We start from the raw sequence: 111371 nt of genomic DNA, 5'->3' as shown, positions 1-111371 counted from the left end.
CTTCGGCCTATCCGAAGGCGGAAGGGCAGGGGACGGCGAGCGCGGAGGTGGACCTCGCCATCGCCGCCATCACGGCCATCCGCTCCGCACGTTCCGCGCTGAACGTGCCGGCCGCGGCGGTGCTGCCGCTGCGCGTGGGGCAGGGGAGTGCGGCCGCGCTGCAGGCGCTGCGCGACTTCGCGCCGCAGATCATGCGCCTCGCGCGTGTCGAGGCGCCGCAATTCCTGCCCGATGCCGCCGAGGGCGCGGGGCCTGGCGCCAGTGCCGTGGCGGGTGACGTGCCGCTCTTCCTGCCGCTCTCGGGCGTGGTGGACCTCGCCGCCGAGGCCAAGCGCCTGGCGAAGGACCGTGCCAAGGCCGAGGGCGAGCGCGCCAAGCTTGAAGCCAAGCTCGCCAACCCGGGTTTCCGCGCCAAGGCCGAGGAGGCCGTCATCGCCGAGACCGAGCAGCGCATGGCCGACGCCGCCGCCGAGGTCGCGCGCCTCGACGCCGCGCTGACCCGTATTTCCAGCTGACCACCGAGGAAACAGCCAATGACCACCTGGGACAAATCCCGCCTGCCGAGCCGCCATGTCAGCGTGGGCCCCGAGCGCGCGCCGCATCGCAGCTACTACTACGCGATGGGCATGACGAAGGAGCAGATCGCCTCGCCGCTGGTCGGTGTGGCCACCTGCTGGAACGAGGCGGCGCCCTGCAACATCGCGCTGAACCGCCAGGCGCAGGCCGCCAAGCGCGGCGTGAGTGACGCCGGGGCCGCGCCGCGCGAGTTCACGACCATCACGGTCACCGACGGCATCGCCATGGGCCACCAGGGCATGAAGTCCTCGCTGGTGTCGCGCGACGTGATCGCGGATTCCATCGAGCTGACCATGCGCGGCCATTGCTATGACGCGCTGGTGGGCCTCGCGGGCTGCGACAAGTCGCTGCCGGGCGTGATGATGGCCATGGTGCGGCTGAACGTGCCCAGCGTCTTCATGTACGGCGGCTCCATCCGCCCCGGCCAGCACAGGGGCCGCGACGTGACGGTGCTGGACGTGTTCGAGGCGGTGGGAACGCACGCCGGCGGCAACATGTCCGACGAGGAGCTGGAGGAGCTGGAGCAGCACGCCTGCCCCGGCGCCGGCGCCTGCGGCGGCCAGTTCACCGCCAACACCATGGCCTGCATCAGCGAGGTGATCGGCCTTGCCATCCCGTTCTCGGCCGGCGCCCCGGCGCCGGACACGGAGCGCGACGAATACGCCTACAAGTCCGGCCGCGCGGTGGTGGACCTGATCCGCAGCCAGCTTCGCCCGCGCGATATCGTCACCCGCAAGGCGCTGGAGAATGCGGCGCGCATCGTGGGCGCCACGGGCGGTTCGACCAACGCGGCGCTGCACCTGCCCGCCATCGCGCATGAGGCCGGCATTGATTTCCCGCTGGAGGAGGTGGCGCGGCTGATGCGCGACACGCCGCACATCGCGGACCTCAAGCCAGGCGGCACGTATGTGGCGCAGGATGTGCACCGCATCGGTGGCGTGCCCATCATCATCAAGGCGCTGCTGGAGGGCGGGCTGCTGCATGGCGACTGCATCACCGCCACCGGCAAGACGCTGGAGGAAAACCACAAGGACGTGGTGTTCCCGAAGGACCAGGACGTGGTGCATCCCGTCTCCAACCCGATCAGCCAGATCGGCGGCGTGGTGAGCCTCTTCGGCAACCTGGCCCCCGATGGCGCCATCGTGAAGATCGCGGGCATGCAGAAGCTGCGCTTCGAGGGCACGGCGCTCTGCTTCGACTGCGAGGAGGACGCCTTCGCCGCCGTGGAAGCCCGTGCCTACAAGCCCGGCGACGTCATCGTCATCCGCTACGAAGGCCCCAAGGGCGGCCCGGGCATGCGCGAGATGCTGTCCACCACCTCCGCCATCTATGGCCAGGGCATGGGCGACAAGGTGGCGCTGATCACCGATGGGCGCTTCTCGGGCGCCACGCGCGGCTTCTGCATCGGCCATGTGGGGCCGGAGGCCGCGGTGGGCGGGCCCATCGGCCTGCTGAAGAATGGCGACAAGATCATCCTGGACGCCCAGGCCGGCACCATCGAGGTGGCGCTCTCCGACGAGGAACTGGCCAAGCGCCGCGCCGAATGGAAGCCGCGCGGCCACAACTACAATTCGGGCGTTCTCTGGAAGTATGCGCAGACGGTGGGCCCGGCGCGCTATGGCGCCGTGACCCAGCCGGGGGCGAAGGCCGAGACGCACACCTACGCGGATATCTGAAGTTTCTGCCTGACGCGGGCTTGGCGTCAGGCTTTCGTTAACCACCACGGGCGCAAGTTCCGGTCTCAGGACATGGAGCTTGCGCCCGATGTGTTCCGACCTGGCAGAAAACCTGCCATCGCCCACCGAGACGCCTTCGCCGTCGCGGATGCCGAAGTTCACGCATGTGGCGGACCGCTTCGCCATCTGGGGGCTGAACGTGCCCTATGCGCGGGACGAGGCCTTCAAGGCCGCCTTCCGGGCTTCGGCCGTGCCGCTCATTCCCCTCATCCAGCACAAGACGCCCGAGGTTCTCCGCATCGAGTGGAAGGCCTATGTCTGCTGCTGGGCCGCGCGCCAGGCCCTCCTGATCGAGGGTGACTTCGTCGAGTGCGGGGTGAATTACGGCCTGCTGTCGCGCACCACGGCGGCCTATATCGACCTCGCCTCCCACCCGGACCGCACGCTCTGGCTCTATGACACCTTCCAGGGCATCCCGACGGAGCAGATGAGCGCGCGCGAGGCCAAGGGCCTCGGCACCTGGCACAACCGCAACAACTACACCGAGGACGTGCTGCCCATCGCGCGGCACCGCTTCGCACCCTTCCCCAATGCGCGGCTGGTGCCCGGCATGGTGCCCGACACGCTGCACGAGGCGGCACCCGCGCGCGTGGCCTGGCTGCACATCGACATGAACATCACCCTGCCCGAGATCGCGGCGGCGGAGTTTTTCTGGGACAGGCTCTCGCCCGGCGGCGTCATCATCCTGGATGACTACGCCTATGCCGGCCATGAGGAGCAGATGCTGGCCTTCCAGGACTTCGCGGCCGCGCGCGGCGCGCTGGTCCTGCCGCTGCCCACGGGGCAGGGGCTGATCGTGAAGGCCTGAGACATGTCCGAGCACGTGCTGGACGTGAACCTGATCTACCACAACGCGGAGGCGACGCTGGACGGTGCCATCGCCTCGGTGGTGGGGCAGAGCTGGCCGCATTGGCGCCTCACCCTGCTGGATGACGGCTCCACCGATGGCGGGCCGGCCATCGCGGCCTTCTGGGCGGCGCGGGATGGGCGCATCGCACTGAAGCGCCACCGCGCGAACCAGGGCATCGTGGGCGCCTATCGCCGCGCCTTCACCCATGGCGACGCCGATTTCGTGATGCCGAAGAGCGCCGACGACCTCATCGCCCCGGACTTCATGGCGAAGCTGATGGCGGTGCTGCAGGCGGATCGCGACGTGGCCATGTGCCATGCCGGGGCGCTGAACATCGACGAGGCCGGCGCGGTGCTGGGCGAGGTGCCGGCGCATACCCGCCTCGACACGCCCGATGGCGGGCCGTTGCAGCGCGCCATGCATGTGATGCAGCGCTACGCCTATTCGCCGAGCTTCTGGGGAATCTATCGCCGCGAGGCCCTGGACCTTGCCAGCCAGCCTATGGCCTGTGGCGGCTGGGACCATGCCTTCCTGGCCGAGATCGCGCTCTACGGCCACATTCGTCATGTTCCGGAGCCGCTCTTCCTGCGGCGTGGCGGCCCCGCGCCGCTGTGGCGGTTGGCGCGCAATGCCGGCATGGCCTGGGCGCGCGTGCGTTCCGAACGCGATGTCTTCGCCGATGTCGGGCCGCTGGCGCCAAGCGCCTCCTGCGCCTGGGCGCATGTGGAGACCTTCAGCCTGGCCCGCCTGAGCGCCCCCGAACGCGCGGGCCTGATCGAGGCGGCGCGTGACATCCTGCGCGCCCGCTGGTCGGGCCCCTTCGTGCGTGAGGCGGCGCTTGTCACGGCCCGGCTGCCGGCGCTGCTGGCCCAGGCGCGGGAGGTGGCGCGCGGCGGCGCGACCGGCGCGGCCACGCGGCTGCGCGTCGAAGCGATGCGGCTGGTGGAGGCCCTTCTCTGGGTGCTCGAACCCGGTCGGGAGGCCGAGGCGCTGGCCGCCACATGGCGCGCGCAGACCGGGCTCGCGGTGGGGCCGGAGGTGGCGGCATGACGCGGCTTCACATCGGCTGTGGCCCCAAGGTGCTGGAGGGCTGGGTCAACATCGACAGCGTGGCGCGCGCGCCCGGCGTTCGCACCGATGTGGACGTGCTGGCCATGCCCTTCGGCGATGCCAGCGTGGAGCACATCCTGGCCGAGCACGTCTTCGAGCATTTCGCCTTCGCGGAGGAGGAACGCCTCTGGCGCGAATGCGCCCGCGTGTTGCGTCCGGGCGGGCTGCTGGAAATCGAGGTGCCGGATTTCGAATGGGTCTGCCGGGCCTTCCTGGCCGGCGAGGACAGCTTCCGTGCCTTCTACCGGACGGGTGCACTCGACCACTACTTCGGATCGGGCCGCGACACCGGGCAGCGCTGGGGCATCGTGCAGACGATGTTCTTCGGCAATCAGAACGGCGCCGGGCAGTTCCACAAATCGGCCTACACCCAGGGCAAGATTCGCGACGTGGCCGCGCTGGCGGGCTTCGCGGAGGTTCGCCAGCACACCCTTCACAACAAGGGCGGCCAGGCCATCCGCGCCCTCATCACCCGCTAGGAGCACCCCATGCGAATCTTCGTCAGCGGCATCGCGGGCTTTCTCGGCAGCCACCTGGCCGAGCGGCTGATCGGCATGGGCCATCATGTCGTGGGCTGTGACACGCTGCTGGGCGGCGAGCTGTGGCACGTCCCGCCTGAGGCCGAGTTCTACCAGTATGACTGCCGCGACTTCAACGCGATGCAGAAGATCTCGCAGGGCTGCGAGCTGGTCTACCACTGCGCGGCCACGGCTTATGAGGGGCTGTCCGTCTTCTCGCCCGCGCTGGTGATGGACAACATCGTCAGCGGCTCGGTCTCGCTGTTCTCGGCGGCCATCGCGAACAAGGCGCGGCGCATCGTCTTCTGCTCCTCCATGGCGCGCTATGGCAGCAATGAGGTGCCATTCCGCGAGGACTACACGCCCCGTCCGCAGGACCCCTATGGCATCGCGAAGGTGGCGGCGGAGGAGGCGCTGAAGAACCTCTGCGCCGTGCATGGCGTGGAGTGGTCCATCGCGGTGCCGCACAACATCATCGGCCCGCGGCAGAAATTCGACGATCCCTACCGCAACGTGGCCTCCATCATGGCGAACCTGATGCTGCAAGGCCGCCCGCCCATCATCTACGGCGATGGCGAGCAGAAGCGCTGCTTCTCCTACGTCGAGGACTGCCTCTCCTGCCTGCTGGCCATGGGCCTCGACGACGTGGCGCTGGGCGAGACGGTGAATATCGGTCCCGATGAGGAGTTCGTGAGCATCAATGAGCTGTCGCGGGTGCTTGCCAAGCTCACCAACTTTACCGGCACGCCCATCTACGTCCCCGGCCGGCCGCAGGAGGTGAAGTTCGCCACCTGCTCGGCCGACAAGGCGCGGCGTCTGCTGGGCTATCGGACCACGACGAAGTTGGAGGATGGGCTGGCCTCCATCACCGACTTCATCCGCAAGGTGGGGCCGCGCAAGTTTCGCTACCACCTCGACATCGAGATCGTCAGCGACAGGACACCGCGCACCTGGACGCAGCGCATGTTCTGAAGGGGAGGCGGCGCAAGCCTTCCTTAACCCTTCGTCTCCTACACGGCGGATGGTCCCCGAAATCCGAGGGCCGCATCTGACAAAGGAAAAAGACCAATGTCGCTGAACTCCGTGAATACCAACCTGGGCGCCATGGTGGCGCTGCAGTCGCTCAACCGCACGAACGAGGAGATGGCGGCGACGCAAAAGCGCATCTCCACCGGCTCGCGCGTGGCGGATGCGCGGGATGACGGCGCGGCTTTCGCCGTGGCCGAGCGCATCCGCGGCGACCTCGCGGCCACCACCTCAGCGAACCAGCAGCTGGGTGGGGCGAAGGGGCTGCTCGACACGACCCGGACCGGTCTTGAGAACGTCTCCAAGGCGTTGCAGGACGTGAAGGCCACGGTCGTGAAGCTTTCGGACAGCAACATCACGCCCGCCCAGCGCGAGCAGTACATGGCGGGGCTGAAGGAGACCTTCTCGCAGATCGCGAACTTCATCACCGATACGCGCTACAACGGGCAGTCCATGCTGGTGACGGCCGCCGCGGCGACGGCGGGTGGGACCACGCTGGGTGAAATCCGCACGGTGCGTAACGGCGAGGGCGCGACCTACTCCTTCGCCAAGGTCGCGACCGCGGCCATCAACGGCGCGGCTGCCTTCACCGGATTGACCACCGCCGGCTACAATGGCGCCACGATGCTGACGGGGGCCTCGCTTCTGGCCGCCCTGACTGAATTCAGCAACGCCCTGACCACCGGCGGCGCGGTCAACGTCGCCATCAACAACACCCTGACCTCGCTGAACAACCTCGGCAGCTACAGCCGTTACGTGGACAGCCAGATCAACTTCAACAAGGCCAAGATGGACGCGCAGGAAGCCGGCATGGGCGCCCTGATCGACGCCGATCTCGCCAAGGAATCCGCGCGGCTGCAGTCCCTGCAGATCCGTCAGCAGCTCGGTTCCCAGGCACTCGGCATCGCCAACCAGGCGCCGCAGGTTCTGCTCTCGCTCTTCCGGTAAGACCTTGAACGGAGGCTGGCAGGAGGCCGCCTTCCCCCCTTCCGCGCAGCCCCTTGGCTGATGCGTCCCGAATTTTCCCCATGCACGGCGCCGCGGCCCTGAGGGCGCGCCCGTTTGGGTTCCGAAATCCATCGCGGGAGGTTTCCCACCATGTCCTTTGCCAGCAACACATCCTCCGCCGGCCGCTACCGCCGCCAGCTCACGCCCAAGCAGATGGAGGCCGAGGTTTTCGCCCGCGCAACCCGCGCGCTGCGCGAGGCGGGCGCCGAAGGTGGCATCGCGCAGGCGCGCGCCATCGCGGACAACCGGCGCCTCTGGGACGCCGTTCTCGACTCGGTGCTGGACCCCACCAACCGCCTGGCCTTGCCGTTGCGCGCGCAGATCGCCTCGCTCGCCCGCGCCGTGCTGCGCGAGCTCGACGCCGAGGCGCCTGATGCGGCGTTCATCATCGAGATGAACGAGCAGATGGCCGGCGCGCTGTGGAACTGAGGGGGCGGCCATGAACATCCACGCCACGCATGACGCGGCCGCCCTGCGCCTCCTCGACCGCGGGCGCGACCTGCTGCGCGACCGCCGGCCAGCCGATGCCGCGCTGCTGCTCTCGCGCGCCGCCGCCCTGCCGGCCGCACCCGCCGAGGCGCATGGCCTGTTGGCCGAGGCGCTGATGGAAAGCGACGACCCGCCGGCTGCCCTGGTCGCCGCCGACGCGGCACTCGCCCTGCGCGATGATGCCGCGCTGCGCCTGCTCCGCGCCCGTATCCGCCGCGTCCTGGGCCATGCGGATGGCGCCATGGATGACGCGGCAGCGGCCGTGATGGCTGCCCCCTCCGACCGCGACGCCAAGGCGCTGCTGGCCACCTGCCTCTCCGAGGCGGGGCGGCATGACGAGGCCATCTTCCTCTTTCACCAGGCCTTCGTGGCCGAGCCCGAGGCACCGCACCGCTCGGCCATGCTGGCCATGGCCATGATGCGCGGTGGGCGCCATGCCGCGGCCGAGGAACTTTACGCGCTGGCGCATTCGATGGCCCCCTATGCGCGGGGTATCGTTCCGCTGCGCGCGCAGAACGCGCTGCTGGATGGTGACCCGCACAAGGCCATTGCGCTGATCGAGGGAGCGCTCGGGCATCAGCAGGGCGAGGCGGCGCTCTATTCCGTGCTCGGCCAGGCGCGGCAGAGGCTTGGTCAGCATGAAGCCGCGGCCGAGGCCTATGCCGAGGCCGCGCGGCTCGACCCGGCGGACACTTATCTCCAGCACCTCGCGGCGGCGATGGCCAATGCCGGCGCCGCCCCGGACCGCGCGAGCGACCGCTACGTGACCGACGTCTTCGACGGCTACGCGAACCGCTTCGAGGCCGCGCTCTTCGCGCTCGGCTACCGGGTGCCGGGCGTCATGCTGAAGCTGATCGAGAGCCAGGGCTATGCCCCTGGCGGCCGGCATCTGGGCGATGTGCTCGACCTTGGCTGCGGCACCGGCCTGATGGGCGCCACCCTGCACGACATGCTGGGCGGCCGTCTGGTGGGCGTGGACCTTTCGCCGCGCATGCTGGGGGAGGCGGGTGCCAAGGGCGTCTACACCGAGCTGCGCTGCGCCGAGATCACCACGGCGATGGCCGCCGACACCACCCTCTATGATCTGATCCTGCTGTCGGATGTGCTCTGCTACTTTGGCCGCCTGGATGCGGTTCTCGGTGCTGTCGCCTCCCGCCTCAAGCCGGGCGGCCTTGTCGCGCTGAGCATCGAATCCGGCGCGGCCGAGGGCGGGTGGGAATTGCAGGCCAGTGCCCGCTACCGCCATGACCCCGGCTACCTGCGCGCCGTGCTGGAGCGCGCGGGGCTCGCCACGCTGGAGTTCCGCGAGGAGACGCTGCGCTGGGAGGGCGAGGCCACGGTGCCCGGCGTCATCGCCCTCGCCCGCCGCGGGGGCTGAGGTGATGGACGGCCTGCCCGGCGAGGCCTCGGCCTTCCAGGCCGCATTGGTCCTGCTGCGCGAGGGGCGCACCCAGGACGCGCTGCCCCTGCTGGAGGCCGCGCTGGAGGAAGCGCCCTGGCATGGGCTGGCCGCGCTGAATCTTGCCATGGCACGGATGGATCTGGGCCGGCTCGACGCCGCGTCGGGCCCTCTCGCCACCGCGCTGGAACGGCTGCCCCATCACCCCGAGGCGCATTTTCGCCGCGGCCGCCTCGCGCATCTGCGGGGCCAGGCCGAGGCCGCGCGCCAGGGTTATGAGGCCGCGCTGGTGCGGGACCCCGGCCATGTCGCGGCTCTTTGCGGCCTGGCCGAGCTGGCCCGTGCCGAGGGCCGGGCGGAAGCTTCGGTCACACTCCTGCGCGAGGCGCTGCTGCACGCCCCTCAGGATGAGGGCATCGCGCTGGAACTGGCCCGCGCCCATGTGGCGGCGAACCAGCCCGCCGAGGCCCTGGCCCTCGCCGCGCCGCTGCTGGCCAGGGAAGGCGCCCCGGGCCTGGCCGGTGTCGTCTGGAGCGAGGCGGTGCTGGCGCGGGAAGGGCCTGATGGCGCGCGCGCGGCCAGCGAGGCCGCGCTGGCGGAGGACCCGCTCTCCCCCGCGCGGATCGCGGCCCATGCCACCCTGCTCGACGCCTTCGGGCAGACGCGGGAGGGGCTGCGCCATTGGCACCTCGCCGAGGCTCTGGCGCCGGAGGATGTCGCCATTCTCTCGGGCCTCGCCCATGGCCTGTGGCGGGAGCGCGCCTACAAGGCCGCCCTGCCGGTCTTCGAGCGCGCGGTGGCCTTGGCCCCCGGCGAGCGAAGCCTGCGCGTGGGCCACGGCGAAATCCTGTTCCGCCTGCACCGCCTGGCCGAGGCGGCGGAGGCGCTGCGCGCCACGCTGGCCGACCTGGGCGGGGATGAGCGCACCCATGCCACGCTGGCGCTCGTGCTCGTTTCTCAGGGCCTGCAGGAGGAGGCGCGGATCGCCACCGAGGCCGCGGGGGGTGAGAACGCGCTGGTCCATGCGCTGTGCAATGTCGGCCCCTACCACCCCGACATGGCGACGTCCAAGGCGCTGGGGGAAGCCGCCCGCGCGCTGCGGCAGCGGCTGTCGCAGGGCATCAACCCCTATGTGCCCGTGGCGCGCCCGCCCGGCGAGCGCCTGCGGGTGGGGCTGCTTTCGTCCAATCTCGGCCGGCATCCGGTGGGTTGGCTGACCCTGCCGGCGATTGAACACCTGTCGCGTGAGGAATTCGAGGTGGTGGCCTTCAGCCTCACTGACCGGGAAGACCCGTTGGCGCGGCGCTTCCGTGCGCGCGCCGACCGCTGGATCAGCTTCGAGCCGGGGGCGAGGGACCAGCTGGTGCTGGAACGCCTGCGCGCGGAGGCGCTGGACATCCTGATTGACCTCAGCGGCCATGGGCAGGGTGGGCGGGTGCGGGTGCTGCGCCACCGCGCGGCGCCGGTGCAGATCAAATGGGTGGGTTCGCAATCGGCCAGCTCCGGCGTGCCCAACATGGACTGGATGCTGACCGACCGCTGGGAAACGCCCGAGGGCTTCGAACCCCACTACACCGAACGCCTGCTGCGCATGCCCGATGGCTATTGCTGCTACGTCCCGCCCGACCGCGCGCCGGATGTGTCACCGTTGCCCGCCTTGGCACGCGGCCATGTCACCTTCGGCTGCTACAACAACCTGGCGAAGGTGACGCCCGCGGTGCTGTCCGCCTGGGCGCGCATCCTGGCCGCGCTGCCCACGGCGCGCCTGGTGCTGCGGACCCATGCGCTGGGCGATGATCCCACGCGCGCCGCCTTCCTGGAACGCGCCGCCGCGCTGGGCATGCCGCTGGACCGGCTGGAACTGCACGGCGCCGTGCCGCATGAGGTGCTGTTGGCGGCCTATGGCGAGATAGACCTCTCGCTGGACCCCTTTCCCTATACGGGCGGCCTGACGGTCTGCGAATCGCTCTGGATGGGTGTGCCTGTGCTGACCAAGGTCAGCGAGGGTTTCGCGGGCCGCCATGCCCTGTCCCACCTGTCCAACGTGGGCCTGCCGGATTGGGCCGTGCCCGATGAGGAGGCCTATGTCGCCGAGGCGCTGCGCCGGGTGGCGGACCTGCCGGCGCTTGCTGAACTGCGCGCCGGGCTGCGGGCGCGGATGGCGGCCTCGCCGCTGTGCGATGGGCCGCGCTTTGGACAAAACCTTGGGCGGGCGTTGCGGCAGGCCTGGGAACAGCGCTGATCCTGTCGCGCCCCGAGGGCGACCCGCTTGACGAGCAGGCCGCCTCCCGGCCAGCAATATGCATGGACAACCCCCACCTTCCCGAGACCGCCAGCCCTGAAATCGCAAGTCATCGGGGCGGTGCCTTCCTCTGGCCTGAGAACAGCCTTCTCGCCATCCGCGAGGCGCTGAAATGGCCCACCGAGCAGGTGGAGCTGGATGTCCACGCCTCGGCCGATGGCGAGCCGGTGGTCATGCACGACGCCACGCTGGAGCGCATGACGGACGGGCAGGGGCCGGTCGTGGCCCAATCCTGGGAGGCGCTGGCCCAGCTTCGCGTGCGCGGCACGGGGGGCGAGACCATCCCGCACCTCTCCCACGCCGCGCGGCTGATCCATGAGGGCGGGCAGGTGCTGCGGCTGGAGGTGAAGGCCGATGCCCAGGGCCGGCCCTATCCGGGCCTGGTCGCCCGCTGCGCCGCGGTGGTGGACCAGCACGGCATGCGGGCCCGCACCGTCTTCATGAGCTTCGAGGCGGCGAGTGTCGCCGAGGCCGCGGCCATTGGCGGTTTCGCCCAGACGGTCTGGTTGGCCGAGGGGCGTGCGCTGCGCGGCATCCGTCCGCGCGACGCGGCGGCCATGTGCCGCAGCTGCGGCGCGACCGAACTGGGCGTGCCCGAGGGCCTGTCCGACGCCGCGCTGCGCGACGCGCTGCGGGCCGAGGGGCTGCGGCTTTCCGTCTGGGGGGCGAACCACGCGCCCACCATCCACCGTGCCCTGCGCCTGGGGGTGGACGCGATGGCGACCGATGACCCGCCGCTGGCGCTGCGTTTGCGTGCATCGGGCGTTCCGGCGGCCCAGAATCCGCGCTAGCCTGCCTCCCTTCCGAGGAAGGGAACAAAATGTCCGGAAACGCCCACCTCCCCTCGCTGGATTTCGGCCTGGGGCCCGAGATTGACGCGCTGCGCGAGACGGTGCGCGCCTTCGCCGCCGACCGCGTGGCGCCGCTGGCCGCCGAGATCGACCGGACCGATGAATTCCCGCGCCACCTCTGGCCCGAGATGGGCGCGCTAGGTCTGCACGGCATCACGGTGGACGAGGCGCGGGGCGGCGCCGGCATGGGCTATGTCGCGCATTGCGTGGCGGTGGAGGAGATCAGCCGGGCCAGCGCCAGCGTGGGGCTAAGCTACGGCGCGCATTCCAATCTCTGCGTGAACCAGATCGAGCGCAACGGCACCCCCGCCCAGCGTGCCAAATACCTCCCCAAGCTGATCAGCGGCGAACATCTGGGCGCGCTGGCCATGAGCGAGCCGGGCGCGGGCTCGGACGTGGTGTCCATGAAGCTGCGCGCCGAGAAGCGCGGCGACCGCTACGTGCTGAACGGCACGAAGATGTGGATCACCAACGCGCATTACGCCGAGACGCTGATCGTCTATGCCAAGACCGACCCGGAGGCGGGTCCCAAGGGCATCACCGCCTTTCTGATCGAGCGCGGCTTCAAGGGTTTCACGCCCGCGCAGAAGCTCGACAAGCTCGGCATGCGCGGCTCCCCCACGAGCGAACTCGTCTTCGAGGATTGCGAGGTGCCGGAGGAGAACGTGCTGGGCCAGGTGAATGGCGGGGTGCGGGTGCTGATGTCGGGCCTGGACTATGAGCGCGTGGTGCTGGCGGCGGGGCCGCTCGGCATCATGCAGGCCTGCCTGGACGTGGTGGTGCCCTACATCCACGAACGCAAGCAGTTCGGCCAGGCGATCGGCGAGTTCCAGTTCATCCAGGGCAAGGTCGCCGACATGTACACGCGCTTCAACGCGGCGCGCGCCTATGTCTATGCCGTGGCACGGGCGTGTGACGCCGGGCAGACCACGCGCAAGGACGCGGCCGGCGCCATCCTGTTTGCCGCCGAGGAAGCGACACGCGCGGCGCTGGACGCCATCCAGATCCTGGGCGGCAATGGCTACATCAATGACTACCCGACGGGCCGCCTGCTGCGGGATGCCAAGCTCTATGAGATCGGCGCGGGCACCAGCGAGATCCGCCGCCTGCTGATCGGGCGTGAACTCTTCCGCGAGACCGCATAGCCATGCGCATCACCTCCAGCCTGGACACGCGCGGGCGGGATTTCCGCGCGCAGGCGGCACGCACGCAGGAATTGCTGGACGAACTCAGCGCGCGGACGGCGCGCGCGGCGCTGGGCGGGCCCGAGGCTGCGCGCGCCCGGCATGTGTCGCGCGGCAAGCTCTTGCCGCGGCAGCGGGTGGAGCGGCTGCTCGACCCCGGCGCGCCCTTCCTCGAACTCTCGCCGCTCGCCGCGCATGGCATGTATGGCGAGGAGATCGCGGGGGCCGGCCTTATCACCGGCATCGGCACCGTCGCGGGTCGCGCCTGCGTCATCGTGGCCAATGACGCCACGGTGAAGGGCGGCAGCTACTACCCCATGACGGTGAAGAAGCACCTCCGCGCGCAGGAGGTGGCGGCGCAGAACCGGCTGCCCTGCCTGTATCTCGTGGACAGCGGCGGGGCCAACCTGCCCAACCAGGACGAAATCTTCCCCGACCGCGAGCATTTCGGCCGCATCTTCTTCAACCAGGCGAACATGTCGGCTTCCGGCATCCCGCAGATCGCCGCCGTCATGGGAAGCTGCACCGCGGGCGGCGCCTATGTGCCCGCCATGTGCGACGAGGCCGTGATCGTCCGCAACCAGGGCACCATCTTCCTGGGCGGCCCGCCGCTGGTGAAGGCCGCCACGGGCGAGGTGGTGACGGCCGAGGATCTGGGCGGCGGCGATGTGCACACGCGGCTTTCGGGCGTGGCGGATCACCTGGCGCAGGACGATATGCACGCGCTGGGGCTGATGCGGCGCATTGTGGGCAACCTCAACGCCGCAGCCCCGCCCGCGCCGCCCTTCGCGCCCGAGGCCCCCGCCCATGACCCCGCCGAACTGAACGGCGTCATCCCGTCCGATGTCCGCGCGCCCTTCGAGGTGCGCGAGGTGATCGCACGCATCGTGGACGGCAGCGTGCTCGACGAGTTCAAGCCGCGCTACGGCACCACCCTTGTGACGGGCTTCGCGCGCATCTGGGGCATGCCGGTTGGCATCATCGCCAACAACGGCATTCTCTTCAGCGAGAGCGCGCAGAAGGGGGCGCATTTCATCGAGCTGTGCTGCCAGCGCGGCATCCCGCTGCTGTTCCTGCAGAACATCTCGGGCTTCATGGTGGGCCGGAAGTATGAGAGCGGCGGCATCGCCAAGGATGGCGCCAAGCTGGTGACGGCCGTCGCCACCGCGCAGGTGCCCAAGATCACGGTCATCATCGGCGGCAGCTTCGGCGCGGGGAACTACGGCATGTGCGGCCGCGCCTATTCTCCGCGCTTCCTCTTCACCTGGCCCAATGCGCGCATCAGCGTGATGGGGGGCGAGCAGGCGGCCTCGGTGCTGGCCACGCTGCGGCGGGACAACCTCGAAGCCTCCGGCCGCGCCTGGAGCGCGGAGGAGGAGGACGCCTTCAAGGCACCCATTCGCGAAAAGTATGAGCGCGAGGGCGATCCCTACTACGCCACCGCCCGCCTCTGGGATGACGGCATCATCCCGCCGGCCATGACGCGGGACGTGCTGGGCCTCGCCTTCAACGCCGCGCTGCACGCGCCCACTCCGCCGACGAAGTTCGGCCTGTTCCGGATGTGACGCGCATGTTCCGCAAGATCCTGATCGCCAATCGCGGCGAGATCGCCGCCCGCATCATGCGCACCGCCCGCCGCATGGGCATCTCCACCGTCGCCGTCTTCAGCGAGGCCGACCGCCGCGCGCTGCATGTGCGCGAGGCGGATGAGGCGTATTTTATCGGCCCCGCCCCCGCGCGCGAAAGCTACCTGCGCGCCGAGGCCATCCTGGAGGTGGCCCGGGCCAGCGGCGCCGAGGCCATCCATCCAGGCTACGGCTTCCTTTCGGAGAACGCGGAGTTCGCCGAAGCCTGCGCCCAGGCCGGCATCGCCTTCATCGGCCCCACGCCCCACGCCATCCGCGCCATGGGCAGCAAGGCCGAGAGCAAGCGTCTGATGGTGGCGGCCGGCGTGCCCACCGTGCCCGGCTATCACGGGCAGGCGCAGCACGACGACCTACTGGCGGAGGAAGCACAGCGCATAGGCTTCCCCGTGTTGATCAAGGCCAGCGCCGGCGGGGGCGGGAAGGGGATGCGCCCCGTGTATGACGCCGCCGACTTTGCGCGCGAACTGGAAGGCGCGCGGCGCGAGGCGCTGGCCGCCTTCGGCGATGATCGCGTGCTGATCGAGAAATACCTCACCAAGCCGCGCCATGTGGAGGTGCAGGTCATGGGCGACACCCATGGCCGCATCGTCCACCTGCACACGCGCGATTGCTCCATCCAGCGCCGCCACCAGAAGGTGCTGGAGGAGGCGCCGGCCCCCGCGCTCTCGGACGCCCTGCGCGCGCGGCTGCACGAGGCCGCGGTGAACGCCGCCGCCGCCGTGGGCTATGTGAATGCCGGCACGGTGGAGTTCGTGGTGGAGGGGGAGGACGCCTTCTTCCTGGAGATGAACACCCGCCTGCAGGTGGAGCATCCGGTCACGGAGATGGTGACGGGCCTCGATCTGGTGGAGTGGCAGTTGCGCGTGGCCGCCGGGGAACACCTGCCGGCAGCCTGGCCCCCCGTGCCGCATGGCCACGCGGTGGAGGTGCGCCTCTACGCCGAGGAGCCCGAACACAACTTCCGGCCCGCCACCGGGCGGCTGCGCAAACTGTCCCTCCCCAGCCTCGGCGCCGATGTGCGGATGGACACGGGCTTCACGGCCGGCGACAGCGTGACGCCCTTCTATGACCCCATGCTGGCGAAGCTCATCGCCTGGGGCCCGGACCGGGGGGCGGCGCTGCTGCGCCTCGCCCAGGCGCTGGCGGCGCTGGAGGTGGAGGGGCTGGGCAACAACCTGCGCTTCCTCCGGCGCCTGCTGGGCACCGAGGCGCTGCGGGCCGCCGAACTCGACACCGGTTTCATCGCCCGACATGGCGAGGCGCTGCTGGCCCTGCCCGTGGCTGCGCCGCCAAAGGTGCTGATCGCAGCGGCGGCGGGCGAGGCCATGCTGGCGCGGCAGCGCGCGGCGCAGGCCACACCCTGGGCCCAGGCCGCCGGCTGGCGTCTGCAGGGCGGGGCGGAGACGGTCTCGCTTTGGGAAGATGGCGTGGCCCCGCGGCGCGTGATGCTGCGCTGGCGTGCCGATGGCTTCGAGGCCGAGGTGGAGGGCGAGGCGCCCCGCCACATCACCATCACGCTGCAAGACGGTCGCCTGGCCCTGGGCGAGGGCGACCGGCTGAGTGCCTTCATCCTCCAGCCCGAGGAGGACGGGGTCACACTGCGCCTCGGCGGCGAAGCCTGGCGGCTGCATCGCCGCGACCCCTACGCGCCGGTCGAGGAGGGCGGGGCATCGGAAAGTCGCCTTGCCGCGCCCATTCCGGGCCGGGTGGTGCAGATGCTGGTGGCGCCCGGCGATGCCGTGACGCGCGGGCAATTGCTGGCGGTGCTGGAGGCCATGAAGACCGAGATCAAGATCACCGCCCCGCGCGACGGGGTGGTGGCGCATCTGGGCTGCGCGGCGGGTGATTCCATCGAGGAAGGCACCGAGGTGGTCACGCTCGCCGACCCCTGAACAGCAAAAAGGCCCGGCGGATCGCTCCGCCGGGCCCGATGGTCCCCCGATAGGGGAAGAGACTACTCCTGGTTCCGCATGCCCATGAACTGCAGCAGGAACTGGAACAGGTTGATGAAGTTCAGGTAGAGGCCCAGCGCGTCCATCACGCTGCGCTTGCCCGCCATCTCCGAGCCCTCGGCATAGGCGTGTTCGATGTAGTCATTCTTGATCCGCTGCGTGTCCCACATCGTCAGGCCGCAGAAGATGACGACGCCCAGGATCGAGACGATGAAGGCGATCGCCGGCGAGGCGAGGAAGATGTTCACCACCATCGCGATGATGATGCCGATGAGGCCCATCATCATGAAGCTGCCCAGCTTCGTCAGGTCACGCTTCGTCGTGTAGCCGATCAGGCTCATCGCCGCGAACATCGCCGAGGTGGCGAAGAAGGTGCTCGCGATCGAGGACGACGTGTAGATGACGAAGATGTTCGACATGCTCGCGCCCATCACGGCGGCGAACACCCAGAACAGCGCCTGCGCCGTCGTCTTGCTCATCCGGTTGATGCCGAAGGAGAGGGCGAGGACAAAGGCCAGCGGCGAGAACATCGCGATCCAGCCGAGGATGGTCGGCGCGGTGGCCAGCCCCCGCGGCGTGCGGACCGTGGTGTAGAAGAGTTCGGCGACGGCAGGCGTGCTCGCGATCAGATAGGCCACGATGGCCGTGAGCAGCAGGCCCGACGCCATCCAGTTGAAGACGCGGAGCATGTAGCTGCGCAGCCCCTCGTCGAGGACCGCCTGATCGAGCGCGCCGGCGCGGCCCCAGCCTTGCTGCGGCTGAGTCCACCGAGATTGGGGTTGGAGTGCCATGGGTAAAGTGTCCTCCTGAATCGGGCGATGCCCGTCATGCCGCTATATGGACCGGCTGTAATCCGAATTCAACGCCATTTCACGCCCTCAACCCTTCGTTACGCTGCGGTGCGATCTAGTCGTTCCGCAGCAGCGGGCCAGGGCGGGCGCGCAGCGCCAGCGCGGTGCCGGCATAGCCGAAGGCCAATACCAGAACCATGCAGCCCAGAACCGTCAAGGCCAGGGTGCCGGGCAGGAAGAGCCATTCCTGCCGCATGATGCCCCGCACCACGCCCCAGGCGGCCGCCGTGCCCGCCGCGGCGGCCAGCAGCCCCGCGAAGGCGCCGAGCGCCCCGAACTCCACCAGGAAGGCCCGGCGGATCTGGCCGCGCGTGGCGCCGACGGTCTTGAGCACCACCGCCTCGCGCACGCGGCGGCGTTGCCCGGCGGCCACGGCGCCCGCCAGCACCAGGGCGCCGGCCAGCAAGGTCACGGAGCCCGTGGCCGTCAGCGCGGTGGCGATTCGCCCCAGCAGCTCCGCCACCTGGGCCAGCGCATCGCGCACCCGCACGCCCGAGACATTGGGCAACGCGTCCGTGATGCGCCGCAGCAGCAGCCCATCCTGCGCCGGGTCACCCCGCACCGTCGCGATATGGGTGTGGGGGGCGGCCGAGAGCAAGCCGGGGGAGGCCACCAGTGTGAAGTTCATGGCCAGGCTGCGCCATTCCACCTGGCGCAGGTTCGCGATGGTCATCTCCACCTCGCGCCCCAGCACGTTCACCGTGATGGTGTCGCCGATGCCCACCCCCCAGCCGCGCGCGAGATTGGCGTCGAAGGAGAGCAAGGTGGGCCCGGAGTGGTCGGGCGCCCACCACTGGCCCTCGACCAGCCGCGTGCCCTCGGGCATCTCGGCCGTGTAGGTCAGGCCGCGCTCGCCGCGCAGCGCCCAGGCGGTGTCGGGGGTGGTCTGGTATTCCTCGGCCGGGATGCCGCGCACGGCGCTGATGCGGGCGCGCAGGCTGGCGACCCGGCGGACTTCCTCCACGCCGGGGGTTTCACGGGCCAGGCGGTCGAAGTCGCGCACCTGGTCGGGCTGGATGTCGATGAAGAAGAAATTGGGCGCCCGGTTGGGCATCTCATTGCCGATGGCGGCGCGCAGATTGCCTTCGATCTGCGCGATGGCGGCGAGCGTGGTCAGCCCGAGCCCCAGCGCCACCAGCATGATGGGCGTGGCTGCCCCCGGCCGGTGCAGATTGGCCAGCCCCAGCCGGATGGCGGGCCGGCGGATGTGCGACAACCGCTTCGCCCCCCACATCAGCACCGCCGCACCCAGGCGGAAGAGCACCAGCGCCACCGCCGCGCCGGCGCAGAAGGCCATGGCGAAGAAGGGCTGTTCGGCGGTCAGGATCACCAGCGCCACCAGGGCGGCGGCGGTCAGCGCGTTCAGCGCCATGACGCGCCAGCCGGGGCGGCGGGCCTCGGTGCGGAACATGTCACGAAACAGGGCCGCGCCCGGGATGCGCCCCGCGCGGCCGAGCGGCCAGAGGGCAAAGGTCAGCGCCGTCAACAGCCCATAGAGGGCGGCCAGCCCCAGCGGCGCCGGATAGAAGCCCATGCGCGGCGGCACGGGCAGCGCTCCCGCCAGCAATTGCGCGGCCAGGAAGGTGAGGCCCCAGCCGGCCAGCAGGCCGAACAGGATGCCCACGGTGGAGAGCGCCAGCACCTGGAACAGATAGGCCGAGAAGATGGCCGTGCTCGGCGCGCCCATGCAGCGCAGGGTGGCGATGGTGCGCGCCCGTGCGTCGAGCCAGGCGCGCACGCCCGTCGCCACGCCGATGCCGCCCACCAGCAGCGCCGTAAGCCCCGCCAAGGTCAGGAATGAGGCGGCGCGGTCGAGGAAGCGGTTCACCCCCGGCTCGGCCTGTTCGGCGAGGCGGACGCGCCAGGGGGCGGAGGGGAAGGCCGCGCGGAGGTCATTGCCGAAGGCCCGCGCCGAGACACCCTCGGGCAGGCGGATGCGGTATTCGTGGCTGATCAGGCTGCCCGGCTGCGCCAGCCCCGTGGCCGCCAGTTGGTCCAGCGGAATGATGGCGCGCGGGCCGAAGACGGTGGGGGTGGCGACGCGGTCCGGTTCCTCCGTGATGCGCGCGGCGAAGGTGAATTGCGCCTCGCCCAGGCGCACCGCGTCACCGGTGGTGAGGCCCAGGCGGTCGGCCACAGCGGGTTCGGCCACCACCACAGCGCCTGAAAGCGGCACCGCCGGGTCCAGCCGCAGCTCGCCGAAAAGGGGGTAGAGGCCATCGGCGGCCTTGAGCTCCACGAGGCTGCGCTCGCCCGAGGGAGCCACCAGCATGGCGCGCAGCATCCGCACCTCGCTGATGGTGGCACCCCGCGCCCGCACCCATTCGAGGGTGGCGGAATCCACCGGCTGGTAGCCGCCGCGGATTTCGAGGTCGCCGCCCAGGATGCGCGCGCCATCCGCCTGCAACCCGGCCTGGATACCCGCGCGCAGCGTGCCCACGGCCGCGATGGCCGCCACACCCAGGGCGAGGCAGGCCAGCACCAGCCACAGTCCGCGGGCACCCCCGCGCAATTCCCGCCGAGCGAGGCGCAGCCCCATCATCACATCGCGCATGGCTATTCCGCAGCCAGCGGGAGTTCGGCCGTGTCGCGCTCGATGCGCCCATCGGCCACATGGATCTGCCGGGCGCAGCGTGCGGCCAGCAGGGGGTCATGGGTGATCAGCAACAGGGTGGTGCCGTGTCGCTCCCGCAGGTCGAAGAGCAGGTCCATCACCAGGTTGCCGGTGGCGCGGTCCAGGTTGCCCGTGGGCTCGTCGGCCAGGATCAGCCGGGGGGTGGCCACGAAGGCGCGGGCCAGCGCCACGCGCTGCTGCTCGCCGCCCGAGAGCTGGCCGGGGTAGTGGCCAATGCGGTGGCCGAGGCCGACCGAGCCGAGCGCCGCCTCCGCCTTCGTGAAGGCGTCCGGGTCGCCCGCGAATTCCAGCGGGATGGCCACATTCTCCAGCGCCGTCATGGTGGGCACCAGGTGGAAGGACTGGAAGACGATGCCCACCTCCTCGCGCCGGAAGCGGGCCAGGGCGTCCTCGTCCAGGGCCGAGAGGTCACGCCCCGCCACGGTGAGGCGGCCGGCCGTGGCGCGTTCCAGCCCCGCCAGCAGCATCATCAGCGAGGTCTTGCCGGAGCCCGAGGGGCCCACGATCGCCACCGCCTCGCCCTCCGCGACCGAGAGGCTCACCCCGCGCAGGATGTTGACCCGCCCGGCGGCGGCCCCCACCTCGAAGCGGAGATCATGGGCCGCGATCAACGGCGAAGGGGTTTGCTGCTTGTCCATCACCTTGCGATATGGGCGCCGCGCTGCGCTGCAAAAGGGTTTGTTGCTTTCCGCAACCTTGGGTGTCGGCCTGCGTCAGGCCGCCGCGCGGGAGCCGGTGCGGCTGCTGGCGCTGGGCGACAGCCTGACCGCGGGCTACGGCCTGCCGCGCGGCGAGGGCTTCGTGCCTCGGCTGGAGGCGGCGCTGAACGCGCGCGGCCGTCAGGTGCGGGTGCTGGATGGCGGCGTCTCGGGCGACACCATGGCCGGCGGGGCCGCGCGGCTGGACTGGGCGCTGGCCGATCGGCCCCAGGCGGCCATCGTGGCACTCGGCGGCAATGACGGGCTGCGCGGGCTGCCAGTGGGGCGCATGGCGGAGGCGCTGAATTCCATCCTGGACCGGCTGGAGGCGCGCAACATCCCCACCCTGCTGGCCGGCATGCAGGCGCCGCCCAATCTGGGCGCCGATTACGGGCGGGAGTTCTTCGCCGTCTTCACCGAGGCCGCCCGGCGCCGGCCGAACATGCTGTTCATGCCCTTCTTCCTGGAGGGCGTGGCGGGCGAGCGGGCGCTGAACCAGGCCGACGGCATCCATCCCAATGCGCGGGGCGTTGAGCAGATGATCGCGGAGATCCTGCCTGTCACGGAACAACTGCTGGACCGGGTGGCTGCCGCCCCGGCAGGATAGGTGCGCGATCACCCTGGCTGGAATCGGCCAGGGTGTGAATCGCCCTCCCAGTGGGGGCGAAAGCGGACGAATCCGGAAGGGGGTGCCCATGCGTCTCTTCGTCGCTCTCGAACTTCCGGAGGCGGTGCGCGACAGCCTGGCCCTGATGGTGGGCGGCTTGCCCGGCGTGCGCTGGGTGCCGCCGGCCAACTACCACCTTACGCTGCGCTTCATCGGCAATGTCACCTCCATCGAGGCGGAGGAGGTGGACCTCGCACTCGCCGCCATCCGCGCCAAGCCCTTCGAACTGCGTCTGCAGGGCCTTGGTACCTTCGAGAAGGCCGGCCGCGTCCAGTCGCTGCACGCGGTGGCGGAGCGCACGCCGGGCCTTGCCCACCTCCAGGCCAAGATCGAGACGGCGCTGCAACGCGCGGGCCTGCCGGCCGAGAAGCGCCGCTTCACGCCCCATGTGACCCTGGCCCGGACCGACCTCGTGCCCATCGACAAGCTCGCGGGCTTCGTCCAGGCGCACAACCTGTTCCGCACCGAGCCCGTGATGGTGGAGCATTTCGTGCTCTTCTCCTCACGGCTGGGCAAGGAGATGGCGGTCTATACGCCCGAGGTGGAATACATGCTGGCCGCCTGAGGGGGCCGCCCAAGGGGGTCGCCCGGGGGGCAGCTTGAGTGTGGCGCGCCCCTGGCCTAGACCCTCCCATGTGGGAGCCTTCCGCCGCCTGAGCTGCCTGGCCTTCGCCTTCGTCCTGTTCATGCAGGCCGGGGTGGGTGCCGCGCATTGCCTGCGCGGCCTGGGCGCCGCCCATGGCCTGCTGGTCGAGATCTGCACCATCGAGGGCAAGCGCCTCGCGCTGCTGGACCATGAAGGCCAGCCCATGGAGGCGCCGGCCGAGGCCGGTTCCGGCGTCTGCCCCGTCTGCGCCGGCCTGCCCGGCGTGGTGCTGCCGGCGGCGCCGGCGGTGTCGGAGCCGGTTGTGTTCGCCGCCGCCCCCGGCTTTTCCCTGACCGGCACCGCCCTGCCGGCGCCGCGCGCCCGCGCGCCGCCCTACAGCACCCGCGCACCGCCCGTCCTGGCCTGAACACGCCCTCCGCGCGGTGATCCCGCGCGGATTCTCGTTCACGTCATTTCGGGAAATTCCCTCATGTCCGTCGTGCCGCGCGCCTGCTGGGCCGCACCGCTTGTTGTTCTCGCCGCTCCCGCCTGGGCGCAGGCTCCCGCCGAGCTGCCCTCCGTGCTGGTCACGGCCCCCGCACCCTCGCTCACCGTGCCCACCAATGAGCAGGCGCGGCTGCGCGCATGGCTCAGCCCCGGCAACAACACCGTGGTCCCCGCCAGCGATTTCCAGGACCGCGCCGGCGCCACCACGCTGCGCGATGTGCTGGAATTCGTCCCCGGCGTCTTCACCCAGCCCAAATGGGGCGAGGATTCGCGCCTCTCCATCCGCGGCTCCGGCGTCGCGCGCGGCTTCCATCTGCGGGGGGTGCGTCTCACCCAGGACGGCATCCCGGTGAACCAGGCCGATGGCAGCGGTGATTTCCAGGAGCTGGACCCGCTCACCTTCCAGCGGGTCGAGGTCTTTCGCGGCGGCAATGCCTTCGCGCTGGGCGCCAACACACTGGGCGGGGCCATCAACTTCGTGACGCCGACGGGGCGGGACCGCCAGGGCTCCATGGTCCGGCTGGAGGCGGGCAGCTTCGGCCTGTTCCGCGGGCAACTCGCCCATGGGGTGGTGTCCGGGCCCTTCGACGGCGCCATCAGCATCACCGGCGCGCGGCAGGATGGCTACCGGCGCAACAGCGGCGGCGACAGCGCCCGGGTGAACATGAACCTGGGCTGGCGCGTGAATGACGACATCGAGACGCGCCTCTTCTTCACCTACAACTCCATCCGGCAGGACATCCCGGGCTCGCTGACCCGCGCGGCCGCGCTGTCCAACCCGCGCCAGGCGGCGGCGGCCAATGTGGCGCTGCGCTATGCCCGCAACATCGAGAGCCTGCGCCTGGGCTCACGCACCGCCGTGCGGCTGGGCGAGGGGGGCTTGCTCGAATTCGGCGGCAGCTACGTGCATCGGCGCCTCGACCACCCGATCTTCCAGGTGATCGACAACCGCAACGACGACGTGAACCTCTTCGCGCGGGTGACGCTGGATGGCCGGCTGGGCGGGCTTCGCAACCGCGTGGTCATGGGGGTGAACGCGGCCATGGGCGATGTGGACAATCGCCGCTTCGTGAACCTGTCCGGGCGGCGCGGGGCGCTGACCTTCTCGGCGCGGGAGACGGCCACCACCCTCGACGCCTATGTCGAGAACAGCCTCTATGTGCTGGACAACCTGGCGCTGGTCACGGGCATCTCGGGCGGGCAGGCGCGGCGGGAGAGTTCCAACCGCCTGAACCCCGCGCTGAGCGGGTCCGGCGACTGGTCCTTCGCCAACCCGCGCCTGGGCGTGCTGTGGCAGGCGACGCCGGGGCTGCAGGCCTATGGCAATGTGACCTGGTCCACCGAGCCGCCGACGCTGTCGGACCTCGTGTCGCTGGTGCCGCTGGGCGGCTTCCAACTGCTGAAGCCCCAGCGCGCCACCACCATCGAGCTGGGCGTGCGGGGCGAGGTGGGCCCGGTCAACATCGAGGCCGCCATCTGGCACGCCTGGCTGCGGAACGAGATCCAGCTCTTCCAGGGCCCCACGGCCGGGTCGAGCTTCGCCATGAATGCCGGCCGCACCATCCACCAGGGCGCGGAGCTGGCCGCCACCTGGCGCGCGGCGCAAAGCCTGGTCACGGCGCAGGACAGTGTCGTGCTGCGCGGCGCCTACAGCTTCAGCGATTTCCGCTTCGACGGCGACCCGACCTTCCGCGACAACCGCCTGCCCGGCGTGCCCCGCCACGTGCTGCGGGCCGAGGCGCGCTACAACCACCCCGCCGGCTGGTGGGTGGCGCCCAATGTGGACTACGTGCCGGAAGGCCTCTTCGTGGACAACGCCAACACCACGCGCACCAATAGCTACGCGCTGATGGGCCTGCGGGCGGGCTTCGAACTGCCCGAGCGCGGCATCTCCGTCTTCGTCGAGGGCCGCAACCTGCTGGACCGCCGCTACATCAGCTCGGCCTCGGTCACGCCGGTGGCGACGGCCAGCTCCGCCCTGTTCGAACCCGGCTTCGGCCGCGCCGTCTTTGCCGGCACCACCTTCCGCTTCTGACCCGCAGGAGAGAGACACATCATGCGAAAGCTTCTCGCCCTGCTCCTGCTGGCCAGCGCGCCCGCCGGGGCCCATGTCACCATTGATCCGCCGGAGGCCGCCCCCAACAGCTTCCAGCGCATCGCCTTCCGCGTGCCGCATGGCTGCGCGGGGCAGCCCACCACCGCCATCGAGGTGACGCTGCCCGAGGGCATCACCTCCGCCCGCCCCAGCCCCAAGCCGGGCTGGGAGCTGACCGTGCGGATGCGCCCGCTGGAACGGCCCGTGGCCGGCGGCCATGGGCTGGTCCGCGAGGCGCCCAGCTTCATCGCCTGGAGCGGCGGCAACCTGCCCGACCCCTTCTTCGAGGAGTTCGTCGTGATGATCCGCACCCCCAACCGCCCGGGTGAGACGCTGCTCTTCCCCGTGGCGCAGCTTTGCGCCAATGACGCGCGGCATGACTGGGTGGAGGTGGCGACGGCCGGCCAGGCCCGCCCGCGCAGCCCCGCGCCCACCCTGCGGCTGGGGGCCGCGCCATGAAGGGCGCGCTGCTGGCGCTGGGGCTGATCGCCGCCCCCATCGCCGTTTGGGCCTGCGACCCGGAGGAGATGGAGCGCGCCATGACCGAGATCTGCCAGGCCGCGGCGGAAGGGGCGGAGGTGGCCATCGCCGCCGCCCTGCCGCGCGCCAGCGCGGAGGAGGCGGCGACGCTCGTCGCCGGCCTCGCCACGCTGCGCCGCGGCTGCACCGAGGGCGACCCCGTGGTCGCCGTGCGCCAAGCGCCGGCGCTGGCGCGCATCGCGGGCCGCATCGAGGCGCGAGCGGCCCAGGCGGCCCGCCACATCCCCAACACTTCCCCGCAAGAGGAGCCTTCGACATGATCCATCGCCGCATTCTTCTGGGCGCCCTGCCGCTGCTGCCCGTGGCGGCGCAGGCCCACCACCACCAGGGCCAGGTGCAGCCGGTCCAGCACCAGCACGGCGCCACCAGCCTCGGCCCGCTCCGCGTCGAGGCACCCTGGACCCGCGCCGCGCTGGAAGGCCGCCAGGGCGCGGGCTTCATGACCATCCGCAACACCGGCACGGTGGCGGACCGGCTGGTTTCCGCCACCTCGCCCGTTGCGGGGCGCGTGGAGCTGCACACCCATCTGCGCGACGGCGACGTGATGCGGATGCGCCCGGTGGAGGACATTCCGGTTCCGGCGGGCGGCAGCGCCACCCTCCAGCCGGGTGGGCTGCACCTGATGTTCATGGGGCTGAACCGGACCCTGGTGGCGGGCGAGACCGTCCCCGTCACGCTGCGCTTCGCCGCGGCGGGCGAGGTGACCGTGCAGCTTCGCGTCCAGGCGGCGGGGGCGCGCGGGCACGGCCATTGAGGGGTCGCGCACGCGCCCGATGACCGAAGGGCCGCTTGGCCTGGAGGTCTGAATCGGGCCGCGCCAGACACGCGGCCCGAATGGGTGCAGGATGGCGGGCATGAACCTCGTCATCCTCACCGGAGCCGGCATTTCGGCCGAAAGCGGGCTCGCCACCTTCCGCGACCTGGGGGGCATCTGGTCCCGGGTGCGGCTGGAGGAGGTGGCAACGCCCGAGGCCTTCGCCGCCGACCCTGACCATGTGCAGGGCTTCTACAATGCCAGGCGGGCGCAGCTTCGGAATGTGGCGCCCAACCCAGCGCATGAGGCCCTGGCCCGGCTCGACGCCGCCTGGACCCGTGGCGATTTCCTGCTGGTCACGCAGAATGTGGATGACCTGCACGAACGCGCGGGCACCCGCCGCCTGCACCACATGCATGGGGAGCTGCGCCGCGCCCGATGCCTGGAATGCAGAGCGGATAGCCCTTGGCAGGACGACATCACGCTTGCCAGCGCCTGCCCCGCCTGCGGCGCCATGGGCCGGCTGCGGCCGCATGTGGTCTGGTTCGGCGAGATCCCGCTGGGGATGGAGCGCATCGAGGCGGCGCTGGACGCGTGCGACATGTTCGTTTCCATCGGCACTTCGGGCCGGGTCTGGCCGGCGGCGGGTTTCGCGGCTTCCGTGCGTGGGCGGGCGCGCACGCTGGAGATCAACCTGGACGCTTCCGACGGCGCCTCCATCTTCCACGAAACGCGCCATGGCCCGCCCGGCGGCTGGTACCGCAATGGGTGGAGGAGATGCTGCGATGAGACGGACGGCCCTTGCCCTGCTGGCCCTGCTGCTGGCCGGCCCCGCCTACGCCCAGACGAAATCCCCCGCGCCGGGCGGCGTGCCGCAGGCGGTGCCGCTGCCGGGTATCGGCAGCTTCGATCCTCGCGCGCCCGTCTCGATGGGCGAGGCGCCCTGGACCTCCATCGGCGTGGTGCAGACCCAGGGGGGCGGGCGCTGCACCGGCACGTTGATCGCGCCCGACCGGGTGCTGACCGCGGCCCATTGCCTGCTGCTGGTCCGCACCGGCGACTTCACCCATCCGCGCGGCGTGAGCTTCCTGCTGGGCTATGAGCGCGGCCGCTTCCGCGCGCGCGGCAGCGTCATCGGCTACCAGACGGGGCCAGGCTATGACCCCGCGCTGCGCGGGCCGGGGCGGGAGGATTGGGCCATCCTGACGCTGGCCCAGCCCATGCGGGGCGTGGCCCTGCCGCTGCTGGACCGGCCCGCCGCGCCGCGCACGCCGCTGGTGCTGGGCGGCTACCAGCAGGACCAGCCAGAGGTGCTCCTGGCCGATACCGGCTGCCGGCTGCTGGACCTGCGGGGCGGGCTGCTGCTGCATGACTGCGCGGGCACGCGCGGGGCCTCGGGCGCCCCGCTCCTGGTGCGGCAGGGGGCTGGCTGGGCGGTGGCGGGCATCGCCTCGCGCGTGGCGGCCGACATGGCGCTGGGCCAGGCGGTGGCGGTGGAGATGGTGCGGCCCGCCCTGCCTTGACCGCCGGCGCCGGGGCGCACAGCCTGGGCGCATGACATGGTCCGGCACGCTGCTCCACATCCACATCGCCCCGCGCGGCGGCGCGCCCATGGAGGCGCTGCCCGAGGCGCGGCTGCTGGAGGGGCAGGGCATCGAGGGCGACCGCTATTTGCTCGGCACCGGCACCTACAGCCCCAAGCCGCAGCGCGAACGCCAGGTGACGCTGATCGAGGTGGAGACGCTGGAGGCCCTGGCGCGCGACCACGCGCTGGAACTGGCGCCGCATGAGCACCGCCGGAACCTGACGGTGCGGGGCGTGCCGCTGAACCACCTGGTCGGCCAGCGCTTCCGGGTGGGGGAGGCGGTGCTGGAGGGGATCAGGCTGAACGTGCCCTGCCAGTATCTCGATGACCTGCTGGGGCGGCGGCTGTTCAAGCCGCTGACCAACCGTTCGGGGCTGAACTGCATCATCCTGCGGGGTGGCGTCATCCGGCCGGGGGATGTGCTGGCACCGGATGGCGTCTGATCGCCTCCGGTGGCCTCACCGGAGGCGTGAATCAGCCGCCTCGGCAAGGCCAAGAAAAGCGGCGATTTCGTCCACCACCGCCGGTTCGCCCATGCGGAGCCAGCGCGCGGCGGGGGTGAAGCCCGCCATGATGTCGATGTGCGAAAGCCGGGGCCAGACGACGTGGCGCACCGGCACTCCCGCCTGCCGCGCCCGTTCGGCCAGGATTTCGGAATGGTAGGGGCCCACCGTGGTGTCGCGCGCGCCGTGCAGCAGCAGCAGGGGCGGCGCGCCTTCCAGCGGCACGGGGGCGGCCTGGATGCGCTCCAGCCCCGCGAAGATGGCGGGCGGCGTCACCTCATGGGCGCCGAAATCATAGGGGCCTGAGATGCCGATGAAGCCGCGCATCTGCTCCCGCACGCCCCAGCGCGGATCGAGGGCGATGCAGGCGGCCAGGAAGGCGCCGGCGGAATGGCCCATGACGGTCACACCGCCGTGGCGCGTGGCCACCCAGCGCGCCGCCAGCGCCGCATCTTCCACAAAGCCAGGGTGGGCCACTTTGGGCCAGAGCCGGTAGTCGGCGATGGCAACCACGATGCCGCGCCGTGCGAGCGTCACGCCCACGAAGCCATAGTCGGCCCGGCTGCCGGAAACCCAGGCGCCGCCATGCAGGAAAAGCAAAGCGGGCGCGTTGGGCGTGTCATGTTCGGGCAGGTAGAGATCGAGACGTTGCCGGGGCAAGGGGCCGTAACCCAGCCCCGGCTGTAGGCGCACCCCGCCCCGCGGTGTCAGCAGACAGGCGAGGCGGGCGGGCGAGAACAGCTCAGTTCTTCGCCTTGTCCACCAGGGCGCCCTTCTTGATCCAGGGCATCATGCCGCGGAGCTTCTCGCCCACTTCCTCGATGGAGTGTTCGGCGAGGCGGCGGCGGGTGGCCTTGAAGCTGGCCTGGTTCACCTTGTTCTCCAGCATCCAGTCACGCGCGAACTTGCCCGACTGGATGTCATCCAGCACGCGCTTCATCTCGGCCTTGGTCTCGGCGGTGATGATGCGGGGGCCGGTGACGTATTCACCATACTCGGCCGTGTTGGAGATGGAGTAGTTCATGTTCGCGATGCCGCCCTCGTAGATCAGGTCCACGATGAGCTTCACCTCGTGCAGGCACTCGAAATAGGCCATCTCGGGGGCGTAGCCGGCCTCGACCAGCGTCTCGTAGCCACCCTTGATGAGCTCGACGAGGCCGCCGCAAAGCACCACCTGCTCGCCGAAGAGGTCGGTCTCGCACTCTTCCTTGAAGGTGGTCTCGATCACGCCCGAACGCCCGCCGCCGATGGCGCTGGCGTAGGAGAGCGCGATTTCGAGCACATTGCCCGAGGGGTTTTGCGCCACGGCCACCAGGCAGGGCACGCCGCCGCCCTTCTGGTATTCCGAACGCACCGTGTGGCCGGGGCCCTTGGGCGCGATCATGAACACGTCGAGATCGGCGCGCGGATCGAGCAGGTTGAAGTGCACGTTCAGGCCATGCGCGAAGGCGATGGCGGCACCGGGCTTCAGGTTGTCGTGCAGGTGGTCGCGGTAGAGGTCGCCCTGGCCCTCGTCGGGGGTCAGGATCATGACGATGTCGGCCCACTTGGCCGCATCGGCCGGCGACATGACCTTGAAGCCCGCGGCCTCGGCCTTCTTCGCGGAACCGCCCGGGCGCAGCCCGATGACAACGTCGGTGACGCCGCTGTCGCGCATGTTCATGGCATGGGCATGGCCCTGGGAGCCGAAGCCGATCACGGCGACCTTCTTCGCCTTGATCAGGTTCACATCGGCATCACGGTCGTAATAGACGCGCATCTCTCGCGCACTCCTGTGGTTATAGTCTTGAACTGGACGTCACAGCGCCATCTGCCGCGTGCCGCGGGCGATGGCAACCGCCCCGGTCCGGCAAATCTCAGCCAGCCCCAGCGGGCGCATCAGCGCGCAGAAGGCGTCGATCTTGTCGGCATTGCCGGTCATCTCAAAGACGAAGCTCTCCGTGGTGGCGTCCACCACGCGGGCGCGGAAGGCATCGGCCAGCCGCAGCGCCTCGACGCGATGGTCACCCGTGCCCACCACCTTGATCAGCGCCAGCTCGCGCACGAGGTGCGGGCCTTCCACCGTCAAATCCGCCACCTTGTGCACGGGCACCAGCCGGTCGAGTTGCGCCTTGATCTGCTCGATCACCATCTCGGTGCCGGAGGTCACGACGGTGATGCGCGACAGCCGCCCCTCGTCGTCCACCGGCGCCACGGTCAGGCTGTCAATGTTGTAGCCGCGGCCCGAGAACAGGCCGATCACGCGGGCCAGCACGCCCGCCTCGTTTTCCACCAGCACGGCGATCGTCGCCGTCCGCGTATCCATTCCAGACATTTTTTTCAGTCATCCAAGGCGGAAGTAATGGGAAGGGCGCATCCTCGGCGAATGCGGCCGCGAAGCGGACGCCGCGCCCAGACCTACCGTTTGGCACGTGCACCCATGATGGCGCGAAGCCAAGCGGCCGGAGGCCGCGCCCGGCGTCTGAGGGCATCAAACAAGGACCTTGCCCTCGTCCGTCACGCTGGCCGCGTTCTTCTCCTGGTCCGGCCCCAGGATCATCTCGTTGTGGGCCGCGCCCGACGGGATCATCGGGAAGCAGTTCTCCTTCTGGTCCACGCAGATGTCGGCGATCACCGGGCCGGGATGCGCGATCATCTCACGGATCACGTCGTCCAGCTCACCGAGCGACTTCGCGCGCAGCCCGCGCGCGTGGAAGCTTTCCGCCAGCTTCACGAAATCGGGCAGGGAGGCGCTGTAGCTCTCGGAATAGCGCCCGCCATGCAGCAGTTCCTGCCACTGGCGCACCATGCCCATGTACTCGTTGTTCAGGATGAACACCTTCACCGGCAGGCGATACTGCGCCAGCGTGCCCATCTCCTGGATGTTCATCAGGATGGAGGCCTCGCCCGCGACATCAATGCACAGCGCGTCGGGGTGGGCGATCTGCACGCCCATGGCCGCGGGCAGCCCGTAGCCCATGGTGCCGAGCCCGCCCGAGGTCATCCAGCGGTTCGGCTTGTCGAAGCCGAAATACTGCGCGGCCCACATCTGGTGCTGGCCCACCTCGGTCGAGATGAAGGTTTCGCGCCCCAGCTCCTGAGTGATCTCGAACAGGCGCTTCACCGCGTGCTGCGGCTTGATGATGGCGCCGGGTTCGGGGACCTGGGTGTAGGCCAGGCAGTTGATGGACCGCCAGCCGTCGATCTTGCGCCACCAGCCCAGCTGCGCGTCCTTCGCGATGGGCGTGTCGTCGCTGTTCCAGGCCTCGATCATCGCGGCCAGTACCTGGCCGGCATCGCCCAGGATGGCGACGTCCACCTTCACATTCTTGTTGATGGAGGAAGGATCAATGTCCGCATGGATCTTCTTCGAGCCCACGCTGAACTTGTCCAGCCGCCCCGTGATGCGGTCGTCGAAGCGCGCGCCGATGTTGAACATCACGTCGCAGCCATGCATGGCGAGGTTCGCCTCATAGGTGCCGTGCATGCCCAGCATTCCCAGGAATTGCGGGTCGCTGGCCGGATAGGCGCCGAGGCCCATCAGCGTGTTGGTGCAGGGCATGCCCGTCAGGCGCACGAATTCCGTCAGCAGGCGCGAGGCCTCGGGGCCCGAATTGATGACGCCGCCGCCGGCATAGATGATGGGCCGCTCGGACCGCTTCAGCAGTCGCACCGCCTCCAGGATCGCGTCGCGGTTGGGCGAGGTCACGGGGCGGTAGGAACGGTGGGGCGCCTCGGCCTTGGGCGCGTCCACATAGGGTGCCGGCTTGATCAGGATGTCCTTCGGCAGGTCAATCACCACCGGGCCCGGCCGGCCGGACTTCGCCACATAGAAGGCGTCATGCACCACGCGGGCCAGGTCCTCGCTGCGCTTCACCAGATAGTTGTGCTTGGTGGCGGGGCGGGTGATGCCGGTGGTGTCGGCCTCCTGGAAGGCGTCGTTGCCGATGAGGTGCGTGGGCACCTGGCCCGTGAGGCACACCACCGGGATGCTGTCCATCAGCGCGTCCACAAGGCCCGTCACGGCATTGGTCGCGCCGGGGCCGGAGGTGACCAGCACCACGCCCACCTTGCCGGTGGAGCGAGCATAGCCCTCCGCGGCATGCACCGCCGCCTGCTCGTGCCGCACCAGGATGTGGCGGATGTGGTTCTGCTGGAACAGCGCGTCATAGATCGGCAGCACGGCGCCGCCGGGATAGCCGAAGATGACGTCCACGCCCTGGTCCTTCAGCGCGCGCAGGACGACCTCGGCGCCCGACAGATGGTCGGTGGCGGCGGGGGCGGGGGGCGTGGCGGTGGCGGACATGATGGGTTCCGGAAATGTGCGACTGCGAAGGGCTTACGGGGGTGGAATGGCCCCGTCAACACCCTCACGAAGAAACGCGAAGATTTTTGCCTGTTCGCTTTCTGAAAATTGCGCCAAAGATGCGAAACGCGCATTGATGATATGCGCCCGCTGCGGAGCGGCAAAGGGGACGTGCCGCGCGGCCATCAGCGGCTGATGGCGGAACCAGGTGGCCTGGCGCCGTGTATAGGCGCCTGTGTTGGCGATGGCGCGGCGGCTGGCCTCGTCCCCGGTGATCTCGCCACGCAGCAGCGCAGCCAGCTCGGGCACGCCATGGGCGCGCATGGCGGGCAGGGCGGGGTCGAGGCCCTGGGCCAGCAGCGTCGCGACCTCCTCGCGCGCGCCGCCTGTCAGCATGGCCTGCCACCGCGCCGCGATGGCCGCGCGCAGCTCCGCGCGCGGTGGGTCGAGAAGGATGGCGCGGAAGGCGTAGGGCGCCGGCGGCAGCAAGGGCGCCGCGCGCTGCCAATGCGCGAGGCTCCGCCCCGTGCTGAGCCACACCTCATGCGCGCGGGCGATACGCTGGCTGTCCGAGGGGCGGATCAGCGCCGCATCCTCCGCGTTCAGTCGCGCGTGCAGGGCTTCGGGGCCCAGTTCCGCCAGCAGGGCGCGCGCCTCGGCGCGGGCGGCCGGCGTCACGTCGGGCAGCGCCGAAAGGCCCTGGGTCAACGCGCGCAGATACATGCCCGTGCCGCCGCAGAGGATGGGCAAGCTTGCCCCTTCCATCGCCTCCAGCGCTGCCGCGCGCCACCAGGCCACGCTGCCTACCACCGACGCCGGCAGCACGCCATAGAGGGCGTGGGGCGCGCGGGCCTCCTCCTCCGGCGTGGGCCGGGCGGTCAGCACGCGCAGCTCGCGATAGCACTGCATGGCGTCGGCATTGATGACGGTGCCGCCCAGCCGCTCGGCCAGTGCCAGCGCCAGGGCCGATTTCCCGCTGCACGTCGGCCCGGCGATGATGAGGGCTTGGCGCATCACGCCGCACCCGGCATGGTCCGCCCGCCATGCCCCATATGCTGACCCTGACCGCCGCGCCCGGCGCGCTGACCCCGGACCATCTGCGCGTCGCCCGCGCCGCCCTCTCGGCGCTGGGCGCCGACCTGGACGCGGCCGAATGGCTGTCGGAGGGCGAGGCGGTGGACCAGCCCTTCACGGCCCTCGCCGCCGAGCAGGCGGAGGCCGCCGTGCGGGCCGCGCTGGGCGACGCCCCGCTCGACCTGATCGCCCAGCCCCGCGACGGTCGCCGCAAGAAGCTGCTGCTGGCCGACATGGACAGCACCATCGTCACCAGCGAGACCCTGGACGAGATCGCCGCCTTCGCGGGCCTGAAGGAGCAGATCGCGGAAATCACCCGCCGCTCCATGAATGGCGAGCTGGATTTCGCCCAGGCGCTGACCGCGCGCGTCGCCATGCTGCGCGGCCTGGAGGACACGGCGCTGGAAGCCACCTGGAAGGCCACCGAACTCACGCCCGGCGCGGCCGAGCTGGTCGGCACCATGCGGGCAAATGGCGCCCACACCGCGCTGGTCTCGGGCGGCTTCACCTTCTTCACCGCGCGCGTGGCGGAACTCGTGGGCTTTCATGAGCACCATGCCAATACGCTGCTGGTCGAGGAGGGCAAGCTGACGGGCGCGGTGGGCCAGCCCATCCTGGACCGCGACGCCAAGCTCGCCACGCTCAAGCGCCTGGCGGCGCAGCTCGGCGTCCCGCTGGCCGAGGCCGCGACGGTGGGCGATGGCGCCAATGACCTGGCCATGATCCAGGCCGCGGGGCTGGGTGTCGCTTTCCGCGCCAAGCCCGTGGTGGCGGCCGCGGCGCGCCACCGGCTGGAACATGCGGATTTGCGAGGGCTGCTGTTCGCCCAGGGCTACCGCGCGGCGGAATTCCGCCGAGGCTGAAGCCGCCCGTTGCTCCGCGAGCCTCTCCCTGGCGCCGCGGATTACTCCGCGAGCCTCTCCCTTGCGCCGCGGATTACTCCGCCAGCCTCTCCCTGGCGCCGCAGATTACTCCGCGAGCCTATCCCTGGCGCCGCGGATTACTCCGCGGCGACGCGGGGAACGGGCAAGGGCACGATGGTCGCGTCGGTGAAGGCGCGGGGCTCGTGGCGCATGTCGAAGATGTCGGTGGTCTCGACGGGCAGCGCCAGCACGAAGGGGTGCGGGGCCTCGCGCCGTGCGGGGCCGGCGGAGATCTGGCGGCGACGTGCCAGGATCAGGGGCTTCAGAACACGCATGGTTCCCTCCACTCCGGCCCTCGCGGAGGTTCGGGTTGCCCCCGTTCCGCCACGGCGCCGCCTTGACTGTGGCGGCGTCAAAGCATCTTTGCGCTTTGGTTACAAGGCCGGGGCGCTGGGAACCTGCAATGCGATTTCCAGGGAACGCGCGGCGCGGAAGCACAGATCGTCGCGGTAGAGCGCCGCCGCCACCTGCACCGCGCGCGGCATTCCTTCTGAATCAAGGCCCACGGGCACGGAGATGGCCGGCTGGCGGGTCAGGTTGAAGGCGAAGGTCCAGGGCGCCCAGTCCCGCCAGAGGGCGGTCTCGGGGTGCAGGGTGGGCTGGTCGGCTGCGAAGGCGGCGGTCGGAGTCGCGGCCGTCAGCACCAGGTCGAATCGCTGGTGGAAGCGCGCCATGGCGTGCGCGGCCTCGATGCGGAGCGCGTCGGCGCCCAGGAAATCCACGGCCGACATGCGGGACTGGCGCTCGGCCACCTCCATGATCCCGGCATCGAGCAGCCCGCGCGATTCCTCGGGGATGGAGGCGACCAGCCGCGCCAGCGCCACACCCCAGACCCGGCCGAAGATGGCGCGGGTGTCGGGGAGCGCCGGGTCCGCTTCCTCGACATGTGCGCCGGCGGCTTCCAGGGCGCGGGCGGCCTGGAGCAGGGCCTCCTCGCCTTCGGCGTCCAGCGGTGCCTCGAAGCCCAGGCGGCGGACTATGGCGACGCGCAGTCCGGCCACGCCCTCCTCGATGCCGTCACGCCAGTCGCGGTTCTCATCCGGCAGGCAGAAGGGGTCGCGCAGGTCATGGCGGGCCATGGCGTTCATCATCAGCGCGGCGTCGCGCACCGAACGCGCCATGGGCCCGGCCACCGCCACATTGGCGAAGGCGCCGAGCGGCCATTGCGGCACGCGCCCGAAGCTGGGCTTCACGCCCACCACGCCGCAGAAAGCGGCCGGGATGCGGATGGAGCCCCCAGCATCGGTGCCGATGTGCAGCGGGCCGAAGCAGGCGGCGGCGGCCGCGCCGGCGCCGGAGGAGGAGCCGCCCGGCGTGCGCTCGCGGTTCCACGGGTTGCGGGTGATGCCGTGCAGCGGGCAGTCGCCCGGGGACTTCCAGCCGAATTCGGTGGTTGTGGTCTTGCCCAGGATCACCGCGCCCGCCGATTTCAGGCCGAGCACAGAGGGTGCGTCCTCGCCGGCCGGCGTCGCCTCGGTCGCACGGCTGCCGCGGCGGGTGGGGAAGCCCGCCAGGTTCAGCAGGTCCTTCACCGTGCAGGGCACGCCATCGAGCGGCCCCATGGGGCGGCCGGCGGCCCAGCGCGCCTCGCTCTCGCCCGCCTGGGCCAGGGCGCGGGGGTTCATCGCGGCGAAGGCGTTGACCCAGGGGTTCATGCGCGCCACGCGCTCCATCACGGCCTTCAGCGCCTCGACGGGCGAGAGGGCGCGGCGGGCGTAGAGGCCGAGCAGTTGCTCGGCCTCCATCAGGGCGGGGTCGGTGGGAATGGTCACGCCGCCCCCGATCGCGTGAGGCATGAAGCGGCGGCGGCCATCACGCCCCCTTCGCCACGCGACGGAACTTGGTCAGCAGGAATTCCGTGTAGCCATTGGGCTGCGCCGCGCCCTCCAGCACCAGGGCCAGCGCACCCTGGAAGGCCGGACCGTCGAAATTGGGCGCCATGGCGACATAGGCCCCATCGCCCGCATTCTGCTTGTCCACCACGCCGGCCATGCGCTTCATCGTCTCGACCACCTGTGCCTCGCTCACGATGCCGTGGCGCAGCCAGTTGGCGATGTGCTGGGCGGAGATGCGCAGCGTCGCGCGGTCCTCCATCAGGCCGACATTGTTGATGTCGGGCACCTTGGAGCAGCCGACGCCCTGGTCCACCCAGCGCACCACATAGCCCAGGATGCCCTGGGCGTTGTTGTCCAGCTCGGCCTGCAGGTCGGCCGGCGCCCAGTTGGTGTTGGTGGCGACAGGAACCGTCAGCAGGTCGGAGAGCTGGGCGCGACGGCCGCCCTTGGCGATTTCCTCCTGGCGCGCGGCCACATCCACCTGGTGGTAGTGCAGCGCGTGCAGCGTGGCGGCGGTGGGTGAGGGCACCCAGGCGGTGTTCGCACCCGCCTTGGGGTGGCCCACCTTCTGCTCCAGCATGGCGGCCATGGCGTCGGGCATGGCCCACATGCCCTTGCCGATCTGCGCGCGGCCGCGCAGCCCGCACATCAGGCCGATGTCCACGTTCCAGTCCTCATAGGCCTTGATCCAGGCCGTGCCCCGCATGTCGTTCTTGCGGATCATGGGGCCGGCTTCCATCGAGGTATGGATCTCGTCGCCCGTGCGGTCGAGGAAGCCCGTGTTGATGAAGCACACGCGCTCGGACGCGGCCGCGATGCAGGCCTTGAGGTTGACGGTGGTGCGCCGCTCCTCGTCCATGATGCCCATCTTCAGCGTAGCGTGCGGCAGGCCGAGCACCTTCTCCACGCGGCCGAACAGCTCCACCGCCCAGGCCACTTCCTTCGGCCCGTGCATCTTGGGCTTCACGATGTAGACCGAGCCCGCGCGGGAATTGAGCCGCTTGCCCTTGATGTCATGGATGGCGATGAGGCTGGTCACCATCGCGTCCAGGATGGTCTCGGCCGTCTCCGCGCCGTCCCAGGTGACGGCGTCGGTCATCATGTGGTGGCCCACATTGCGCACCAGCATGACCGAGCGGCCGGGCAGCGTCAGCGTCGAGCCATCGGGGGCGGTGTAGACGCGGTCCTCGTTCAGGCGGCGGGTGATGGTCTTGCCGCCTTTCTCCAGATCGGCGCTCAGCGAGCCGTTCATCAGGCCGAGCCAGTTGCGGTAGACCGCGACCTTGTCCTCGGCATCCACGGCGGCCACGCTGTCCTCACAGTCCTGGATGGTGGTCAGCGCCGATTCCAGGATGAGGTCCGCCACACCCGCCGCATCCTCCTTGCCGATGGGGTGGTTGCGGTTGATCACCAGCTCCGCGTGCAGGCCGTTGTGGCGGAACAGGATGGAGGAGGGCGAGGCGGCATCACCCGTATAGCCTGCGAAGCGCTCCTTGAACTTCAGCACCGTGGCGCCGCCGCCCGAGAGCGTGACCGACAGCGCCCCATCCTTCACCACATACTTGAGCGCCTCGGCATGGCCGGCACCCAGCAGCGGCACCATGCTGTCCAGCGTCTTGCGCGCGAAGGTGATGACGCGCTGGCCGCGGGCGGGGTTGTAGCCGCCGCCCCGCGTGGCGCCCTCGGTCTCCGGGATGGCATCGGTGCCATAGAGCGCATCATAGAGGCTGCCCCAGCGGGCATTGGCCGCGTTCAGCGCGTAGCGGGCGTTGGAGACCGGCACCACCAGCTGCGGGCCCGCGATGGCGCCCATCTCGGGGTCGGTGTTCGCGGTGGTCACCTGCACCTCGCCCGGCTCGGGCAGCAGGTAGCCGATCTCGCGCAGGAAGGCCTCATAGGCCGGCACATCAATGGGGCGGGCGGGGTTGGCCTGGTGCCAGGCGTCGATCTTGGCCTGGAGCGCGTCACGCTCGGCCAGCAGCTCCGCGTTGCGGGGGCCGAGCTCGGCCAGGATGGCGGCGAAGCCATCCCAGAAGGCCTCGGGGCTGACGCCGGTGCCGGGCAGGGCTTCGGTTTCCAGGAAGGTCTTCAGCACGGGGGCGACGTTCAGCGTCATTTCACTCTCCAGCAGCCGGGGTCATCATGGGCTTTAAGCAACATCGGCGGGCTGTGAAAGGGGCGGGTGTTCCAATGGGGCGCCCCGTTGGAGGTGGCGCGTCCCTCTGGCACCATGGGTTCCAAACCCGGAGAGAGACGCCGCATGACGATCCAGCCCCACCTCACGCAGAACTGGCACATCCGCAAGCCCGCGGGCCGCGCGGCGGGGGGGATGGTGGCCAGCCAGGCGCGGGCGGCGGCCGAGGCGGGGGCGGAAATCCTGCGCGCGGGCGGCACGGCGGCCGATGCGGCGGTGGGGGCGGCCTTCGCCCTGGCCACGGTGGAGCCCTGGAACAGCGGCCTCGGCGGCATCGGCTTCGCCCAGGTGATGGCGCCGGGCACTTCCTGCCAGACCTTCGATTTCGGCCCGGTGGCCCCGCGCGGGCTCGACCCCTCGGCCTATCCGCTCACGGGGCGGCAGAAGCAGGACCTGTTCTCCTGGCCCGAGGTGGTGGGGGATGTGAACATCCATGGGCCGAAATCGGCGCTGATCCCCTCCTCGGTGGCCGGGTATGCGCTGCTGCATGAACGGCACGGGCGGATGCCGCTGCGCGATGTCATGGCGCCCGCCGTGGCGCTGGCCAGGCGCGGCCTGCCGCAGGACTGGTACACGACGCTCAAGATCGCCGCGAGCGCCGCCGTGCTGCGCCTCTATGAGGAGAGTGCCCGCATCTACCTGCCGGGCGGCCTGCCCCCCATCGCGCCCTACCAGGGCACGCCGGGCTTCATGCCGCAGGGACGCCTTGCCGACACGCTGGAGCGGTTGCAGCACGCCGGGCTGCGCGACTTCTACGAGGGCGACATCGCGCGCGAGATCGCGGCCGACATGAAGGCCATGGGGGGCTTCGTCACGGAGGACGACCTCCGCGCCTGCCAGGCCCGCAGCCTGCCCGCCATCGAGGCGCGCTTCCGCGACCGGACCTGGATGCTGGCGGCGGGGCTGACGGCAGGGCCGACGCTGGCCGCCGTGCTGCGCCGCATGGAGGAGGCCCCCTACACCGCCGCCCCCGATGCCGCCTGGTATGCCCATCTCGCCCGGGCGCTGCGCGAAGCCTATGCCGAGCGGCTGGAGGTGCTGGGCGATGCCGAGCCCGCCGCCGCCGACAGCTGCACCACCCACCTGACCACCTGCGACAAGGACGGGATGATGGTGGCGATGACCACCACGCTGCTCTCCTCCATGGGCAGCCGCATGGTGCTGCCGCGCACCGGCGTGCTGATGAACAATGGCGTGATGTGGTTCGACCCGACGCCGGGCAGTGCCAACGCCATCGCGCCAGGCAAGCGGCCGCTGTGCAACATGTGCCCCGTCATCATGCTGGACGGAAAGGGGAACCCCGAGATCGCGGGTGGAGCCTCGGGCGGGCGGCGCATCATGGCCGCCGTGTTCCAGCTGCTCTCCTATGTGGCGGACTTCGCCATGGATCCGGAGGCGGCTGCGCACCACCCGCGCCTGGATGTGAGCGGGCCCGACCGCGTCACCGCCGACCGGCGGCTGGGCGAGGCTGTTCATGCCGCGCTGCGCGCCGACAGCCCGCTGGAGGTGGTGGAGCATGGGGTGATGCCGCTGAACTTCGCCTGCCCCAACCTCATCCAGCGCAAGGCGGGCATGACCATCGGCATCACGGATGCCATGTCGCCCTGGTCGGCGGCCGTGGCCGAATGAGCCAGGCGCTCTCGCTGCCGGAGGAGATCGTCCTCCTCACCCTGGACGACGCCACGGGCCGCCCCGTGGGGCGGCAGGGGCCGGCCGGGGGGCTGGCGCTGGCGGGCGCGCTGATGATGGAACTGGCCCTGGCCGGCCGCATTGACACCGACCGCGACCGTCTGGAGGTGCTTTCCACCGAACCCTTGGGCGATGCGGCGCTGGATGGCGCCCTGGCGCGGATCGCCCAGGTGGAGGACAGCCGGGGCGCGCTGATGCTGCTGGCGCGCGAGGAAGCCGCGCTGCGCGCCACCATCCTGGCGCGGCTGGAAGAACAGGGCCTGCTGCGCCGGGTGGATGGCCGCGTGCTGCTGATCTTCCCCGAGCGCCGCTGGCTCAAGCCCGAGGACCGCCCGGAGCCGCGCGAGGTCCGTGCCCGCCTGCTGCGCGCCATCGAGACCGACGACATCCCCGAGCCGCGCGAGGCGCTGCTGCTGGGCTTGGCGCGCGCCACGGCCCTGCTGCCGCTGCTGCTGCCGGCCGAATTGCTGGCCATTCGGCAGGAGCGCGTGGCCTTCCTGGCGGGGCTTGAGGCGCTGAACCGATCCTTGGCGCAGGCGGTGGGCGATCTCTACTCGATCCGTATGCGGTCGGGCTGAGTGGCACGTCTCTTGCTTGAGTCTGAGAGCGCAACGAAATCCTGCGGGGTTATTGCCTTGTTGTAAGGCAGACACCCGGCGGGGCCGCGCCCTGGGAGATCAGATTTCATGCAACGTCGCCAAATCTTCGGCATGGCCGCTGGCCTCATCGCCGCGCCGCTCGCCGCGCCCGCCATCGCCAATGCCCAGGCCAACTGGCCGGGCAGCCGTCCCATCCGCCTGGTCGCGCAGTTCCCTCCCGGCGGGCTGGTGGACACCGTCACGCGCCTCGCCGCGCCGCCACTCTCTCGCGCGCTGGGCGGGCACAGCGTGGTGGTGGAGAACCGCGCGGGCGCGGGCGGCGTCATCGGCACGGACTATGTGGCGAAGCAGCCGGCCGATGGCCACACCTTCCTGATGACGCACGCTTCCGTGATGGTCTATTCGGCCGCCACCCTGCCGCGCCTGCCCTTCGACCCCATCCGCGACTTCACCCATCTGGGCCTGCTGGTCGAGGCGACGAGCGTCCTGCTGGTGCGTGGCGACAGCCCCATCCGCACCTTCGCCGACTTCCTGGAAGCCGCGCGCACGCGGCCCACGCGCTATGGCTCCTCGGGCATCGGCTCGGCGCCGCACATGCTGGGCGCCATGCTGGGCGGGCTCGCCAACCTCACCCAGCTCGACCACTCGCCCTATGCCGGCAGCGCGCCCGCGCTGAACGACCTGATGGGCGGCCATATCGAGAGCTTCATCGACCCCATCACCACCAATGTGAACAACATGAAGAACGGCGTGCTGCGCGCGCTGGCCGTATCCTCCGCGCAGCGCCTGGCCGACTTCCCCGACCTCCCCACCTTCGCGGAGCTGGGCTTCCCGAGCTTGGTGCAGACGCAATGGGTGGGCATGTCCGCCCCGCGCAACCTGCCCGAGCCCATCGCGCAGCGGATGATGGCCGAGATCCCCAAGATCATCCAGGACCAGGCCTTCATCCAGCGCATGACGGAACTCCAGACCCTGCCGCGCAACCCGATCCCGCTGGGCCCGGATTTCGTGCGGATCATGGAGGCCGACCAGGCCGTCGCCCGCCAGGTGGCCGAGCGCTACAACATCCGCGCCGGCGCCTGACAACGGCCGGGGGCGCCCGTCGCGGCGCCCCCGGACCCCTTCACTCCGCGGCCAGTTGCAGCCGGTCCTGGCGGCATTGCATCAGCGGCTGGATGCGGGTGCCGAACATCTCGATCCCCTCCAGGAAGTCGTCGAAGCACAGCATGATGCCCTTCACCCCGGGCATCGCCGCCACCTCGTCCAGCATGCGCGCGCAGGTGGCGGGGCTGCCCACGATGGTGCCCATGTTGAAGTTGATGGGCGAGGGGCTGCGCTGGATGGAAGCCGCCATGGAGGTCGCCTCGGTGTTCACGTCCGCCGCCGCATGGCCGAGCAGGTGCGCCAGCGCCGCGCGGTCCGCACCCTTCTGGTAGCTGTCCCATTTGGCGAGCGCGGCTTCGTCCGTCTCGTCGCAGATGACCATGTAGAGCATGTAGGCCCCCACATCGCGCCCGGTCTTCTTCGCGTGCTCCAGCACCCGGGCGGGGACGGAGGCGGCCTTGGTGGGTTCGTTCACGCCCTCGCCCAGGCAGAAATTGTAGTTGCAGTAGGTGGCGCCGAACTCCATGCCGCGGTCCGACTGGCCGGCGCTGACGATCTCGATGGGCTTGGAGGGACGGGGGCTCAGCTTGCACTTGTCCATCTGGAAGTAGGTGCCCTTGCGGTCGCTCTCACCCGTCTCCCAGAGGTCGCGCAGAATTTGCACGTATTCGGTGCTGTAGTCGTATCGCTTGCCGAAATGTTCATCGCCCGGCCACAGGCCCATCTGGGTGTATTCCACCTTGTGCCAGCCCGAGACGATGTTCACCCCGAAGCGCCCGCCCGAGATGTTGTCGATCGTGGCCGTCATCCGCGCCACGATGGCGGGCGGGATGGTCAGGACGGCGGTCGAGGCGAAGAGCTTGATGCGCGAGGTGACGGCCGCGAGGCCCGCCATGAGGGTGAAGCTCTCCAGCCCATGGTCCCAAAACTCGGTCTTGCCGCCGAATCCATGCAGCTTGATCATGGAGAGGGCGAAATCCATGCCGTAGCCCTCGGCCTTCTGCACCACCTGCCGGTTCAGCTCGAAGCTCGGCATGTATTGGGGCGCGTTCTCCGAGATCAGCCACCCATTGTTGTTGATGGGGATGAAGACGCCGATATCCATCGCTTGGGCCCTCGCCTTGGGGGCCGCCGGGGCGGCCGCGGTTGTTGCGCGGGTGCGACGCAGCAAACCCCATGCCAGGAGATGGCCCCTCCCTCGCTGGACAGCGCCCCCGCGCACGGACAACATCGGACGGAAGCGCGGGAGCCTCCCGCGCACCCCAGACCCGGAGCCGCGGCCATGACGCCCAACATGCCGGAGGAGATCATGCTCCTCCTGCTCGACAACAAGACGGGCCGTCCCGTCGGCCTGCCGGCCCCGGCCGGCGACTATGCGATCGCCACCGCCATCCTGATGCAGCTCTCGCTCGATGGGCGTATCGACACCGACCTCGACCGGCTGACGGTGGTGAACGAGGCCCCCTCGGGCGACCCGGTGCTGGACGAGGCGCTGGCCGTCATCGCCCGCGGCCCGCATGGGCATGACAGCCGCCACTGGATCGTGGAGCTCGGCCGCAACGCCGAGCATTACCGCGGCATGGTGCTGGACCAGCTCGTGGCCAAGGGCATCCTGCGGCTGGAGGAGGGGCGCTTCCTCTGGGTCTTCCCCGACCGTCGCTACCCCAAGGGCCCGCTGGGCGAGGCGGAGGTGCGCGAGGTGCGCGCCCGCCTGCGCGCCGTGCTGCTGCAGGACGAAATCCCGGACCCGCAGGACGCGCTGCTGGTGGGCCTTGCCCGCTCGGCCGGCCTCATCCCGCTGATCCTGACGCCCGAGGAGCAGAACCGCGCGGGCAAGCGCGTGGACCAGGTGGCGGATCTGGAGGAACTCAGCCGCACCCTGTCCAATGTGACGCGCGAGGTCTTCGCCGTGATGCTGGCCTTCGCCGGCGCGCATTGACGGCGGCATGAAAAAAGGCGCCGACCTGATGGCCGGCGCCTTCCTTGGTTTGGCGCTGGTGGCGCCGTATCAGCGCTGGGCCTGCAGATAGGCCAGCAGGTCGTTCAGCTGCTGCTCGTTGCGGATGCCGGCGAAGGCCATGGAGCCGCCGGGCACCACGTCACGCGGGGCGGCGAGGTACCTGCGGAGATTGTCCTCGTTCCACACGAGGCCGGCCTGGGCCACCGTCTGCATGCCGGCGGAATAGCGGAAGCCCTGGATGGAGCCCGCCGGACGCTCCCACACGCCGTGCAGGTTGGGGCCCACGCCGTTGCGGCCGCCCTCGTTGATGGTGTGGCAGGCACGGCACTGGTTGAAGACGCGTTGGCCGGCCGCCGCGTCCTGCGCCATGGCGGCGCCGAAGGGAGCAAAGGCGAAGACGGCGCCCAGGATCATCAAAGCCCGCATATGGAAATCTCCTCCTCGATCACGGTTCATACCCATTTGTGGGAAGTGTGGGCAAAGCCGCAAGCCCATGTGATCACTTCGCCACCGCAACGGGATAAAGGCACAACCCTGTGAACGAAAGATGGTTGCCATTGGTCCTGGGTGTGGCCTGGGCCATGGGCACGGCGCTGCTGGGGGCTTCGCTCACCACGATCGGGCCCTGGTACCAGGGGTTGACGCGGCCTTGTTTCCAGCCCCCCGACTGGGCCTTCGGCCCAGCCTGGACCTTGATTTTCGCGCTCTCCGGCTACGCGCTGATGCGTGCCTGGCGGGCCGGGGCGGGGCGGCTTCTGCTCGGCGTCTTTGTGCTGAACGGGGTGCTGAACGCGCTGTGGACTTTCCTCTTTTTCACCTCGCGGAGACCTGACTGGGCATTGATCGAAATCGTTCCGCTGTGGCTGTCCATCCTGGCGATGATCTGGCTTGCGGCCCGGCATGACCGCGTCGCGGCCTGGTGCATCGCCCCCTACATCGCCTGGGTGAGCTTCGCCGCCATGCTGAACCTCGCCATCGTGCAGCTGAACGGGCCCTTCGGCTGATGCAGGCCCTGTTCGATACGGGCCGCGCCGCGGACCTCGTGCTGCTGGCCTTGGCCCTGGAGGCCGTGGGGCTCTGGGCGTTGCGGCGCTGGTTGGGGCAGGGGCCGGGGCTGGCGGCGATGCTGCCCTTTCTCCTGGCCGGGGCCGCCTTCGCCCTCGCGCTGCGGGCGGCGCTGACCGGGGCGGGCTGGGCTCTCGTGGCCCTGCCGCTGCTTGCCGCCTTTGCCGCGCATATGTGGGATATCACGCGACGGTGGCGGCGATAGTCCTACCGCCGCCAGAGCCGCCTTGCGCCCAGGAAGCCGCGATACCCCAGCTCCAGCCCCTGCGCGATGCCTGGCCAGGCGGCGACGCGGCCCAGCCAGCGCCAGCCTGGCAGCGCCCCCCAGATGGCGGCGAAGGCCGCGGCGCCGTCGCGCAGGGTGCCATCGGCCATCCGCACATGCATCCGCCGCAGCGCGGCGTCGCGGTCAAGGTCCGGGCCAAGCTCAGCCTGCTGGCTGACATCCACGAAGGCGAGCGTCTCCGCCCCGCGCCGGGTGCGGTAATGCGCGATCTCGCGCGAGCAGACGGGGCAGGCGCCGTCATAATAGACGGTGGTGCAGCGGGGGGCTTCGGGCATGGCCCAGACATGGTCTGGACCTCCTTCGTGCCAACCCCATGTGGTTGCGCATGAACATTTATCCGGACTGGCTGGTGGCCGAACTCCGCTCCGACCATGCGGGCGAGACGGGCGCCGTGATGATCTACCGCGGCATCCTGGCCTTCTGCCGCGACGCCGAGCTGCGTGACTTCGCCGAGCGCCACATGGCGACCGAGCAGGGCCATCTACGCCTGCTGGAGGCCGAATTGCCGCCCGCCCAGCGCTCGCGCCTGCTGCCCATCTGGCGGGTGGCGGGCTGGGTCACGGGCGCCTTGCCCGCTCTGCTGGGGCCGCGCGCCGTCTATGCCACCATCGATTCGGTCGAGAGCTTCGTGGACCACCACTACCAGCAGCAGATCGACCGGCTGGACGCGGAGGGCATCTTCCCGGAACTCCGCGCCATGCTGGCCCGCTGCCAGGAGGAGGAGGTCCACCACCGCGACGAGGCGCGCGAACGCCATGCGGGCGTGGTGGGCGCCCTGCTGCGCGGCTGGTCCTGGATGGTGGGCGTGGGCAGCGAGGCGGCGGTCGCGGCGGCACGCCGGGTGTAGGGTGCGCCGCGGGAGGGCGCTGCCCTCCCGGACCCTCCCGCCGGGGACTTTTGGTCCCCGGACCCCTTCTTGAGATTTTGTGGGATTTGGCGGGAGGGGCGTCGCGCGAGCGCCCGTGGTGACGGGCGCACCTCGCCCCTCCCGCCAAATCCCACCAGGTCCCAAGGGTCCAGGGAACAAGTTCCCTGGCGGGGGAGCGCGAGGGGGCAGAGCCCCCTCGCAGGGTGCCTCCTACCCGAAGATGTCCGCCGGGCTGTCGGCCAGCAGTTCCTCGCCCAGCGCCTGGCCCAGCGCCACGGCATCCGTGGCGTGGCCCGTCAGCGTCCGGCGCAGCAGGAAGCTGCCATCGGCGCGGGCGACGAGGCCCGTCAGCCGGATTTCTCCCTCGGGCAGCAGACGCGCATGCCCGCCGATGGGGGTGCGGCAGGAGCCGTCCAGCGCGCCCAGGAAGGCGCGCTCGGCCAGGCTGACGGCGCGGGACTCCGTGTCGCAGATGGCGCTGAGCAGCTCATGCAGCTCCACGTCATCGGCGCGGACGGTGACGCCGATGATGCCCTGGCAGGCCGCCGGCACCATGACGTCCTCGCTGATGACCACGCCCGCGCGGTGGTCGAGCTCCAGCCGCTTCAGCCCCGCGATGGCGAGTAGGGAGGCGTCGAACTCGCCCGTGCCCACGCGAGAGAGGCGGGTCTGGACGTTGCCGCGGATCACCTCGCAGCGCAGGTCGGGGCGCGCATACAGCAGCTGCGCCTGGCGGCGGACCGAGGCCGTGCCGATCAGCGCGCCGAAAGGCAGGGCGCTGAAGGGCGAGGCGCCGGCCTGGCAGGCGGCCTCGGCCGTGCCCTCGCAGGCGGTGCCGAGCACGATGGCATCGCGCGGGTCCTCGCGGCGCAGCGTGCAGGCGAGCACGATGCCGGGGGGCAGCTCGGTCTCCAGGTCCTTCAGCGAATGCACCGCGAAATCCACGCGGCCATCGAGCAGCGCCTCGTGGATTTCCTTGGCGAAGAGGCCCTTGCCGCCGATCTCGGCGAGGCGCCGGTCCTGGATGCGGTCGCCGGCCGTGCTGATCTCGTGTTCCTCGAAGGCCTCCACATCACGCAGGATGGGGCAGACGCTGCGGATCAGGTCCAGGAAGTGCCGGGTCTGATAGAGTGCGAGTGGTGAGCCGCGCGTGCCGACCTTCAGCGGAAGGGTGGGGCCGTGATGCCGTGTCGCGCGCGCGCGGGCGTGGTGGGGGTGAGCCAGATCCATGTGTTAAGCCCTCGCCAGCCCGAGCAGATGGGCCATGTCCTTGAAGAAGATCTTGATGTGCGCCAGGGGGTCCTTCCGGACCAATTCCTTGTTCATGTAGGATTCCCAGGTGAGACGCTGGACATCCTTGTCCTCGCACATCTTCACGAAGTGCTCGCGCGTCCAGTCGGTCCGGTACCAGAAGGTCTGCATGATCCCGAGGATCCAGAAGACCTTGCCGTGGTCCTTCATGAAGCGCTTGCGCGCGGTCTTGAGCGCCGCCGCATCGCCGGTGGCGAGTGCCATCTGCACCGCCTCGGCGGCGAGCCGCCCGCCCAGCATGGCGTAGTAGATGCCCTCGCCCGAGGCGGGGGCGACCACGCCCGAGGTGTCGCCCGCCAGGACCACGTCGCGGCCATTGTCCCAGCGGCGCAGCGGCTTCATGGGGATGGGCGCGCCCTCGCGGCGGATGGTCTCGAAGCCTGCGAGGCCGTGCTGTTCACGCACCTCGGCCGTCGCGCCGCGCAGCGAGAAGCCCTTGCGCGCGCTGCCCGTGCCGATGCTGGCGCTGTCGCCATGCGGGAAGATCCAGGCGTAGAAATCGGGGCTGGTGCGGCCGTTGTAGATCACGTCGCAGCGGGTGGCCTCGTAGCTGCCGCGCGCCGCCACGTCCTCGGGCACCTTCACGATCTCGTGATAGGCGAAGACGCATTTCGGATGGGCCTGGCCGGGAATGGCCTGGCGGGCCAGGTCGCTGCGGGCGCCATTGGCCAGGATCACCATGCGCGCGCGGAGGCGCCGGGCGGGGCCTTCCTTCGGCTCGAAGGCGATGGCGGCGGTGCCGTCGGGGTCACGTTCCAGCGCGGTGGCCTCGCCGGTGATGCGGTCCGCGCCGGCTTCGGTCGCGCGCACGCGAAGCCATTCGTCGAACTCGCAGCGGTCCACCATGCCGACATAGCCATTCTCGACCGGCATGGGCACGCGCTTGCCCTTGGGCGAGATGATGTCGGCGCAGGTGATCTTCGCCTTCAGCAGATAGTCCGGGATGGCGAAGTCCCTGATGGCGCGGGGCGGGATGGCGCCGCCGCAGGGCTTGATGCGCCCCGCGCGGTCCAGCAGCGCCACGCGCTTGCCCGTCCGCGCCAGGTCATGCGCCGCTGTGGCACCCGAGGGGCCGCCGCCGACGACAAGGACGTCATAGGTTTCCGATGTCACGTGACGGCCTCCTTCAGGGGCGGAATGGGGAAGAGGGGGCGGGGGGCCACCGTCAGCCGTGCCGCGAGCACGGCGGCCACCAGGAAAAGAGCCGACTGGAAGAGAAAGACCGCGCCATAGCCCGCCGCCGCGCTGCCGAGGCCCGCGCGGGCGATGTCAGCCAGCACGGCACCCGCGAAGCCGCCGATGGCGAAGGCGATGGCCTGCGCCGCGCCCCAGAGGCCCATGCGCGTGCCCGCGCGGCCCGCGCCGGCCAGTTGCATCATGCTGGCAATGGCGGCCGCGGCGAAGGCGCCGGTCGCGAAGCCGAGGCCCATGTAGATCAGCGTCAGCGGCGGCGCCGCCATCTCGGGGGTGGCCGAAAGCACGACCAGCATGGCCCCGGAGCCGATGCAGCCCCCCACCATCCAGCCGCGCAGAGAGGCCAGCCGCGCGCCCAGCACGCCGCTGCCGAAGATGGCCATCACGATCATGCCCGCCAGCGTGCCGGCGTTCTGCAGCCCGGCGAGCGTGGTGGACTGGCCGATGGTCATGCCGAAGACCTGGCCCGCGAAGGGCTCGATGATCAGATCGCTCAGGTTGTAGGCCAGCATCGAGACGAAGACGAAGATGGTGAAGCGCCGCGCCGTGGCGTCGGACCAGACCTCGCCCAGCACGGCGCGGAAGCTGGGCTTGGGGCCCATGGCGGCCGCGTGGGGGGCGGGCGGCGCGGCCACGGAATTCTCCACCCCGCGCACCGCCAGTGTCGCGATGCACACCGCGATCAGCGAGATGACGGCGGTGACGGCCACAAGGCGCTCGGGCGAGAAGGGGTCTAGGAAGCGGCCCGCCGTGGTCGCCGTCACCGCGAAGCCCGCGATCATCATCACCCAGAGGATGGTGGCGGCCGGCGCACGGCGCTGCGGCGCGACCTTGGCGGCCACCAGCGCCAGGAGCGAGGTGCCCGCGGCACCCGAACCGAGGCCCACCAGGAAGAAGCCCAGCGCCGCAACCACGACGCCCAGGACGAAGAAGCTGCCCATCAGCGCCACACCCAGCGCCGCGACCGCGCCGCCCGCGCCCAGCACCGCCATGCCGCCGATGATCCAGGGGGTGCGCCGACGCCCCATGTCGCTGCCATAGCCCAGGCGCGGCCGCAGCATCTGCACGCCGTGATGGATGCCGACCAGCAGCCCGGGCAGGGTGGCGGGCAGGGCCAGTTCCACCACCATCACGCGGTTCAGCGTGGTCGTGGTCATGATGATGATGGCGCCGAGTGCCGTCTGTACGAGGCCAAGGCGGATGATGGAGGTCCAGGACAGCCCGCTCATGCCATGGCCCTCAGCGCGAAGGCGGCGGCCAGCATGCCCAGCACATAGGGTCCCACGCCGGTCGCGTTGTACCAGGGGGCGAGCTTGCGGGGGTCGGTCAGCATCCGGCGCATGGCCCAGACTTGCACGCCGATCAGCGCCAGGATGATGATCGGGCTCAACACCGCGCCCCAGGCGAAGAGAAGCCCCACCACCACGAATTGCGGCACCGCCATCATCCAGCAGGCGACCAGCGCCGCGCGCTCGGGGCCGAGCAGCACGGGCAGGGAATTGATGCCGGTGCGGCGATCGCCTTCAATGGCCTTGAAATCGTTCAGGGTCATGATGCCATGGGCGCCGATGCCATAGAGGAGCGCGATCAGCAGCACCTCAGCCCTGGGCGCGCCGCCGGCCATGATGGCGGCGGCCGTGATCCAGGGCAGCGTCTCGTAGGAGAGGCCCGTGGCCGTGCAGCCCAGCCAGCCATTCAGCTTCAGCCGCAGCGGCGGCGCCGAGTAGATCCAGGCCAGGATCAGCGCCACAACCGTCGCGCCGAAGCCCCAGGGGCCGAGCGCCGCCGCCACCAGCAGCGACATGCACGACCAGAAGATGGCGATGTAGAGGCCCCAGCGCCCCGGGATGCGCCCCGAGGGAATCGGCCGGTCGGGCTCGTTGATCGCGTCCACATGCCGGTCGAACCAGTCATTCACCGCCTGCGACGTGGCGCAGACCATGGGCCCGGCCAGCAGCAGGCCCAGCGCCAGGTAGCCCCACTTGCCCTCGAAGCTGGCGCCCGAGGCCACCGCGCCGCACAGGAAGGCCCAGACCGGCGGAAACCAGGTGACGGGCTTGAACAGCTCCAGCACCGCTGAGGGGTCGAGACGGGTGAGGGTTCGGCCGGACATCGCGATCAGCTCTCCTCGTCCGGGCCGAGGTCGCCAATGCCGTAGCGGCGCAGCTTCACGTAGAGCGACTGCCGCGACAGCCCCAGCATCTCGGCCGCGGAGGCGCGGTTGTTGTTCGTGAGTTCGAGGGCCGCCTCGATGGCAAGCTTCTCGATGACGTCGGTGGCCTCGCGCACCAGCTCCTTCAGCGGCACCCGGCCCACGAGTTCCGTGAGCTGGCCGGCCGCGGCGGGCAGGGTGGGCGGCCCGGTCTCGATGGGGGCGGGACGGGGGCCGATGTCGCGGATGGTGAAGCCGAAGCACTGCTGCCCGCCATCGAGGACGGAGGCGGCCGAGACCTCGACCTCGGCCTCCGCGCCCTGGTCCCCGCGGATTCGGGTACGGAACAGCCGCACCGGGCCACGCCCGCGCACCTGCGCCAGCAGCACGTCCAGTTCCACCGCCTGGCGGCCGAGGAAGCGGGAGAGTTCCTCGCCCCGCGCCGTCGCCTCATTGGGCAGTTGCACGAGTTCGAGGAAGGCCGGGTTGGCGGTGATGATGCGGCCATCGGCGGCCGTCAGCACGAAGGCGTCGGGCGTGCTTTCCACGAAATCCGCAAGACGGGCGCGGGATTCCGGGATGGGGCTCTCGCCCGAATCGCCGCCGAGGAAGGCGAGGCGCACCAGGAAGAGCGAGCTGCGCTCATGCCGAAGCAGCGAGGCCGAGAGCAGCGCCTCGCGCCTGGTGCCCCGCATGGAAACCCGACGCTCCTCGGCCGTGCCGGCGGCGCGCACGGTGGCGAGCAGCGCCTCGACCCGCGCGCGGTCCTCGGGCGCGAAGGCGTCGAGGAAGGAGGGTTGTGCGCCGAAGATGCGGTCCGCGGCGAGGTTCGCCTCCAGCACGCGCAGGCTCGCGGCATCCAGCACCATCACCGGCTCGCCCGACATCTGGAAGAGCAGGCGATAGCGCGTCTCGGCCTGGCGCAGCCTGCCGTATTCGCGCTCCATGGCCTGCTGTGCCTCGACGAGGCGCTGCTGGAGGGAGGCGAGAAGGCGCAGGTCACGCGCGAAGAGCACCACGCGGTCGGTGCCCGGCAGCCGGTTGGCCGCGCAGAGTAACGGAATGGACGCACCATCCGCCGCACGCAGATTGAGATGCCGCCAGCGCGGCATGTCCTGGGCCGAGACCTCGCCCAGCATGTCATGAACCTTGGAGCGGCTGTCCTCGGCAACGGCGTCTGCAAGCGCGCGGCCAAGCCACGCCTTGCGTCCGCCCAGCGCTGCCGCCAGGTCCGCATTGCCAAAGGCCATGTCGCGGATCACTCCCGCACCGTCCATCACGAGCGTGGCGTCAGCCGCCGCCGCGATGAGGCGAGAGGCAGCCTCCGCATCCATGACCCCCAGCGACTGGCTCGGGGTACCGAAACCCAACACGTGCGGCTTGTTCCTTTTGAAGATGGGAGGAGAAGCATGGCGTGAACATCACGAATGCGCGGCCATCAAGCCCACGAGGCCTTCTGCGCGCGAAAGGGCCCCGGCGGCGTCATCGGCGGTCGCATCGGCGCCCGCCATCGCGGCCTTCGCGGCATCGTCCTGGAAGGCGGCACCGCCCACCATGACCGCCACGTCGGGGTTGAAGGAATGGGTGCGTATCGAGGCGATCAGCCCGGGCAGGGCCGGCAGGCGCTCCGAGACGCCACAGGACAGGGCCACCACGCCGAACCATTCGCGTGAAACGCGGCGGCGCAGTTCCTTCTCCGTGCCGCCGCAATCCTGCGCGACGTGCCAGCCGCCGGCGCGGAAGAACTCCGCCACCATGGCGATGCCGAAGCTGTGCTGCTCGCCCGGCATGGGCAGCATCAGGGCCGAGCGGCGCTGCGAACCCACCCGGCCGCCGGCCAGCGAAGGCGCGAGGTCATGCAGGACGGATTGCAGCGCCAGCATGCCCAGCGTGACCTCGACGAAGCCGCAACGGTCCTGCTTCCACCAGTCGCCCAGCTCGCGTGCCACGGTTGTCAAGGTAACAAGACAGAGCGATTCGGCGCTGTCGCCCTGCTGTCTTTTCGTCCTGACAGCGGCCAGCAGCCCTTCGGCATTCCCGGCAATGGCGAGGCGAGCCAGGCGCTCCGTCTCGGACTGGTCCGCGGCCTCGCGGGCCTCGCCGATGCGGGGCAGGATTTCGCGGCTGAGCGCCGTTTCGATATGGGTGGTGAGGCGCAGGATGCGGCGTTCGAGCACGGCGGTCGCATGGCTGCCGCGGTATGGCGTGGAGCGCTTCGGTGGCGCGACCCTGGCCTGTGTGTGCAGCATTATCCGCCCTCGGACCGTTCCCTGACGTCCGGATCATCGGCGGAACGCGCCCCATCTGTCAACGCATCTTTACGTCAATCTTGCTTGACATACGCGGTCCCAGCCTCCTAGCTTTCACTCGTTCGGAGCGATCCGGCCGTCGGAATCCGGGATGTGGGCCAAGGCTCCGTTCCGGTTTCGCCCAAGCGGGCAGGCGGCGGCACGAGAAGCGGTTCCGATGCGGAGGGGTAGTCAAGACATGCTGTCAGGCCCGGTTCTCGACCGTCTCATCGCCGCGGTGGATTCCTGCCCTTACGGCACCAGCGCCGGGCGCACCCACCGCCAGCGCACGCCACGCCCTCTCTATACGCCTGAGGAGCGCGTGCGCCGTGACGCGACGCCCTGGACGATGGTGCAGGGCATCCTGGCCCCCGTGCAGTTTCTGGTGTTCCTGGTCAGCCTCGGCCTCGTGCTGAACTACCTGGCCACGGGCCAGGGCCTGTGGGCCGCCGAGGCCTCGGTCGTGGTGAAGACGCTGGTGCTCTACACCATCATGATCACGGGTTGCGTGTGGGAACGCGTGGTCTTCGGGAAGTATCTCTTCGCGCCCTCCTTCTTCTGGGAGGACGTGTTCTCCATGCTGGTCCTGGCGCTGCACACCGCCTATCTCGGCGCGCTGCTGTTCGCCTGGGGCGACACCTACTTTCAGATGTGGCTGGCGCTGGCCGCCTACGCCGCCTACGTCATCAACGCGGGCCAATTCGTGTGGAAGCTGCGCATAGCGCGCCTCCAGGCGCGGGGCACCTGAGCACCATGCTGGACCACGTCCCCGCCAGCGGCTGCGACACCCGCCCCATCCTGCGTGAGCGCGGCCAGCGCGAGGTCTTCTGCGGGCTGACCGGCATCGTCTGGATGCACCGCAAGATCCAGGACGCCTTCTTCCTGGTCGTGGGCAGCCGCACCTGCGCGCACCTGCTGCAATCGGCCGCCGGCGTCATGATCTTCGCCGAGCCGCGCTTCGCCACCGCCATCCTGGATGAGCGCGACCTCGCGGGCCTTGCCGACGCGCAGGAGGAGCTGGACCGCAACGTGGCGCGCCTGCTGGAGCGCCGGCCGGACATCAAGCTCCTGTTCCTGGTGGGCTCCTGCCCGTCGGAGGTCATCAAGCTCGACCTGCATCGCGCCGCACAGCGCCTCGATCGCCGCTTCAACGGCGTGCGGGTGCTGAACTATTCGGGCAGCGGCATCGAGACCACCTTCACCCAGGGCGAGGATGCCTGCCTCGCGGCGTTGGTGCCGGAGCTTCCCTCCACCGACTCGGCGCAGCTCGTCATCGTGGGCGCGCTGGCCGAGGTGGTGGAGGACCAGTGGCGCCGCCTCTACGCTGCCATGGGCGTGACCAACCTGGCCTTCCTGCCCGCCCGCCGCGCCGGTGACATGCCGGCCGTGGGGCAGGGCACGCGCTACCTCCTGGCGCAGCCCTTCCTGGCCGAGACGGCGCGGCTGCTGGATGCGCGCGGTGCGCGCCACATCCCCACCCTCTTTCCCCTGGGGGCCGAGGGCACCACCGCCTTCCTGCGCGCCGGCGCCGAGTCCATGGGCGTGGGCGCAGGCCGCTTCGCCGAGGCCACCGCGGCCGCCGAGGCGCGCGCCCGTGCGGCGCTGGAGGGCCCCCGCGCGCGCCTCGCTGGCAAGCGCATCTTCTTCTTCCCGGATTCGCAGCTCGAAGTGCCGATGGCGCGCTTCCTCACCCGCGAATGCGGGATGGAGGCCGTCGAGATCGGCACGCCCTACCTGCACCGCGCGCATCTGGCGGCCGAGATGCCGCTGCTGCCCGCCGCGGCCACCCTCTCCGAAGGGCAGGATGTGGAACGCCAGCTCGATCGCTGCCTGGCGGCGCGGCCGGACCTGGTGGTGTGTGGCCTGGGCCTTGCGAATCCGCTGGAGGCGCAGGGCATCACGACCAAGTGGTCCATTGAGCTCGTCTTCACCCCGGTGCAGGGCTACGACCAGGCGGCGGACCTCGCCAGCCTCTTCGCGCGCCCCTTCGCGCGCCGCGACATGCTGAGGGTCTGAGGCCATGCAGCTCACGCTCTGGACCTATGAGGGCCCGCCGCATGTGGGGGCGATGCGTGTCGCGACCGGCATGGAGGGGCTGCACTATGTGCTGCACGCGCCCCAGGGCGACACCTACGCCGACCTGCTGTTCACGATGATCGAGCGGCGCTCCAAGCGCCCGCCCGTCACCTACACGACCTTCCAGGCGCGCGACCTGGGCGGCGACACGGCGGAGCTTTTCAAGCGCGCCCTGCTGGACGCGGCCGAGCGGTTCAAGCCGCAGGCCTTCATCGTCGGCGCCTCCTGCACGGCGGAGCTGATCCAGGACGACCCGGGCGGCCTCGCGGCCACGGCGGGCCTGGATGTGCCCGTGGTGCCGGTGGAGCTGCCCTCCTACTCCAAGAAGGAGAACTGGGGCGCGGCCGAGACCTTCTATCAGCTGGTGCGGCGCTTCGCGGTGAAGGCTGAGCAGCGCCCGGCCACCTGCAACGTGCTCGGGCCGACGGCGCTGGGTTTCCGGCATCGCGACGACGTGAAGGAGGTGTGCGGCCTGCTGGCGCGGCTCGGCATCACGGTCAATGTTGTGGCGCCGATGGGCTCCACGCCAGCCGATCTTACGCGGCTGGGCGAGGCCAGCTTCAACGTGGTGCTCTACCCCGAGACGGCGGGCACCGCGGCCTCCTGGATGCAGCGCAACCTGGGCCAGCCCTTCACCAAGACCGTGCCCATCGGCGTGGGCGCCACGCGCGAATTCATCGCCGAGGTGGCCGCGCTGGCCGGCGTGGACGCGACCGCTCTGCTGGCCGCCGAGGAAAGCCGCCTGCCCTGGTATTCGCGCAGCGTGGACAGCACCTACCTCACCGGCAAGCGCGTCTTCATCTTCGGCGATGCGACCCACGCCGTCGCCGCCGCCCGCGTGGCGCGCGAGGAGCTGGGCTTCGAGGTTGTGGGCCTCGGCACCTATTCGCGCGAGCAGGCGCGCGAGGTGCGGGAGGCCGCGAAGGCTTTGGGCCTCGAGGCGCTCATCACGGATGACTACCTGGCGGTGGAGCAGGCCATCGCCGACGCCCACCCCGAGCTGGTGCTGGGCACGCAGATGGAGCGCCACACGGCCAAGCGGCTGGGTGTGGCCTGCGCCGTGATCTCGGCACCCGTCCATGTGCAGGACTTCCCCGCGCGGCATTCGCCGCAGATGGGATTCGAAGGCGCCAATGTGATCTTCGACACCTGGGTCCATCCGCTGATGATGGGCCTGGAGGAACACCTGATCGGGATGTTCCGCGAGGATTTCGAGTTCAACGACCAGGCGCCCTCGCATCTCGGCCACAAGGCGGCCCCCGCGCCGCCGCCCGTGCGCGAGGCGCCGCCCATGGTCGAGGCCGTGGCCGTGCTGGAAGCGCCTGTTGAGACGCGCTGGGCACCCGATGCCGAGGCCGAGCTGAAAAAGATCCCCTTCTTCGTTCGCGGCAAGGCCCGCCGGAACACGGAAGCCTTCGCCCGGATGACGGGCGTTGCCACCATCACCGTCGAGACCCTGTATGACGCAAAAGCTCATTACTCGCGGTAGCCCCCTCCATCTCGTCATCGTGACGATGGACAGCCATCTCGGGCAGGCGGTGGACCGCGCGCGCGACATGCTGTTGCGGGATTGCCCGGGGGTGCGGCTGATCGTCCACTCCGCCGATGAATGGGGCAGCGACCCGGTGGCGCTGGCCGCCTGCCGTGCCGACATCGCGCGCGCCGACATCCTGGTGGCCGGCATGCTGTTCCTGGATGAGCATGTGCGCGCCGTGCAGGATGCGATCGCGGCCAGGCGCGATGCCACCATGGCCACCGTCTGCCTGCTCTCGGCCGGCGAGATCGTGAAGATGACGCGGCTGGGCAAGTTCGACATGTCCACCGAGGCGCGTGGCGCCATGGCGCTGCTGAAGAAGCTGCGCGGGTCGAAGGGCAAGAACACCTCCGGCCGCGGCCAGATGAAGACGCTGGCCATGCTGCCCAAGCTGCTGCGCTGGATTCCCGGCACGGCGCAGGACGTGCGCATCTACATGCTGGCCCTGCAATACTGGCTGGCGGGCTCGGCCGAGAACATCGCGAACCTGGCGCGCATGCTGGTGCAGCGCTATGGCGGCCATGCCAAGCTGCAGGTGGGCGCGCCGGTGGAATACCCCGATGTGGGGCTCTACCACCCCGGCCTGCCCGGCCGCATCGCGGAGAATGTCGCGCAGCTGCCGCAGGCGGGCGCACAAGGCCGCGTGGGGGTGCTGCTGCTGCGCTCCTATGTGCTGGCGGACAACGCGGCGCATTACCGCGGCGTGATCGAGGCGTTGGAGGCCAAGGGACTTTCGGTGGTTCCGGCCTTCGCGGCCGGTCTTGACCAGCGCCCCGCCATCGAGCGCTTCTTCCTCAATGACGGACAGCCCATCGTGGATGCGGTGGTGTCGTTGACAGGGTTCTCGCTGGTGGGCGGGCCCGCCTACAACGACGCCCGCGCGGCCGAGGAGATGCTGGCGAAGCTCGATGTACCCTACATCGCGGCCCACCCCCTCGAATTCCAGACGATCGTGGACTGGCAGGCCGATCATCGCGGCCTGACGCCGGTCGAGGCCACGATGATGGTGGCCATCCCCGAGCTCGACGGCGCGATCATGCCAATGACCTTCGGCGGTCGCTGCGGCACGGATGACCTGAAGCAGCGCTGCCCGGGCTGCGACGGCATCCGCTGCAAGGGCAACATGGTCCCTCACCATGAGCGTGCGGTGACGCTGGCGCAGCGCGTGGCCCGCATGGTGGCGCTGCGGCGCAAGGCGCGGGCCGAGCGGCGCGTGGGCCTCGTCATCTTCAACTTCCCGCCCAATGCGGGGAACACCGGCACGGCCGCCTATCTCGCGGTGTTCGACAGCATCTACGCGACGCTGCGCGCCATGCGGGCCCAAGGCTACGATGTGGAGCTGCCCGAAAGCGCCGATGCGCTGCGCGAACGCATCCTGAACGGCAACCGCGAACGCTTCGGCGCGCTTGCCAATGTCGCCGCGCGCATGCCGGTGGATGAGCATGTGCGCCGCCAGAGCTGGCTCGCGGAGATCGAGCGGCAGTGGGGCCCCGCACCCGGCCGCCTGCAGACCGACGGCGCGACGCTGCATATCCTGGGCGAGCGCTTCGGCAATGTCTTCGTGGGCGTGCAGCCCGGTTTCGGCTATGAGGGCGACCCGATGCGCCTGCTCTTCGAGCAGGGCTTCGCCCCCACCCACGCCTTCGCCGCCTTCTATCGCTGGCTGCGCGAGGAGTTCGCCGCCGACGCCGTGCTGCATTTCGGCACCCATGGCGCACTGGAGTTCATGCCGGGCAAGCAGGCCGGCATGTCCAAGGATTGCTGGCCCGACCGGCTGATCGGCGACCTGCCCAACTTCTACCTCTACGCATCCAACAATCCTTCCGAGGGCATGCTGGCCAAGCGGCGCGCTAATGCCACGCTGATCAGCTACCTGACGCCGCCCGTGGCCCATGCCGGGCTGTATCGTGGGCTGCTGGACCTGAAGGCCAGCCTCGACCGCTGGCGGGCACTGGATCCCGAGAGCGGTGATGCGACGGACATGCTGACCATGCTCCAGGCCCAGGCCGCCGCGGTGGACCTGGCCGAGGCCGAACCGCAATGGGAGCTGGAGGGCATCGTGGCCCGGCTGCACAAGCTGGCGAACGACCTGCTGGAGTTGGAATACACGCTGATCCCGCACGGGCTGCACAGCCTGGGCGTGGTCCACACTCCCGCCCAGCGCGAGGAATTGCTGGACGCGGCGGGTGTGACGGATGCGACCGAGCGCGCGCGCCTTGGCGCCCTGCTGGGCGAGGACCACGAAATCCCGGCCATCCTCCACGCGCTCGATGGCGGCTATGTCCGCCCCGCGCCGGGTGGCGACCTGCTGCGGACCACCGACGTGCTGCCCACCGGCCGCAACATCCATGGCTTCGATCCCTTCCGCATACCTTCCGCCTTCGCGGTGGAGGATGGCGCGCGCCAGGCCGAACGCCTGCTGGCGCGCCATGTCGAGACCAGCGGTGCGCTGCCCGAGACCATCGCCGTCGTCCTCTGGGGCACCGACAACCTCAAGACCGAGGGTGGGCCGCTCGCCCAGGCGCTGTGGCTGATGGGCGCCGAGCCGCGGCTCGATGGTTATGGCCGCGTGTGCGGCGCGCAACTCGTGCCGCTGGAGCGTCTTGGGCGGCCGCGGGTGGATGTGATGATCAGCCTCTCGGGCATCTTCCGCGACCTGCTGCCCATGCAGACCAAGCTGCTGGCCGAGGCCGCGCTGCTGGCCGCCGGCGCCGATGAGGCGCCCGAGCGTAACTTCATCCGCAAGCACGCGCTGGCGCTGATGGCGGAGAAGGGCATCTCGCTGGAGGACGCCGCGTTGCGCGTCTTCGGCAATGCCGAGGGCACCTATGGCGCCAACGTCAACCTGACCGTGGACAACGGCGCCTGGCAGGACGAAGACGAACTCGCCGACACCTACATGAAGCGCAAGGGCTTCGCCTATGGCGTGGACGGGCACCCCCGCCGCCAGGAGGCGACCATGGCGCATCTGCTGAGCACGGTGGAATGCGCCTACCAGAACCTCGACAGCGTCGAGAGCGGCATCACCACCATCAGCCATTACTTCGACAGCCTGGGCGGCATCAGCCGCGCCGCCCGCCGAGCCCGCGGTGGCAAGGACACGGCGGTCTACATCGGTGACCAGACGCGCGGCGCGGGCAAGATCCGCACGCTGGCCGAGCAGGTCACGCTGGAAAGCCGCACCCGCGCCCTGAACCCGAAATGGTTCGAGGCGATGCTGACCCATGGCTATGAGGGCGTGCGCCAGATCGAGGAGCACGTCACCAACACCATGGGCTGGTCGGCCACGACGGGCCAGGTGGCGCCCTGGGTCTATCAGCACCTCGCGCAGACCTACATGCTCGACCCCGAGATGCGCGCGCGCCTGGCCGCACTCAACCCGACCGCTTCCGTGAAGATCGCGAACCGCCTGATCGAGGCCACCGAGCGCAGCTACTGGGCGCCGGACGAAGCCACGCTCGAGGCGCTGCGACGCGCGGGAGAGGAACTCGAAGATCGCCTTGAGGGGATCACGCCGGAGATGGCCGCATGAACAAGATCGTCCGCACGGAGCTCATCCGTGGCTCGAATCGCGAAAAGGTTGGCGATGGCTCTGGCAGCGTCCAGGTGCACATGGACCAGGTGGCCAAGATCGACACCGCCAAGGTCTTCGCCGTCTATGGCAAGGGCGGCATCGGCAAGAGCACGACCAGCTCGAACCTTTCTGTCGCCTTCGCCAAGCTCGGCAAGCGGGTGCTGCAGATCGGCTGCGACCCCAAGCACGACAGCACCTTCACGCTGACCAAGTGCATGATCCCCACCGTGATCGACGTGCTGGAGGGTGTGGACTTCCACGCCGAGGAACTCCGCCCGGAGGATTTCGTGGTGGAGGGCTATGCCGGGGTGATGTGCGTGGAGGCGGGCGGCCCGCCGGCCGGCACGGGCTGCGGCGGCTATGTCGTCGGCCAGACGGTGAAGCTGCTGAAGGAGCATCACCTGCTGGAAGACACCGATGTGGTGATCTTCGACGTGCTGGGCGACGTGGTGTGCGGCGGCTTCGCCGCCCCCCTGCTGCATGCGGACCGCGGCGTGATCGTGGCGGCGAACGACTTCGACAGCATCTTCGCGATGAACCGCATCGTCGCCGCCATCCACGCCAAGGCGAAGAACTACGGCGTGCGGCTGGGCGGCGTCATCGCCAACCGCAGCGCGGCCACCGACCAGATCGAGCGCTACAACGACCGCACCGGCATGAAGCTGCTGGGGCATTTCCAGGACCTGGACGCCATCCGCCGCTCGCGCCTCAAGAAGCAGACGCTGTTCGAGATGGACGCCACCCCCGAGATCAAGGCCGTGCAAGATGAATACCTGCGCATCGCCGCCCTGCTCTGGGCCGGCGTGGAGCCGGTGGAGGCCGAGGCGTTGAAGGATCGCGACATCTTCGACCTGCTGGGTTACGACTGATGCAAAGCGGCACCTACACCGCCCGCAGGGGCGAGCTCGAAACCTATTTCGACCGCACCGCCTCCGAGAACTGGGCGCGGCTGACCTCGGAAGCGCCCGTCAGCGGCATCCGCGCCACGGTGCGCGCGGGCCGCAACGCGATGCGCGAGACGCTCCTCTCCTGGCTGCCCGGCGACATGACGGGGCTGCGGCTGCTTGACGCCGGCTGCGGCACGGGCGCCCTGGCCAATGAGGCCGCCCGTCGTGGCGCCGAAGTGGTGGCCGTGGACCTCGCCGGCACGCTGATCGAACACGCGCGGGATCGCGCCGCGCATCTGGGCGGCAACCAGCCCGATTTCCGCGTGGGCGACATGCTGGACGAGACGCTGGGCAGCTTCGACCACATCGTGGCCATGGACAGCCTGATCCACTACAAGCCCGCCGACATCGTGGACGCACTGGCCCGGGCTTCGGCCCGCTGCCGCCGCTCGATCATCTTCACCGTGGCGCCGCAGACGCCGATGCTGTCGGTGATGCACGCGGTGGGCCGGATGTTCCCGCGCAGTGACCGCGCGCCCTTCATCGAGCCGCTGGCGGAAGCCAAGCTGCGCCGCCTGATCGCGGCCGACCCGCGCCTCTCGGATTTCGCGCCGGGCCGGCACCGGCGCATCAAGAGCGGCTTCTACACCTCCCACGCGTATGAGTGGGTCCGGCGATGAGCACCGAGCGCTTCAGCCTCGCGCGGCAATGGATGAAGATCAGCCCGTCCATGCTGCCCTTCGCGGATGCGGCCTCGGCCGATGTGCCGCTGAGCCGGCTGTTGCGCCTGTCGCTCTTCCAGATCTCGGTGGGCATGGCGGCGGTGCTGCTGATCGGCACGCTGAACCGCGTGATGATCGTGGAGCTGGGCGTGCCGGCGGGGCTGGTGGCCGTGATGGTGGCCCTGCCGCTGGTCTTCGCACCGCTGCGCGCGTTGATCGGGTTCAGGTCGGACAATCACAAATCCGTGCTGGGCTGGCGGCGCGTGCCCTATCTTTGGTTCGGCACCATCTTCCAGTTCAGCGGCTTTGCGATGATGCCCTTCGCGCTGCTGATCTTGTCGGGTGACACATGGGCGCCGCCCATCGCGGGCCAGATCTCGGCCGCCATCTGCTTCCTGCTGGTGGGCGCGGGGATGCATATGACGCAGACGGTGGGCCTCGCTCTCGCCACCGACATCTCGCCGCGCGAAAAGCAGCCCAAGGTGGTGGCGCTGATGTCCGTCATGCTGCTGCTGGGCATGCTGGGCAGCGCGCTGGTCTTCGGCCTGCTGCTGACGCCCTTCAGCCAGATCAAGCTGATCCAGGTGATCCAGGGCGTGGCCGGCGCCACCATGATCCTGAACTTCGTGGCCATCTGGAAGCAGGAAGTGCGCGACCCCGCGCGCTCCGCCGCGCTGCCGGAAGACCCGAGCTTCCGCCAGGCCTGGCGCGAGCTGAAGTCCACTGGGCCCTGGACGCGGCGGATCGTCGCCATCAGCCTCGGCACCTTCGGCTTCGCCATGCAGGACATCCTGCTGGAGCCTTATGGCGGCGAAATCCTTGGCCTCGAGGTCGGCACGACCACGCTGCTCACCGCGCTTTTCGCCTTCGGCGGCGTGAACGGCTTCATGCTGGCCTCGGGCTGGATCGGACGCGGCGCCTGCGCCAACCGCATCGCCGGCTATGGCATGGGCTGGGGCACGCTGGCCTTCGCCTGCGTGATGCTGGCCGCCCCCTTCGACAGCCCGCTGATGTTCGCCCTCGGTTCCCTGCTGATCGGCTTCGGCGGCGGGCTCTTCGCCCATGGCACGCTGACCAGCTGCATGCAGGCGGCACCGCCCGACAAGATCGGCCTGACGCTGGGCATCTGGGGCGCGGCGCAGGCCACGAGCGCGGGCATCGCCATCGCGCTGGGCGGCCTCATGCGCGACGTGGTCAGTCATCTGGCCGAAGCGGGCGCGCTCGGCCCGGCCCTGACCGGGCCGGCGGTGGGCTACTGTGTCGTCTACCTCATCGAAATCGTCGTGCTGTTCGCGGGCATCATCGCGATCGGTCCGCTCGTCCGGGGCTCCCTTGTCCCGGAATCCCTTACCGAACCGCGCGGTGCCGCAGCACCGCAGACCGCCCACTAGGGCGAAAGGAGAGAGTGCCATGCAACCTGGCTCATATTTCGCGGGCTTCGACCTGGTCACGGCCGCGCTCTACGGCTTCTGGGTCTTCTTCCTGGGGCTGATCCTCTACCTGAACCGGGAGAGCAAGCGCGAAGGCTATCCGCTGGTGACGCCGGGCAGGCCGAACGACCGCCCCCAGGGCTTCCCCGGCGTGCCCACGCCCAAGATCTTCAAGCTGGCCCATGGCGGCACGGTGCAGGCGCCGCGCAATGACGGTGACCCGCAGCTGCCCATCGCGGCCGTGTGGGCCGACCCGACGCCGGGCGCGCCGCTGATCCCGACCGGCAACCCGATGATCGACGGCGTGGGCCCCGCGGCCTATGCGCTGCGCGCCGATGTGCCGGACCTCACCTTCGATGAGAGCCTGCCCAAGATCGTGCCGCTGCGCGTGGCCACCGACGTGACCATCGACCCCGAGGACCCCGACCCGCGCGGCATGACGGTGGTGGATGCCGACTGGCAGCCCGCCGGCGTCTGCGTGGACATCTGGTACGACAAGTCCGAGGCCATCTTCCGCTTTCTCGAGGTCGAGGTCGCGACCGAGATGGGCTTCCGCCGCGTCATGATCCCGGTGCCGATGATGACCATCAATTCAGCCCGCAACGTGATCCGCGTGCGGTCGCTGCTGGCCGAGCATTTCAAGACCGCGCCCACGCTGCGGAACCCCGACACCATCACCCTCCTCGAGGAGGACAAGGTGGCGGCCTACTGCGCCGGCGGGCAGTTCTATGCCAAGCGCGAGCGCAGCGAGCCCTTCATCTGAGTGCCCAAGCCCGGCGCGCGGCCGGCGCGCCGGGATCTGCCGAGGGGGCAGGGGTTGCGCTGCATCAAGGCGGCGATCCCCCCGAACCTTCCAACATTGTCCACGCCACAAGGCTGGAGGAAGACTTCGATGAAAGACCAGCACATCCCCGGGATGCCCGAGCACGAGATCGAACCCGTGCCCGGCCTGCCCGAACGCCTGCCCGCGGGCGAGGGCATCATCTGGCAGGGCTCGCCCGCCTGGTGGCCCTTCGCGCGGCGCGCCATGCACCTCAAGGGACTTGGCTTCTACTTCCTGGCGCTGGTCGCCTGGCATCTGGTCGAATCCATGATGGCCGGCGGGTCGCTGCTGGCGGCGCTGGCCGGGCCGTCCATGTCGGTGGTGCTGGCGAGCCTTTGCCTCGTCATCCTGGCCTTCATCGGCCGGGCGGCGGCGCGGTCCACGCTCTACACCATCACCAACCGTCGCATCGTGCTGCGGGTTGGCGTGGCCCTGCCGATGACCATCAACATCCCCTTCAGCGCGGTGCAGGCGGCCTCCGTGCGGCGCCATGCGGATGGGACCGAGGACATCGTGCTTGCCCTGCTGCCCGAGCACCGCGTCTCGATGGTGGCGCTTTGGCCGCACCTGCGCCCCTGGCGGATGGGGCGGCCCGAACCCATGCTGCGCGGCCTGCCCGTCAGCGCCGGTGCCTCGCAGGTGCTGTCGCGCATGCTGGCGGCCTCGGCGCAGATGCCGGTGCCGGCCGCGGTCACCGAGCCGCCGCGCCGCCCGGTGCGCCTGCCGGGTGAGGCGGTGGCCTGAGATGGACCGGATGATGGACCGCCGCCACCTCCTGCCGCTGCTGGTCTGCGGGACCGTGATCGCGGGGACGCTCGCGCTGGTGGGGCCGCAGCAGAACCGCGCGCTCATTACCCGCCCGAACGAAATTCCCCTGCGTGAACGCCTGGTCCGTTTCGAGGATGGTTCGGATGGCTCCGTTGTCATCCGCGATGCGGGAAATCAGGCGGTGCTGGCGCGGTTTCCGGTGGCGGAGGGTGGCTTCGTCCGTGGTACGCTCCGGGCATTGGCGCGGGAGCGTCGGCAGGAAGAACAAGGGCAGGAAATGCCCTTCCGGGTGTCTGCCTGGCGGGATGGCCAGTTGACCTTGGATGATGTCGCCACCGGGCGGCGCGTGGACCTGACGGCCTTCGGCTCCACCAATGCCGGGATCTTCGCCCGGCTGCTGACAGCCCAAGGAGAGACACAATGAAGAAGGCGTTGGGGGCTTTCTGGGAGAGCCTTTCCGGGCCGCGCGTCATCACCGTGCCCTGCACGGTGGAGATCGAGCAGAGTTTCGACAGCCTGCACGCGCATGCGGTGCCCGAGGGCATCACGCTGCGCCCCGGCGACCGGGTGGTGGTGAACAACCCGCCCGGCCTTCCGGAATTCGGCACGGCCACCACCTACGAGACGACGGCGACCGTCTATCGCGCCGGCCCCTTCACCCAGCTCTGGACCGAGGTCGCGGCCTTCGCCGAACTGGCCGAGCTGTACCATTGCGGCTTCGAACCCAAGGAGTATGGCGCATGAACGCCGTGACCGGGTCCACCCCGCGCGTGATGAACGAGACGACGCGCATGGCGAGCAGCGAGACGGTGCTCTCGCCCCGCTTCTACACGACCGACTTCGCGGCGATGGACGCGCTGGATGTCAGCTCCATCCGCCCGGAGTGGGACAAGCTGATGGACGAGTTTCGCGCGGACCCCAACAAGGGTCATTTCGTGCGCAACGAGCAGTTCGACCAGTTCCGCCTAGAGGATCTGCCGGAGCCCCTGCAAAAGGAGGTGGTGGAATTCCTGGTGAGTTCCGTGACCGCCGAATTCTCGGGCTGCGTGCTCTATGCCGAGATCAAGAAGCGCATCAAGAACCCTGACATCCGGGAACTGTTCGCGGTGATGAGCCGTGACGAGGCGCGCCATGCGGGCTTCATCAACGACAGCCTGAAGGACCTGGGCATTGGTGTGGACCTGGGCTTCCTCACCAAGTCCAAGAAGTACCATTACTTCCGGCCCAAGTTCATCTTCTACGCGACCTACCTCTCCGAGAAGATCGGCTATGCGCGCTACATCACGATCTTCCGCCAGTTCGAGAAGCATCCGGAGCGCCGCTTCCACCCGATCTTCAATTGGTTCGAGAAGTGGTGCAATGACGAGTTCCGCCACGGCGAGGCCTTCGCCCTGCTGATGCGCGCGAACCCCTCGCTGCTGACGGGCATCAACGCCTATTGGGCCAAGTTCTTCCAGTTGGCCGTCTTCGCCACCATGTATGTGCGCGACCACGCCCGCCCGGCCTTCCACGAGGCGCTGGGCATCAGCCCGACCGAATACGACATGCAGGTGTTCGACAAGACGACCGAGATCTGCAAGCAGGTCTTCCCCATCACGCTCGCCTGGGACACGCCCGCCTTCAAGGCGGGTCTGGACCGGCTGTTCCGCATCTCGGAACAGCTGGGGCAGCTGCGCGCGCAGAAGGGCGCCTGGGCCGCCACCAAGCGCACGGCGCTGAGCGCCGCGGCCGGCGCCACCTTCCTGCGCCTGCTGGCCATGCCCGGCCGGCGCGCGCCCCTGCCGGCCGAAATCCGGCTCAGCCCGGCCTACTGAGGGGAACGCGCGGTGGATTACGTCTGGCCCTGCCTGTTCGCGGTGTTCGTGTGGTGGTTTGGCACGGCGCTCGTGTTCATGCTCGACCAGCTGCCGCGCCACACCTACCGGCGCACCATGCTGGGCGCGACCCTGATGCTCGGGGCCGCGCTGCTGTGTGTGGTGACGCTGTCCGAACGCACCACCATGGCCAGCGCCTATGCGGGCTTCGCCTGCGGGGTGCTGGTCTGGGCCTGGCAGGAGATCGCCTTCCTGACCGGCGTCGTCACCGGCCCCAACCGCGCGCCGCTGCCCGAGGGCACCGTGGGCTTCCCGCGTTTCCGCGCGGCCCTTTCCGCCATCATCCACAATGAATTGGCCATGCTGGCGCTGGGCCTGGTGCTGCTGGTCCTGCTGTGGGACGCGCCGAACCAGATGGCGCTCTGGACTTATCTGGCGCTGTGGGTGATGCGGCAATCGGCCAAGATCAACATCTTCCTCGGCGCCCGCAATCTGGGCGAGGCCATGCTGCCGCCGCACCTCGCGCACCTGGCCAGCTATTTCCGCCGCAGGCCGATGAACTGGCTGTTTCCGTTCTCGGTGACGGGCGGCACGGTGGCCGTGGTGGTACTGGCCCTCGCCGCCGTCCAGGCCGATGACCCCTATCTCGTCACCGCCTATACCCTGCTCGCGGCCCTGCTGGCGCTGGCCGTGATCGAACATTGGTTCCTGGTGCTGCCGCTGCCGCTGGACGGCCTCTGGACCTGGGGGCGGCCCGCTTCCACCCCCCAACCGGCCCCGTTGCGCCCGCAGCGCAACGAGCCCGCCTCCCTGCCGCTGCGGCCATGAACGAAGAAGGAAAGGTTGTCGCCATGAACTACGAGGCCCTGTTCCGGAAGCAACTCGACGGTCTGCGCCGCGAGGGCCGCTACCGCGTCTTCGCCGATCTCGAACGCCGGGCGGGTTCCTTCCCGCGGGCGGTGCATCACCGCCCGGGCGGCACGGCCGAGGTGACGGTGTGGTGCTCCAACGACTACCTGGGCATGGGCCAGAACCCCAAGGTGCTGGAGGCGATGCACACGGCCATCGACCGCGCCGGCGCCGGGGCCGGCGGCACACGCAACATCGGCGGCACCAACCACTACCATGTGCTGCTGGAGAAGGAGCTCGCGGACCTGCACGGCAAGGAAGCCGCGCTGCTGTTCAACTCGGGCTACATGTCCAACTGGGCGACGCTCTCCACCCTCGCGGCCAAGCTGCCCGGCTGCGTGGTGCTGTCCGATGAGCTGAACCACGCCTCCATGATCGAGGGTATCCGCCACTCGCGCGCGCAGTGCATCGTGTGGAAGCACAATGACCTCGCCGACCTGCGCGAGAAGCTGGCGGCGCTGCCGGCCGAAACCCCCAAGCTCATCGCCTTCGAGAGCGTCTATTCGATGGATGGCGACGTTGCGCCCATCGCGGCCATCTGCGACCTGGCCGATGAATACGGCGCCATGACCTATCTCGACGAGGTGCACGCGGTGGGCCTCTACGGCCCCCGTGGCGGCGGCATCAGCGAGCGTGACGGCGTGTCGCACCGCCTGACCGTCATCGAGGGCACGCTCGCCAAGGCCTATGGCGTGATCGGCGGCTACATCGCGGGCTCGTCGGCCATGGTGGATTTCGTGCGCAGCTTCGCCTCGGGCTTCATCTTCTCGACCGCGCTGCCGCCGGCCGTCGCCGCCGGCGCCACGGCCAGCATCCAGCACCTCAAGGAAAGCGCCGCCGAGCGCGAGCGCATGCATGAGCGCGTGGCGACCGTCCGCAGCCGCCTGGATGGCCTGTCCATCCCGCACCTGCGCAACCCGAGCCACATCGTGCCCGTGATGGTCGGCAATGCCGTGCTCTGCAAGGAGATCAGCGACCTGCTGCTGGAGCGCTACTCGGTCTACGTGCAGCCCATCAACTATCCGACGGTGCCGCGCGGGACGGAGCGCCTGCGCTTCACGCCCTCGCCCGCGCACACCGATGCCGACATCGACCACCTGATGCTGGCGCTGGACGAGGTCTGGACGGAGTTCCAGATCCAGCGGCGCGCCTGAGCATGGATGGCCTCGCGACGCGCCTGAAACCCAAGGCGCGCCGCCCGGCGCGGGTAAAGCCGCGGCCGGTCTTTCCCTTCACCGCGATGGTGGGGCAGGAGGAGATGACCCTCTCCCTGGTCCTCTGCGCGGTGGACCCGGCCATCGGTGGCGTGCTGGCGCTCGGCGACCGGGGCACGGGCAAGTCCACCGCCATCCGGGCGCTCGCGGCCCTGCTGCCGCCCATGAAGGCCATCCGCGGCTGCCGCTTCAACTGCGCGCCGGGCAAGCCCGCGCAAATGTGTGAGGCCTGCCAGCAGCCCCGCGCGCCCCGCGCGACCGTGCCCGTGCCCGTGGTGGACCTGCCGCTCGGCGCCACCGAGGACCGGGTGGTGGGCGCCCTCGATCTCGAACGGGCCCTTACCCAGGGCGAGAAGGCCTTCGAGCCCGGCCTGCTGGCCCGCGCCCATCGCGGCTTTCTCTACATCGACGAGGTGAACCTGCTGGAGGACCACCTGGTGGACCTGCTGCTGGACGTGGCCGCCTCGGGTGAGAACGTGGTGGAACGCGACGGCCTCAGCGTGCGCCACCCCGCGCGCTTCGTGCTGGTGGGCAGCGGCAACCCGGAGGAGGGCGAGCTTCGCCCGCAACTGCTGGACCGGTTCGGCCTCTCCGTCGAGGTGATGACGCCGACCGACCTTCCCACGCGCATGGAGGTCATCAAGCGCCGCGACGCCTTCGAGCGTGACCCGCCCGGCTTCTGTGCCCGCTTCGCGCCGGACGAAGCCGGGCTTCGCGCCCGCATCCTGGCCGCGCGTGCGGCGCTGCCACATGTGGCGGTGCCCGATGCCATGCTGGAACAGGCCGCGCGCCTGTGCATGACGGCCGGCACGGATGGGCTGCGCGGGGAACTCACGCTGATCCGTGTGGCGCGTGCACTGGCGGCCCATGAGGGCGCCAGCGAGGTGACGCTGGACCATCTGCGCCGCCTGGCCCCGCTCGCGCTGCGGCACCGCCTGCGCCGCAACCCCCTCGATGATTCGGTCGCCACCACCCGCGTGGCCCGTGCCGTCGAGGAGGTCTTCGGGCCGTGACCCCACCGACCCCGCGCGAGGATGCCGCGCTCGCGGCGTGCCTGCTCGCGGTGGATCCGGGGGGGCTTGGCGGTGCCGTACTGCGCGCCCGCCCGGGCGTGGAGCGCGACCGCTGGCTCAGTCTTCTGCAAGCCATCCTGCCCGCCGGCACGGCGGTGCGCCGCCTGCCGCCCGGTGTCGCGGATGACGCGCTGCTGGGTGGGCTCGACCTCACCGCCACCCTCGCCACCGGCCGGCCCGTGCAGCGCGCGGGGCTGCTGGAAGCGAGTGCCGACGGCGTGCTGGTCATGCCCATGGCCGAGCGCCTGACCCGCCCCACCGCCGCCCGCCTCACCGCCGGCCAGGAGCGCCATGGCTACGCCATGCTGGCGCTGGACGAAGGGCTGGAGGAGGACGAGGCCCCGCCGCCCGCCTTGCTGGACCGCCTGGCCTTCTGCCCTGACCTCGCCGAACCGCCCGGGCCCGCCCCGCATGGCGCGGCCGCCATCGCCGCCGCGCGGGCCCGCCTGCCGGGGGTGGACAGCCCGGAGCCCGTCATCGAGGCCATTCTCGCCACCGCCATGGCGGCGGGCATCGTCTCCTTGCGCGCGCCGGCCTTGGCCCTGCGCGCGGCCCGCGCCGCGGCGGCGCTGGGCGGCCGCGACGCGCCGAACGCCGAGGATGCCACGCTGGCCGTGCGCCTCGTCCTTGGCCCCCGCGCCACCATTCTTCCCGAGGCGCCGCCCGAGCAGGAGGCGCCGCCGCCCCCGCCCGAGGAACCCGAGGCCGAGCGCCCCGACGACGCCACCGACCCCACGAGAGGCGGCCAGATGGAAGACGTGGTGCAGGAGGCGCGCGAGGTGCCGCTGCCCGCGCAGCTCCTGGCCAGCCTCGCCGCCGCCACGCTGCGCCTGCGCGCACCCTCCTCCGGCCGCACGGGGGCGGAGCGCATTTCGCTCAAGCGTGGTCGCCCGGTTGGCAGTCGCGCGGGCGAACCCCGCAATGGCGCGCGCATCGCGCTGCTGGACACGCTGCGCGCCGCCGCCCCGTGGCAGCGGCTGCGCCCCGCGCCGCCGCGTGCCCGCGTGGCCGTGCGCCGCGAGGATTTCCGCATCCGTCGCTTCCGCGAGCACAGCGAGAGCACGGCCATCTTCGTTGTGGACGCCTCGGGCTCAGCCGCGCTGCACCGGCTGGCCGAGGCCAAGGGCGCGGTCGAGATGCTGCTGGCCGAATGCTACGCGCGCCGTGACCGGGTGGGCGTCATCGCCTTCCGGGGTGCGGCCGCCGAGATGCTGCTGTCGCCCACGCATTCCCTGGTGCGGGCCAAGCGCGCCCTGGCCGGGCTGCCGGGGGGAGGGGCCTCGCCACTCGCTTCGGGGCTGGACGCGGCACTCGCCATGGCGCGGCTGGAGAAGCGCGCCGGGCGCACGCCGCTGATCGTGGCGCTGACCGATGGGCGGGCGAACATGGCGCGCGACGGCAGCAGCGGCCGCGCCGCCGCCGAGGCCGATGCCCTGGCCGTGGCGAAGCTGCTGCGCGCCGAGGGCCATTCCGTGCTGATCGTGGACACCGCCCCCCGCCCGCAGCCCTTCGCTACCACCCTGGCCGCCGAAGCCGGTGGGCGCGCGCTTGTGCTGCCGCAGGCCCGGGCGGAGGTGCTGGCGGGCGCGGTGCGGCAAGCGATAGGTGCGGGATGAGCGCCACCCTTCTCTTCCCCGAACGCGCCATCGTCCCCGCCGCGGCCGATTGGCTTTCCACGGACGACTGGCCGCACCGCGCCGCCAGCCGCTTCGTGCTGGCGGGCGGGCTGCGCTGGCATGTGCAGGTGCTGGACGGCCCGGCACGCGATGCGCCCGTGGCGCTGCTGCTGCATGGCACCGGCGCCTCCACCCATTCCTGGCGGGAGCTCGGCCCGCTGCTGGCACGGCGCCACACCATCATCATGCCGGACCTGCCGGGCCAGGGCTTCTCCGCCATGCCGCCATCCGGTGGGCTGTCGCTCGCGGGCATGGCCACGGGCATCACCGCGCTGCTGCGGGTGCTGGATGTGCGGCCGGACCTGATCATCGGGCATTCGGCGGGGGCTGCGCTGGGGGCGCGGCTTTGCCTCGATGGAGTGGCCGCGCCGGAGCGGCTCATCTCCATCAATGGCGCGCTGCTGCCGCTGGGCGGCATGGCCGGCATGGTGTTCGGCCCCATGGCGCGGCTGATGGTGAACCTGCCTGGCCTCGCGCGCTTCGCCGCGCGCCAGGCGCGCGACCGCGCGACGGTGGAACGCCTGCTGCGGGACACCGGTTCCGTCCTGACGCCCGAGGGCGTGGACCTCTACGCGCGCCTGTTCCGCCGGCCCGGGCATGTGGCGGCCACGCTGGGCATGATGGCCGCCTGGGATCTGCCAGGCCTGGCGCGTGACCTGCCGCGTCTGACCACCCCGCTGACGCTGATCGTGGGCAAGCAGGACCGCACCATCCGCCCCACCGAGGCGCGCCGCCTGCAGGCGCTGCTGCCCACTGCCCGCATCGAGGCGCTGCCCGGCCTCGGCCATCTCGCGCATGAGGAGGCACCTGGCCTCGTCGCGCGCCGCATCCTGGAGACCGCGTGATGGACGCCGAACCCCGCATTGCGCCCGAGGACCTCGAAGCTTGCCGCGACCTGCTGCGCGTGGGCTCGAAAAGCTTCCACGCCGCCTCGCTGCTGCTGCCGCGGCGGGTGCGCGACAGCGCCACCGCCCTCTACGCCTTCTGCCGCCTGGGCGATGACGCGGTGGACCATGCCACCGACCCGCGCGCGGGCCTCGCCCTCATGCGCCGGCGGCTGGACGCTGCCTATGTCGGCCTGCCCGAAAACCACCCGGCCGACCGTGCCTTCGCGGCCGCCGTGCGGCTGCACGACATTCCGCGCACCCTGCCCGATGCGCTGCTGGAAGGCTTCGCCTGGGACGCCGAGGGCCGCCGCTATCCGGACATCGAGGCGTTGCACGGCTACGCCGCGCGCGTGGCGGGCACGGTGGGCGCGATGATGACCCTCATCATGGGCGTGCGCAGCCATGCCGCACTCGCCCGCGCGACCGACCTCGGTGCCGCGATGCAGTTGACCAACATCGCGCGCGATGTGGGCGAGGATGCGCGGGCCGGCCGCCTCTATCTGCCCTGCGCCTGGTTGCGGGAGGCGGGGGTAGCGCCGCGTGAATTCCTGGCCCGCCCGGATTTCTCGCCCGCCATCGGCATCGTGGTCGCGCGGCTGCTGGCCGAGGCGCAGCGCCTCTACACCCGCGCCGAGGCGGGCATCAACATGCTGCCGCGCGACTGCCGGCCAGCGATCCGGGCCGCGCACCGCATCTATGCCGAGATCGGCGCGGAGGTGACGCGGCATGGCTTCGACAGCATCTCGCGCCGCGCCGTGGTCTCCTCCTCGCGCAAGCTGGCGTTGGTCGCGCGCGCGCGGCTGCCGAGCCTGGCCCGTGCCGAAGGCGGGGCGGAGCCGCCGCTCACCGCCAATGCCTTCCTGGTGAATGCGGTGACGCCCGCACCCATGGCGGTCGCGGCGCGCAGCCTGGATGAGCGCATCGGCTGGGCCATCGAGCTGTTCGCGGACCTCCAGACGCGGGGCCGCCTGCCGCAATAGAGCGGGATGCGTTGAGGTGGAATCACCGAAAACGCTGAATCCCGTTCTCAACGATGGCTGGAGCAGGCGGCGTGAACGCTTTTGAACGCAGCATGCTCTAGCGCATCGCGCCTGGACGCGATGAGGCAGGTCGTTCCCTGTTGCCGGGCGTTTCCGCCCGGCATGGGAAGGCGTGGCCCTCGCCTTAGCTGTTCGGCCCGCGGCCCAGGTTCACCGGCTGCCAGCGTTGCAGCTTCGTGGTCTGCAGCACGGCCGGGTTCACGCAGCTCATCGGCCACTTGTTCTGGGCGACGAGGGCGAGTTCGGCGCCCACGCGACGCTTGCGCGCCTCGTCGAAGCGCGCGCTGGCCGAGGCGGTGTGTGCCGAGAGGATGACGTTCTCCATCTTCAGCAGCGGGTTGTTGTGGCTGGGAGGCTCGACCTCCAGCACGTCGAGGCCGGCATAGGCCATCCAGCCCTGTTCCAGCGCCTTGATCAGCGCGGCCTCGTCCACGGTCGGCCCGCGGCCGACATTGAGGAAGATGGCGCTGGGCTTCATTTGCTTGAAGTGCCGTTCGGTCAGCATGCCGGTGCATTCGGGCCGCGCCGGGGCGTGCATGGAGACGAAGTCCGAGCGCGACATCACCTCGTCCAGCGTGGCGGGGATGACGCCGTTCTCGATCATCACCGTCTCGTCCAGGAAGGGGTCGTAGGCGATCATGTTCAGGCCGAAGGGCTTGGCGCGGCGGGCCACCGCGCGCGCCACGCGGCCGAAGCTGACGAAGCCCAGCGTCTGGCCCATCAGGCGGGGAATTTGCAGCAGGGCCGGGCGACCTTCGCGCCAGCGATGCTCGCGCACCATGCGGTCCTGCTCGATGGTGCGGCGGAAGGTGGCCAGCAGCAGCATCATGCAATGGTCGGCCACCTCCTCGATGAAGGTGTCGGGCACGTTGGTGACGGGAATGCCTCGGGCGGTAGCGGCCTTCACGTCCACGCTGTCCACGCCGACCGAGCCGAGCGAGATCACCTTGCACTTGTCCAGCGCGTTGATGATCTCGGCGGTGAAGGGAATGCCCTTGGCGTAGATGGCGTCCGCGTCGCGGGCGGCGGCGATGAAGGCGGCGGTGTCGGTCGGCGCCTCCACGATCTCGGCGTCGATGTTGGCGAGGTTGAGCGCCTCCATCTCGTAGTCGTAGCCGCCGCCGGCCACGGTGAAGCTGGCGCCGGCCGGCGTCACGATGCGGAACTTTGCCATGTCGTTTCCTCCTGATGGGCGAAGCGAAGCATGCGGCCGCACGGCTCACAAGCCGGGTTGCCGCGGCAGCCCGTTGCGTCAGACTGCCGCGCAAGGTTCCACAGCAGAGGGAGAGGAACGATGGCGCAGCTCAAGGGAAAGATCGCCTGGGTCACGGGCGCGGGCACCGGTATTGGTGAGGCGGGCGCGCACGCGCTGGCGGCCGAGGGGGCCATGGTGGTGCTGACGGGGCGCACGGCCTCCAAGCTCGATGCCGTGGCCAAGGCCATCGCGGCCAAGGGCGGCAGCGCCGAGGTGAAGGCCTGCGACATGGCCGATGCGGCGGCCGTGCAGGCGGTGGCGGATGCCATCCTGGCCGCGCATGGCCGCATTGACATCCTGGTGAACAATGCCGGGCTGAACATCACCGACCGCGCCTGGTCGCGCCTGACGGCCGCCGGTGTGAAGGAGCTGGTGGACGGCAATTTGATGTCCGTCTTCCACGGCACGCTGGCCGTGCTGCCCGCCATGCGCAAGCAGCAGGATGGCCTGATCATCCACACCGCCTCCATGGCCGGTCGCTTCGTCAGCCCCTTGAGCGGCCCGGGCTACACCGCCTGCAAGCATGGCGTGGTGGCGATGAGCCACAGCATCAACATGGAGGAATGCGCGAACGGCATCCGCAGCACCGTCGTCTGCCCGGGCGAGGTGCGCACGCCCATCATGGACAAGCGCCCCAACAAGCTGAGCGAGCAGGATCTGGCGGAGATGGTGCAGCCCGAGGATTGCGGGCGCCTCATCGCCTTCATCGCGGCCACGCCCGCGCATGTCTGCCTGAACGAGATCCTGATCACGCCCACGCGCAACCGCGGTTACCTGGCGGCGATGCAGCGAAAGCTGTGATGGCACGGTCCATGCATTGACGCGCCCTGTCGGCAGGAGGGGTGGATTTTCCGCCCCCTCCTGCCCAGGCGCGCGGCAGCCACCGCCCACGCGGGCGGCAGCGCCGCGCCAGAACAGGGAGAGTGGGCATGGACCGCAGACAATTCCTCCAGACCGGCGCCGCCTTGGCGAGCAGCGCCGGCATCACCGCCCCCGCGCTGAGCCAGGGGGCCAATGCGCGCACGCTGCGCTTCGTGCCGCAGGCGAACCTCGCCAATTTCGACCCGATCTGGGGCACGCAATATGTCGTGCGCAATGCCTCCGCCATGGTGTGGGACACGCTCTATGGCGTGGACGACACGCTGACGCCGCGGCCGCAGATGGTGGAGGGGCACACCACCTCGCAGGACGGGCTGACCTGGACCTTCACCCTGCGCGCCGGCCTGCGCTTCCATGACAACGAACCGGTGCTGGCGCGCGACGTGGTGGCCTCCATCACGCGCTGGATGCCGCGCGATCCGATGGGCCAGATGATCCGCGCCATCCAGAACGAGCTGGTGGCGGTGGATGACCGCACCTTCCGCTGGGTGCTGCGCAGCCCCTACCCGAAGCTGCTCTACGCGCTGGGCAAGACCAACACGCCCATCTGCTTCATCATGCCAGAGCGCATCGCGCGCACGGACCCCTTCCAGCAGATCAACGAGTATGTGGGCTCCGGCCCCATGCGCTTCATCCGCAATGAATGGGTGCCCGGCGCGCGCTCGGTCTTCCAGAAGTTCGACGGCTATGTGCCGCGGGAGCAGGGGGGCACCTGGCTCTCGGCCTCCAAGCGCATGATGGTGGACCGCGTCGAGTGGATCGTGATGCCGGACCCGGCGACGGCCGCCTCCGCCTTGCAGAACAACGAGATCGACTGGTGGGAGAACCCCATCACCGACCTGGTGCCGCTGCTGCGCCGCAACCGGCGCGTGCAGGTGGATATCGCGGACCCGCTGGGCAACATCGGCTCCTTCCGGATGAACCACCTGCACAAGCCCTTCAACTCGCAGAAGGTGCGCCAGGCCATCCTGATGGCGATGAGCCAGGCGGACTACATGACCGCGTTGGTCGGCAGCGACAGCGCGTTGTGGAAGCCGCTGCCCGGCTTCTTCACCCCCGGCACGCCCGGCTACACCGAGGCGGGCGGCGACATCCTGAAGGGCCCGCGCGACATCGACGCCGCCCGCCGCCTCCTGGCCGAGGGCGGCTATGCGGGTGAGCCCGTCACCTGCATCGTGGCGCAGGACCAGCCCATCACGAAGGCGCAGGGCGACGTGACAGCCGACCTGCTGCGGCGGCTGGGCATAAACGTGGATTTCGTGGCGACCGACTGGGGCACCACCGGCCAGCGCCGCGCCATGCGCAACCCGCCCGGCCAGGGCGGCTGGAGCATGTTCCACACCTGGCATGCGGGGGCCGACTGCGTGAACCCCGCCGCCTACAACGCGCTGCGTGCCACGGGCGAGCGCGCCTGGTTCGGCTGGCCCGATTCGGCCGAGGTCGAGGCGGGTGTGGATGAGTGGTTCGCCGCCCCCGACGCCACCGCCGAGAAGGCCGCCATGGACAAGGTGAACGCGGCCGCCATCCGCGACGTGGTCTATGCGCCGACCGGCTTTTTCCTGGGCTACACCGCCTGGCGGAGCAATGTCACCGGCATCCAGAAGGGCCCGCTGCCCTTCTTCTGGGGCGTGTCGAAGAGCTGAGCCTTGGAGTGGCGCGCGCAAGCCAGCGCGCGCCAACTGCCGTCCCCCCGGGGTGGCGCCGCCTTCACGACCACCCGGCCGCAAGGCGGCCGGCGCGCCTAGGCCGACCTTCCAGCGCGCACACCAGCGCGTGGCGCGAAAGCCAAGCCGCCGGAGGCGGCGCCCGGCGCCTGAGGGCGCAAGAAAAAGCTGTCGGGCGCCTCAGCGCCCGACAGCGTAGCCCTGCATGCCGCGCGGGTTTGCGCCGGCGAAGATCTGCCCATCCGCCTCCAGCCGCGCGCCGGTCAGGCGGCCCTCGGTCCATTCCCCGCCCATTTCGGCCGCATGGCCGCGCGCCTTCAGCGCCTCCAGCACCGCGGGCGCGAAGCGGCCTTCCAGCACCAGCTTCCCGGGCTTGGCGCCGCGCGGCCAGAAGCTGCTGACCCAGTGCTCGGAGTGGAAGGAGGGCAGGTCGATCGCCTCCTGGATGTTGAAGCCATGCGCCAGCATCCGCGCCAGCATGATGGGCTGCCACTGGTCCTGCTGCTCGCCGCCCGGGGTGCCGAAGCTCATCCAGGGCTTGCCATCGCGCAGCACCATGGAGGGGGAGAGGGTCGTGCGCGGCCGCTTGCCGGGCTTGAGGCCGTTGGGCAGATCCGCGTCCAGCCAGAACATCTGGCAGCGGGTGCCCAGGCAGAAGCCCAGGCCCGGCACGGCCGGCGAGGATTGCAGCCAGCCTGCACTGGGCGTGGCGCTCACGAAATTGCCCCAGCGGTCAATGATGTCCACATGGCAGGTGTCGCCGCCCGAGGCGCCGAGGCGCGAGACGGTGGGCTCGCCCGTGCCGGCGGCGGCGGTCATCTCCTCCGCGCGGCGGATGGCGGCGGCGTAGTCCACGCCCTGCGCGGCACGGCCATCGGGGCTACCGGGGCGGAACTCCATCGAGGCGTCGCGGCCGATCAGCTTGCGGCGCTCGGCGGCATAGGCGTCGGACAGCAGGGTCGCGAGCGGCACGTCCACGAAGGCCGGGTCGCCATAGAAGCCCTCGCGGTCGGCGAAGGCGAGCTTCATGGCCTCGGTGACGGTGTGGACGAATTCCTCGCCCACCGGGTCCATGGTCGAGAGATCATAGCCGTCCAGCAGGGCCAGCGTCTGGAGCATGGCCGGGCCCTGGCTCCAGGGGCCGCATTTCAGCACGGTGTGGCCGCGGAACTCGCGGGTGGTGGGGGCCTCCACGCCCGCGCGCCAATTGGCCATGTCCTGGCCGGTCAGCACGCCGGCATGTCGCTCGCCCGAGGTGTCCATCATGGGCGTGCGGACGAAGCGGTCGATGGCCTCGGCGACGAAGCCGCCATACCAGGCGTCGCGCGCGGCCTCGATCTCCTGTTCGCGGGTGCGGCCGGGGGCCTCGGCCTCGCGCAGCAGGCGGGAATAGGTTTCGGCCAGGACGGGGTTGGACCAGAGCTTGCCGGGCTGCGGCCCGCCATCGCGCAGCCAGAGCGCCGCGGAGGTCTGCCATTCCGCCTCGAAGAGCGGCTTCACGGTGGCCAGCGTCTGGATCACGCGCGGGACCATGTGCGCGCCGCGCGCGGCATAGCCGATGGCGTATTCCAGCACGTCGCGCAGGCGCCAGGTGCCGTGTTCCAGCAACATGCGCGCCCAGGCGTCGAAGGCGCCGGGGACGGGGGCGGCGAGGAAGCCGGTGCCGGGCATGATGGACTGGCCGAGCTGGTCGCGCATCAGCGCCACGGTCAGCCCGCCGGGGGCGGGGCCCTGGCCGCAGATCACCTGCTGGGCGCCCAGCTTCGCGCTGTGCAGGATGATGGGGCAGTCGCCGCCCGGGCCGTTCAGGTGCGGCTCCACGATCTGCAAGGTGAACCCGGCGGCGGCGGCGGCGTCGAAGGCGTTGCCGCCGCGTTCCAGCACGCTCATCCCCACCTGCGAGGCGATCCAGTGGGTGCTGGCCACGGCACCGAAGGTGGCGGCGATCTCGGGGCGGGTGGTGAACATGGCTGGCCTCCTTGGCATTGTGGGGATAGGGACGCCTGCGACGCAATTCGTCAATCCGGGGACGGTTCGATGTGGGTGGCGGTGGTGGGGCCCTCCGGGGCGGGCAAGGACACCTTGCTGGCGGCGGCGCGGGCGGCGCTGGAGGGCGACGGGCGGTTCCATTTCGCGCGCCGCGTCATCTCCCGCCCCGAGGGGTTGGGGGAGGAAGGGCATGAGGCGCTGGACGAGGCGGGTTTCGCCACGGCCGACCTCGCGGTGCGCTGGCGGGCGCATGGGCTGCACTACGGAATCCGCACCGAGCAGACGCGCCGGGCGCCGGTGACGGTGATGAGCCTCTCGCGCGCCGTGCTGGAGGAGGTGGCGTCCCGCGCACCGCTGACCGTCATCGAGATCACGGCGCCCCCCGCCGTGTTGGCCGCCCGCCTGGCCGCGCGCGGGCGGGAGGGCGAGGCCGAGATCGCCGCCCGCCTCGCGCGGGAAGTGCCGCTGCCGCCCGGCCTGCGGGTCCTGCGCGTGGTCAATGACGGGACCGTGACAGCAGGCGCCGAGCGGGTCGTTTCGGCCCTGGAGGCTTGCGTTCCGGCGGGAATTCGGCCATGAGCCCCGCGCCGGTGGAATGGTTCCGCCGGTAATCCACACGCGGCGCCCCTTCCGTAATGGTGTTTCCACCATGGCAGGGTCCGGTCCCGGAGCGATCCGGGGTTCGCGCCGCGGAGGCCCAACCGGACTGAACAGGAAGGAGATCGCCATGGCGATGCCCGAAGTTTCCCTGCGCCAACTGCTCGAAGCGGGCGTGCATTTCGGCCACCACACGCGGCGCTGGAACCCGCGGATGGCCCCCTACATCTTCGGCGTGCGCAACCAGGTCCACATCCTGGACCTGCAGCAGACCGTGCCGATGCTGGAGCGCGCCCTGCGCGTGGTGCGCGACACGGTGGCCGGCGGCGGCCGCGTGCTCTTCGTCGGCACGAAGAAGAGTGCGGCGGAATACGTGGCCGAGGCCGCGACCCGCTGCGGCCAGTACTACGTCAACCACCGCTGGCTGGGCGGCATGCTCACCAACTGGAAGACGATCACGGGCAGCATCAAGCGCCTGAAGGAATTGGACGGCCGCCTCTCCGGCGACATCCAGGGTCTCACCAAGAAGGAGATCCTGATGCTGACCCGCGACAAGGAGAAGCTGGACCGCGCGCTGGGCGGCATCCGCGAGATGGGCGGCCTGCCCGACCTGATCTTCGTCATTGACGTGGTGAAGGAGAAGCTGGCGATCGAGGAGGCCAACACCCTGGGCATTCCCGTCGTCGGCGTGGTGGACAGCAACGCGGACCCCGTGGGCGTGACCTACCCCATCCCGGGCAATGACGACGCCATCCGCGCCATCAACCTCTATTGCGACCTGGTGGCGGGTGCGGTGTTCGACGGCATCTCGGCCGAGATGCAGGCCTCGGGCGCCGACCTGGGCGCCATGGCGGCCCCGATGCCCGAAGAGGTGGCGGTGCCGGCCGAGGAAGCCCCGGCCGCCCAGGCCTGATTCAGCAAGCAAAGGAATAGGCTCATGGCTGAAATCACCGCCGCGATGGTGCGGGAGCTGCGCGACGCCACCGGCGCCGGCATGATGGATTGCAAGAAGGCCCTGGTCGAGGCGGGCGGCGACATGGAAGCCGCCATCGACTGGCTGCGGAAGAAGGGTCTTTCGGCCGCCGCCAAGAAGTCCGGCCGCGTGGCCGCCGAAGGGCTGGTGGGCGTCGCGTCCGACGGCCAGGTGGCCGCCATGGTCGAGGTGAACGCCGAGACCGATTTCGTGGCGCGCAACGAGGCCTTCCAGGGCTTTGTCGAGAACGTGGCCAAGCTGGCGCTGACGGTCGGCGAGGATGTGGCGGCGCTGCAGGCGGCGCCCTATCCCGGCACCGGCCACACCACGCAGGACGAGCTGACCAAGATGATCGCCACCATCGGCGAGAACATGACCATCCGCCGCGCGCGGGTGCTCAAGGTCGGCCAGGGCGCGGTCGCGACCTATGTCCACAACGCGGTGAAGCCCGGTTTGGGCAAGATCGGCGTGCTGGTGGCGCTGGAGGGTGCCGGCGAGGCCGAGGCCATCCTGACGCTGGGCCGGCAGATGGGCATGCATGTGGCCGCCACCCGGCCGGATGCGCTGGACGTCTCCGCCGTGGACCCCGCCGCGCTGGAGCGCGAGAAGGCGGTGCTGACCGAGCAGGCCCAGGCCTCCGGCAAGCCGCCCGCCGTCATCGAGAAGATGGTCGAAGGCCGCATCCGCAAATTCTACGAGGAAGTGGTGCTGCTGGAGCAGGTCTGGGTGCATGACGGTGAGAGCCGCGTGAAGGCCGTGGTCCAGAAGGCGGGCCTGACCTGCACGGGCTTCGCCCGCTTCCAACTCGGCGAGGGCATCGAGAAGCAGGTGACGGACTTCGCCGCCGAGGTCGCGGCCCAGGCGGGCGTCTGACACCCGCCGCATGGTGAGGGCGGGGTGCGCGGCTTGCCGCGCCCTTGACCCCTGCTAAACTCCGCCGGCCCACCTGGCCGGCGGGCTGTTCACGGCCGGCCCACCCGCGCCGCTTCCCACTGCGCCTTCAACAAGAGCGGAACACCCATGAGCGAAACGCCCGTCTACAAGCGTGTGCTGCTGAAGGTGTCCGGCGAGGCGCTGATGGGGGACCGCAACTACGGTCTCGACACCGGCACGCTCAAGGCCATCGCGAACGACATCAAGGGTGTGGTGGCGCTCGGCGTCCAGGTGGCGCTGGTCATTGGCGGCGGCAACATCTTCCGCGGCATCGCAGGTGCGGCGACCGGCATGGACCGCGCCCAGGCCGACTACATGGGCATGCTGGCCACCGTGATGAACGCGCTGGGCATGCAGTCCGCGCTGGAGCAGATCGGCGTGCAGACGCGGGTGCAGAGCGCCATCCCCATGGCTTCCATCTGCGAGCCCTATATCCGCCGGCGCGCCATCCGGCACATGGAGAAGGGCCGCGTGGTGATCTTCGCCGCCGGCACGGGCAACCCCTTCTTCACCACCGACACCGCGGCCGCCCTGCGCGCGGCCGAGATGGGCTGCAACGCCCTGCTGAAGGGCACGCAGGTGGACGGCGTCTATGACAGCGACCCGCGCCGCAACCCCGACGCCCAGCGCTTCACCACGCTGAGCTACCTGGAGATGCTCTCGCGCGACCTGGCCGTGATGGACGCGGCCGCCATTTCCGTGGCGCGCGAGAACCATCTTCCCATCGTCGTCTTCAACATCCATGAACCCGGTGCCTTCACCGAGGTGATGCTGGGCCACGGCCGCTTCACCACCGTGACCGACACCCCCTGACCGCGAGGCGAACCCATGGCGGCCCCACCCCCCGATCTCAAGACGCTCAAGGCCGATCTCGTCCGCCGCATGGACGGCGCGATGGAGACGCTCAAGAAGGAATTCACCGGGCTGCGCACCGGCCGGGCCTCGCCCTCGCTGCTGGAGCCGATCCGCATCGAGGCCTACGGCAGCAACCAGCCGCTGAGCCAGCTCGGCACCGTTTCGGTGGGCGGGCCCTCCATGCTGTCGGTGCAGGTCTGGGACCGCTCGGTGGTGAAGGCCGTCGAGATCGGCATTCGCGATTCGGGGCTTGGCCTGAACCCGCAGAGCGAGGGGCAGACCATCCGCGTGAACCTGCCCCCGCTGACCGAGCAGCGCCGCAACGAGCTGGCCAAGACCGCGGCCAAGTATGCGGAAGGGGCCAAGGTGGCCGTGCGCGGCGTGCGCCGCGACGGCATGGAGCAGATCCAGGGCTGGAAGAAGAAGTCCGAGATCGGCGAGGATGACGCGAAGCGCTGGTCGGACGAGGTCCAGAAGCTGACCGACGACTACGTGAAGAAGATCGAGCAGGTCACCGCCGAGAAGGAAAAGGACATCAAGACCGTCTGATGTCCTCCTTGCCCGCCACCGCGGCGGGCGTGGGCGCGCCGCCGCCCCGCCACGTCGCCGTCATCATGGACGGCAACCGGCGCTGGGCACAGGCACGGGGGCTTCCCGTCGCGCTCGGGCACCGGGCGGGCGCGGATGCGGCGCGGCGCACCATCGAGGCGGCCATCCGCTCGGGCGTGTCCTGGCTGACGCTCTTCGCCTTCTCCTCGGAGAACTGGGCACGGCCGGCCGACGAGGTGCAGGAGTTGACCGGCCTGCTGCGCCACTACCTGCGGGCCGAGGTGGGGCACCTCACCAAGGAAGGCGTGCGCCTGCGCGTGATCGGCGACCGCGAGCGATTCGGCGCCGAGACCCGCGCCGCCATCCTCCAGGCCGAGGAACGCACGGCGGGCGGCGCGCGGCTGAACCTGACCGTGGCGCTGTCCTATGGCGCGCGGGCGGAAATCCTGGCCGCGGCGCGGGCCGTGGCGGCCGCCGCCCAGGCCGGCACGTTGGACCCGGCCACGCTGGACGAGACGGGTTTCGGCGCCAGGCTCTTCACGGCGGGCATGCCCGACCCGGACCTCATCATCCGCACTTCCGGCGAGCAACGCATCTCGAACTTCCTGCTCTGGCAGGCCGCCTATGCGGAGCTTGTTTTTCTCCCCGTGCTCTGGCCCGATTTCGGGGCGGAGCATTTCGACGCCGCCCTGGCCGATTTCGCCGCCCGGGAGCGCCGCTTCGGCGCCCGGGTGGGCTGAGCCATGGGCAGGGCGCGCCGACCGGGCTGACACATGCAACGCTGGGGAGATCTGCGAAAGCGGGCGCTGACGGCGGCGCTGCTCGGGCCAGCCGCGCTGGCCTGCATGTGGATGGGTGCCGAGTGGTGGGCCGGGCTGATGGCCATCTGCGTGGCCGGCATGGCCTGGGAATGGGTGCGGCTGTGCGGCGGTTCGACTCGCGCGCTGCCTGGCATGCTGGTCCCGGGCGTGGTGCTGCTCGCCGGGTTGCTGGCGGTGCTGGGCATGTCGATGTGGGGGCTGCTGGTCCTGGCCGCGGGCGCCTATGGGGCGCAATGGGTCGCGCGGCATCCGCGCGGGCCGGTGCCGCCGCTCTGGCTGGGCTTCGGGGTGGTCTATATCGGGCTGGCCGGCATCGCGCTGATCGAGCTGCGGGCCGATGACCGCGTGGGGCGCGACAACGTCATCTTCCTCTTCCTGGTGGTCTGGGCTTCGGACATCTCGGCCTATTTGGCGGGGCGGGCCTTCGGCGGGCCGCGCCTGGTGCCCGCCATCTCGCCCAACAAGACCTGGTCCGGGGCGCTGGGTGGGCTCGGGGGGGCCATGCTGGTGGGGCTTCTTGCCGCCATGGTCTTCACCTCCGATATCTCCTTCACGCGGGTGCTGCTGGTGGCGGCGCTGCTGGGCCTGGCGGCCCAGGCGGGTGATCTGCTGGAAAGCTGGATCAAGCGCCGATTTGGGGTAAAGGATTCCTCCGGCCTGATCCCCGGCCATGGCGGGCTGCTGGACCGGCTGGACGGCGTGCTGGCCGCGGCCCCGGTGGGCGCCCTGATCGGGGTGCTGCTCGGCGCCGGGGTTCATCTTTGGAGGTAGTCTTGGGTCCATCGCGCCGCATCACCGTGCTGGGGAGCACCGGCTCCATCGGGCGCAGCACGCTGGCCCTGCTGGAGGCCGCGCCGCCGGGGCGCTTCGCCGTGGAGGCGTTGGTGGCGGGCCGGGACGTGGCCACGCTCGCCGCCCAGGCGCGCCGGCATGGTGCCCGCCTCGCGGTGGTGGCCGACCCTGGATGCGGCCCGGCGCTGGCCGAGGCGTTGGCCGGCAGCGGCATCGAGACCGCCTGCGGTGCCGAGGCCGTGATCGAGGCCGCCGCCCGTCCCGCCGACTGGACCATGGCCGCCATCGTGGGCGCGGTCGGGCTCAAGAGCACCATGGCGGTGCTGGCCCGCGGTGGCACGCTGGCCCTGGCCAACAAGGAGAGCCTGGTTTGTGCGGGCGAGCTGGTGCTGGAGGCGGCACGCGCCAATGGCGCCACCCTGCTGCCCGTGGACTCCGAGCACAACGCCATCTTCCAGGCGCTGATGAGCCGGGGCGGCGAAGGCTATGCCGCCGTGGAGAAGATCATCCTGACCGCTTCGGGCGGCCCTTTCCGGCAGGCCAGCCTCGCGCAGATGGCCCAGGCGACGCCCGAGCAGGCGGTGCGCCACCCGGTCTGGTCCATGGGGGCCAAGATCAGCGTGGACAGCGCCACCATGTTCAACAAGGGGCTGGAGCTGATCGAGGCCGCGCGCCTGTTCCCGGTGCGCCCGGATCAGCTGGAGGTCCTGGTCCACCCGCAATCGGCCGTGCATGGCCTGGTGCAATACGCGGATGGTTCGCTCATCGCGCAGCTCGGCACGCCCGACATGCGCACGCCCATCGCGCATTGCCTGGCCTGGCCCGACCGGATGGCGGTGGATGTGGGGCGGCTGGACCTCGCGGCGCTGTCCAGGCTGGAATTCGAGGCGCCGGACCCGGTGCGCTTCCCCGCCCTGCGGCTCTGCCGCGCGGCGCTGGCGGCTGGCGGGGGCGCGCCCTGTGTGCTGAACGCGGCCAACGAGGTGGGGGTGGCGCTGTTTCTGTCCCGCCGCCTGGGCTTCCTCGACATCGCGGCCGTGGTGGAGGAGACGCTGTCCGCGCTGGGCGGGCAGCCCGTGAATGACCTGGCCTCCGTGCTGGAACTGGATGCGGCGGCGCGCGCGCGCGCGACCGACATCGCCGCCCACCGCGCGGCCGCCTGAGGACCCGACATGCTGGAATTCCTGCCCGAGACGCTGCGCACCATCCTGGCCTTCCTGGTCGTGCTGGGCGTTCTCATCTTCTTCCATGAGCTGGGACATTACCTCGCCGCACGCTGGCGGAAGGTCCATGTGGACGTGTTCAGCATCGGATTCGGCCGCGCGCTGGCCCGCTGGACGGACCGGCAGGGGACCGAATGGCGCCTCGCCTGGATTCCGCTGGGTGGCTACGTGAAGCTGCACGGGCATGTTCCCTCTGAGGAACTGCTGCCCGAGTCGCGCGTGGACGAACGGCCGGGCCAGACCTTCCACGACAAGCCGGTGCGGGACCGCGCCATCATCGTCGCCGCCGGGCCCGTTGCCAATTTCGTGCTGGCCGCCGTGCTCTTCGCCGGGCTCTACGCCACATTCGGCGCGCCCCGCGACATGACGACGGTGGCGGCCGTCGGCCCCGGCTCGCCCGCCGAGATGGCCGGGCTGCAACCCGGGGACGCCATCATCGCCCTGGATGGCGAGCGGGTGGTCCGCTTCGACCAGGTGCAGCGCCACATCCAGCCGCGGGCGGGCCAGCAGGTCCGCGTGACGGTGCAGCGCGACGGGCGTGCTCTGGACCTCGTCGCCACGCCCATCCCCCGCCTCGGCAGCGAGGCCGAGCCCGTGGGCATCCTGGGCGTGCAGGGCGGGCAGGGGCGCTTCGAGCGCCTGGACCCGCTGAGCGCGCTCGGCGCCGGGGTGGTCCAGACCTACGACATGAGCGTCGCGACGCTGACCGGCATCTGGGAGATGATCACCGGCACCCGCAGCGCGCGCGACATGGGCGGGCCCATCCGCATCGCGGAGGTCTCGGGCCAGGCGGCGACGCTCGGCATCGTGCCGCTGATCAACCTGATGGCGCTGCTGTCCATCAGCCTTGCCCTGCTGAACCTCTTTCCCATCCCGCTGCTGGATGGCGGGCACCTGATGTTCTATGCCGCCGAGGCCATCCGCGGCCGGCCGCTGCCGGCCCGGGCCCAGGAATATGGCTTCCGGGTGGGCTTCGCCCTGCTCATCAGCCTCTTCGTCTTCGTCACCTTCAACGACATCGCCCATGGCTCCATCGGCCGATGGATCGGGGGGTTGCTGGGGTGAGGGGGGCGCTTCTTGCCCTGGGGTGGCGGCACGCCGCCGCCCCGTCTATGTTCGCGCCTGTTCCGTTCCAGAACGAAGGGATGGCTTTTCCTTGAGCCTCACGCTCCGCGTCCTGCTTCTCGCCAGCGCCACTCTCGTGGCCCTGCCGCATCCGTTGGCGGAGGCCCAGCCGCGCGCGGGCGCGCCGCGCGCCGCCCAGTCCGGGGATGTCATCACCTCTGTGGTGGTCCGCGGCAACCAGCGCATCGAGGCGGACACCATCCGCAGCTACATGCTGGTCCAGCCCGGCGACGTCTATGAATCCGACCGGGCCGACCGCAGCCTGCGGACCCTGTTCGCCACCGGCCTGTTCCGCGATGTCCGCATCGGTCGCGAGGGCGCGACCCTGGTGGTGGAGGTGGCCGAGAACCCCATCGTCAACCGGGTCGCCTTCGAGGGCAACCGCCGCATCTCCGACGACGTGCTGCGCCAGGCCACCCAGCTGCGCGAACGCTCGGTGCTGACGCCGCAGCTCGTCCAGCTCGACCGGCAGGCCATCCTGGACATCTACGCCCGGCGCGGCCGCTTCGGCGCGGTGGTGGAGCCCAAGCTCATCGAGCTCGACCAGAACCGGGTGAACCTGGTCTTCGAGATCACGGAAGGCCCGACGGCGCTGGTCGCGCGCATCAACTTCGTGGGCAATACCGGCTTCTCCGACACCCGCCTGCGCGACGTGGTGGCGACGAAGGAGCAGGCTTTCTACCGCATCCTCTCCACCTCCGACAGCTTCGACCCCGATCGCCTGGCCTTCGACCGCGAGCTGCTGCGCCGCTATTATCTGCGCAACGGCTATCCGGACGTGCAGATCGGCGCCGCCACGGCGGAGCTGGCGCCGGACCGCAGCGGCTTCTTCATCACCTTCGCCATCAATGAGGGGCCGCGCTACACCTTCGGCGACATCGACATCACCTCGGCCTTCCCGGACCTCGACCCGGCGACGCTGCGCCGTTTCCTGGAGGTGGCGCCGGGCGGCACCTATGATGGCGACGCGGTGGAGCGCACCTCGCAGGCGCTGTCGGACGCGGCCAATCTGCGCGGCTTCCCCTTCGTGGAGGTGCAGCCCCAGATCACGCGCGACACCGAGGCGCGGCGGGCGAACATCACCTTCGCGCTGACCGAGGGGCCGCGGGTCTACATCGAGCGCATCGACATCAGCGGCAACACCCGCACCCAGGACCGCGTGATCCGCCGCGAGTTCCGCCTGGCGGAGGGCGATGCCTTCAACGCCGCGCAGATCCGCCGGTCGCGTGACCGTATCCGCAACCTGGGTTATTTTGGCGACATCACGATCAACAACACCCCGGGCTCGGCGCCCGACCGGACGATCGTGGACGCCCGCGTGGTCGAGCGCGCCACCGGCGAGATCAGCCTGGGCGGTGGCTTCTCGACCGATGCCGGCTTCCTGGCCGATTTCGGCATTCGTGAGCGCAACCTCGGCGGCACCGGCATCGACGCGCGCGTCAACACCACCATCGCGCAGCGCCGCAGCCAGGTGGACCTCTCGGTCACCGATCCTTCCTTCCTCGACCGCAACCTCGCGATCGGCGGCGACGTCTTCTACATCCAGCGTGACCTGCGCAGCGTCTCGGGCTTCGACGAGCGCCGCGCGGGCGTCTCGCTGCGCGCGGGCTACGAGTTCAACGAACGGCTGCGGCAGTCCTGGTCCTACAGCCTGGTGCAGCGCCGTATCTCCAATATCCAGGACGGGTCCTCGCGCTTCGTGGTGGAGCAGGCGGGGACGACCATCCTCAGCCAGGTCAGCCAGACGCTGACCTATGACGTGCGCGACAACCCGCTGGACACCCGCCGCGGCTATGTCATCCGCCTGGGCAATGACCTGGCCGGCCTGGGGGGCGACGTGGCCTACCTGCGCACGCGCCTCGACGGCGCGCTGTTCCTGCCGCTGGAGCGGCTGCTGGGCGACCCGGACTTCGTGCTGAGCATCTCGGGCAGCTTCGGCATCCTGAACGGCTTCGACAGCAGCCGGCGCGACCGCATCGTGGACCGCTTCTTCCTGGGCGGCGAAAACCTGCGCGGCTTCGCCGTCGCCGGCGCCGGCCCGCGTGACATCGCCTCCCGCGACGCGCTGGGCGGGCGCCTGATGTGGACGCAATCCACCGAGCTGCGCTTTCCCCTGCCGGTGCCCTCGGAACTCGGCCTGGTGGGCAGGGCCTTCGTGGATGTGGGCTCGCTGTCGCGCACGGTCAGCGGCACCGGGATCGGCGACGACGCCAGCCCCCGGGTTGGCGCGGGCGTGGGCGTGTCCTGGCGCAGCCCCTTCGGTCTGATCAACATTGACGTCGCCCAGGCGATCGCCAAGCAGAGCTACGACGAGACACAGGTTGTGCGTTTCGGCTTTGGCACCCGCTTCTGAGCGCGAGGATAGGCATTTGCGCATGAACGTGTTTCGCATTCACCCCGCCCCCGTGATGGGCGCGGTCATCCTGGGCTTGGCCGCCGGGCTGGGGTCCGCCCCCGCGGTGGCCCAGCAGCAGCAGCAGTGGTTCGTCCCGCAGCAGGGCCAGGCGCCCGCGCAGCAGCAGCGCCCCCCCGCCCAGCGCCCGGCCGCCCAGCCGGCCCGCCCCGCCGCCACGCAGCAGCCCACGGCCGTCATCGGCATCGTGGACATTCCCGAGGTGCAGCGCGTCTCCACCGCCTTCAACCAGGTGCGCGAGGAGATCGAGCGTCGGCGCAACCGCCTGAACGAGGACCTGCAGCGCGAGCAGACCAATTGGCGCGAGGCGCAGCAGCAGCTCGCCACCCAGCGCGCCCAGCTCAGCGCCGACCAGATCCGCGCCCGTGAGCGTGAGCTTCAGGAGCGCATCACCGACAGCCAGCGCATCTTCCGCAACCGCAGCCAGCATATCGAGGTGGCGGCGCAGCAGGCCCTGGTGCAGATCGAGGAATCGCTGGCCAACATCGTGCGGCAGGTGGCGCAGGCGCGTAGCGTGAACATGGTCCTGCCGCGGCCGCTGGTCATCATGAACGACCCCGCCTTCGACCTGACGGAGGAGGTGGCGCAGCAGTTCAACCGCGCCACGCGGCAGGTGCAGATTCCCCCCGAGAACGACGGCAGCAGCCCGCCCACCATGCCCGGTGCCGCGGCCCCCGCCGCCCCGCCCGCGGCGCCCGCCGCCCGCCCGGCGACGCCGCCGGCCCAACCCCCCCGCCGCTGAGGGCGGCCCCGTACTGCATGGCGGCTGACCCTCGCTTCTTCCCACAGGCGGGGCCCCAGCGCCTCGAAACCATCCTCGCGACGCTGGGCGAACCCTGCGACGTGACGGTGGCGGCGCTGGACCTCGTCCTCACGGGCGTGGCGCCGCTGGCTGAGGCCGAACGCGGGCAGCTTTCCTATTGCGACGGCGCGCGCAACCTTGCGGCCTTGCGCCGCACCGCCGCCGGGGCCGTCCTGGTGCAGGAAGCCCAGCGCGGGGCGGTGCCCGAGGGGTGCCTTGCCTTGGTCGTGCGGCACCCGGCCCTCGCTTTTTCGCGCGCGGCCGCCCTGTTCCATCCGCCGCCACGGCCCCCCGCGGGCATCCATCCCACGGCCGTGATCGGCGCCGGCGCAGAGATCGGCGCGGGCACCCATGTCGGCCCCTATGCCGTCATCGGCGAGGGCGCGCGCATCGGCCCCGCTTGCGTGATCGGCCCCCATGCGGTGGTGGGCGAGGGCGTGGTGCTGGGCGAGGGCTGCCGGCTGCACGCCCACAGCAGCATCAGCCATGCCATCTGCGGGCGTGGCGTCGTGCTGCATCCGGGCGCGCGCGTGGGCCAGGAGGGGTTCGGCTTCGTGCCCACCCCGGAGGGCCGCTTCGTGACCATGCCCCAGCTCGGCCTCGTGCGGCTGGAGGATGGGGTCGAGATCGGCGCCAATGCCTGTGTGGACCGCGGCAGCCATGCCGACACGGTGCTCGGGGCCGGAACCCGGCTGGATAACCTGGTGCAAGTGGGCCACAACGTGCGCATGGGGCCGGGCTGCGTGCTGGTTTCGCAATCGGGCGTTTCCGGTTCCACCACGCTGGGGCGCTATGTGACGCTGGCCGGGCAGGCCGGGCTGACGGGGCACCTGACCATCGGCGACGGGGCGCGCATCGGCGCCCAGGCCGGGGTCATGCGGGACGTGCCGGCCGGCGCCGACATGCTGGGAAGCCCCGCCATGCCGGCGAAGGAGGCCATGCGGGCCATGACGATGATGAGACGGCTTGCCGCGCAGAATCGCGCCGCTGCCAAGGACGGGGAGAAGGAGTAGGCGGATGGATCAACAGGACGCACCACCAGCCACCATCGGTGCCTATGGCATCCTGGAGGTGATGCAGGCCATCCCGCATCGCTTCCCCTTCCTGATGATCGACCGGGTGGTGGATATCCGGCCCGACCATTCGGCCGTGGGCATCAAGAACGTCTCGATCAACGAGCACCACTTCCAGGGCCATTTCCCGAGTGAGCCGGTGATGCCGGGCGTGCTGATCATCGAGAGCATGGCGCAGACCGCGGCCGTGCTGGTGGTCGCCACGCTGGGCGAGGCCTTCAAGGGCAAGCTGGTCTATTTCATGTCGGTCGAGGGCGCGAAGTTCCGCCGCCCGGTGGTGCCGGGCGACCAGCTCTTCATCCATGTCACGAAGGCGCAGCGCCGCATGAACGTGTGGAAATTCGCCGCCCAGGCGAAGGTGGACGGCGTGGTCGTCGCCGAGGCCACCTACGCCGCCATGATCCGGGACCGGTGATCCGCGTGGATGGCATCTCCCCCACCGCCATGATCCATGCCTCTTCCGTGGTGGCGCCAGGCGCCGTCATCGGCGCGGGCTGCCGCATCGGGCCCTTCTGCACCGTCGGGCCGGATGTCGTGCTCGAGGAGGGCGTGGAGCTTCTCTCCCATGTCGTGATCGAGGGGCGCACGCGCATCGGCGCGGGCAGCCGGCTTTCGGCCTTCGCCTCGGTGGGCCTCGCCCCGCAGGACCTGAAGTACAAGGGCGAGCCCACGGGCGTCGTGGTCGGCGCCCGCTGCCAGATCCGCGAACATGTCACCATCCACCGCGGCAGCGTGGGCGGTGAAGGCATCACGCGCGTGGGCGATGATTGCCTGCTCATGGCCTGCTCCCATGTCGGGCATGACTGCCAGGTGGCGGACCGCGTCATCCTCGCCAACAACGTCATGCTGGGCGGCCATGTGCGTGTGGGCGAGCAATGCTTCCTGGGCGGGGGGGCCGCCGTGCACCAGATGGTCCGGGTGGGGCGCCACGCCATGGTGGGCGGCCTCGCGGGCGTGACCAATGACGTGCCGCCCTTCGCCAATGTCTTCGGCCTGCCCGCACGGCTGGTGGGGCTGAACGCCGTCGGGCTGCGCCGCCGCGGCTTCTCGCGCGACAACCTGCACGCGCTGCGCGCCGCCTTCCGCCTGCTCTTCCGCGAGCCCGGCATCTTCGCCGAGCGCATGGAAATGGCCGCGCAGCGCTTCGCCGGCGATGCGCTGGTGGAGGAGGTGCTGTCCTTCCTCCAGGCGCGCGACCGCCGGCGCGAACTGATCCGCCCCGGCCGCATGGCCGCCGAGATCGCGCCGGAGGAAGAGGAGGCATGAAGCTCGGCATCATCGCGGGGGGCGGGCCCTATCCCCGCCGCGTGGCCGATGCCTGGGTGAAGAAGGGCGGCGAGGTCTTCATCGTCTGCATCCGCGACTTCGCGGACCCCAAGCTGTTCGACGGCTACCCTTTCATGGTCGAGCGCGTGGGCGCGGCCGGCAACATCATCAGCCGCCTGCGGGCCGAGGGCGTCACCAAGATCTCGCTCAGCGGCCGCGCGCGCCGGCCTTCCATCCTGTCGCTGCTGCCCGATGCCTGGACGGCCAAGGCCATCGCGCGCGTGGGCCGCAGCGCCTTCAGCGGCGACGACACGCTGCTGCGCGCCGCCATGAACCTGCTGCGCGAGGAAGGCTTCGAGATCATCGGGCCCATGCACATCCTGGGCGGCATCCTGGCCGAGGCCGGTCTGGTGGCGGGGCCGGAGCCCGATGCGATGGCGCGTCAGGACATCGCCCGCGGCATCGCGGTCCTTTCCGCCTTGTCGCCGCAGGATGTGGGGCAGGCGGTGGTGGTGCAACAGGGGCTGGTGCTGGGCGTTGAGGCCATCGAGGGCACGGATGCCCTGCTGGCCCGGGCGGGCGAGCAGCGGCGCGAAGGCCCCGGCGGCGTGCTGGTGAAGCTGCCCAAGATCGGCCAGGAGATGACCGTGGACGCGCCCGTGATCGGCCCCGTGACCGTGGCCGGCGCGGTGGCGGCCGGGCTGCGCGGCATCGCCATCGAGGCATTGGGCACCGTCATCGCCGACAAGCCCGAGACCCTGCGGGCCGCCGCCGATGCGGGGCTGTTCATCTACGCCGTCGAGTCCCAGCGTTTCACCCCCTGACCGGAGAACACCCCATGGCTGGCTTCAGCTACCTGCACACCATGCTGCGCGTGGGCGACCTTGACCGCAGCGTGGCCTTCTACACCACCCATCTCGGCATGAAGGAGCTGCGCCGGCGCGACGTGCCGGATGGGAAGTACACCCTGGTCTTCCTAGGTTATGAGGGCGGCGGCACCGAGCTGGAGCTGACCTACAACTACGGTGTGGACAGCTACGAGATGGGCAAGGCCTTCGGGCACCTCGCCATCGGCGTGCCCGACATCTACGCCACCTGCGAGAAGATGCGCGCGGCCGGGGTGAAGATCTCGCGCGAGCCGGGGCCGGTGAAGTTCGGCACCACCCTCATCGCCTTCATCGACGATCCGGACGGCTACAAGATCGAGCTGATCCAGCGCGGCAGCCTCTGAGGCGCCAGAGCGGGATGCGTTGAGGGGGAAGCACCGAAAACGCTGAACCCCGCTCTCGACATTGGCTGGAGCAGGCTGCGCGAGCGCAGCATGCTCCGGGCGCGGGCGTAGGTCACGCCCGCCTCCCCGCCTCAGTCGAGGCGGACGTTGCCGGCGCGCGCCACCTCGCGCCACTTCACGATCTCGTTGCGGACGAAGGTCGCGAATTCCTCGGGCGTGCCCGGATCGGCCACCGTGCCGAGGTTGAGCAGCCGCTGCACCACATCGGGCTCCGCCAGCGCCGCGCGCACATCGGCCGAGATCTTCGCCACGATCTCGGGCGGTGTGGCGGCCGGCGCCACGAGGCCCGACCAGCCGGCCGCCTGGTAGCCCGGCGAAATGGTCTCGGCGATGGTGGGCGTCTCGGGCAGCTGCGGCACGCGGCCCGCCACCGTCACGGCCAGCGGGATGGCGCGGCCGCCGCGGATATGCGGCAGGGCGGAGGCCACGCTGTCCATCATCAGCGGCACCACCCCCGCGATCAGGTCCGTGATGCCCGGGCCAGAGCCGCGGTAGTGGACGATGGAAAAGCGCAGATCGGTGCGCATCTGCAGCAGCTCGATCGCCATGTGCTGGCTGGTGGCGGGGCCGGCGCTCGCGATGTTGATGTCGCCCGGCCGGGCGCGGACCATCTCGGCCATGGCGCGCACGTCGCGCGCGGCGAAGCTCGGATGCGCCACCAGCATCAGCGGCACCATGGCGATGTTGCTGATGGGCGCGAAGTCGCGCTCGGCGTCATAGGGCACACGGGCCAGCACGGAGGGGTTCACGCCCAGCGTGCCCGAGGTGCCGGCCGTCAGCGTATAGCCATCGGGGGCGGCGCGCGCGCCGGCCTCCAGCCCCGGCGCACCCGCGCCGCCGGCACGGTTCTCGACCACCACGGGCTGGCCCCAGCGCGCCGTCAGCTTGTCGGCCACGAGGCGCGTCACGGTGTCGGCCGCTTGGCCGGGCGGGAAGGGAACGATGATGCGCACGGGCCGTGCCGGCCAGCCCGCGGCGGCACCCTGGGCTTGGACATGCAAAGGCGCGAGGGCGGCGGGAACGGCCAGCAGGCCGCGTCGGGACAAGGTCATGTTTCCTCCTGAGAAGCCTCTTGGGCGCTTCGTCGGGAAAAGCTAGCCTGGAAGTCGAAGACGGGGGGAGGGGTCCATGCTGGCCAACAGCTACGACATCGCTGTATTGCCAGGAGATGGCATAGGCGTCGAAGTCATGGATGCGACGCTCGACCTGCTGCGGGTGGTGGACCAGCGCTATGGCGTGGGCCTCAGCTTCTCGGTGCAGCGCGCCGGCGCCTTCGCCTACAAGGAGACCGGCACCGACCTCTCCGACGAGACCTTCGAGCGCACGGCGCGGGCGGACGCCATCCTGCTGGGCGCCATGGGCTGGCCGGGCATCCGCCACGCGGACGGGACCGAGCTTTCGCCGCAGATCACGCTGCGGCAGCGGCTGAACCTGTATGGGGGGGTGCGGCCCATCCGCGCGATTCCCGGCGTGCCGTTGCCCTTGTCCGACCCGCGCGCGGCAAAGATCGACTTCGTGATCCTGCGCGAGAGCACGGAGGGCCTGTTCTTCTCCAAGGACCAGGGCATGGTCAGCAGCGACTGGGCGGAGGAGACGCTGCGCCTGACGCGCCCCACCACCGAGCGCCTGGCCCGCATGGCCTTCCGCCTGGCCGACCACCGCGCGGGCCAGTCGGGCCGGCCGGGCCGCGTCACGCTGGTGGACAAGGCCAATGTGTTCCGCGCCTTCGCCTGGATGCGGACCGTCTTCGCCAAGGTGGCCGAGAGCTATCCGCATGTGGGGCATGACGCGCATTACGTGGACGCGATGGCGCTCGATCTCGTCCGCCGCCCCTGGGATTTCGACGTGCTGCCCATGGAGAACATGTTCGGCGACATCCTCTCCGACCTGGGCGCGGGGTTGATCGGCGGAATGGGCTTCGCGCCCTCGGCCGATCTGGGCGACACGCATGGGCTGTTCCAGCCGAGCCATGGCACGGCGCCCGACATCGCGGGCAAGGGCATCGCGAACCCCACGGCCTGCTTCCTCTCGGCCGCGATGATGCTGGAGTGGCTGTCGGTGCGCGGCGGCGGTCAACGCCTGGCCGATGCCGCGCTGGGCATCCGCGCGGCGGTGGATGCGGCCTTCATGGACGGACTTCGCACCGCCGATGTCGGTGGCAGCGCGGGCACCGTGCAGGTGACCCGCGCGGTGATTACCGCGCTTCGCTCAGCCCCCTGATGATGAGCTGGGCGACGGCCTCGCCCAGGCAGCCATTCAGCCGCTCCAGCGCCGCCGCGCGGTCGCCGCGGGCCGCGCGTTCGAGGTCGAGCGTGCCGGTGTCCACCCAATGGCGCATCAATTCATAGCGCGGAAACAGCGCCGCCCCGGCCGAGGCCGCCAGCAGCCGCAGCCTGTCGCGATAGGGTTCCACATTGGCATTGGCCCGCAGGAAGCGGGAATATTGCTGGTCCATCACGATGAGCTCGGCGCCGGAGCGGCGGATGGCCTCCAGCCCCTCGCGCATCACCTCCGTCATCTCGTGCGGGTCCATCCCGCGCGAAAGTTCCACCGTGCCGGCCTGCCACAGCACCAGGGCGGGGGTGTATTCGCGCAGCGCGTCCTTCAGGCGCTGGAGGTTGTCCGTGACCGAGGCGCCGCGCGTGCCGCGAACCAGCACGTTGATGCGTGCCTCGCTGTAGCGGCGGCCCAGCGCCGCTTCCAGCCGGGTGGGCCATGTGGTCGCGGCCTCGGCGGTGCCGGCCTGGATCACGGAGGCGGAGCCCAGCACCAGGATGCGAAGCTGGCCGAGTTCCAGGGCGCGCTGCGCGGCCTGGAGCGGGCGGGCCTCCTCCAGCATCTCGGCCGGCATGGCGCAGCTGCGCGGCGCGGCGGCGGCCGGCGCGGCCAGCAGGACCAGGGCGAGGCAGGCGAGCGCGAGAGGCCGCGCCACAGGGCCGAGGAGATGGCGGAGGGCTGGAAGCACGCGGCGGATCATGCCTTTTCGGCTCCGGCAGGCAAGGGGGAAGGGGGGGTGGGGCGCGGGGCGCGCTCCACCGAGCGGCTCCATTCGGACACGACGGCCACACCCAGCAGGGCCATGAAGCAGGCGGTGTTGACGACCACCTGCACCTCCCACCCATCCCAGGCCTCGATGGCGAGCCGCGCCAGGAAGGAGAGCAGGATGCCCACGCAGAAGACCGGCAGGCTGTGCTGCCCCATGCGCTGGAAGGGCCGCGCGAGGCGGGAGCGCACCAGCGCCCCGTCCCGCGCCACGAAATGGCCGATGAGGTAGGCCAGCGCCAGGATGGAGGCGAGGCGCCACGGGTGCAGCGACTGCTTGTCCACGCGCGAGAGCCACTCGGCCGCCCAGTAGGGCAAATGGCTGTAGAAGTGGGTGTAGCCCAGCATGGCGGCCAGGCTCGCGCCCAGCACCAGCAGGGCGGCGGTGGTCAGCCAGGGGCTGCGCGGCGGCAGGCCCACCGTCGGCGCGTCGCGCACCGACTGGCCCAGCATCAGGCCGATGAAGAAGAGAAGCTGCCAGGCCAGCGGGTTGAAGAACCAGGTGCCTTCCTCCCAGCGGGGCAGGTTGTAGCCCGTGGCCCGCACGCCCACCCACAGCGCCACCGACAGCCCCAGCAGCAGCCAAGGCCGGGCCCGCAGCAGCAGCGCCGGGATGAACAGCGCGAGGATGACGATGTAGAGCGGCAAGATGTCCAGGAAGTGCGGCTGGAAGCGCAGCAGCAGCGCCTCCAGCAAAGCGCGGTAGGGCTGCTCGGCGAAGGGGTCCAGCGCGAGTTCGTCCAGGAAGGCCGCGCGGTCCAGTGCGGCGGCCGAAAAGCCCACCTGCGCCGCGAAGACCACCAGCAGGAAGATGTGCGCGACGTAGAGCTTGCCCACCCGCTGCGCCACCGAAGCGGCCGCCGGCAGCCAGCCCTGGCGGTCCGCCTTGCCGGCATAGGCGAAGGCGGCGGCATAGCCCGCCAGCAGCACGAAGGCCTCGGTCGCGTCGGCGAGCGCGAAGTTCCGCAGCGTCCAGTCGCCCGCCGCGTTGCCGGGGGTGTGGTTGACCATGATCATCCACAGCGCGAGGCCACGGCAGATATCGGCCCGCGAATCTCGTGGGACGGGCGTGCGAAGCTGCGTGGCGTTGGTCATGGAGTGCCGCTATAATGGAGAAATGCTTCAGCGCCTGGTGCTGCCGATGATCCTGGCAGCCGGTTTCCTGGCGGGCCCGCCCGCCGCCCCGGCCCAAGCCGCGCCGCCCTCAGCGGTGCCGGCCGATTGTCCGCGTCCGCGCCTCGCCTTGCCGCCCATCCCGATGGATCTGCGCGACGGCACGCTGGTGATCGTGGCACTCGGCTCATCCTCCACCGAGGGGGCGGGGGCATCGGGGCCGCACGCCGCCTATCCCTACCGCCTGGAGGCCATGCTGCGCCGCGCCCTGCCGGGTGTCGCGCTGCGCGTGATCAACGCCGGGCGTTCCGGCGAGACCTCGGAGGACATGCTGGCGCGGCTCGACCGGGATGTGCTGGCGCATGAACCTGATTTGGTGATCTGGCAGGCCGGCGGCAATGAGGTGTTGCGCGGCCGCACGGTGGAATCCTTCCTGGATGTCATGCGGACGGGCCTCACCCGGCTGCGCGCCGCCGGGGTGGGGGTGGTGCTGATGGACAACCAGCGCGCCCCCCGTCTCGACTCCGTGCCGCTCGCCGCGCGCATGGACCACGCCATGGAGGTTTTGTCGGCGGAGACGGGCGTGCCGCTCTTCGCGCGTTCGCGCCTGATGCGCGCCTGGCGCGCCGAGGGGGTGGCGCCCGGCGACGTGCTGGCGCCCGACCAGTTGCACCACAATGACCGGGGCTATGCGTGCCTCGCCGAGGCGCTCGCCAAGGCGCTGGTGGACGCCGCCCTGCCCGCACCCAGCCGCGACTTCGCGGCCCGTTGAGGACCCTGCTTCGAACATGACCGCCCTTGCCCCTCTCGCCCGCATCCATTCCCCGCCGCGCAACGCCATGCAATCGGGCCGCGCCAATACCGGGGGCTGGCTGCTGGAATACGCGCCGACGCCGCAGGCGCTGGACCCGCTGATGGGCTGGGTGGGGCGCGGCGACACGCGCAACCAGGTGCGGCTGCACTTCCCGACGCTGGAGGCCGCGGTGGCCTTCGCCGAGGCGCGGGGCATCAGCTACGAGGTGGCGCCGCCGCCGGCGGAGCGGCCCATCAAGCCCAAGGTCTATGCGGACAACTTCCGCTATGGCCGGACGGAGAACTGGTCTCACTGACCCGTTGCTTCCGGGGGTTGCCCCGGCTTCGCGCCCTTAGCTCAGTTGGATAGAGCAGGAGCCTTCTAAGCTTCAGGCCGGTGGTTCGAATCCACCAGGGCGCGCCATAAAATCAAATAGTTAGTGTCTAATGTGCTATGCGGTTGAAGTGCTGATCCAGGCTGGCGAGCGCATGGAGCGCGACTTTCGGAACGTGCATGATTGGATGTGGCCCAACATGAAGCTCCCCCAGCGACTCTGCCTCACCGGTTCGTCGGTGGCGGGGGGCTGGACGAGGTGACGACTGGGCTCCAGGCGCAGTGCCGCTACAGATCAAGCTCCGGATATCTTCGGAAGATGCCGTATTCGTTGAAGGGAATGCGTCGTTCGCTGGCCAGGTAGGCAGCGATGCGCGGCCGCCCGGCCACCGCGTTCGCCAGCGCCGCGACCTGGGGAGTGCGCCGCAGCGCGCGCCGCGAGGCCTTGGGGAAAGCATAGGTCAGGCCCGCCACCAGCTGGAACAGCGAGAGATCCGCATAAGAGACGCGCGCGCCTACGAGGTGCTTCCCGCCCTTCGGGTTGCGCCTCAGCACCGTCTCGAACCAGCCGAGGAACTTCGGCATGCGGTGGCGGCAGAAATCCTCCGCGCGCCGCTTCGCCTCCGGCTTCTGGTCCTCGTAGTAGAGCTGCGAGGCGACGGGGTGGTGCGTGTCATGCGCCTCCGTCACCGCATCGGCGATGGTCAGCTGGAGCTGATGGGTCCAGAGCCGCCCGGTCTCGGTCTTCGGCGCGAGCCCATGCCGGTCCCCCAGGTACAGCAGGATGGCAGCGGCCTGGCCGATGACCCGCCTTCCATGCCGCAGATAGGGCGGCGCGAAGGGTGGGGTGGCGAGACCGGCCTCGGTGAGGCCCGCCGCGACAAGGCTCGATGCCTCACCCTCTTCCCCCTCCTGCGCGATGTCGCGATACGCAACGCCAGCCTCTTCCAGCGCGAGCCGGACGAATTCGCCCCGCCCCTGCAGGCCGGGCCAGTAGAGCAGTTCATAGGACGCCATGGATCACCTCCAGTGCTGAGACGGAGGTTCAACGCATGGGGGCGCTCCAGGCGGCACCGTCATCGGGCGATACTGGCGCCGCTCGGGCATCCCCCCCGAACGCGTTGGACTTTGGCCGGTTCGGGTGCGGGATTGCTTCGAACGTCATCGGCGCCAGGGGTCCAAGTTTTCGCCGGACAGTTGCCACCCCGGACGTCTGCCGCGCGGCACTACGGGCCAACCCGCCATCATCCGAACCCGGGCGCGTGAATGCCTTGCCGTCGGGCATCACTTGACCCGCGGCGCCCACATGGCCGCAAGGTTAAATCCACCCACCGTGAAGTTGGCCCCGCATCCATTCCCCCACCACTGCGTTGAAGCCTTGTGACGATTGAACACCGTCTCCTTCGGGAGATGTTCACCGGGGCGGCACTTGCCCCCGGCAAATAGGCAACAACATCAGCAGGAAAGGGGCCGTCATGCCCGACAAGGATCGTATCAAGGGTGCCGCCAACCAGGCCAAGGGTTCCGTCAAGGAAGGCGTGGGCAAGCTGATCGGCGACCAGAAGCTCCAGGCCGAAGGCAAGGCCGACAAGGCCACCGGCAAGGTGCAGAGCGCCGTCGGCGGGGCCAAGGACGCCGCGCGCGACGTCGTGAAGGACTGACCTCGGCCTCAGCCCCAATTTCAAGGGCGGAATAGATTGCAGCGGGCGGCACCCCCGCCCGCTGCACGCGCTTGACCCATCGGCGCCGCCACACCCCCCTCCATCAATTCGCCACCTTTGCCCCGGCCAATGCCGTGCCCGGAGCATCGCGTGACCCCCACCCCCCAAAGCCCCGCCTACGCCAGCCTCGCCGGCGCGCTTGCCGCGCTCGCGGGCGCCGCCACCATCATCGTCCTGTTCGGCTGGCATGTGGTTCCGCCAGACAGCCAGCACTGGATCCTGAGCGGGATGATCGGCCCCGACCCGGTGCAATACTGGCTCGGTTGGAACTTCTTTCGCGAGGCGCCCTGGTCCTGGCCGCCCGGGCTGAACCCGCGCTACGGCATGGAACTCGCCTCCTCCATCTTCTACGCCGATTCCATCCCGTTGCTGGCCTTCCTGTTCAAGGCGATCCAGCCGCTGTGGGAGGTTCCGCAATACTGGGGAATCTGGCTGCTGGCCTGCGGTGCGCTGCAGGCCTGGCTCGGCTGGCGGCTGGTGGGCCTGGCGACCTCGGACCCCATCGCGCGGCTCGCGGGCGCGCTGCTCTTCGTCATCCAGCCCATGATGCTGAACCGCCTGGGCGGGCATTTCGCGCTGGGCGCGCATTGGCTGCTGCTCTGGGGGCTGCTGCTGGCACTGACGCCGGGCGGGCGCTGGCGAGTGCCGGGCTGGGCGCTGCTGGTGCTGGCCGCCTCGCTCATCCATTCCTACCTGCTGCCCATGGTGCTGGCCTTCTGGACGGCCGATCTCTGGCGCCGACGCGGCGTGGGGTGGCGGCTGCCGCTGGAGATGGCGCTGGTGCCGGCCGCGGGGCTGGCCGGCCTCTGGGCCGCGGGCTTCTTCGTGCTGGACACGGGCTTCGCCGGCACGCGCGAACGCTTCGGCGAGATGCAGATGGACCTGCTCGCCCCCATCAATGCCACGGTCTGGGGCTGGCTGCTGCCCACCCTGCCGGACACCGGCCATGTCGAGGTCAATGGCAGCTATGTGGGGCTGGGCGCGCTGATCCTCTCGGGTTTCGCGCTGTTCGTGCGGCCGGTGCGGCGGCATTGGCCGCTGATGGTCGTGCTGGGGCTGATGCTGGCCTTCGCCATCACCCACCGGCCGAGCTTCGCGGGCCACCAGGTCACGCTGTTCCCCCTGCCGGAGCGGCTGGTGGAGATGGCCTCGGCGCTGCGCGCCTCCGAACGCTTTTACTGGCCCATGGCCTATGCGCTGATGGTGGCGGGCGCGGTGGGGTTGGTGCGGCTGGCGGGACCTCCGCTCGCGGGGCTCATCATGGCGGCGCTGGTGGTGGTGCAGGTGGTGGACCTGCAGCCCGGCTTCCGGCGCCTGGCTTCCTACTTCCCGCCCGATGCGCCGCAGATGGCCGCCCAGCTCCAGCACCCCTTCTGGCTGGCCGCGGCCGGACAATACACCGCCATCCGCGCCGTCCCGGCCGCGAACCAGGGGCCCTATTGGGAGCCCATCGCCGTCTTCGCGGCCCAGCGGCGCATGGTGACGGATGCCGTCTATCTGGCGCGAAGTGACGAGGCGGCGAAGGAGCGGCTGCGCGCGGATGTCTTGGCGCGCCTTGCCGAGGGCAGGCCCGAGCCCGGCACCCTCTATGTGCTGCGCGATGCGGACAGCCTCGCCGCCGCCCGCGCGGGTCAGCGCGCGGGGCGTGACGCGCTGTTCTTCCTGGACGGCATCCATGTCCTGGCGCCCGACTGGGGCGACACCAGATAAGGCCGTAACCGGCGGGCGGTGCCGGGCGAAACCCATGCATCGCCGCCACCTGAGCCAGGAGCCATGCCATGCTGATCCGACGCCGCCGCGGCTGGGAACTCCCCGAAAGCGCCGCCACGCCCGAGCATTGGGTGCTGAATCGCCGCGCCCTGATGGGGGCGGGGGCGGCGCTGCTGCCCGGCGCGGCGCTGGCCCAGCGCGTCTCCGACCTGCCGGCCGGCCCACCCCTGCCCACCCATGCGCGCAACGAACGCTATCTCGCCGGCCGCGAGCTGAGCCCGGAGCGCGAAGTCACCAGCTACAACAACTTCTACGAATTCGGCACGAGCAAGAGCATCGCCCGTGCGGCCCAGCGCATGCCGACGCGTCCCTGGACCCTCAAGGTCGAGGGCATGGTCGCCCGCCCCCGCGAATTCGACATGGACGACCTGATCCGCCAGATGCCGATCGAGGAGCGCGTCTATCGCCTGCGCTGCGTCGAGGCCTGGGCGCTGACCGCCCCCTGGACGGGCTTCGAGATGTCGCACCTGCTGCGCCTCGTGGAACCCCAGGCCGGCGCGCGCTACGTCACCTTCGAGACGGCGAGCATCCCCAATGTGATGCCTGGGCTGCGGCAGAGCTGGTACCCCTGGCCGCATGTGGAGGCCTGCACCATCGAGGAGGCGGCGAACGAGCTGACCTTCCTGCCCGTGGGCCTCTTCGGCCGGCCGCTGCCGCAGCAGAATGGCGGGCCGCTCAGGGTGCTGTTCCCGTGGAAATACGGGTTCAAGTCGGGCAAGTCGCTCACGCGCATCACCTTCACGGCCGAGCGGCCGCGCACCTTCTGGCCGACCATCCAGGGGTCCGAATACGGGTTCTGGGCCAATGTGAACCCCGAGGTGCCCCACCCCCGCTGGAGCCAGGCCACCGAGCGCCTGCTGGGCAGCGGCGAGCGCGTGCCCACCCAGCTCTTCAACGGTTATGGGGAATTCGTGGCCGGGCTCTACACCAACCTCGGCCGCGAACGCCTCTGGGCCTGAGGGGCGTCAGGCGGGTGCCGTGCCGAGCGCGGCGCGCACCCGCTCCGCGAAGCGCGGCTTCACCTCGGGGTTGACGATACGCGGCGGCATGCGCCCCGCCGCCAGCTCCCCGAAGGCCAGCGCCGCGATCTTGGTGATGTTCGCGCGGCTCTCATGGGTGACGCCCGCCGTGTGCTGGCTCGCCATCACGGCCGGGTGGTGCAGCAGGGGGTGGCTGGGCGGCGGCGGCTCGACCTCCCACACATCGAGGCCGGCGGAGGCGACATGCCCCGCCTCCAGCGCCTCCAGCAGCGCATCCTCGTCATGGATGGAGCCGCGCGCGGTGGTGACGAAGACCACGCCCTTCTTCATGGCGGCGAATTGCGCGCGGCCGATCAGCCCGCGTGTGGCGGGCGTCAGCGGGCAATGCAGGCTGACCACGTCGGCGCGGGCCAGCAGCTCATCCATCTCCACCTTGGTGGCGCCGCGCGCGGCCAGCGTGTCGGCGTCCACGAAGGGATCGCAGGCCAGCACCTCGCAGCCGAAGGCGGCGCGGACGATCTCCGCCACGCGGCCACCCACATGGCCGCAGCCCACCAGGCCCACCACGCGGCCGCGCAGCTCACGCCCCATCAGCGCCCCGCGATCCTGCGCCTGGCCGGCCTTCATGGCGGCATGCGCCTCGGGGACGCGCTTGAGGCAGCCCAGCATGAGGCCCACCGCGTGCTCGGCGACACCTTCCGCATTGCCGCCCGCCTGGTTCACCAGGGCCACACCGGCGGCTGTGCAGGCGTCGGGGTCGCAGGTGTCGTAGCCGGCGCCCGTGCTCGCCACCATCAGCAGATGGGGCAGCTTGGCCAGCAGCGCCTCGTTCACATGCAGGTGGCGCGGCAATTCGTCGCGTGAGGCCATGGCGTAGTAGCCATGGCAGGAGGAGAGGATCTGCACCGCCTCGCCGATATCCGCCTCCAGCGGCACGCGGACCACCTCCAGGCCCGGATCGGCCGCGCAGGTGTCGAAGAAATTCTGGTGCGGCACATAGCCGACATAGCCGATGCGAAAGGTCATGGTGCGGTGCGTCTCTCCCTCGCTGCGCAGACTGCCCAGGGGGGCGGCGCTTGCAAAGGGGGGCGGCTGCCATAGGCTGCCCGCGGTCATCAGGGGGAACGTGCATGACAGGGGGGAAGGGGCCGCTCGCGGGCATCCGCGTGCTGGACATGACGACGGTGCTGCTCGGCCCCTATGCCACGCAGCTCATGGCCGAGATGGGGGCGGAGGTCATCAAGCTCGAAGCGCCCGAGGGCGATGTGATCCGTCTCATCGGCCCCATGCGGAACCGGGGCATGGGCTGCATGTATCTCACGCTGAACCGCGGCAAGCGCTCGCTCTGCCTCGACCTCAAGCGGGAAGAGGGGCGCGCGGCGGCGCGGGAGGTGGCGCGCGGCTGCGACGTGGTGGTGACGAACATCCGCCCCGCCGCGATGAAGCGGCTGGGCATGGATGCGGCCAGCCTGCGCGCGGCCCATCCGCGCCTGGTCTATGCCGCCATCGTGGGCTTCGGCCAGGCGGGGCCCTACGGCAAGCTGCCGGCCTATGACGACCTGATCCAGGGCCTGGCCGCCCTGCCGCATCTGACGCAGCGCCAGGGCTCGGACACGCCGCGCTACACGCCGCTCGCCTTGGCCGACCGCGTGACCGGGTTGCACACGCTGACCGCCGTGCTGGCCGCGCTGGTGGAGCGCGGGCGCACCGGTGTCGGCCAGGAGGTGGAGGTGCCGATGTTCGAGGTGATGGCGAGCCTCGTCCTCGGCGACCACCTGACGGGCCTGACCTACGACCCGCCGCTGGACGAGGGCGGCTATCCCCGCCTGCTCAGCCCTGACCGCCGGCCCTATGCGACGCGCGACGGCTATCTCTGCGCGATGATCTACAATGACGCCCAGTGGCGCCGCTTCTTCGCGGCCATCGGTGAGCCCGAGCGCTTCGAGCGCGACCCGCGCATGGCCAGCCACACCACGCGCACCCAGCACATCGACGCCATCTATGCCGAGCTGGGCGAAATCCTCGCCACCCGCACCACGGCGGAATGGCTGGAGGTGCTGGGCCAGGCCGACGTGCCCTGCGCGCCGGCCCACACGCTGGAGAGCCTGCGCGCCGACCCGCACCTCAATGCCGTGGGCTTCTTCCAGGAGGAGGAGCACCCGACCGAGGGGAAGCTGGTCCGCATGGCCGCGCCGGTGCGCTTCTCGGCGCACGGGGACATCCCCCGCGCGCCCACGCGGCGGCTCGGCGAGGACGGGCCGGACATCCTGCGCGAGGCGGGACTGGATGCGGCACATATCGCGGCGCTGGCCGAGAGCGGGGCAATGGTGATGCCCCGCTGATCGGTCAAAGCCGCGCCAGCACCCGGTCCACGAAGGCGCGCGCGCTGCCGAGATAGCTTTCCGGCTCGCACAGCGCGGCCACGGCGGCGGCGTCCAGTTGGCTGGCCACCGCCTCCTCCTGCATCAGTGCCTCGGCCAGCGGGATGCCGTGGGCGATGGCCTGGTCGCAGGCGCGGTTCACCACATGATGCGCCTCGCCACGGCCCAGCACGGGGGCGAGGCCCATCATCACCTGCTCGCCCGCGATCAGGCCGCCTGTGGAGGCGAGGTTCTGGCGCATGCGCGCGGGGTCCACGACCAGCCCCTCCGACAGGAAGCGCGCCTGGGCCAGCGCGCCATGGGTCAGCACCAGGGTTTGGCCAAGGACGAGCGGCTCGGTCTGCCAGGGGCCTGTGCCGCGCTCCAGGTCCTGCGCCATGGCGGAGAGCATCTGCCCCACCAGCGCATGAACCCCGCGCGACTGCGCCAGGATGTATTCGCAGCTGATCGGGTTGCGCTTCTGCGGCATGGTGCTGCTGCCGCCGCGGCCGGTGACGTGCGGCTCATTCACCTCGGCCACTTCCGTCTGCATCATGAGCATCACGTCGGTCGCGATCTTGGACAGCGCGCCGCAGAGCAGGCCGCAGAAGGTGACGATTTCCGCCAGCCCGTCGCGCGCCACATGCCAGGTGATGTCGGCCGGGTGCAGCGCGAGTTCGCGGGCCAACTCCTCATGCACCGCCAAGCCCTGCTCGCCCAGCGATGCCAGCGTGCCGGCGGCACCGCCGAATTGCAGCCGCAGCGCGCGGGGTTCGAGCTGGTCCAGCCGCTCCGTCATCGTGATCAGCGGCGAGAGCCAGATGGCCACCTTGTAGCCGAAGGTGACGGGCAGCGCGTGCTGGAGATGGGTGCGGCCGGCCATCACCGTGCCGGCATGGGCGCGTGCCATGCGCGCGAAGCCCTGGATGGTGGCGGCAAGTTCCGCGCGGATCAGCTTCAGCGCCGCCCGCAATTGCAGCACCACCGCGCTGTCCATGATGTCCTGGGTCGTGGCGCCCCAATGGGTCCATCGCCCGGCTTCCGGCCCCGCCAGCGCCGAGAGCTGCTTCACCAGCCCCACCACGGGATAGCCCGTGTTGCGCGTGGCGGCGGCCAGCGCCGGCAGGTCCAGGCTTTCGGCGCGTGCGGCCGCGGTGATGGCGGCGGCGGCCTCGGCGGGCACGATGCCGAGGCGGGCCTGGGCGCGGGCCAGCGCCGCCTCCACATCCAGCATGGATTGCAGGAACTGCGTCTCGCTCATCACGGCGCGCATGGCGTTGGTGCCGTAGAGCGCGCCCAGGACGGGCGAATCGGCGGGGTTCACGGTCATGGCGGTGGTCCGGAAGGGCGTGGAGGAAGGGTCGCTTGAGCCTATGTCAAAAGCCGCACCAGCCAAAGGCTCAGCCCCGGGAAGGCCACGCAGAGCAGCAGCCGCACCAGGTCCGCGCCCACATAGGGCAGCACGCCGCGATAGGTGTCGAGGATGGGCACGTTCCGCGCGATGGCGCTGATCACGAAGACGTTCAGCCCAATGGGCGGCGAGGTCAGCCCGATGCCCACCACCACCAGCACCAGTATGCCGAACCAGATGGCCGTCTCCTCGGTCGTCATGCCGAAATCCAGCGCCGTGACCACGGGGAAGAAGATGGGGAGTGTCAGCAGGATCATCGCCAACTCATCCATCACGGCACCCAGCACCAGGTAGGCCAGCAGCAGCACGGCCAGCACGGCATAGGGGGCGAAGCCCTGCTCGCTCACCCAGAGGCCCAGTAGGTCCGGCGCCTGGGTGAGTGCGAGGAAGGCGTTGAAGATCTCGGCGCCGAGCAGGATGGCGAAGATCATGGCGGTGGTCTCGGCCGCGGCCAGGATGGCGGCGCGGATTTCGCGGACGGGCAGGGAGCGCCGCGCCAGCCCCACCGCCAGCACCGCGATGCAACCCACGGCGGCACTCTCGGTCGGCGTGAACACGCCGCCATAGAGCCCGCCCACCACCAGCACCGCGATGCCCAGCACCGGCACCACGCGGCGGAAGGCGGCGCGACGTTCGGCGGCATCGAGCGGCGGCGCGGGCGGGCCGAGGCCCGGGTTCAGCCGCATCCGCAGCCAGATCACGGCGAGGTAGGAGAGGGTGGCCAGCAGCCCGGGGATCAGCGCCGCCATGAAGAGCTTGGCCACGTTCTGCTCGGTGCTGATGGCATAGACCACCAGGATGACCGAGGGTGGGATCAGGATACCCAGCGTCCCGCCCGCCGCGATGGTGCCCGTGGCGAAGCCAGGTGCCGTGCCATGGCGCAGCAATTCGGGCAGGGCCGCGCGGCCGAAGGTGGCGGTGGTCGCGACCGAGCTGCCGCAGACCGCGCCAAAGGCGGCACTCGCGCCGATCACGCTCATGGCCAGGCCGCCGGGACGCCGGCCCAGCAGCGCGTTGGCGGCGGCGAAGAGGTCCCGCGCCAGCCCGCCACGCTCGGCCAGGGCACCCATCAGGATGAAGACCGGGATGATGGAGAGGGTGTAGTTGGCGAAGAGATGATAGGGCGTGGTCTTGAGGTAGTTCATCAGGGCAGCGGCATCGAGCACATGCACATAGCCAGCCGCGCCGACCAGTAGGAGCGCCAGCGCGATGGGCGCCCGCAGCACGATCAGCCCCATCAGCGCCGCGAAGCCTGTCGCCGCCAGCGCGAATTCCGGCGCCATTCAGCGCTCGCCCCGGAACAGCCGCGGCAACCAGACCAGCGAGATCACCCCCGCCAGCGCGAAGCACAGCGCGCCCACGCCCACCGCCCACCAGAAGGGCAGGGCCAGCAGGCCGATGGTGCGCATGTTGTTGGCCCAGGTCTCATAGGCGCCCTGGGCCATGCGCTCCGCGATGACCAGCAGGACCACGGCCCAGGCCAGCGTCCAGAAGGCATCCAGCGCGCCCGTGGCGCGGCGCGGGAGCCATTGGGTAAAGGTATCCACCAGGATGTTGGCCCGGGTCGCGCTGCCATGCGCCAGGGTGCAGAGCACGGCCAGCCCTGCGCCGATGGACACCAGCTCGAAGTCGCCGCGGACGGGCTGGCCCGTCAGCCAGCGCAGCAGCACCGAGACCACCGTCAGCAGCGCGGCGGCCAGCAGCACCAGGCCGCCCAGCAGGGCGACCCCGCCCGCAAGCCGCGCGACCACGCCCGGCAAGGCTTCAGGCGACCCCTTGGCCGTATTGCGCGATCAGCGCGCGGGCGCGTTCCAGCAGGGCGCCGCCCTGGATGTTGCGCTCGCCCATGGCGCGCACCCAGGCGTCAATGACGGGCTGGGTGGCGGTGGCCCAGCGGCGGGTCTCGGCTTCGTCCAGTTCGACGATGCTGTTATTCGGGCGCCGGCGGACCATGGTCTCCACGCTCGGCCCCTGCTCGTCCCAGACGCGGGCGGCCATGGTGGCGGCGGCCTGGCCGGAATTGGCGTCCACCACGGCCCGCAGGTCGGCCGGCAGGGCATCATACTTCGCGCGGTTCATCGCGAGCACGAAGCTCGCCGTGTAGAAGGTGGGGCTGCCGGCGAATTGCGTGTGGTTGCGCAGCGTCTCGTGCAGGCGGATGGCGGGCACCACCTCCCAGGGCACCACGGCGCCGTCGATCACGCCCTGGGCCAAGGCTTCCGGCACCTGCGGGATGGGCATGCCGATGGGGGCGGCCCCCAGCGCGCGCAGCGCCTCGCCCGCCTGGCGGGTGGGGAAGCGCAGCTTGAGGCCGGCCATGTCCTCCATGCGGTTCACCGCGCGGCGGGCATGGATCACGCCCGCATCATGCGCCCAGGCGCAGAGGATGCGCGTGTCCTGGAATTCGCTGGCAAACACCTCGTCATGCAGCTGCTGCACCACGCGGGCGTTCACGCTGGCACGCTTGTGGGCGACGAAGGGCAGCTCGATCACCTCGATGGAGGGGAAGCGGCCGGGCGTGTTGCCGGGCAGGGTCCAGATGATGTCGGCCACGCCGTCGCGCGCCTGGTCGTAGAGCTGGGGCGGCGCGCCGCCCAGCTGCATCGCGGGGAAGATCTGGATGCGGATGCGGTTGTTGCTCTCCTGCTGCACCTTCTGCGCCCAGGGCTGCAGGAAGTGGCGGTGCACGTTGGAGACGGCGGGCAGGAAGTGGTGCAGCCGCAGCGTCACCTCCTGCGCCGAGGCGCGGCCCGAGGCCAGCACGGCGGGGGTGGCCAACGCCCCCAGCAGCAGGGCGCGTCGGGGCGACGAAAGGCGCGGCACGAGGACCGTCATGACGTGTTCTTCCCTGGATAGTTTCTCTCGAAACTTTTATCCGGCTTCATGGGCCGCTTCAACTGGCAACTGGACGCGCCCCCGCTTCGGGCGGAAGCTTCGCCCATGGGGATGACGAACGCCAAGACCACGCCGCGCTGGTTGGTGCTCGCGCCCTTCCTGTTCGTCACGCTGTGGTCGGGTGGCTTCACCGCCATCGCGGTCAGCCTGCCGCATGTGGAACCGCTGACCCTGCAGGTGCTGCGCTATGCCGCCGTGGTGGCGCTGTTGGCACCGCTCTGGCTGCTGCTGCGCCCGCCCATCCCGGGCCGCGCCACGCTATGGCATCTGGCGCGGATGGGGCTGCTGGTGCAGTTCGCCTATTTCGCCTCCATGAACCTCGCCATGCAGGCGGGCATGGGGGCGGGGACCATCGCGCTTCTCATCGGGCTGCAACCCGTCGCCGTCGCCGTGCTGGCGCCGCGTGTCACGGGGGACCCGCCGCTGGATGCGCGGGGCTGGGCGGGATTGGGCCTGGGTGTCGTGGGGGCCGCGCTGGTCATCCTCTCGGGTTCGGGGCTGGCGGCCAGCGGCTGGGTGGGGCTGTTCTTCGCCATGCTGGCGCTGGCCTGCATGACCACGGGCGCGCTGCTGGAGCGGCGGGGCGGGCGTGGCACCCACCTCGTCACCGCCAACCTCGTCATGTGCGCGGTGGCCCTGCTGGCCACCCTGCCGCTTGCCTTCTTCCTGGAGAGCATGCGGGTGGACTGGGCGCCGGGCCTCTTCGCCGGGCTGGCCTACCTGGTGCTGGTGAATTCCCTCATCTCCCTGTCGCTGCTGTTCGCCATGCTGCGCCATGGCGAGGCGGCGCGCGCCTCCTCGGTCTTCTTCCTGGTGCCGCCGCTGGCCGCCCTCATCGCCTGGGGGGTGATGGGCGAGGGAATGGCGCTTCAGGCCGTGCTCGGCACCGCCGTCGCGGTGCTGGGCGTGGCGCTCGTGGTCAGGCGGCGTTGACCGCGCGCGGCGCCAGGGCCAGCCTTGGGGGCCAGCCTTGCACGAAACCACGCGGGAGTGCGTCCCATGCCCCATGCCGGCCTGAACTTCGGCATCTTCCTCGCCCCCTTCCACCGGCTGGGCGACAACCCCACCCTGGCGCTGGGGCGTGACCTCGACCTGCTCGTGGCGCTCGACCAGCTGGGCTATGACGAGGCC

The 111371-nt window shown here is 70.4% G+C and carries 107 protein-coding genes, 1 tRNA gene and 1 pseudogene (2 of these 109 only partly in view); 78 read left to right on the top strand and 31 right to left on the bottom strand.

What is annotated here, in order from left to right; genetic code table 11:
- The 14 genes from GGQ83_RS08050 to GGQ83_RS07985 form a co-directional block, all read left to right on the top strand.
- Positions 1-515 carry the 3' portion of a valine--tRNA ligase gene (locus tag GGQ83_RS08050; RefSeq protein WP_184383266.1) on the top strand. It extends 2182 nt beyond the left edge of the window, so the window shows 515 of its 2697 coding nt (coding positions 2183-2697); the start codon falls outside the window, past its left edge; it ends in the stop codon at positions 513-515.
- An 18-nt stretch (positions 516-533) separates the two neighbouring features.
- A complete protein-coding gene (gene ilvD, locus GGQ83_RS08045) occupies positions 534-2252 on the top strand; it encodes a dihydroxy-acid dehydratase (RefSeq protein WP_184383265.1) in 1719 nt (572 codons plus the stop codon).
- Between the two features lie 148 nt (positions 2253-2400).
- A complete protein-coding gene (locus tag GGQ83_RS08040; protein ID WP_184383264.1) occupies positions 2401-3120 on the top strand; it encodes a TylF/MycF/NovP-related O-methyltransferase in 720 nt (239 codons plus the stop codon).
- Positions 3121-3123: 3 nt separating this feature from the next.
- Positions 3124-4212, top strand: a complete 1089-nt coding sequence (locus GGQ83_RS08035) for a glycosyltransferase family 2 protein (protein ID WP_184383263.1) — start codon at positions 3124-3126, stop codon at positions 4210-4212.
- The gene (locus tag GGQ83_RS08030; RefSeq protein WP_184383262.1) at positions 4209-4751 is read left to right on the top strand and encodes a class I SAM-dependent methyltransferase; all 543 of its coding nucleotides are present in this window, start codon (positions 4209-4211) and stop codon (positions 4749-4751) included. The genes GGQ83_RS08035 and GGQ83_RS08030 overlap by 4 nt, the downstream gene beginning before the upstream one ends.
- A gap of 9 nt (positions 4752-4760) precedes the next feature.
- Complete coding sequence (locus tag GGQ83_RS08025) at positions 4761-5762, top strand: NAD-dependent epimerase/dehydratase family protein (RefSeq protein WP_184383261.1); 1002 nt, start codon at positions 4761-4763, stop codon at positions 5760-5762.
- Between the two features lie 96 nt (positions 5763-5858).
- On the top strand, positions 5859-6764 hold the full coding sequence (locus tag GGQ83_RS08020; RefSeq protein WP_184383260.1) for a flagellin: 906 nt from the start codon (positions 5859-5861) through the stop codon (positions 6762-6764).
- 150 nt (positions 6765-6914) lie between these two features.
- Complete coding sequence (locus GGQ83_RS08015; protein WP_184383259.1) at positions 6915-7253, top strand: flagellar biosynthesis regulator FlaF; 339 nt, start codon at positions 6915-6917, stop codon at positions 7251-7253.
- Positions 7254-7263: 10 nt separating this feature from the next.
- Complete coding sequence (locus tag GGQ83_RS08010; protein WP_184383258.1) at positions 7264-8691, top strand: methyltransferase domain-containing protein; 1428 nt, start codon at positions 7264-7266, stop codon at positions 8689-8691.
- Between the two features lie 4 nt (positions 8692-8695).
- Positions 8696-10954: an O-linked N-acetylglucosamine transferase, SPINDLY family protein gene (locus GGQ83_RS08005; RefSeq protein WP_184383257.1), complete on the top strand. Its 2259-nt coding sequence runs from the start codon at positions 8696-8698 to the stop codon at positions 10952-10954.
- Between the two features lie 62 nt (positions 10955-11016).
- Positions 11017-11805, top strand: coding sequence for a glycerophosphodiester phosphodiesterase (locus GGQ83_RS08000; RefSeq protein WP_184383256.1), 789 nt, complete (start codon positions 11017-11019; stop codon positions 11803-11805).
- A 29-nt stretch (positions 11806-11834) separates the two neighbouring features.
- The gene (locus GGQ83_RS07995) at positions 11835-13010 is read left to right on the top strand and encodes an isovaleryl-CoA dehydrogenase (RefSeq protein ID WP_184383255.1); all 1176 of its coding nucleotides are present in this window, start codon (positions 11835-11837) and stop codon (positions 13008-13010) included.
- Positions 13011-13012: 2 nt separating this feature from the next.
- Complete coding sequence (locus GGQ83_RS07990; protein WP_184383254.1) at positions 13013-14614, top strand: carboxyl transferase domain-containing protein; 1602 nt, start codon at positions 13013-13015, stop codon at positions 14612-14614.
- 5 nt (positions 14615-14619) lie between these two features.
- The gene (locus GGQ83_RS07985; RefSeq protein WP_184383253.1) at positions 14620-16587 is read left to right on the top strand and encodes an acetyl/propionyl/methylcrotonyl-CoA carboxylase subunit alpha; all 1968 of its coding nucleotides are present in this window, start codon (positions 14620-14622) and stop codon (positions 16585-16587) included.
- Positions 16588-16649: 62 nt separating this feature from the next.
- Here the strand turns inward: GGQ83_RS07985 and GGQ83_RS07980 are convergent, their stop codons facing one another.
- The 3 genes from GGQ83_RS07980 to GGQ83_RS07970 all read right to left on the bottom strand — a co-directional run bounded on the left by GGQ83_RS07980 (position 16650) and on the right by GGQ83_RS07970 (position 20771).
- The gene (locus tag GGQ83_RS07980; protein ID WP_184383252.1) at positions 16650-17438 is read right to left on the bottom strand and encodes a Bax inhibitor-1/YccA family protein; all 789 of its coding nucleotides are present in this window, start codon (positions 17436-17438) and stop codon (positions 16650-16652) included.
- A 115-nt stretch (positions 17439-17553) separates the two neighbouring features.
- Positions 17554-20052, bottom strand: coding sequence for an ABC transporter permease (locus GGQ83_RS07975; RefSeq protein ID WP_184383251.1), 2499 nt, complete (start codon positions 20050-20052; stop codon positions 17554-17556).
- Positions 20053-20054: 2 nt separating this feature from the next.
- Entirely contained in the window at positions 20055-20771 is a 717-nt protein-coding gene (locus GGQ83_RS07970) for an ABC transporter ATP-binding protein (RefSeq protein WP_184383250.1), read from the bottom strand.
- 58 nt (positions 20772-20829) lie between these two features.
- On the opposite strand from GGQ83_RS07970, the gene GGQ83_RS07965 reads away from it, so the two are divergent.
- The 10 genes and pseudogenes from GGQ83_RS07965 (at position 20830) to GGQ83_RS07920 (ending at position 28008) form a co-directional block, all read left to right on the top strand.
- Positions 20830-21438, top strand: coding sequence for an arylesterase (locus tag GGQ83_RS07965; protein ID WP_242534916.1), 609 nt, complete (start codon positions 20830-20832; stop codon positions 21436-21438).
- Positions 21439-21526: 88 nt separating this feature from the next.
- Positions 21527-22063: an RNA 2',3'-cyclic phosphodiesterase gene (thpR, locus tag GGQ83_RS07960; protein ID WP_184383248.1), complete on the top strand. Its 537-nt coding sequence runs from the start codon at positions 21527-21529 to the stop codon at positions 22061-22063.
- Positions 22064-22133: 70 nt separating this feature from the next.
- Positions 22134-22511: a DUF2946 family protein gene (locus GGQ83_RS07955; RefSeq protein WP_184383247.1), complete on the top strand. Its 378-nt coding sequence runs from the start codon at positions 22134-22136 to the stop codon at positions 22509-22511.
- A gap of 63 nt (positions 22512-22574) precedes the next feature.
- Positions 22575-24626: a TonB-dependent receptor family protein gene (locus GGQ83_RS07950; protein WP_184383246.1), complete on the top strand. Its 2052-nt coding sequence runs from the start codon at positions 22575-22577 to the stop codon at positions 24624-24626.
- Between the two features lie 21 nt (positions 24627-24647).
- Complete coding sequence (locus GGQ83_RS07945) at positions 24648-25145, top strand: YcnI family protein (protein ID WP_184383245.1); 498 nt, start codon at positions 24648-24650, stop codon at positions 25143-25145.
- Positions 25142-25486: a hypothetical protein gene (locus GGQ83_RS07940; RefSeq protein ID WP_184383244.1), complete on the top strand. Its 345-nt coding sequence runs from the start codon at positions 25142-25144 to the stop codon at positions 25484-25486. Before GGQ83_RS07945 ends, GGQ83_RS07940 begins: the two co-directional genes overlap by 4 nt.
- A complete protein-coding gene (locus GGQ83_RS07935) occupies positions 25483-25980 on the top strand; it encodes a copper chaperone PCu(A)C (RefSeq protein ID WP_184383243.1) in 498 nt (165 codons plus the stop codon). The genes GGQ83_RS07940 and GGQ83_RS07935 overlap by 4 nt, the downstream gene beginning before the upstream one ends.
- 91 nt (positions 25981-26071) lie before the next feature.
- Positions 26072-26560 (top strand): annotated as a pseudogene (locus tag GGQ83_RS07930) (Sir2 family NAD-dependent protein deacetylase); the annotation flags it as partial.
- Between the two features lie 205 nt (positions 26561-26765).
- Positions 26766-27503 (top strand): trypsin-like serine peptidase, encoded by a 738-nt coding sequence (locus GGQ83_RS07925; RefSeq protein WP_184383242.1) that lies wholly within the window; start codon positions 26766-26768, stop codon positions 27501-27503.
- Between the two features lie 31 nt (positions 27504-27534).
- Complete coding sequence (locus GGQ83_RS07920; protein ID WP_184383241.1) at positions 27535-28008, top strand: MOSC domain-containing protein; 474 nt, start codon at positions 27535-27537, stop codon at positions 28006-28008.
- Between the two features lie 15 nt (positions 28009-28023).
- Here the strand turns inward: GGQ83_RS07920 and GGQ83_RS07915 are convergent, their stop codons facing one another.
- The 5 genes from GGQ83_RS07915 to miaA form a co-directional block, all read right to left on the bottom strand.
- Positions 28024-28728 (bottom strand): alpha/beta hydrolase, encoded by a 705-nt coding sequence (locus GGQ83_RS07915; protein WP_184383240.1) that lies wholly within the window; start codon positions 28726-28728, stop codon positions 28024-28026.
- Between the two features lie 82 nt (positions 28729-28810).
- On the bottom strand, positions 28811-29827 hold the full coding sequence (ilvC, locus tag GGQ83_RS07910; protein ID WP_184383239.1) for a ketol-acid reductoisomerase: 1017 nt from the start codon (positions 29825-29827) through the stop codon (positions 28811-28813).
- 39 nt (positions 29828-29866) lie between these two features.
- Positions 29867-30382: an acetolactate synthase small subunit gene (ilvN, locus tag GGQ83_RS07905; protein WP_184383238.1), complete on the bottom strand. Its 516-nt coding sequence runs from the start codon at positions 30380-30382 to the stop codon at positions 29867-29869.
- A gap of 156 nt (positions 30383-30538) precedes the next feature.
- Positions 30539-32353, bottom strand: a complete 1815-nt coding sequence (locus GGQ83_RS07900; protein ID WP_184383237.1) for an acetolactate synthase 3 large subunit — start codon at positions 32351-32353, stop codon at positions 30539-30541.
- A gap of 33 nt (positions 32354-32386) precedes the next feature.
- On the bottom strand, positions 32387-33367 hold the full coding sequence (gene miaA, locus GGQ83_RS07895; protein ID WP_184383236.1) for a tRNA (adenosine(37)-N6)-dimethylallyltransferase MiaA: 981 nt from the start codon (positions 33365-33367) through the stop codon (positions 32387-32389).
- A 29-nt stretch (positions 33368-33396) separates the two neighbouring features.
- On the opposite strand from miaA, the gene serB reads away from it, so the two are divergent.
- Positions 33397-34290 (top strand): phosphoserine phosphatase SerB, encoded by an 894-nt coding sequence (gene serB / locus GGQ83_RS07890; protein ID WP_184383235.1) that lies wholly within the window; start codon positions 33397-33399, stop codon positions 34288-34290.
- 137 nt (positions 34291-34427) lie between these two features.
- On the opposite strand, the gene GGQ83_RS07885 is transcribed toward serB, so the two are convergent.
- The 3 genes from GGQ83_RS07885 to GGQ83_RS07875 form a co-directional block, all read right to left on the bottom strand.
- Entirely contained in the window at positions 34428-34625 is a 198-nt protein-coding gene (locus GGQ83_RS07885) for a hypothetical protein (RefSeq protein ID WP_184383234.1), read from the bottom strand.
- A gap of 99 nt (positions 34626-34724) precedes the next feature.
- Complete coding sequence (locus GGQ83_RS07880) at positions 34725-36146, bottom strand: amidase (protein WP_184383233.1); 1422 nt, start codon at positions 36144-36146, stop codon at positions 34725-34727.
- 16 nt (positions 36147-36162) lie between these two features.
- Positions 36163-38301 carry a malate synthase G gene (locus tag GGQ83_RS07875; protein ID WP_184383232.1) on the bottom strand — a complete coding sequence of 713 codons (2139 nt, stop codon included), beginning with the start codon at positions 38299-38301 and terminating at the stop codon, positions 36163-36165.
- Between the two features lie 144 nt (positions 38302-38445).
- On the opposite strand from GGQ83_RS07875, the gene GGQ83_RS07870 reads away from it, so the two are divergent.
- The 3 genes from GGQ83_RS07870 (at position 38446) to GGQ83_RS07860 (ending at position 41750) form a co-directional block, all read left to right on the top strand.
- Entirely contained in the window at positions 38446-40008 is a 1563-nt protein-coding gene (locus GGQ83_RS07870) for a gamma-glutamyltransferase (protein ID WP_184383231.1), read from the top strand.
- On the top strand, positions 40005-40646 hold the full coding sequence (locus tag GGQ83_RS07865) for a GOLPH3/VPS74 family protein (RefSeq protein ID WP_184383230.1): 642 nt from the start codon (positions 40005-40007) through the stop codon (positions 40644-40646). Before GGQ83_RS07870 ends, GGQ83_RS07865 begins: the two co-directional genes overlap by 4 nt.
- Positions 40647-40754: 108 nt before the next feature.
- On the top strand, positions 40755-41750 hold the full coding sequence (locus GGQ83_RS07860; RefSeq protein WP_184383229.1) for a Bug family tripartite tricarboxylate transporter substrate binding protein: 996 nt from the start codon (positions 40755-40757) through the stop codon (positions 41748-41750).
- A gap of 40 nt (positions 41751-41790) precedes the next feature.
- Here the strand turns inward: GGQ83_RS07860 and rutA are convergent, their stop codons facing one another.
- Positions 41791-42876: a pyrimidine utilization protein A gene (gene rutA / locus GGQ83_RS07855; RefSeq protein WP_184383228.1), complete on the bottom strand. Its 1086-nt coding sequence runs from the start codon at positions 42874-42876 to the stop codon at positions 41791-41793.
- 177 nt (positions 42877-43053) lie between these two features.
- On the opposite strand from rutA, the gene GGQ83_RS07850 reads away from it, so the two are divergent.
- Entirely contained in the window at positions 43054-43710 is a 657-nt protein-coding gene (locus GGQ83_RS07850; protein ID WP_184383227.1) for a GOLPH3/VPS74 family protein, read from the top strand.
- 69 nt (positions 43711-43779) lie between these two features.
- Here the strand turns inward: GGQ83_RS07850 and GGQ83_RS07845 are convergent, their stop codons facing one another.
- On the bottom strand, positions 43780-44157 hold the full coding sequence (locus GGQ83_RS07845) for a c-type cytochrome (protein WP_184383226.1): 378 nt from the start codon (positions 44155-44157) through the stop codon (positions 43780-43782).
- 125 nt (positions 44158-44282) lie between these two features.
- On the opposite strand from GGQ83_RS07845, the gene GGQ83_RS07840 reads away from it, so the two are divergent.
- Together GGQ83_RS07840 and GGQ83_RS07835 are read left to right on the top strand one after the other, a co-directional pair.
- Positions 44283-44735 (top strand): TspO/MBR family protein, encoded by a 453-nt coding sequence (locus GGQ83_RS07840; RefSeq protein WP_242534917.1) that lies wholly within the window; start codon positions 44283-44285, stop codon positions 44733-44735.
- Positions 44735-45001, top strand: coding sequence for a hypothetical protein (locus tag GGQ83_RS07835; protein WP_184383225.1), 267 nt, complete (start codon positions 44735-44737; stop codon positions 44999-45001). Before GGQ83_RS07840 ends, GGQ83_RS07835 begins: the two co-directional genes overlap by 1 nt.
- A 2-nt stretch (positions 45002-45003) precedes the next feature.
- Here GGQ83_RS07835 and GGQ83_RS07830 read toward each other — a convergent pair whose 3' ends face one another.
- Positions 45004-45357, bottom strand: coding sequence for a thiol-disulfide oxidoreductase DCC family protein (locus GGQ83_RS07830; protein WP_184383224.1), 354 nt, complete (start codon positions 45355-45357; stop codon positions 45004-45006).
- A 50-nt stretch (positions 45358-45407) separates the two neighbouring features.
- On the opposite strand from GGQ83_RS07830, the gene GGQ83_RS07825 reads away from it, so the two are divergent.
- On the top strand, positions 45408-45929 hold the full coding sequence (locus GGQ83_RS07825) for a demethoxyubiquinone hydroxylase family protein (protein WP_242534918.1): 522 nt from the start codon (positions 45408-45410) through the stop codon (positions 45927-45929).
- 231 nt (positions 45930-46160) lie between these two features.
- Here GGQ83_RS07825 and hemC read toward each other — a convergent pair whose 3' ends face one another.
- From hemC to GGQ83_RS07795, 6 genes are read right to left on the bottom strand one after another with little or no spacing between them, the layout of a single operon-like run.
- On the bottom strand, positions 46161-47180 hold the full coding sequence (hemC, locus tag GGQ83_RS07820) for a hydroxymethylbilane synthase (protein WP_184383222.1): 1020 nt from the start codon (positions 47178-47180) through the stop codon (positions 46161-46163).
- Between the two features lie 3 nt (positions 47181-47183).
- Entirely contained in the window at positions 47184-48374 is a 1191-nt protein-coding gene (locus tag GGQ83_RS07815) for a geranylgeranyl diphosphate reductase (protein WP_184383221.1), read from the bottom strand.
- Positions 48371-49684: a BCD family MFS transporter gene (locus tag GGQ83_RS07810; protein WP_184383220.1), complete on the bottom strand. Its 1314-nt coding sequence runs from the start codon at positions 49682-49684 to the stop codon at positions 48371-48373. The genes GGQ83_RS07815 and GGQ83_RS07810 overlap by 4 nt, the downstream gene beginning before the upstream one ends.
- The gene (gene chlG / locus GGQ83_RS07805; protein ID WP_184383219.1) at positions 49681-50568 is read right to left on the bottom strand and encodes a chlorophyll synthase ChlG; all 888 of its coding nucleotides are present in this window, start codon (positions 50566-50568) and stop codon (positions 49681-49683) included. Before chlG ends, GGQ83_RS07810 begins: the two co-directional genes overlap by 4 nt.
- Positions 50569-50573: 5 nt before the next feature.
- Positions 50574-51980: a transcriptional regulator PpsR gene (ppsR, locus tag GGQ83_RS07800; RefSeq protein ID WP_311727568.1), complete on the bottom strand. Its 1407-nt coding sequence runs from the start codon at positions 51978-51980 to the stop codon at positions 50574-50576.
- A gap of 48 nt (positions 51981-52028) precedes the next feature.
- The gene (locus tag GGQ83_RS07795) at positions 52029-52856 is read right to left on the bottom strand and encodes a cobalamin B12-binding domain-containing protein (RefSeq protein ID WP_184383218.1); all 828 of its coding nucleotides are present in this window, start codon (positions 52854-52856) and stop codon (positions 52029-52031) included.
- 238 nt (positions 52857-53094) lie between these two features.
- Between GGQ83_RS07795 and bchF the strand changes: the two genes are divergently transcribed.
- From bchF to GGQ83_RS07705, 18 genes are all read left to right on the top strand, one after another.
- Positions 53095-53643 (top strand): 2-vinyl bacteriochlorophyllide hydratase, encoded by a 549-nt coding sequence (gene bchF, locus GGQ83_RS07790; RefSeq protein WP_184383217.1) that lies wholly within the window; start codon positions 53095-53097, stop codon positions 53641-53643.
- Positions 53644-53648: 5 nt separating this feature from the next.
- A complete protein-coding gene (locus GGQ83_RS07785; protein WP_184383216.1) occupies positions 53649-54911 on the top strand; it encodes a ferredoxin:protochlorophyllide reductase (ATP-dependent) subunit N in 1263 nt (420 codons plus the stop codon).
- Between the two features lie 4 nt (positions 54912-54915).
- Positions 54916-56460 (top strand): ferredoxin:protochlorophyllide reductase (ATP-dependent) subunit B, encoded by a 1545-nt coding sequence (gene bchB, locus GGQ83_RS07780; protein WP_184383215.1) that lies wholly within the window; start codon positions 54916-54918, stop codon positions 56458-56460.
- Positions 56432-60037, top strand: a complete 3606-nt coding sequence (locus GGQ83_RS07775; RefSeq protein ID WP_184383214.1) for a magnesium chelatase subunit H — start codon at positions 56432-56434, stop codon at positions 60035-60037. The genes bchB and GGQ83_RS07775 overlap by 29 nt, the downstream gene beginning before the upstream one ends.
- Positions 60034-60948 (top strand): ferredoxin:protochlorophyllide reductase (ATP-dependent) iron-sulfur ATP-binding protein, encoded by a 915-nt coding sequence (gene bchL, locus GGQ83_RS07770; RefSeq protein ID WP_184383213.1) that lies wholly within the window; start codon positions 60034-60036, stop codon positions 60946-60948. Before GGQ83_RS07775 ends, bchL begins: the two co-directional genes overlap by 4 nt.
- A complete protein-coding gene (gene bchM / locus GGQ83_RS07765) occupies positions 60948-61646 on the top strand; it encodes a magnesium protoporphyrin IX methyltransferase (protein ID WP_184383212.1) in 699 nt (232 codons plus the stop codon). The genes bchL and bchM overlap by 1 nt, the downstream gene beginning before the upstream one ends.
- On the top strand, positions 61643-63079 hold the full coding sequence (locus GGQ83_RS07760) for a BCD family MFS transporter (protein ID WP_184383211.1): 1437 nt from the start codon (positions 61643-61645) through the stop codon (positions 63077-63079). The genes bchM and GGQ83_RS07760 overlap by 4 nt, the downstream gene beginning before the upstream one ends.
- 19 nt (positions 63080-63098) lie before the next feature.
- Positions 63099-63881 (top strand): photosynthetic reaction center subunit H, encoded by a 783-nt coding sequence (gene puhA / locus GGQ83_RS07755; protein ID WP_184383210.1) that lies wholly within the window; start codon positions 63099-63101, stop codon positions 63879-63881.
- A 129-nt stretch (positions 63882-64010) separates the two neighbouring features.
- The gene (puhB, locus tag GGQ83_RS07750) at positions 64011-64685 is read left to right on the top strand and encodes a photosynthetic complex putative assembly protein PuhB (RefSeq protein WP_184383209.1); all 675 of its coding nucleotides are present in this window, start codon (positions 64011-64013) and stop codon (positions 64683-64685) included.
- A gap of 1 nt (position 64686) precedes the next feature.
- Positions 64687-65133 (top strand): photosynthetic complex assembly protein PuhC, encoded by a 447-nt coding sequence (puhC, locus tag GGQ83_RS07745; protein ID WP_184383208.1) that lies wholly within the window; start codon positions 64687-64689, stop codon positions 65131-65133.
- Positions 65130-65453 (top strand): hypothetical protein, encoded by a 324-nt coding sequence (locus tag GGQ83_RS07740; protein ID WP_184383207.1) that lies wholly within the window; start codon positions 65130-65132, stop codon positions 65451-65453. Before puhC ends, GGQ83_RS07740 begins: the two co-directional genes overlap by 4 nt.
- Positions 65450-66523 (top strand): magnesium-protoporphyrin IX monomethyl ester (oxidative) cyclase, encoded by a 1074-nt coding sequence (gene acsF, locus GGQ83_RS07735; RefSeq protein ID WP_184383206.1) that lies wholly within the window; start codon positions 65450-65452, stop codon positions 66521-66523. The genes GGQ83_RS07740 and acsF overlap by 4 nt, the downstream gene beginning before the upstream one ends.
- A 12-nt stretch (positions 66524-66535) precedes the next feature.
- Positions 66536-67351, top strand: a complete 816-nt coding sequence (puhE, locus tag GGQ83_RS07730; RefSeq protein WP_184383205.1) for a putative photosynthetic complex assembly protein PuhE — start codon at positions 66536-66538, stop codon at positions 67349-67351.
- A 23-nt stretch (positions 67352-67374) separates the two neighbouring features.
- Positions 67375-68586 (top strand): 5-aminolevulinate synthase, encoded by a 1212-nt coding sequence (hemA, locus tag GGQ83_RS07725; RefSeq protein WP_184383204.1) that lies wholly within the window; start codon positions 67375-67377, stop codon positions 68584-68586.
- Between the two features lie 2 nt (positions 68587-68588).
- Complete coding sequence (bchI, locus tag GGQ83_RS07720; RefSeq protein WP_184383203.1) at positions 68589-69659, top strand: magnesium chelatase ATPase subunit I; 1071 nt, start codon at positions 68589-68591, stop codon at positions 69657-69659.
- The gene (locus tag GGQ83_RS07715; RefSeq protein WP_184383202.1) at positions 69656-71335 is read left to right on the top strand and encodes a magnesium chelatase subunit D; all 1680 of its coding nucleotides are present in this window, start codon (positions 69656-69658) and stop codon (positions 71333-71335) included. Before bchI ends, GGQ83_RS07715 begins: the two co-directional genes overlap by 4 nt.
- Positions 71332-72240 (top strand): alpha/beta fold hydrolase BchO, encoded by a 909-nt coding sequence (gene bchO, locus GGQ83_RS07710; RefSeq protein WP_184383201.1) that lies wholly within the window; start codon positions 71332-71334, stop codon positions 72238-72240. Before GGQ83_RS07715 ends, bchO begins: the two co-directional genes overlap by 4 nt.
- Positions 72240-73262, top strand: a complete 1023-nt coding sequence (locus GGQ83_RS07705) for a phytoene/squalene synthase family protein (protein ID WP_184383200.1) — start codon at positions 72240-72242, stop codon at positions 73260-73262. Before bchO ends, GGQ83_RS07705 begins: the two co-directional genes overlap by 1 nt.
- A 184-nt stretch (positions 73263-73446) precedes the next feature.
- On the opposite strand, the gene GGQ83_RS07700 is transcribed toward GGQ83_RS07705, so the two are convergent.
- On the bottom strand, positions 73447-74496 hold the full coding sequence (locus GGQ83_RS07700; RefSeq protein ID WP_184383199.1) for a C-terminal binding protein: 1050 nt from the start codon (positions 74494-74496) through the stop codon (positions 73447-73449).
- A 120-nt stretch (positions 74497-74616) separates the two neighbouring features.
- Here GGQ83_RS07700 and GGQ83_RS07695 point away from each other — a divergent pair, with 120 nt between their 5' ends.
- Both GGQ83_RS07695 and GGQ83_RS07690 read left to right on the top strand, forming a co-directional pair.
- Complete coding sequence (locus GGQ83_RS07695) at positions 74617-75378, top strand: SDR family oxidoreductase (RefSeq protein WP_184383198.1); 762 nt, start codon at positions 74617-74619, stop codon at positions 75376-75378.
- Between the two features lie 128 nt (positions 75379-75506).
- A complete protein-coding gene (locus tag GGQ83_RS07690; RefSeq protein ID WP_184383197.1) occupies positions 75507-77099 on the top strand; it encodes an ABC transporter substrate-binding protein in 1593 nt (530 codons plus the stop codon).
- Positions 77100-77300: 201 nt separating this feature from the next.
- Here GGQ83_RS07690 and GGQ83_RS07685 read toward each other — a convergent pair whose 3' ends face one another.
- A complete protein-coding gene (locus tag GGQ83_RS07685) occupies positions 77301-79088 on the bottom strand; it encodes a gamma-glutamyltransferase family protein (RefSeq protein ID WP_184383196.1) in 1788 nt (595 codons plus the stop codon).
- A gap of 69 nt (positions 79089-79157) precedes the next feature.
- Here GGQ83_RS07685 and GGQ83_RS07680 point away from each other — a divergent pair, with 69 nt between their 5' ends.
- The 16 genes from GGQ83_RS07680 to gloA all read left to right on the top strand — a co-directional run bounded on the left by GGQ83_RS07680 (position 79158) and on the right by gloA (position 93762).
- Complete coding sequence (locus tag GGQ83_RS07680; RefSeq protein ID WP_184383195.1) at positions 79158-79688, top strand: phosphonate metabolism protein/1,5-bisphosphokinase (PRPP-forming) PhnN; 531 nt, start codon at positions 79158-79160, stop codon at positions 79686-79688.
- Positions 79689-79836: 148 nt separating this feature from the next.
- The gene (gene rpsB / locus GGQ83_RS07675) at positions 79837-80619 is read left to right on the top strand and encodes a 30S ribosomal protein S2 (protein ID WP_184383194.1); all 783 of its coding nucleotides are present in this window, start codon (positions 79837-79839) and stop codon (positions 80617-80619) included.
- 24 nt (positions 80620-80643) lie between these two features.
- Positions 80644-81552 carry a translation elongation factor Ts gene (tsf, locus tag GGQ83_RS07670; protein WP_184383193.1) on the top strand — a complete coding sequence of 303 codons (909 nt, stop codon included), beginning with the start codon at positions 80644-80646 and terminating at the stop codon, positions 81550-81552.
- 147 nt (positions 81553-81699) lie between these two features.
- Entirely contained in the window at positions 81700-82425 is a 726-nt protein-coding gene (pyrH, locus tag GGQ83_RS07665) for a UMP kinase (RefSeq protein ID WP_184383192.1), read from the top strand.
- A 15-nt stretch (positions 82426-82440) separates the two neighbouring features.
- Positions 82441-83016, top strand: a complete 576-nt coding sequence (gene frr, locus GGQ83_RS07660; protein WP_184383191.1) for a ribosome recycling factor — start codon at positions 82441-82443, stop codon at positions 83014-83016.
- Positions 83016-83756 (top strand): polyprenyl diphosphate synthase, encoded by a 741-nt coding sequence (uppS, locus tag GGQ83_RS07655; protein WP_184383190.1) that lies wholly within the window; start codon positions 83016-83018, stop codon positions 83754-83756. Before frr ends, uppS begins: the two co-directional genes overlap by 1 nt.
- A gap of 33 nt (positions 83757-83789) precedes the next feature.
- Positions 83790-84608 carry a phosphatidate cytidylyltransferase gene (locus GGQ83_RS07650; protein WP_184383189.1) on the top strand — a complete coding sequence of 273 codons (819 nt, stop codon included), beginning with the start codon at positions 83790-83792 and terminating at the stop codon, positions 84606-84608.
- Between the two features lie 2 nt (positions 84609-84610).
- Positions 84611-85792 carry a 1-deoxy-D-xylulose-5-phosphate reductoisomerase gene (dxr, locus tag GGQ83_RS07645; RefSeq protein ID WP_207017972.1) on the top strand — a complete coding sequence of 394 codons (1182 nt, stop codon included), beginning with the start codon at positions 84611-84613 and terminating at the stop codon, positions 85790-85792.
- Between the two features lie 9 nt (positions 85793-85801).
- Positions 85802-86917, top strand: coding sequence for an RIP metalloprotease RseP (gene rseP, locus GGQ83_RS07640; RefSeq protein ID WP_242534919.1), 1116 nt, complete (start codon positions 85802-85804; stop codon positions 86915-86917).
- 91 nt (positions 86918-87008) lie between these two features.
- Entirely contained in the window at positions 87009-89330 is a 2322-nt protein-coding gene (gene bamA, locus GGQ83_RS07635; RefSeq protein WP_242534920.1) for an outer membrane protein assembly factor BamA, read from the top strand.
- A 22-nt stretch (positions 89331-89352) separates the two neighbouring features.
- The gene (locus tag GGQ83_RS07630) at positions 89353-90132 is read left to right on the top strand and encodes an OmpH family outer membrane protein (RefSeq protein ID WP_242534921.1); all 780 of its coding nucleotides are present in this window, start codon (positions 89353-89355) and stop codon (positions 90130-90132) included.
- 17 nt (positions 90133-90149) lie between these two features.
- A complete protein-coding gene (gene lpxD / locus GGQ83_RS07625) occupies positions 90150-91205 on the top strand; it encodes a UDP-3-O-(3-hydroxymyristoyl)glucosamine N-acyltransferase (RefSeq protein ID WP_184383187.1) in 1056 nt (351 codons plus the stop codon).
- 4 nt (positions 91206-91209) lie between these two features.
- A complete protein-coding gene (fabZ, locus tag GGQ83_RS07620; RefSeq protein ID WP_184383186.1) occupies positions 91210-91680 on the top strand; it encodes a 3-hydroxyacyl-ACP dehydratase FabZ in 471 nt (156 codons plus the stop codon).
- Positions 91681-91709: 29 nt separating this feature from the next.
- A complete protein-coding gene (gene lpxA, locus GGQ83_RS07615) occupies positions 91710-92531 on the top strand; it encodes an acyl-ACP--UDP-N-acetylglucosamine O-acyltransferase (RefSeq protein ID WP_184383639.1) in 822 nt (273 codons plus the stop codon).
- The gene (locus tag GGQ83_RS07610; RefSeq protein ID WP_184383185.1) at positions 92528-93355 is read left to right on the top strand and encodes an LpxI family protein; all 828 of its coding nucleotides are present in this window, start codon (positions 92528-92530) and stop codon (positions 93353-93355) included. The genes lpxA and GGQ83_RS07610 overlap by 4 nt, the downstream gene beginning before the upstream one ends.
- Before the next feature lie 14 nt (positions 93356-93369).
- The gene (gloA, locus tag GGQ83_RS07605; protein ID WP_184383184.1) at positions 93370-93762 is read left to right on the top strand and encodes a lactoylglutathione lyase; all 393 of its coding nucleotides are present in this window, start codon (positions 93370-93372) and stop codon (positions 93760-93762) included.
- A gap of 131 nt (positions 93763-93893) precedes the next feature.
- Here the strand turns inward: gloA and GGQ83_RS07600 are convergent, their stop codons facing one another.
- Positions 93894-94874, bottom strand: a complete 981-nt coding sequence (locus GGQ83_RS07600; protein WP_184383183.1) for a Bug family tripartite tricarboxylate transporter substrate binding protein — start codon at positions 94872-94874, stop codon at positions 93894-93896.
- A gap of 76 nt (positions 94875-94950) precedes the next feature.
- Between GGQ83_RS07600 and GGQ83_RS07595 the strand changes: the two genes are divergently transcribed.
- Positions 94951-96042: an isocitrate/isopropylmalate dehydrogenase family protein gene (locus GGQ83_RS07595; protein WP_184383182.1), complete on the top strand. Its 1092-nt coding sequence runs from the start codon at positions 94951-94953 to the stop codon at positions 96040-96042.
- On the opposite strand, the gene GGQ83_RS07590 is transcribed toward GGQ83_RS07595, so the two are convergent.
- Entirely contained in the window at positions 96017-96787 is a 771-nt protein-coding gene (locus GGQ83_RS07590; protein WP_184383181.1) for an SGNH/GDSL hydrolase family protein, read from the bottom strand. The two genes, GGQ83_RS07595 and GGQ83_RS07590, sit on opposite strands and share 26 nt — an antisense overlap.
- An 8-nt stretch (positions 96788-96795) precedes the next feature.
- Positions 96796-97959, bottom strand: coding sequence for an OpgC family protein (locus tag GGQ83_RS07585; protein ID WP_184383180.1), 1164 nt, complete (start codon positions 97957-97959; stop codon positions 96796-96798).
- A 22-nt stretch (positions 97960-97981) separates the two neighbouring features.
- Here GGQ83_RS07585 and GGQ83_RS07580 point away from each other — a divergent pair, with 22 nt between their 5' ends.
- The 3 genes from GGQ83_RS07580 to GGQ83_RS07570 all read left to right on the top strand — a co-directional run bounded on the left by GGQ83_RS07580 (position 97982) and on the right by GGQ83_RS07570 (position 99193).
- A complete protein-coding gene (locus tag GGQ83_RS07580) occupies positions 97982-98749 on the top strand; it encodes an SGNH/GDSL hydrolase family protein (protein WP_184383179.1) in 768 nt (255 codons plus the stop codon).
- A 16-nt stretch (positions 98750-98765) separates the two neighbouring features.
- Complete coding sequence (locus tag GGQ83_RS07575) at positions 98766-99086, top strand: ETC complex I subunit (RefSeq protein WP_184383178.1); 321 nt, start codon at positions 98766-98768, stop codon at positions 99084-99086.
- A gap of 30 nt (positions 99087-99116) precedes the next feature.
- Positions 99117-99193, top strand: a tRNA-Arg gene (locus tag GGQ83_RS07570).
- A gap of 198 nt (positions 99194-99391) precedes the next feature.
- Here the strand turns inward: GGQ83_RS07570 and GGQ83_RS07565 are convergent.
- On the bottom strand, positions 99392-100120 hold the full coding sequence (locus GGQ83_RS07565) for a glutathione S-transferase (protein WP_184383177.1): 729 nt from the start codon (positions 100118-100120) through the stop codon (positions 99392-99394).
- Positions 100121-100578: 458 nt separating this feature from the next.
- Here GGQ83_RS07565 and GGQ83_RS07560 point away from each other — a divergent pair, with 458 nt between their 5' ends.
- The 3 genes from GGQ83_RS07560 to msrP all read left to right on the top strand — a co-directional run bounded on the left by GGQ83_RS07560 (position 100579) and on the right by msrP (position 103553).
- Positions 100579-100764: a CsbD family protein gene (locus GGQ83_RS07560; RefSeq protein WP_184383176.1), complete on the top strand. Its 186-nt coding sequence runs from the start codon at positions 100579-100581 to the stop codon at positions 100762-100764.
- Positions 100765-100914: 150 nt separating this feature from the next.
- Entirely contained in the window at positions 100915-102534 is a 1620-nt protein-coding gene (locus GGQ83_RS07555) for a DUF6311 domain-containing protein (protein ID WP_184383175.1), read from the top strand.
- Positions 102535-102602: 68 nt separating this feature from the next.
- A complete protein-coding gene (msrP, locus tag GGQ83_RS07550; RefSeq protein WP_184383174.1) occupies positions 102603-103553 on the top strand; it encodes a protein-methionine-sulfoxide reductase catalytic subunit MsrP in 951 nt (316 codons plus the stop codon).
- 6 nt (positions 103554-103559) lie between these two features.
- Here the strand turns inward: msrP and GGQ83_RS07545 are convergent, their stop codons facing one another.
- Positions 103560-104600: an NAD(P)-dependent oxidoreductase gene (locus tag GGQ83_RS07545; RefSeq protein WP_184383173.1), complete on the bottom strand. Its 1041-nt coding sequence runs from the start codon at positions 104598-104600 to the stop codon at positions 103560-103562.
- A gap of 104 nt (positions 104601-104704) precedes the next feature.
- Here GGQ83_RS07545 and GGQ83_RS07540 point away from each other — a divergent pair, with 104 nt between their 5' ends.
- Positions 104705-105916: a CaiB/BaiF CoA transferase family protein gene (locus tag GGQ83_RS07540; RefSeq protein WP_184383172.1), complete on the top strand. Its 1212-nt coding sequence runs from the start codon at positions 104705-104707 to the stop codon at positions 105914-105916.
- Positions 105917-105920: 4 nt separating this feature from the next.
- On the opposite strand, the gene GGQ83_RS07535 is transcribed toward GGQ83_RS07540, so the two are convergent.
- The 4 genes from GGQ83_RS07535 to GGQ83_RS07520 are packed head-to-tail and all read right to left on the bottom strand — an operon-like array spanning position 105921 to position 110180.
- Positions 105921-107264 (bottom strand): class-II fumarase/aspartase family protein, encoded by a 1344-nt coding sequence (locus GGQ83_RS07535; protein WP_184383171.1) that lies wholly within the window; start codon positions 107262-107264, stop codon positions 105921-105923.
- Positions 107265-107305: 41 nt separating this feature from the next.
- Positions 107306-108628 (bottom strand): TRAP transporter large permease, encoded by a 1323-nt coding sequence (locus GGQ83_RS07530; protein WP_184383170.1) that lies wholly within the window; start codon positions 108626-108628, stop codon positions 107306-107308.
- Positions 108629-109096 (bottom strand): TRAP transporter small permease, encoded by a 468-nt coding sequence (locus GGQ83_RS07525; protein WP_311727543.1) that lies wholly within the window; start codon positions 109094-109096, stop codon positions 108629-108631. It abuts the gene before it with no gap.
- Between the two features lie 13 nt (positions 109097-109109).
- Positions 109110-110180, bottom strand: a complete 1071-nt coding sequence (locus GGQ83_RS07520) for a TRAP transporter substrate-binding protein (protein WP_184383168.1) — start codon at positions 110178-110180, stop codon at positions 109110-109112.
- A gap of 105 nt (positions 110181-110285) precedes the next feature.
- Between GGQ83_RS07520 and GGQ83_RS07515 the strand changes: the two genes are divergently transcribed.
- Positions 110286-111173 carry a DMT family transporter gene (locus tag GGQ83_RS07515; protein WP_207017974.1) on the top strand — a complete coding sequence of 296 codons (888 nt, stop codon included), beginning with the start codon at positions 110286-110288 and terminating at the stop codon, positions 111171-111173.
- A 66-nt stretch (positions 111174-111239) separates the two neighbouring features.
- Positions 111240-111371 carry the start of an LLM class flavin-dependent oxidoreductase gene (locus tag GGQ83_RS07510; RefSeq protein ID WP_184383167.1) on the top strand. It continues 1062 nt past the right edge of the window, so the window shows 132 of its 1194 coding nt (coding positions 1-132); it begins with the start codon at positions 111240-111242; the stop codon falls past the right edge of the window.

The sequence above is a fragment of the Roseococcus suduntuyensis genome, assembly GCF_014196305.1.
Lineage (GTDB): Bacteria > Pseudomonadota > Alphaproteobacteria > Acetobacterales > Acetobacteraceae > Roseococcus > Roseococcus suduntuyensis.
Note: the sequence above shows the minus strand (reverse complement) of the source record. Positions and strands in the feature narration are given on the sequence as shown.

Coding starts and splice junctions, on each gene's coding strand:
- GGQ83_RS07685 (WP_184383196.1), bottom strand. CDS start 79,088: ATGTTCACCACCCGCCCCGAGATCGCCGCCACCTTCGGTGCCGTGGCC.
- GGQ83_RS07970 (WP_184383250.1), bottom strand. CDS start 20,771: ATGGACAAGCAGCAAACCCCTTCGCCGTTGATCGCGGCCCATGATCTC.
- GGQ83_RS07875 (WP_184383232.1), bottom strand. CDS start 38,301: ATGACGCTGAACGTCGCCCCCGTGCTGAAGACCTTCCTGGAAACCGAA.
- GGQ83_RS07985 (WP_184383253.1), top strand. CDS start 14,620: ATGTTCCGCAAGATCCTGATCGCCAATCGCGGCGAGATCGCCGCCCGC.
- ilvD (WP_184383265.1), top strand. CDS start 534: ATGACCACCTGGGACAAATCCCGCCTGCCGAGCCGCCATGTCAGCGTG.
- tsf (WP_184383193.1), top strand. CDS start 80,644: ATGGCTGAAATCACCGCCGCGATGGTGCGGGAGCTGCGCGACGCCACC.
- puhC (WP_184383208.1), top strand. CDS start 64,687: ATGGACCGGATGATGGACCGCCGCCACCTCCTGCCGCTGCTGGTCTGC.
- miaA (WP_184383236.1), bottom strand. CDS start 33,367: ATGCGCCAAGCCCTCATCATCGCCGGGCCGACGTGCAGCGGGAAATCG.
- GGQ83_RS07990 (WP_184383254.1), top strand. CDS start 13,013: ATGCGCATCACCTCCAGCCTGGACACGCGCGGGCGGGATTTCCGCGCG.
- GGQ83_RS07545 (WP_184383173.1), bottom strand. CDS start 104,600: ATGACCTTTCGCATCGGCTATGTCGGCTATGTGCCGCACCAGAATTTC.
- GGQ83_RS07865 (WP_184383230.1), top strand. CDS start 40,005: ATGAGCCAGGCGCTCTCGCTGCCGGAGGAGATCGTCCTCCTCACCCTG.
- rseP (WP_242534919.1), top strand. CDS start 85,802: ATGCTGGAATTCCTGCCCGAGACGCTGCGCACCATCCTGGCCTTCCTG.
- lpxA (WP_184383639.1), top strand. CDS start 91,710: ATGATCCATGCCTCTTCCGTGGTGGCGCCAGGCGCCGTCATCGGCGCG.
- bchL (WP_184383213.1), top strand. CDS start 60,034: ATGAACAAGATCGTCCGCACGGAGCTCATCCGTGGCTCGAATCGCGAA.
- GGQ83_RS07850 (WP_184383227.1), top strand. CDS start 43,054: ATGACGCCCAACATGCCGGAGGAGATCATGCTCCTCCTGCTCGACAAC.
- GGQ83_RS07845 (WP_184383226.1), bottom strand. CDS start 44,157: ATGCGGGCTTTGATGATCCTGGGCGCCGTCTTCGCCTTTGCTCCCTTC.
- GGQ83_RS07575 (WP_184383178.1), top strand. CDS start 98,766: ATGACCGCCCTTGCCCCTCTCGCCCGCATCCATTCCCCGCCGCGCAAC.
- GGQ83_RS07565 (WP_184383177.1), bottom strand. CDS start 100,120: ATGGCGTCCTATGAACTGCTCTACTGGCCCGGCCTGCAGGGGCGGGGC.
- GGQ83_RS07535 (WP_184383171.1), bottom strand. CDS start 107,264: ATGACCGTGAACCCCGCCGATTCGCCCGTCCTGGGCGCGCTCTACGGC.
- GGQ83_RS07705 (WP_184383200.1), top strand. CDS start 72,240: ATGGACGCCGAACCCCGCATTGCGCCCGAGGACCTCGAAGCTTGCCGC.
- serB (WP_184383235.1), top strand. CDS start 33,397: ATGCCCCATATGCTGACCCTGACCGCCGCGCCCGGCGCGCTGACCCCG.
- GGQ83_RS07700 (WP_184383199.1), bottom strand. CDS start 74,496: ATGGCAAAGTTCCGCATCGTGACGCCGGCCGGCGCCAGCTTCACCGTG.
- bchF (WP_184383217.1), top strand. CDS start 53,095: ATGCTGTCAGGCCCGGTTCTCGACCGTCTCATCGCCGCGGTGGATTCC.
- thpR (WP_184383248.1), top strand. CDS start 21,527: ATGCGTCTCTTCGTCGCTCTCGAACTTCCGGAGGCGGTGCGCGACAGC.
- GGQ83_RS07650 (WP_184383189.1), top strand. CDS start 83,790: ATGCAACGCTGGGGAGATCTGCGAAAGCGGGCGCTGACGGCGGCGCTG.
- ilvC (WP_184383239.1), bottom strand. CDS start 29,827: ATGCGCGTCTATTACGACCGTGATGCCGATGTGAACCTGATCAAGGCG.
- GGQ83_RS07530 (WP_184383170.1), bottom strand. CDS start 108,628: ATGGCGCCGGAATTCGCGCTGGCGGCGACAGGCTTCGCGGCGCTGATG.
- acsF (WP_184383206.1), top strand. CDS start 65,450: ATGAACGCCGTGACCGGGTCCACCCCGCGCGTGATGAACGAGACGACG.
- GGQ83_RS07925 (WP_184383242.1), top strand. CDS start 26,766: ATGAGACGGACGGCCCTTGCCCTGCTGGCCCTGCTGCTGGCCGGCCCC.
- GGQ83_RS07630 (WP_242534921.1), top strand. CDS start 89,353: ATGAACGTGTTTCGCATTCACCCCGCCCCCGTGATGGGCGCGGTCATC.
- msrP (WP_184383174.1), top strand. CDS start 102,603: ATGCTGATCCGACGCCGCCGCGGCTGGGAACTCCCCGAAAGCGCCGCC.
- GGQ83_RS07900 (WP_184383237.1), bottom strand. CDS start 32,353: ATGTCCGCCACCGCCACGCCCCCCGCCCCCGCCGCCACCGACCATCTG.
- GGQ83_RS07680 (WP_184383195.1), top strand. CDS start 79,158: ATGTGGGTGGCGGTGGTGGGGCCCTCCGGGGCGGGCAAGGACACCTTG.
- GGQ83_RS07595 (WP_184383182.1), top strand. CDS start 94,951: ATGCTGGCCAACAGCTACGACATCGCTGTATTGCCAGGAGATGGCATA.
- GGQ83_RS07610 (WP_184383185.1), top strand. CDS start 92,528: ATGAAGCTCGGCATCATCGCGGGGGGCGGGCCCTATCCCCGCCGCGTG.
- GGQ83_RS07835 (WP_184383225.1), top strand. CDS start 44,735: ATGCAGGCCCTGTTCGATACGGGCCGCGCCGCGGACCTCGTGCTGCTG.
- GGQ83_RS07785 (WP_184383216.1), top strand. CDS start 53,649: ATGCTGGACCACGTCCCCGCCAGCGGCTGCGACACCCGCCCCATCCTG.
- GGQ83_RS08005 (WP_184383257.1), top strand. CDS start 8,696: ATGGACGGCCTGCCCGGCGAGGCCTCGGCCTTCCAGGCCGCATTGGTC.
- ilvN (WP_184383238.1), bottom strand. CDS start 30,382: ATGTCTGGAATGGATACGCGGACGGCGACGATCGCCGTGCTGGTGGAA.
- puhA (WP_184383210.1), top strand. CDS start 63,099: ATGCAACCTGGCTCATATTTCGCGGGCTTCGACCTGGTCACGGCCGCG.
- GGQ83_RS07810 (WP_184383220.1), bottom strand. CDS start 49,684: ATGAGCGGGCTGTCCTGGACCTCCATCATCCGCCTTGGCCTCGTACAG.
- GGQ83_RS07560 (WP_184383176.1), top strand. CDS start 100,579: ATGCCCGACAAGGATCGTATCAAGGGTGCCGCCAACCAGGCCAAGGGT.
- puhB (WP_184383209.1), top strand. CDS start 64,011: ATGAAAGACCAGCACATCCCCGGGATGCCCGAGCACGAGATCGAACCC.
- GGQ83_RS08025 (WP_184383261.1), top strand. CDS start 4,761: ATGCGAATCTTCGTCAGCGGCATCGCGGGCTTTCTCGGCAGCCACCTG.
- GGQ83_RS07580 (WP_184383179.1), top strand. CDS start 97,982: ATGCTTCAGCGCCTGGTGCTGCCGATGATCCTGGCAGCCGGTTTCCTG.
- GGQ83_RS07995 (WP_184383255.1), top strand. CDS start 11,835: ATGTCCGGAAACGCCCACCTCCCCTCGCTGGATTTCGGCCTGGGGCCC.
- pyrH (WP_184383192.1), top strand. CDS start 81,700: ATGAGCGAAACGCCCGTCTACAAGCGTGTGCTGCTGAAGGTGTCCGGC.
- gloA (WP_184383184.1), top strand. CDS start 93,370: ATGGCTGGCTTCAGCTACCTGCACACCATGCTGCGCGTGGGCGACCTT.
- GGQ83_RS08030 (WP_184383262.1), top strand. CDS start 4,209: ATGACGCGGCTTCACATCGGCTGTGGCCCCAAGGTGCTGGAGGGCTGG.
- GGQ83_RS07935 (WP_184383243.1), top strand. CDS start 25,483: ATGATCCATCGCCGCATTCTTCTGGGCGCCCTGCCGCTGCTGCCCGTG.
- GGQ83_RS08000 (WP_184383256.1), top strand. CDS start 11,017: ATGGACAACCCCCACCTTCCCGAGACCGCCAGCCCTGAAATCGCAAGT.
- GGQ83_RS08010 (WP_184383258.1), top strand. CDS start 7,264: ATGAACATCCACGCCACGCATGACGCGGCCGCCCTGCGCCTCCTCGAC.
- bchO (WP_184383201.1), top strand. CDS start 71,332: ATGAGCGCCACCCTTCTCTTCCCCGAACGCGCCATCGTCCCCGCCGCG.
- rutA (WP_184383228.1), bottom strand. CDS start 42,876: ATGGATATCGGCGTCTTCATCCCCATCAACAACAATGGGTGGCTGATC.
- GGQ83_RS07950 (WP_184383246.1), top strand. CDS start 22,575: ATGTCCGTCGTGCCGCGCGCCTGCTGGGCCGCACCGCTTGTTGTTCTC.
- bchI (WP_184383203.1), top strand. CDS start 68,589: ATGGATGGCCTCGCGACGCGCCTGAAACCCAAGGCGCGCCGCCCGGCG.
- bchM (WP_184383212.1), top strand. CDS start 60,948: ATGCAAAGCGGCACCTACACCGCCCGCAGGGGCGAGCTCGAAACCTAT.
- GGQ83_RS07830 (WP_184383224.1), bottom strand. CDS start 45,357: ATGCCCGAAGCCCCCCGCTGCACCACCGTCTATTATGACGGCGCCTGC.
- GGQ83_RS07690 (WP_184383197.1), top strand. CDS start 75,507: ATGGACCGCAGACAATTCCTCCAGACCGGCGCCGCCTTGGCGAGCAGC.
- GGQ83_RS07980 (WP_184383252.1), bottom strand. CDS start 17,438: ATGGCACTCCAACCCCAATCTCGGTGGACTCAGCCGCAGCAAGGCTGG.
- GGQ83_RS07885 (WP_184383234.1), bottom strand. CDS start 34,625: ATGCGTGTTCTGAAGCCCCTGATCCTGGCACGTCGCCGCCAGATCTCC.
- GGQ83_RS07945 (WP_184383245.1), top strand. CDS start 24,648: ATGCGAAAGCTTCTCGCCCTGCTCCTGCTGGCCAGCGCGCCCGCCGGG.
- GGQ83_RS07920 (WP_184383241.1), top strand. CDS start 27,535: ATGACATGGTCCGGCACGCTGCTCCACATCCACATCGCCCCGCGCGGC.
- uppS (WP_184383190.1), top strand. CDS start 83,016: ATGTCCTCCTTGCCCGCCACCGCGGCGGGCGTGGGCGCGCCGCCGCCC.
- GGQ83_RS07880 (WP_184383233.1), bottom strand. CDS start 36,146: ATGCCTCACGCGATCGGGGGCGGCGTGACCATTCCCACCGACCCCGCC.
- GGQ83_RS08040 (WP_184383264.1), top strand. CDS start 2,401: ATGCCGAAGTTCACGCATGTGGCGGACCGCTTCGCCATCTGGGGGCTG.
- GGQ83_RS07860 (WP_184383229.1), top strand. CDS start 40,755: ATGCAACGTCGCCAAATCTTCGGCATGGCCGCTGGCCTCATCGCCGCG.
- GGQ83_RS07515 (WP_207017974.1), top strand. CDS start 110,286: ATGGGGATGACGAACGCCAAGACCACGCCGCGCTGGTTGGTGCTCGCG.
- GGQ83_RS07825 (WP_242534918.1), top strand. CDS start 45,408: ATGAACATTTATCCGGACTGGCTGGTGGCCGAACTCCGCTCCGACCAT.
- GGQ83_RS07795 (WP_184383218.1), bottom strand. CDS start 52,856: ATGCTGCACACACAGGCCAGGGTCGCGCCACCGAAGCGCTCCACGCCA.
- GGQ83_RS07870 (WP_184383231.1), top strand. CDS start 38,446: ATGACGATCCAGCCCCACCTCACGCAGAACTGGCACATCCGCAAGCCC.
- fabZ (WP_184383186.1), top strand. CDS start 91,210: ATGGATCAACAGGACGCACCACCAGCCACCATCGGTGCCTATGGCATC.
- lpxD (WP_184383187.1), top strand. CDS start 90,150: ATGGCGGCTGACCCTCGCTTCTTCCCACAGGCGGGGCCCCAGCGCCTC.
- GGQ83_RS07585 (WP_184383180.1), bottom strand. CDS start 97,959: ATGACCAACGCCACGCAGCTTCGCACGCCCGTCCCACGAGATTCGCGG.
- GGQ83_RS07540 (WP_184383172.1), top strand. CDS start 104,705: ATGACAGGGGGGAAGGGGCCGCTCGCGGGCATCCGCGTGCTGGACATG.
- bchB (WP_184383215.1), top strand. CDS start 54,916: ATGCAGCTCACGCTCTGGACCTATGAGGGCCCGCCGCATGTGGGGGCG.
- GGQ83_RS08015 (WP_184383259.1), top strand. CDS start 6,915: ATGTCCTTTGCCAGCAACACATCCTCCGCCGGCCGCTACCGCCGCCAG.
- GGQ83_RS07775 (WP_184383214.1), top strand. CDS start 56,432: ATGACGCAAAAGCTCATTACTCGCGGTAGCCCCCTCCATCTCGTCATC.
- GGQ83_RS07695 (WP_184383198.1), top strand. CDS start 74,617: ATGGCGCAGCTCAAGGGAAAGATCGCCTGGGTCACGGGCGCGGGCACC.
- GGQ83_RS07740 (WP_184383207.1), top strand. CDS start 65,130: ATGAAGAAGGCGTTGGGGGCTTTCTGGGAGAGCCTTTCCGGGCCGCGC.
- GGQ83_RS07760 (WP_184383211.1), top strand. CDS start 61,643: ATGAGCACCGAGCGCTTCAGCCTCGCGCGGCAATGGATGAAGATCAGC.
- frr (WP_184383191.1), top strand. CDS start 82,441: ATGGCGGCCCCACCCCCCGATCTCAAGACGCTCAAGGCCGATCTCGTC.
- rpsB (WP_184383194.1), top strand. CDS start 79,837: ATGGCGATGCCCGAAGTTTCCCTGCGCCAACTGCTCGAAGCGGGCGTG.
- GGQ83_RS08020 (WP_184383260.1), top strand. CDS start 5,859: ATGTCGCTGAACTCCGTGAATACCAACCTGGGCGCCATGGTGGCGCTG.
- GGQ83_RS07940 (WP_184383244.1), top strand. CDS start 25,142: ATGAAGGGCGCGCTGCTGGCGCTGGGGCTGATCGCCGCCCCCATCGCC.
- hemA (WP_184383204.1), top strand. CDS start 67,375: ATGAACTACGAGGCCCTGTTCCGGAAGCAACTCGACGGTCTGCGCCGC.
- GGQ83_RS07975 (WP_184383251.1), bottom strand. CDS start 20,052: ATGCGCGATGTGATGATGGGGCTGCGCCTCGCTCGGCGGGAATTGCGC.
- GGQ83_RS08035 (WP_184383263.1), top strand. CDS start 3,124: ATGTCCGAGCACGTGCTGGACGTGAACCTGATCTACCACAACGCGGAG.
- hemC (WP_184383222.1), bottom strand. CDS start 47,180: ATGGATCTGGCTCACCCCCACCACGCCCGCGCGCGCGCGACACGGCAT.
- GGQ83_RS07600 (WP_184383183.1), bottom strand. CDS start 94,874: ATGACCTTGTCCCGACGCGGCCTGCTGGCCGTTCCCGCCGCCCTCGCG.
- GGQ83_RS07520 (WP_184383168.1), bottom strand. CDS start 110,180: ATGACGGTCCTCGTGCCGCGCCTTTCGTCGCCCCGACGCGCCCTGCTG.
- chlG (WP_184383219.1), bottom strand. CDS start 50,568: ATGTCCGGCCGAACCCTCACCCGTCTCGACCCCTCAGCGGTGCTGGAG.